The sequence below is a fragment of the Bacillus sp. FSL R5-0443 genome (assembly GCF_038608285.1).
Lineage (GTDB): Bacteria > Bacillota > Bacilli > Bacillales > Bacillaceae > Bacillus > Bacillus velezensis.
The window spans coordinates 3729045-3844387 of sequence record NZ_CP152013.1; the positions used below are offsets into that span (position 1 = coordinate 3729045).

Here is a 115343-nt window from a genome sequence, read left to right on the forward strand (position 1 = left end):
GAATGGTGACAGGTCTCCGCCTTTAACAGGCGTAGCCGTTCCGTCGCCGCGCAGACGGTAAAATTCTCCGTCAAATCCGATTAATTCGCCGTCCAGTTTATTGAACGTGCCGATTCCGAAATCACCGAACTTCGGAATGTCAGCCATATCAAAATCTCCGTCATATACTCCGTCCAGCAGAGATGTCATTGTTGATACTTGATAGATCTGATCCTCAGGTGAGCCTTTTTCTCCGCGGCTCATCATATGGATGTCGCTTGCGTTTTTCATATTCCCTTCACTCCTTTTAAATTGGGCTGTTTTAGAAAACAGGTCATGGTGCGCAGAGTGCTAGAGAGCTTTTGCTTTCATTTTTTCTTTGAATTGCTTCGGAAGCATGTCGCTTGATAAATGGACATTGTCACTGTAATCGACAGGAATGTCAATGATGACAGGGCCTTCTGTGTTCAAGCCTTTTTGCAGCACGTCTGCCAGCTGTTCCGGTGACTCAACGCGCAAGCCGGTGGCGCCGAAGCTTTCTGCATATTTTACGATGTCAATGTTTCCGAAATCTACGCATGACGTACGGTTATATTTTTTCATTTGCTGGAATGCGACCATATCATATGTGCTGTCATTCCATACAAGGTGAACGATCGGCGCTTTTAAGCGGACTGCCGTTTCCAATTCCATTGCAGAGAACAGGAATCCTCCGTCTCCTGAAACGGATACGACTTTTTCACCCGGATTCACCAATGTGGCGGCAATCGCCCAAGGAAGCGCTACGCCCAATGTCTGCATGCCGTTGCTGATCAACAGTTTCAGCGGCTCATAAGCGCGGAAGTAGCGGGACATCCAGATCGCGTGCGAACCGATATCGCAAGTGACGGTTACGTCGTCATCAATTGCATTGCGCAGTTCTTGGACGATTTGCAGAGGATGCACTCTGTCGGATTTATGGTCGCTTGGCGCCTTCTCGCTGTCTGTGAGCATCTGTTTTAATTCGCTCAGCACTTCTTGTTCACGGCTGCCCATATCAAATGTCACAGCGTCGTGTTCAATTTGTTTAACCGTAGCGGCGATATCGCCTAATAATTCTAATTCCGGCTGATAGGCATGATCGATATCGGCCTGGATTTCGTCAAGATGGATAATAGCACGGTCACCGTTTACGTTCCAGAACTTCGGATCGTATTCAATCGGATCATAACCGATCGTTAATACGACATCCGCCTGTTCAAGCAGAAGATCGCCCGGCTGGTTGCGGAACAGTCCGATCCGGCCGAAATATTGGTCTTCCAGCTCTCTGGACAATGTGCCGGCCCCTTGGTACGTTTCTACGAAAGGCAGTTTTGTTTTGGCAAGCAGTTTGCGGATTTGTTTTACCGCCTCCGGTCTTCCGCCTTTCATGCCGACTAACAGAACGGGAAGTTTCGCCGTCTGGATTTTCGCGATAGCCGCGCTGACCGCTTCTTCCGGTGCAGGGCCTTGTTTCGGCGCCGGCACGCTGCGTACGTTTTTCACATTTGTGATTTCATTCACAACATCCTGCGGAAAGCTCACGAAAGCCGCGCCTGCCTGACCTGCTGACGCTGCCCTGAAGGCGTTTGTTACCGCTTCTGGTATATTCCCTGTTTCCTGTACTTCTACACTGTATTTTGTAATCGGCTGAAATAGCGCCGCATTGTCCAATGATTGGTGTGTCCGTTTTAACCGGTCTGCGCGAATTACGTTACCCGCCAGCGCCACTACCGGATCACCTTCTGTATTAGCCGTTAACAAGCCGGTCGCCAAGTTGGATGCCCCCGGGCCTGAAGTAACGAGACAAACGCCTGGTTTTCCAGTCAGTCTTCCGACAGCCGCAGCCATAAATGCAGCGTTCTGTTCGTGACGGCATAAAACCAGTTCAGGTCCTTTATCTTTTAACGCATCAAATACTGCATCAATTTTTGCACCCGGAATGCCAAAAACATGTGTGACACCTTGCTCCACTAAGCAATCAACAACAAGCTCCGCCCCCCGATTTTTTCCAGAGGTTTTTAGTTCATTTGTTGCTTTTGCCAACACCCTCACTCCTTATTATGCATATTAAATATAAAATTTTAAGTAATTTGTGATATTATTCACTATACACTCTTTGGAAATTGACCTCCAATATCAATTCGCCGTATGATTAATATGTTTCACGAATAATTAACAAAGAGAAAGGAATGGATAAGGATGGAGCTTCGCCATCTTCAATACTTTATTGCCGTTGCCGAAGAACTTCATTTCGGCAAAGCTGCGCTTCGGTTAAATATGACACAGCCGCCTCTCAGCCAGCAGATCAAACAGCTTGAGAAGGAAGTCGGCGTGACCTTATTAAAGCGCACGAAACGGGTTGTAGAGCTTTCAGCTGCCGGAGAAAGTTTTTTAAAACACAGCAGAAACGCGATCGAAGAAATAGACAAAGCGATTGAAATGGCGCAGAGAACGGCGCGGGGAGAGCTCGGCCGCCTTGTCGTCGGTTTTGTCGGCTCGGCCACATATGAATTTCTGCCGCCGATCATTCGGGAATTCCGCGAAAAATTCCCCTCCGTCAAGCTTGATCTGCGTGAAATTTCTTCTTTCAGACAGCAGGAAGAACTTCTGAAGGGGAACATTGATATCGGCATCCTTCATCCGCCTTTACAGCATTCCGCGTTACATATGGAAAAGGTGCAGAGCAGTCCGTGCATTCTGGCTTTGCCGAAGCAGCACCCGCTTACCGCTAAACAGACAATCGACATTCAGGATTTAAAAAATGAACCGATTATCACACTGTCGAAAGAAACATGGCCGACTTTATACCTAGAGTTTGTAAACTACTGCGAGCAGGCGGGCTTCAAACCGAAAATCGTTCAGGAAGCGACGGAGTATCAAATGGTGATCGGATTGGTTAGTGCCGGCATCGGTGTAACCTTCGTGCCTTCTTCTGCTAAAAAGCTGTTTAATCTCGAAGTCGCCTACCGCGGCATTAATCAGGTGCAGCTCACGGCCGAATGGGTCATTGCCTACCGCAAGGATAATCAAAATCCGATTCTGAAACATTTTCTGGATATTATGAATAAACGCCAGGCTTTATTGCAGGCGGATAAGGAAAATGCATAAAAAAGAGGGCCGCCGAAAGCAGCCTCTTTTTTTTGTGCTTTTATGGATTTTTACTAAATTGGTAGAAACGCTCAGTACACCTTACGACCTGTACCCGTATACATACAGTACAACTGATCAGGAGGGATAAAAATAACGGGGCGGCAATGACCCATCTAAAAGGAGGCAGAACACATTACACATATTACCGTCATTTTGACCCTGATTTCTTTCTTTGTGACCATTATTTTTATATTTTGGAGACCCGGGGGATTAAATGAAGCCGTTCCGGCGTCGCTGGGCGCCATTCTCGTTTTGTTATGCGGAACCGTTTCCTTTCATGATTTGGGGGATATAGGGTCAAAAGTCACCGGAGCCTCAATAACCATTATCTCCACAATGATTATGGCGATCGCGCTGGAAAGCTTCGGTTTTTTTAACTGGGCGGCGGCCAAACTGCTTCACCGCGCCAAGGGATCGGGCATCCGGCTTTTTTGGCTGACCAACCTGCTCTGTTTTTCAATGACGCTCTTTCTGAATAATGACGGCAGCGTCTTAATCACCACTCCTATTTTACTATTGGTCTTACAATATCTCGGACTTAAAAGACATCAGAAAACACCGTATTTAATAAGCGGCGTATTAATTGCGACGGCGGCAAGCACCCCGATCGGCGTCAGTAATATCGTCAATTTAATTTCTCTCAAAATGATAGGCATGGACCTTTATTTGTACACCAATATGATGTTTATCCCCGGCACGCTGGGACTGGTGTTTATGGCCTTTCTGCTGTTTGCCGTTTTTTACCGCCGTTTGCCGAAACAGCTCCCCGATATTCCGGTTCATTTTGACTCGCTGGAACACAAACGATATCATCCGCTTCAGCCTCCGCCAGACCCGACCCAAAACAGCCGTACGAACATCATGTTTTGTGTTTTGGCATTTGTATTGTTCGTCCGGATCAGTCTGTTTGCAGCTTCTTACAACGGCATATCCGTTTCGCTCGTGGCTGTCATCAGTTCATTCATCCTGCTTGGCTGGAGATGGTTTTATTTAAAAATCGGACCGGCAGACTTATTAAGGAAAGCGCCTTGGCATATCTTTATTTTTGCCTTCACGATGTACATTATCATCTACGGACTGCATAATATCGGACTGACGGCGCTGCTTGTTCAGTCTATTGAGCCTTATGTCTCACAAAGCATTGCCCACGCTGCATCTATTATGGGCATTGCTACATCCGTCCTCTCTAATTTGTTCAATAACCATCCCGCCTTAATGATCAGCACTTTGACATTAACTGAAATGTCCATCGACCCATTAACCGTAAAAATCATTTATCTGGCTAATATAATCGGCAGTGATATCGGATCATTGCTTCTGCCGATCGGGACATTAGCCACGCTGATCTGGATGCATATCATCAGACAGCACGGCGAAAAAGTTTCTTGGTCAGAATATATCAAAACGACCATTATCGTTGTCCCTCTCACTGTCGTGTTTACCATTACCGTTTTATATGTTTGGATCAGTTGGATTTACCTTTAGCTCCCATGAAAAAAACTGCCTGCTGTATAAGAGAGGCAGTTTTATCATTTATGGCAGGTGCATGGTTTTTAAATGATTCAATTTCCAAAAAACAGTATCGCCGTCTGCATTGGTCAGTTCAAGAATATTATCTGAGACATCCTGCAACAGCCCCACTTTATTCGGTATATCTCCTAAATCCAGAATAATCAGCTTCCCGATATATCTTTTTAATTGTTCCTCAAAATTCCGGACAAGGGGCACATTAGCGGGAACAACCGGCAGCTCTGAACTGTTTAATGTATACGGCGTCTGCTCATCGGAATAGGGTGTCAGCCATTTCAAATGATGCATCGAGATGAAAAGAGTCTTATAAACCGGAGAGAAGAAAACAAAATAATCATTTAAAACACTTGTCACATACCCATGAATGGAACGGTCTCCCGTAACAAATATTTCTGTGAATCTGCCTTTTATATGCTGGAGGGTATTCCGGTAAGAAAAGGAATGTTCCTGTTTTTCGGGATGCGGACTTTTTTTTCTTGCGTACGGTTCTTTATTCTCTTCGTCCGGGAGCGTCAATGTCATCCGCTGAAGATGCAGCAGCGGAATATAAAGAAACGTCCGGCCGTCATGAATCACAATGATATCCTGACCGATATCCAAAAGAGTTCCTGAAAATGTCGTATTCCCCGATATCTCAATATCGACTTGTTTATCCAGAAATCTGCTTAATCCAGCCATTTCATTCCCCCCTCTCCCGCGTTTACGGACAATCTTTCCAATCATTTACGGCCGCGTTTCCACCGATAATCTATTGTCCTTAATACAGTGGCGTAGCTATAAGAGACCTCTTTCTCCCGTTTTGAGGATCGAACGGATCTTGATGATCTTTTCGACTTTTTAGAGGAAGTACGCTGCTCTTCGCGTGATTCTTCTTCATGCGGCTTTTCTTCTTCGGCGCTCTCTTTCTCACCTTTATTCTCGTCGTCTTTATTCTCCTCTTTTTTAGCTGCTCCTTTTGCCCCTTCGCTGATGCTCTTGATATGAAAAGGATAGATCCGCAGCACTTCTTTATCTTTCACAAGAGTGTAGTGGCCGTCGGAATTATCCACAAGTATTCCTTCAACTGCTTCAGGACCTCCGCGGTTGATGGATACCCATTTGTGGATCAGGCGTTTAAATATGCCGTGAAAATCATCAGCCATTTCAAATTCCGGGCGCTCCTCCTCTTGGCCGTCCTCTTCTTGTTCCGCGCTGATGCTTTTGACATGGTCGGCGTTAAAATATACAATTCCGTCATCTTCCGTTTCCAGCACGAGAAAATCATCCCCTGTTTCGTGAAGCTTTCCTCTTTTCGATTCGGGACCTCCCTGATTCAATTGCACCGTGCGATTGGTCATCCGGCTGATCAGGTCTTGAAAATCATCAGCTTTTTCACATTCTGCCGCTTCGGCCGGCGATACGGTTTCACTCGTATTTTCCGTCACACTTTTCACGTGTTTCCATTGATAATAAACGATTTTATTATCAACCTGAAGAGCGATATAATCCGATTGAATGTCTGCTAATCTCCCTGTCTTGGACTCCGGGCCTCCCCGGTAGACAGTAATCACTTTTCCTTCCATCGCATGCAAAAAGTTGTCATCAGACCGCTGCCGCTTCGTATTGCGTTTCATCTATTGTCCTCCTAGTCATTTTTCTCATAATGTAAAAAGCATAATGCATATATACGTATCACGATTATTTTCGGGAACTGATTCACCAGCCTATTTGTAAAAAATCTTTCTTCATTTCCAAATCAGATATTCCACCGCTCTAACTCACTGCTGATGAAGGATGACCGCTCCTTAATGTATTCGCAAATCACTTCAGGCTCCCGGTCAAAGCAATCAATCTCTTCTTTCTTATATGGATCCTTCGCGACATGCGGCCTGATCTGCTCATACAGTGACATGACCTTCGGCTTCATATGTTCAATGGTAAACCGGGTCTGAAGCGTCTCTTCCAAAAGCCGTTTGTACGCTTTGCGGAAATACGGTTCATCCAGAAGCCTTGCGGTCAAGGTATTAAACCCTTGTATTCTGACATAATCGGCCTCCATCCGATCACCGTGAATGTCTCTTCCCCACGTCGCATCGTAATCCCACGGAATGACTTCAAAAAGTCCCGTTTCATGATTCCGGTACAAAGCGTAATTATGAACAAATCCATCGTAGTTTGAGGTAAACACGATGCCCGCAAGCCACCGCAAATACTTATCGGCGTCCAAGTGTTTGACGATCTCCCCCTTGAACTCTGACTTCGGCACGGTATTAATTTTATAGATCATATCCTGCAAGTATAAATCGTCTTCTTTCGTTCCCGTTTTCTTTTCATAACCAAGTTCGAGCGATGTTTTCGTATCCCGCTCCAGATCACTGACGAGGGAGAAATTGGCGTCGTCATCAACCGCGTAAAAAACAGCGCCGTCCGCCAAATTCCGTTTCGCCAGAAAATATTCATCCACTGACTCCAGCTCAAGATACACCCCCTCATGTCTGCCATTGATTTGCAGGGTTACGAAATTCGCCTTTGGTGACAGCGTCCCAAGCTCCGCGAAGAAATCGAGAGACAGCTTATTCCGCATCATCGACGGATCTTTGTATTCAGCGTTTAAATGTATCTCTTTCGCCCTGCGAAATGTTTTCGGCGAATAAAAAGCGATATGATACGATTTTTTCTTAAAATCTCTTATATGCGAGCCGCGGTACGCCAGATCAATGTCAAGCCGTTTTTGATTCACTCTCAGCACCGCGGGCACCGGATCATCATCCCAAATGTCTTTTTTCAGCTCCATTAAGTCTTTCGGGTGAATAAACAGCTGGTATAGAGGCAATGTTGATTGGTCTTTCATCAGTAAACCTCCCTGTATTAATTTAGGCTGTGCTTTTTATATAAAACTCAGCGAATCACACATACACTTTTTTCATTCATGCGTACTATGTGGTAGTAAGGATCGCATCCTTAAAACATATATCATGAGGAGGTTTCAAAATGGGCCACTATTCCCATTCTGATATCGAAGAAGCAGTAAAGTCCGCAAGCACCGAGGGATTGGAAGATTATTTGTACCAAGAACCAAAAAGCAGTAAGAAGAGAAAATCTCGCAAGCATAAAAAATCCCGTTCTCACAAAAAATCTCGCAGTCATAAAAAATCATGCCGCTCTCACAAAAAATCTCGCAGTCATAAAAAATCGTGCCGCTCTCACAAAAGATCTCGCAGCCATAAAAAATCCCGTTCTCACAAAAAATCGCGCAGCCATAAAAAGTCCCGTTCTCACAAAAAATCTCGCAGCCATAAAAAATCCCGTTCTCACAAAAAATCTCGCAGCCATAAAAAATCGCGCCGCTCTCACAAAAAATCTCGCAGCCGTAAAAAATCATGCCGGTCTCACAAAAAATCACGCAGCCACAAAAAATCATGCCGCCGCAAGAAAAAACGCACGCAGAAAAAACCTTATCGTCCTCAGAAAAAAGACCCTTGCAAAAAAGACGATTACTGCAGCAAAACAGAGTACTGGAAAGACGGGAACATCTGGGTTGTAAAGAAAAACTACAAGTAACACCATTCGTAAATAGGCTGCCGGCTAAACGGAAGCCTTTTTCCTCAATCAGATATATGCCACGTGATAAGATATGCAGCCGGTTTTCTTTTGTTGTGTTTCCGAATTTTCTTTCTGTATAATCAGGTCATACGATAAAGAAAGGCGGCCGAAATCATGCATATCTTACGAGCAGACGAACTGAACGCAAAAGACACTTACAAATTGCTTTCGGGCACAGTCGTTCCCCGGCCGATCGCATTTGTCACTACGCGGTCATCCATCAACGGCGCCGTAAACGCGGCGCCCTTCAGTTTCTATAACGTTGTCTCCGCAGAACCGCCGCTTCTGGCCATCTCAGTCAGCCGCGCGGACGGTCGGCAGAAAGACACCGCGAGAAACGCAATCGCTCATCGGGAATTCGTGGTGCACGTCAGTGATGAGTCCATTATTGAAGACATTAACAAAACGGCGGCAAGGCTTGATCCTGATGTCAGTGAGCTTGGCATGACAGACCTTTCTGTGACAGACAGCGCTTGCATCAGCGTTCCCGGTATAAAAGAAGCAAAAGTGAGGTTTGAATGTATACTCGAACGCCATCTTCCGTTCCAAAATGACAGCGGAGAAACGACGACAGACCTCATCATCGGCAGAGTCGTTTGTTTTCATTTGAATGACCAAGTATATGACGCCGATAAAGGCTACATACGGACAGATGAGCTGAAGCCTGCGGCAAGGCTCGCGGGGAATGAATACGTCAGACTCGGGAAGACATATACGCTTGTCCGCCCGACCTGAAGCAGGAACCATTATAATAGAAGAAACTAGTCAAAAAGACCCCTTTCGAAAGGGGTCTTTTTGAGTCTTTTACCATGTAACTCAGCCTAATGTCTTATAGAATGCCGAAACTTACAAGGCCATCACCCGTATGAAACGAGTGACACATTTTTAGGAGGCAGATGATGGATTTCATTCAGTTACTGATTTTTTCAGCCGTATTTATTTTGCTCAGCCTTATGTTTCAAGTATTTGCCGTCAAAGTTCTCAATATCGATTAATCGAAATCACACTGCTTATTACGGGCATCGCAGCGGTGACTTTTTTCAATGAAATGTACGTATTTGCGGGAGTTGTTTCTATTTTGCTGCAGCGGCATAATGGAATGGCGGCACCGGCGGGAGGAAAAGCAATATGTGTACGATTCGTTTTACGCGGGTCTTTCTGCCGCGCTTGGCGTGCTTATTTTTTTCATCAGTCAGCGTAGCTCTATACTCCTGCGGCCGCTCCGTCGCCGCGCGGGTCGGCCCCGCCTTGGAGAAAGCCTTCTTCATCAATGACGATCGCTGCCGCATGGCCCATAAGCCCGTCAAAATCACCAACGGTCTCGACGCGGTGGCCGCTCTGCCTTAGAGCTTCTCTCGTCTCAGGGCTGATTCTGCTTTCAACCCTCAGCCCTTCATACTCCTCTCCCCATGTCCGTCCCCAGACCCAGCGCGGCTCATTGATCGCCTGCTGGGGGTCCATTTTGTAATCAATGATGCGCGTAATCATCGCTGTCTGAGTTTGCGGCTGGCCTTCTCCTCCCTGAGTTCCGTACAGGATGTGAGGCTTTCCTTCTTTACAGGCCATCGCCGGCATGAGGGTGTGGAACGTCCGCTTGCAGGGTTCAAGTGTATTGACATGGGATTCGTCCAGCGAAAAAAATGACCCGCGGTTTTGCAGCAGAATGCCCGTCTCCCCGGCTGTAACGGCAGATCCGAACTCGAAATAGAGGCTCTGAATAAAGGAAACGGCATTTCCTTCCGCATCGGCGACGGCGGCATAAGCTGTGTCGCTTCCGACCGGCCGGCTTACCGCCGGCGCAGCCACGTTACCGATTTCTTCCGCAAGCTGCTTTGCATACCGTTTATCAAGCAGCCGATCCAGCGGAATATGAGAAAATGCCGGATCAGTCAGCACTTCATTCCGGTGCTGAAAACTCTTCTTCAGCGCCTCGATCAGCAGATGATAATAGTCAAAGGAACCGTGTTCAATCTGAGAAAAATCATAGTTTTCCAATATATTGAGCGTCATTAAGCCTGTAAAGCCCTGTGAATTCGGCGGAGCCTGATAGATTTTGCGCCCGCGGTAATCGGAGGATACCGGGTTCGTCCACTCGCCGCGGTGGGCTTTAAAGTCATCAAGTGTCAGACGGCTGCCGTTGTTTTGCAGAAAGGATGTGATGCGTTGAGCGAGGTCTCCTTCATAAAAAGCGCTTCTGCCTTTCTCGGCAAGCTGCTCCAAGCTGGCCGCCAGATCCTTTTGGACAAACCGTTCACCGGGCGTGGGCGCTTTTTTGTTTCTCGTAAAAATGGCCGAGGTGTAAGGCATCGAGGCTAAAAGAGCGAGATTGCGTTCTGTGTGGGCGCATTGGTCGGCGGACACCGGAAATCCGTTTGCCGCATAATCAAGAGCTGGCTTCAGCACCTCAGCGAGCGAAAGACGCCCGTACGCCGAAAGCACGGCATCCCAGCTGTCCGCCATTCCCGGAACGGTAATGGCGCTTTCTGTCCCGCGCAGAGGGATCGCTTCTCTGCCCCGATACAAGTCTCTCGTCACATGCTTCCCTGAACGGCCGCTTCCGTTATAAGCTTTGATTCGTCCCGTTTCTTTATGGTAAGTGAGCCAAAATGAATCCCCACCAAGGCCCGTCATATGCGGATACACGACTGCCAGACAGGCGCTGACCGCCACTGCCGCGTCAAACGCGTTTCCGCCCTTTTCCAGAATGCCGGCCCCCGCCTGAGAAGCGAGATAATGCGGACTGACGACCATTTGTTTCGTTCCGATGGTTGAAGTATTCATGGCAAGCCCCTTTACAAATTTTCTCAAGTATAAAAAGCGGCTTCGCGGCCATCCACATTCCTGAAAGAAAATCTCACATACTATTTACTTTTCGATAAGAAATAATTCTAAGTTATTACGTATCGAAAACAATAAAAAATTTCTCCCTTCATACCGTAATGTTTCATGATACAATAATGTCTACCAAATGAAGGAAGGTGAAGCGGGTTGGAACATGAATACAGCATTCCGAATCTTGTCCTTGATGAAACGGATAAACAGATTCTTTCGATTTTGCACGAGGAAGGGAGGATTTCCTATACAGACGTAGGAAAGCGGGTTAACCTATCGCGAGTGGCGGTTCAGCACCGCATTCAGCATTTACTGGATGCCGGTGTGATTGAAAAATTCACCGCTGTCATCAACCCGGCGAAAATCGGCCGCCATGTGTCCGTGTTTTTTAATGTGGAGGTGGAGCCGCAGTATTTGGAGGAAACCGCATTAAAGCTTGAAAAGGAACCGGCAGTGACAAGCCTTTATCATATGACCGGACCGAGCAAGCTGCATATGCACGGTATTTTCGCAAATGATCAGGAGATGGAAGAGTTTTTGACAAAACGGCTCTATACGCAAAAAGGCGTCGTCAGCGTCGACTGCCAAATGCTGATTAAACGGTATAAAAGCAGAACGGGCATGAAGCTGTAAGGAGGACATAGCCATGAAACATCCCTATTGGGACATTACGGCGGCGATGGTCCGAACGGGCATTTTCGGATTCGGAGGCGGACCTTCCGTGATCCCGCTCATCCGCCATGAAGCCGTCAATAAATACAAATGGATAGATGATGATGAATTCGGAGAAATATTAGCGATCGCAAATGCGCTTCCCGGACCGATTGCCACAAAAATGGCCGCGTATCTGGGCTTTAAGCTGAAAGGCACGTTAGGCGCAATCGTGGCAACCCTTGCCCATATTCTGCCTACATGCCTTGCTATGGCGGGCTTGTTTGCGGCTGTCAATGTCTTAAGCCACTCAGCAATTGTTGCCGGCATGATTGGCGCCGTAACACCGGTAATCGCCGTCATGCTCGGCATTATGGCGTACGAGTTTGGCCAAAAAGCGCTTAAAGGTTTCGGCTGGGTCACCGGCATTCTGTTTTTTATCATCGCTTTTATCGGCCTGCAAACGTTACAGATCAATCCCGGCTTTGTCATTATTATTTTCTTAGCATACGGCGCGTTTCATTTTAAATTGAAAGACAAAATCACAAATAAACGTTCAAAAGATAAAGGAATGTCGGCCTCATGATCATGATTTATGTATTTATGGCGTTTTTTGTCGCAAACGTACTCGGATATGGAGGCGGACCGGCGTCGATCCCGCTGATGTTTGAAGAAGTCGTCAACAGATACAGCTGGCTCTCAAACGATCAATTCTCAAATATGCTCGCGCTTGCGAACGCATTGCCGGGCCCGATCGCAACCAAAATCGCGGCGTATGTCGGCTACAGCGCAGGCGGATGGCCCGGGTTCCTGATTGCGCTGATCGCCACCGTCGTACCGTCGGCGCTCGCATTGATCGTCCTCTTGCGCATCATTCAGCGCTTCCGCCAATCACCCGTCATCAAAGGCATGACGCTGTCCGTCCAGCCTGTCATCGCCGTCATGATGCTCATTCTTACCTGGCAAATCGGCGCAGACGGCATCAAAGCGATCGGCTGGGTTCAAGCGATAGTGATTGCGGGGATTTCCCTTCTTGCCTTGACAAAATTCAAGATGCATCCGGCCTTCCTGATTATCGCGGCGTTTTTGTATGGAGGGCTTGTGGTTCCTCATTTATAAAGAAAAGCACCTGGACAGGTGCTTTTTGTTTCAGTCCCGATATGTTGTTCGATATAGATAACTGTTTCTTCGTCTATGCTTCTTACATGTGGTTCCTGTCATCCCCCCAGATGGCCTGATCAATAAAAAACATTTGCAGCCTCCCGGACTGCAAGTGTTACACGTGATTTTTCCGATAAAACGTTCGCAAAACATGCGTTTCAAGGTCAGCCAGACGGACAGGGATCGGCAGCCTGCTGTCTCGATTGATCATTTTCATTGTGATCTGATAGCTGCTTTCTAAATCAATGTTATGTCCGCAAGACAAGAAGATAGGCTTCACGTCCCGCCGTGTCCGAAGCGCCCGGCCATATACCTCGCCGTCAATGAGAATATCGGTGCAGGCGCCGACTTCATTTTCGGGCATCTCAAAATCGCAGCCTTTGATTTTGAGATAGGTTTTCGCAATCCCAATTGTAGGCTTACCCAGAAAAAAAGCCGCATGGGTGGCAACGCCCATATGATTGTAATGCAGATACCCGTTGCCATCAAACAAAAACACATCCGGCTCCGCCTCCAGCTTTTCGGCCGCTTCAATGATCAGCGGCAGCTCGCGAAACGCAAGAAAACCGGAAACATACGGCACGCTGATTTTCCCCATGCTGTGCACTTTTTCAATCACTTCTTTTGTATCAGCGTCAATCACGATGATACTGCATACGCCGTACGGTTCCCCGTCCTGCTCCCAATAAGCGAGGTCGACGCCTGCGCATGTGTTGACGGAGTCTGGATGGATGACGGGGGATAGGTTGATTTTATGTATTAGGGATTGTTGTGTTCGAATAAAATCCGATTCATCATTTAGATCAAAATCGTGAATTTGATGTATTTTCATTTCATTGGTTTTCCTCTCTTAAAATAGTCTTTGCTCTCAATCGTCCTGTGTGTCGATCTAGCGAAGACTCCTTCAACAAATTATATCTTTTATTAAAATTCATTTTTCATTTCTTTCATAAAAATATGATCCAATTGTTTAAGTAATTCTTTAAGTTCAGTACACATAATATCTTCTAAAGGATTTTCCCAATCTTCGTTTTTTATCAGTTCAATGCCATAACTGCCGGTTGGATCGCCTTCTGGGTACCACCCTACATCAAGCAGCAAATTTTTAGTTTTATGAGAAATCTGCAGGAGGTCTTGATTAAAGTCAAATAACCAAGCATCATCATTTTCCTCTAGAGTTTTAGGGTCAGTATCTTTTAATGTAATATAATCAACAGTCCAATCCGCCGGTATCTTAAGTCTTAAGAAATTGGGAACATGTTGGCTTAGCTGCTGCAAACCCTCTAAAACCCCACTTCCCACAGTCCAGATTTGATATTCTAACTCTTCCAATAATTGTTCCATTTCATTAAAAGAGTCTTCTTTATAAATCTTATCCTTTTTCAAGCTTACTAATTTGATATGATATTGTTCACTTTCATAAATTACCTTAATTAATGCATTTCGTTTCTCATTTTGGAGGTTTAATAATTCATATGTTTCTTCCATTCTTTTTTCTGAATTTAAATTGTTCTGTACTACAGACCAGCCATTACAGATTTTTAATGGCTGCAATTGAGAAATTTGATCTCTGTCCATCCTGCTTCTCCTTGTATTCCACATTGTTATATTATCTATAAAAAAACTTGCCGATGACAACACGGCAAGCTCTTAACTATAGCAATTCTAATACATCAGTAAACAAGGCATCCCCTAATGTTAATATCTGGAATGTATATTCGCTTTTGGAACATCTAATTTATTATGTTTTCTTACCATGAGAACCTCTGTTAGTAACTATTCATTTCCTAATCTTTAATTTTAATAAGGTTCAATCTCCTTATGGGTACAACCCAAATAAATATACTAATCATTCATAGCTTTCGGGGGTATAAAAGCGACTAATTGACCTTCAGGATATATACCTTTCCATCCACAAGGCCATCCGCCGGATTTATATACTTGAAACATTTTCTCAAAAAGATTGTCTTTATTACCGTTTACCAGACGATTGATTGCACATTTATACAGATCTGACTCTACTTCTTCAGCAATATCCCAAAAATCCATAGGAATAAACTCTTCAGAATAGTTATCATCAGAATTGAAAATATTCGATAATTCTTCATCTATTGTTTTTAAGTGATCATTATTTAAAATTATACCCAGCAACTGGCCGGTTTCATTTGATTTTATATCTTGCCAAATTACTTCAACTTCATCAGTATCTTGAGACCATGCTAATTGTTGTGCAATCTCAAAATCTTCTGTAACTGTAATATCAGACAAATTCCGATTATTATTTTTAAATAATTCTCCATGCTTAATAAAGTCAATTACCTCTTCCACTAAATCGCTATATTCACCGAAACTACTCATTTATTTAACCACCTTTCCCATAATTCCTCTGTAGCTCCCCCGCCTCTTTGCCAGATAGGGAGCTTTTTGTTTTGACCTTTTTTATAAAATTTTCCCATATTTTTGATTTTCGATTTATAAAGAGGTATTCCTTTTTCTACCCCTAATTTTAGTTTTTGCTGTAATTCATAAACTTGTTGTTCTAAAACTTCAACACTTTCATTAATGTCCATTTTATTCAACTGTTTTTTTACAACATTATTATAAACACTATGATAACCTCTATGTCTAGACAAAGTACTTATTGCCTCTGCAGGTATTGGTAAGAAAATACCATTCGATGCATGATTTGTTTCCATTCCTATTTTTTTAATTATAGGATGGTTATATAGCTCTCCAGGAATAATATGTTGGGCTTGGTATCCAGTCCATTTTGATGACCGCGGTAATCCCATAGATTCTAACAAGTTTTTCCCAAGTTCAGTTGAATCGCTTTTTGTTGTATGACCCGGTCGTCCTGGTATTTTCCTCTTCTGCTCTATCATCGGACCCTTAGTGCCTTTACCACTACCAGCCATCTTCACAACCCCAAGATCTTTCACAGCAGTCGTTTTCACATCAGCATGAATGATTGGGAAAGTTGCGCCATCCGGTGTGACAGTCTTGTGGACACGAATTTTTACATTCGTCGGTACTTTGAATTCTTTTACTTGGTCTAGAATCTTTTTCCCTTTTTCAACTTTTGATGCTTGTGGCGATTTTGCAAGCGGTATGCCTTTGTTTACATGCTTCGCCAATGCACCGGCTCCAACCAAACTCAGCGCAGCTTCCAGTGCCCCTTGCTTCCGCTTCTCCTCGGACACTTTGTTTCCGAACATATCTCTGCCTGTGACGGCTTCTGTGAATCCGTTTGAGGCGACAAGGCCGTATGCGCCCATTTCTGTCATTTTGAGAATGTCTAAGGATTTTCCGGTTTTATAGGCATCTAAAGCATGTTCTGCGGCAATGACGGTTTTTCCGGTTTTGTAAATGGCTTTTCCGCCTTTGAAAGCGCGGCCCGCCCAGCCGACGACCGGTATGAATCCGGCGGCGGCCATCGCTCCTGCTGTGACGCGTTCTGCGGTGGAGAGCTTTTCTCCGGTCACCGGATCAACGCCTTCGGCTGCTCTTTTATAATCATAATAGCCGGTGACTTCGCCGGTAAAGTTGCAGATGCCGTCCCATGTTTTTTCGTACCATGGTTTATTGGCTTCTTCTTCAGCCTTTTCCTGAAGCCGTCTTGCTTCGGCCTGCTGGGCTTTTGCGTCAATATAGTCCATTCCCTGTTTTTCTGTCGCCGTGACGCTTTTGTAGATTTCATTGCTGTGGAAGGCTTTTTTGTCATAGTACATAGGGGATGCGCTTTTCCCGTTGCTGGTGGCTTGCATGAGAACAGAATATTTGCTGAGCACGGCGTTGTCCAGAGATTCTAAGTTTTGATATTCAGCAGTCAGGGATTCATCAAGCGTATCGACTGCCGTGATCGTGTCACGTCTGGTTTTCTGGGCATCGCCCATTTTATCAGCGTAATCATCCAGCGTATATGTGTCGAGATGAATAATATCGCTGATGCCTGACAAAATTGAATCGATTTCTGCTTTATGAGCGGAGACAATCTCTGAAGCTTTCAAATCCGCGTTGGGCAGCTCATGCTCCAAAAATGAAGTCTCCACATATGTATCGCTGAGTTCTTGATCTTTAATGTCACCTGAAATGCCATTTAAAAACGCAATTTGAGCAGAGACAAGCGTCAGCCAGCTGTCGGCGATTTCCGCTTGTCCCTGAAAAAAATCTTTTATATTGTCTGCGCCTTTCCCTTTCAAAGCCTCACCCAGATCGGCCACGCCTTGAAAGGCTTGTTTGAGCGCACGCAGCTGCTCTTCAAGGGCTTCGTATTGTTTCTTTCTCTTATCTGCTTCGTCCGTTAACGATTGTGATTCAAACACTTTGCTCATCGGCAAGTCCTTTCTTTCGTTATTTTACGGCGATCGCCTCGTCCTGTTCTTTCAAAGAATCTACGTTGTCTTTAACGTCCGCGATATTCTTATGAACGGCCTGCTTGTATTCGCTGATCATCGATACAAGCTTTGCCTCGCGGGATTGGTACTTGGAGGTATAGTCGAGCTTGTTTTTTCCGTTTGAACCGGCGTTCCCGATCGAAACAGCCTCCAAAGCGCTGCTGACGGATTCAAGCTGCTTCATGACGGTTCCGTATTTGAGTTTTATTTCTGCCATTAAAACCAACTCCAGCTTCTTTTGATTGATTGTATTTTTTCTCCGACCGTGTCAAGGGCTTCTTCTCCCAGCGTCAGCAGGTGCTCTGCCTCTCTCGCGATGCTTCTGGCGGCAAGGAGCCCTCCTTTTTCAATTTCAAGCTGTGTCATCTTTAAGCCGATTCGGTAAATATAACCGTCGTATTTGTCTGTGACGATTCTGTATGCTTCTGTATGGGCCTGATCGCGCCGGTCATCAAATTCTTCAGCAAAAGTGCCGGTCCAATGATGGTCCAGGTGCGGCCTCAGGATGTCCCTGATTTCAGATACGCCCTCTTCCTGCAGAGATTCTATCTCTCTTTTCGCTTCTTTTAATTTATCAATTTGGTGTTCAACCTCGCCCAGTTTATGGCTGATCGTGCTGTTAATATGGCTTAATGTGCTTGAATGGCTCATCTGTTTTCACCTCGTCTTACGCAAAAAGTCGTACAAAAAGCACAGACTTTTCCATACTATATTTCCATATATTATATTTTAAAATAGACAGAAAGCAGCTTAAATAGGTTAAATGGCTTATTTTCAACAGCCGAGATGCTCATCATTAACGCCAAAAGACTCACATAAACGGCATATCCATTCATCGATCTCCTCTATGTATCCATGATAAATTCCCTAAAAAAAAAGGAGACAGTGATTAACCGTCTCCTTTGCCTTGTATCATGATCATCATACCGTCGTTAACTGCAGTCCCAGTTGTACAAAACGTTTGAGAAATCTTTTTTCTTCAAATCTTCTGGTCTGATAAAGAAATTGGCGATTCCCACATCTCCCCACATCGAATCAATGTCATCATCTGAATCAATTTGCAAAAGCAGAATTGTATGGTTTTGATGGGAGTAAGACCGCGGATCTTCCTGGGTGAAGGACGCATAGCCGCCGATTTTATGGCCGAATGCGTTCGCCGTATATTCGTCATACACCTCATCGTCAAACTGCTCGAAATAGTCAAAGGCATCCATCCCGGCATACTGCCCGAATTGAAAATCAGACGGGAGCACCCATTCAGCAGACAGCTCAGGGGTGATCAGCGCTTCGGATTGAATCGGAAAATCGTACTCCTCTTCAACCTGAACGAAAGAAAAATCATCCATGAGCTCCGCTTCTTCTGCTGTCACATGTTCAAAATATTTGACGCAGAAACCCGTTTGCGCGCACCCGTCGTCAAAATTCAGACCGTATACGTCATCACTGACCGATATGTAAAACTGAAGAATGCCGGTGTCCGGAAAATCAGGGAGTCCGGGCATATCCGCAAAATTGATTTGAGCGAGAAGCTTCATCGGCCTGCCGCTTTCATCTTTAGGATATGGTTCATGTTTCGGAAAATAGGGGTCTCCTGCAATTTTACTGTCATACCGTCCCGTTTCAGCTTTTTTGACGTGCAGTTTGATAAAAGGCCGTGCTGACGTTTCCAGCAGACCGCGGGATGATTCCATTTGCTTCGGCAATTTCCATGTTTTTTCCACGATAAATATCTCCTTCGTCTCTAAAGATTGTATGATAAAAGGCCGGCGCGGTCCGCCGGCCTTTCAAGTGACAGAATCAGTCTGAGGCACGACGGCTCTTCTTCCGATTGAGATATATTCCACGCCCGCCTGTTCCGCTTCCTCAAGCGAGTGGCAGTTTCTCCCGTCGAAAATAACCGGGGTTTCCATCAGCTCTTTGTACGCTTCAAGCGGGAAGTGTTTAATTTGTTCCCAATCTGTCAGAATCAGGACGGCATCCGCTCCCCTGACGGCTTCTTCTATGGACTCCCGATAGGAAACTTCAGCCGGAAGCAGCCCGGAAGCCCGGAATGAAGCGATCGGATCGTACGCTGTCATCCGGGCGTCAAGAGCCGCCAGACGATCCGCAATGACAATGGACGGCGCGTCCCGCATATCATCTGTATTCGGCTTAAAAGACAGCCCTAATAACGCGATGGTCTTCCCCGTCACACCGCCGAGCCTGTTCAGCACTTTATCAACCAGCATGGACTGCTGGTTATTGTTGACTTTAATGACGGACTTCAGCAATTCAAAATCATGCTCCACATGTCCCGCAATCTGCACGAGGGCGTTTGTATCCTTCGGAAAACAGGAACCGCCGTAACCGATGCCGGCTCTTAAGAATTGATTGCCGATCCGTTTATCCAATCCCATTCCGTGTGCGACTGATTCCACATCCGCACCGACTTTTTCACATATATGAGAAATTTCATTAATAAAACTGATTTTCGCCGCTAAAAATGCGTTTGACGCATATTTGATCATCTCAGCGCTTCTGATGTCCGTATGATATACCGGAATCGCAAGCGGCGCGAAAACCCGGTCAAGCGTTTCCCGCGTCTGCCGGTCTTCAGCCCCGATCACGATGCGGTCTCCGTGAAAGGTATCGTGAATTGCCGAACCTTCACGGAGAAATTCCGGGTTCGAGGCGATTGAAATGTTCACGTCCGCTTTCAGCCGTGAATGAATAACTTCGCTGATCCTGTCATTCGTTCCCACGGGAACCGTGCTTTTTGTCACGACGATCGCATCTTTACAAATATGTTCGGCAATCCGTTCGGCGACATTTTCAATATAAGTAAGGTTTGCGTGCCCGTCTTCTTTTTGCGGTGTTCCGACCGCTATAAAAATAACGTCCGCTTCCGCAAGCCCTTTTTCGTAGCTCGTTTCAAATGCCAGCCGATGCCGGCCGATATTTCGTTTCATCATATCTTCAAGGCCCGGTTCAAAGATAGGGGACAATCCCTTTCTCATCTGCTCAACCTTACGTTCATCAATATCTATGCATGTTACGTCATGGCCGATTTCTGAAAGAGACACTCCTGTCACAAGACCGACGTAGCCTGTTCCGATCACTGTTATTTTCATCGTGTTCCCCCAACCGTTTAGAAATTGCTGCTGGGCAGCTTACCGTTATTATCATATGATCCCGGCACCGGCTGAATGCCGGAAGCCTGAGGTCATGATAGGAAAAAACGGCGCCGGCCGCTGATAATAGCATAAGCATAAAAGAATCATCTTGCAAAACAGCCGCTTACGCTTCATTTAAACGGGATGGAGACGACGATTAAAAAAGACCCCAGCGCTTACGGCGGGCCACAGGCAGCGGAGGTTCCTTATAAACGGCTTTGTTTTCAGCGAGAAGCGCCGCATTTTCCGCGAGCATGTAAATCAGCTCAGCCCCTGCTTCTTTTTTCAGAACGCCGAGCGCCTCCTGATAATAAAAATTTCTCGGTCCGAGATTATGGGCGTCAGATGCGAGAAAGTGGATCAAATTCGCTTCAATCAGCTGCAGCGAAAAGGATTTCGCTTTCCGACCGAATGCTCCGGCAATACAGCCGGCCGTCACTTGGGCGGCCGCCCCTTTCTTCACAAGACTGTAAAGGACGGAAGGGTTTTCGCGAATTTCTCTGTTCCGCTCCGGATGGGCGATGACGGGGACATATCCGTTCAGCTGCAGTTCATAAAACAGCCTTTCAGTGTAGGCCGGGACATGATCCGCCGGAAATTCCGCCAGCACATACTTTGTATTATGGAGCGGAACAAGCGAGCCGCTTTGAAGACCTGTCAGCAGATCTCCGTCTGTTCTGATTTCCTGGCCGGGCAGAACAGTCAGCGGAATGCCTTCCTTGTTCAAACGTTTGTTTAACAGGCTGACCGCTTCGTTGACCGTATGCCGGTCCGTGTCATAGCGGTATTTCACATGATGCGGCGTCGCGATGATCGTATCAATCCCCTGTCTGACCGCTTCTCTCGCCATCTTCAGGCTTTCTGTATCATCCGCCGCGCCGTCGTCTATGGAAGGAAGGATGTGACAATGGATATCTATCATATTTCAATCCCTCCTTAAAAAGAATGGACCGCGCCCATTATGACATTATTGTCCGTAATAGGCGTAGTCCGAGTGTTTCGTTTGTTTCTTCCCGTTCATCACGGCCCCAAGGAGCTTGCACGGGCAGTAATCGAGCGCTTCTTTCGCCTTGGCCGCTTTTTCCTTGTCCGTTTTCCCGCTTGAGATCACCATAATGGCCCCGTCAGTGTAGCTGCCTAATATTTTCGTATCGGCTACGGCCAAAACGGGAGGTGTATCCAAAATCACCTTATCATAAACTGCGGCGGCTTCTGACAGAAGATCTTTCATAGCACCCGTCGATAAAAGCTCCGCCGGATTGGGCGGGATCGGCCCGCTCGTTAAAATATCCAGGTTTGCTTCATCAGCCGGCAGGACGGCTTTCTGAAACGGCATCTGTTTTAACAGCAGCGACGTTAATCCGGTTCCGTTGTCCAATTTGAAAGTGAAATGAACCGTCGGTTTGCGCAGATCCGCATCAATTAAAAGCACTTTTTTCCCCTGCTGTGCAAATACGACGGCAAGGTTGGCCGCGGTTGTCGATTTTCCTTCTTCCGGACCGGCGGATGTGATCAAAAGGGACTTCACCTCCGTATCAACGGAAGAAAATTCAATGTTTGTGCGGATCGTACGATATTGTTCTGAGTTGATGGATTTCGGCTCAGACATCGCAATCACGCTTCGTTTTCCGGGTTTGTCTTTTTTACGCGTCAACATGTCCGCCCCCCGCTTGTTTGGTTTCCGCCATCCTCAAGTTTTTGGCAACGCTGTCTTTAGTACTGATTGAAGTAACCGTTCCCAGGATCGGGATGCCGAGCAGCGATTCCAGCTGTTCTTCCGATTTGATCGTATTATCCAGATGTTCCAGCAAAAAGGCGAGACCGATTCCGCCCAAAAGTCCGGCGGCAAACGCAATCGCGATGTTCAGCTTACGGTTAGGCTCTGCCGGTGACTGGCTGTCCGCTGCTTCGGCCTTTGAAAGGATGCTGACATTATCCACGTTCATAATGGCGGTGATCTTGTCCTGAAAAACGGCTGCAACCGCATTTGCCATAACGGCCGCCCGCTTAGCATCCGTATCCCGCACGGCGATCGTCACGACTTGTGAATCCTGCTCGCTGGACACCGTGATTTTCGATTCAAGTTCTTTCGAAGTCATGGACAGATGCAGCTGTTTAATCACCTCATCGAGGATGACCGGACTTTTGATGATGACATTATACGTGTTGATTAATTGGAGGTTGGTTTGAACATCATTGAATTGGACTTCTTTTTGATTGTTTTTGGATTGGCTGACCAAAATTTGAGTTGAGTTTTCATAGACCGGCGTAAGAGCGAAGAAACTGATGAGTCCGCCTGCGGCAGATGCCGCCGCGGTAATAATAAGTATAAACAGCAGACGCTTTCTCAGTATTGCGAATATTTCCTTTATGCTTGTAGATTCTCCCATATAACCTCCATATCACTTTCCGCGTATTCCCATTCCCTCCAATGATCTTTTCCAATTACGATTATACAGTTTTAAACTGTCATTTCTAACCTTTTCAAATGACAAAATTCGACAAAAATAGACAATCACTTCAATCTGTTTTAATTTTGTAAGCGCTTTAAATACTGGTGTCACAGGAAGATTAAAAAATCCCGCGGCCAAGAGCCTGCGGGATTTTATGTTGCATATCCATTTTTAATATAAGAAATCAAATTCTCAAGCATTTCTTTTGTGGTCATCTCAGAGGACTGCTCACCAATGTCGTGCGCATGCATTAAAATCTTCAGAAACTCCTCTTGATCTAACTTCGTTTTCTTCATCATTCGTTTCCTTTCGGCTTCCATTAAATTGAAAACAAGATTATTATATGCTGTCGGGTGCTGTTTTGCAATCTCTAATACATCATTCGACACATTCGGGTTTTTATGTCCTTTTTTAGGAAAAACTTTTTCCGGGCCATGTGTTGCGATATAATAGAGGAATTGGAATCTTTTTATTTTGTGACTCGTTAGGAGCGATAATCATGCTTCAGGATATGATTGCTAAAGAAGATGTGCTCGCAGCGGCTGAACAGCTTAAAGAACTTCTTCCTTACAATGAAGACAATGTTCAGCTGATGAAGAAAGCACTCATTTTATATCGGCAGGATTCCGTCTATCGTATACAGGTTCAAACCCCGACAGAGATTTCCGCATATGTGCAGGATGTTGTGCCTGTAAGGGTCACGCTGAACTTATTTTTCATGGTGAAAAGCGGCTGCGCATGCCCGTCTGAGGCGATCTGCCGCCACGTGCTGGCCGTTTTTCTTTACGTATATGCCCAATTCGAGCGGGTCGGTACCTTTACCGAACATTGGCTGGAAAGAGAAAAGCTTGAGGAAAGCAGGGAGCTTGTCCGCCGGCAGTTTCAGGAAAAAGTGCTGCCGAATGAAGAGTCGCTGTCAAGCTGGCTCGCTTTTTTTGATTCGGAATTCTCGCTGTGGGAGGCGCGGACGCCGGCCGGAAGCCAGACGATGCAGGGCCTTTATTACGGCTATCTGTCAGCGCTCAAAAAACACGCCCCGAAAAAACCCGAGCTTAAAAGCTTATATCAGATTCATTCGGCGCTTGCCGTCTGGCTTCACATGTTCACTTTGATTGAGTCAGGCAGATTGGATGCCGAAAAAGATTATTACAGCATCAATCCATACGTGGAACAGCTGATGGATACGATTTATTCCTCCATTGACAGACTGAAAACGTACGCTTTGTCTTTTTCACTCGATCCCTTTTTAGACCGGACGCCCCCGGTGCTCCGCAGACTGCTTGTGAAAGAAGAGCTTTTTCAATACGAACGCCTCCGGGTATTCGGTGAAATGTGGAGCGCGCTTTTGAACCGGCCGAAATGGGTCGCGCGTGAACAGGAGATTCTCGAACAGGAAAGCGGGCGCCGTTTTTCGCCGGAAGTGCGGTTCGGACGGCTTCATCTGGCCTTTTTGCAAAAAGATGATGAAGCGGTCTTCCAAGATATGTCCCGCTTCCCTCCTGAAGCGCTGCCGTATACCTTTCAATGGCTCGGTGAACTCACCGCGAAAAAAGACTGGAAACGGCTGAAAGCATGGTATGGCCGGATCGAACCGCTTGCCGTGAACTATACGAAGCTTGATAAGCCGTTTAAAGAAATGCGCGACATCATCGGAGAGCTGTTTGCGCTATTGGCGGATTATGCGCGGCACTCACGGGATGATCAGCTGTTTGAACGGTTTGCTTCCGGCTGCCTTCCCTATACCTTTACCGAATACAGCCAGTACCTGTACGAAAAACGACGGTACGCGGAGTGGGTGGAGATTCACAGCCTCGTCGGTTTTTCCGTCTGGGAAATCGAAAAGGACATCCTGAAGGAAATTGCCGCCAGTGATCCGGAAGCGCTCATCCCCTCCTATCACCGGGCGGCGGCCTTTTTTATCGACCAAAAAAACCGCAGCGCCTATAAAGAGGCTGCGCGCCATCTGAAAAAACTGCGGACGCTTTATAAAAAGGCAAAAAAACAGCAGGTATGGGAGCGGTATATCAGCCGGCTGAGCGCAAGCTACAAGAGGCTGCGCGCCCTTCAAGAAGAATTGCAGAAAGGAAAGTTGATTGATGGCGAGTCTTAAGGAAATTTTCATTCATGTAGAACAAATGGAAGATTGGACATTTACGCTGTCAAGCCATGATGAGAAGGAGCAGCCGCTTACTCTCAGTCAGATGAAGACTCATTTGTTCCAATGGCATGAGTCCACCTTTTACGGAACGTTTCTTGAAGACGTCAGCTTCATCGGCACTCCGGCCGTTCTGCTCAGCCCGTGGATGACCGTCGAGCTGCTCGGAAAAAACTCGTTCAATTCATTCAGCACCGTGCAGCTGACAAAGGAAACGGAACCGTTAATCGAAGCGGCTTCGACGATATTCGAATTTATTGCCGACGGCGATTTTCTTCCAGACTATGAGGCTTGGCAAAATGGCGTCCTGCGCTTCAAAGACCGCGAGCTTTTGCTGGAAGGCTTTACGGCAGACTGGTTCTCAGCCGCGGTCCAGGACTACATTCAGTACAATGATGACCTGCTGGAAAAATGGCGGCGGATCGAAACCCGCTCACCGGCCGTTCATACGTTTAAAGGCTCCTTTTTGGATGAAGATGATTTTCTGGAGGGAATCGGCTGGCATGACGATCTGACGCCGTTTACCGTCGGGCTCCGATTAAACGAGCCTGATTTCGACGGTGACGACTGGAAAATCGAAATGTTTTTACGTGAGAAAAAAACCGGCTCCATCACCTTTTTTGACGGACTGAAGGGACTGAAAAAAGCGTGGCAGGCATACAGCGGAAAAATCGCGCGCGAACAGGACCGCTTCCGCAGAACGGTTCCCTGGCTTTCGTTTGATTCAGGAACGACGCTGATTTCTGAAGAAGAGGCTTGGATCTTCTTATCGGAAGCGAGTGAGACGCTTGTCGATATGGGTGTGGAGATTCTTCTCCCATCATGGTGGCAGATTGTCCGGGACAGCAATATGATGCTCAAGGCAAAAGTGTCATCCTCGCCGCGGGGCGAGTCCTTCGTCGGCATGAACGCTCTGCTTGATTTCAACTGGAGATTCGCCACAAACGGAATTGAGCTGACAGAGGATGAATTCAATGAGCTTGTCGCAAACAACAGACGTCTCGTCAACATCCGCGGCCAATGGGTGAAAATTGATCCTCAATTCATTAAACAAATGAAAAAACTGATGGAAAAAGCGGAATCTGAGGGCCTCCACATGTCCGACGTGCTGGCGCGCGAACTGATGGATCACGGGGAAAACGGTGCCGAGGACACGGACATCATTGACTCATCGGCATTTGCCGGGATCAAGATCGAATTATCAAAGCAGCTCAGAAGCCTGATCCGCAAACTGACGGAAGCCCGGGATCTGCCGGAGCATGAAGTCAGCGCCGCGTTTCAGGGCCAGCTCCGCCCTTATCAGATGTATGGCATGAACTGGCTTCTGTTTTTACGGGAAAACGGCTTCGGCGCCTGTCTCGCAGATGACATGGGACTTGGAAAGACGATTCAGATGATCGCTTATTTTCTCCATGTGAAGGAAAGCGGCCGGCAAAAAGCGCCTGCCTTAATCATTGCGCCGACATCTGTGCTCGGCAACTGGCAGCGTGAGCTCCAGACCTTCGCGCCGCAGCTGAAGGCCGTGCTTCATTACGGCCCCCGCCGGCCGAAGGGGGAAGCATTTGTCCCGGCCTATCAGGACGCGGATGTCGTTCTTACTTCTTACGGCCTGTCGCACGCCGATCAGGAAGAGCTTTCTTCCGTGACATGGAGCACCATCTGCCTTGATGAAGCGCAAAATATTAAAAACGCGCATACGAAGCAATCCCGCGCGATCAGAAAGCTGAAAGGCGTCCATCATATCGCGCTGAGCGGAACACCGATGGAAAACCGCCTGACAGAGCTTTGGTCGATCTTTGATTTTATGAACAAAGGCTATCTCGGCAGTCTGACCGGCTTTCATAAACGCTATGTGCTGCCGATTGAAAAAGACCGTGACGAAAAAAGAATCAACCAGCTTCAGCAGTTAATCCGGCCGTTTTTACTGCGCCGGACAAAACGGGATGAAGAAGTGGCGCTTAATCTTCCTGACAAGCTGGAACAAAAAGAGTTTATCCCGCTCTCAGCCGAACAGGCATCCCTTTATGAACAGCTTGTCAAAGATACATTTGAACATATGGCTTCTCTGACCGGGATGCAGCGGAAAGCGCTGATTCTGAGCATGCTCGGCCGCTTGAAGCAAATATGCGACCATCCTGCGCTCTATTTGAAGGAAGAACAGACAGAGCTGTTAAACGGGAGATCCGTCAAACTGGAAAAGCTGCTTGATTTAATGGCGGTGATCCGCGGACACGGGGAAAGCTGCCTCATTTTCACCCAATACATTCAGATGGGCAATATGATGAAGCGCCTCCTGGAAAAAACATTCGGAGAACCGGTTCAGTTTTTAAACGGAAGCCTATCCAAGCAGGAACGCGATTCTCTCGTCGAACGGTTCCAGAAGAAAGAATACCCGACGCTGATTTTGTCACTGAAAGCGGGCGGAACCGGCCTGAACCTGACGGCTGCCAATCATGTCATTCACTATGACAGATGGTGGAATCCGGCGGTGGAAAACCAGGCGACCGACCGCGCCTACCGAATCGGCCAGGAACGGTTCGTCCACGTTCACAAACTCATTACGACGGGAACGATTGAAGAAAAAATTGATGCCATGCTCGAAACGAAACAAACGCTGAACGATCAGATTATCCAAAGTGAAAATTGGATTACCGAGCTGTCATCCGCTGAGCTTGAAGAATTATTCACCCTCAGCGCTTCGGCGCAATCACATTAAACGCAAAAAGGCCGGCTCTCTCAGAAGAGCCGGTCTTTTATGTCGTCCTTACTGTTACGCCGCATTTGCCATGAATGCGTCACGCCAGTCATGAACAGTATCGCCATACCTTTCACAGTAAATTCCTGATCATATGCGCAACGCCGTTTTGATCATTTGTCAATGTAACGGCATCAGCGATCTCTTTAATATCTTCTCTCGCATTCCCCATCGCTATGCCTTTTCCGGCCGCCTGAAGCATTGAATAGTCATTTAAGCTGTCACCGACCGCGGCGGTTTCAGCCATCGGAATGCCGAGCTTTTGCGCCAGCCGTTTGAGCGCCTGCCCTTTAGAGGCGTTTCGAGACGCCAGTTCAAAGTTGTGATCGGCAGAGCTGACAAGGGTGAGATCTTTATGACCGCTGAATCGGTCCCAGCCCGCTTTCAGCTTCCGCTCATCAAACGAAAATCCGAGAATATTATAAAAATCCAGATGCTCTTCTTTCTCAAAGAGCTCACGGTATGAATGAATGTAAGCAAAGCCGGACTGGCTGTACTGCACTGAAGCCGCCTGTTCCAAAACGGAAAGATCGGTTTCCGGATTGGCGCTTTTCACCCGGTCCATTTCGATATCGAGCAGCTGCCTGCCGGTTTCAGGCGTATAGATGGCTTTGTTTGTAAACACCTCATAGTAATATTGATTCTCTTCAAGCCAGGACAAAATGCCGCGGGCTCTTGTTTCTTCAATCGCATCACAGTGGTACAGGCTGCCGTCAGGAGCATAAATGGCGGCTCCGTTTGCGCTGATGACCCACGTTTTTATGCCGAGCGGTTCGAATATGAAGTGCACGTCAAAATGCGCGCGTCCCGTGGAAACCACGATTTCAATTCCCGCTTGCCGGGCTTCCCTTAAAGCCCGCTCATTTTCATCGCTTACTTGATGACTGCTGTTCAGCAGTGTGCCGTCCAGATCTATGGCAATCAGTTTCACATGTCCTCATCCTCTTCTTCAGATTCAGTTACAAGCAATTCTACGCCGTGCCGGTCGAGCAGATCGCAAAAATCCTGATCAGGCAGCTGATCGGTAATCAGCAGGTCAACCTCGTGCAGGTCTGCATACTGGTAAAAACTCGTACGGCCAAGCTTGGAGTGATCGCTCAGCGCAATCACCTGTTCAGCCTGTCGGATCATTTTACGCTTTACCATGCCGTCTTCTTCATGCGGAATCGTCAGGCCGTTTTCCGAGATGCCGACAACGCCGATCAGCACCTTATCGGCGTGATAATCCCCCAGTTTTTCTACAACGGAAGCCCCGTATAAAAACCGATGTTCCTTCTGGAGCTTTCCGCCGAGCAGGTGAATATCAATTCCCTCTTTTGCGGAAAGGATATCGGCCTGATTGATCGAATTTGTAATAACAGTGCAGCCGGTGACATTTAAATGCTCCGCGCAGGCCTGCACGGTTGTCGAAGTGTCCAGGATGATCCGGTCTCCTTTATGGATCAGGGATGCGGCCAGCTTGCCGATTTTGTTTTTCTCTTCAGAAACAGTTTTCAGCCGGCCCGAATAGCCAGGAACCTCCTGATTCACCGACGGCAGAATCGCGCCGCCCCGTGTTCTGATAATGGCCCCGCGCTCTTTCAGCTTTACAAGGTCCCTTCTTGCGGTATCTCTTGAAATATGAAGCAGCGAACATATCTGTTCAGCGGTGATCCGCCGATGCTGTTTCAAATATTCCATTATCGCAATCAGTCTTTCTTCTTGATACACGTCCTCATTCCCTTTTTCGTCACTTATCTGTAAGTAATTATAAGTTTTTATCCCAATATATTCAATGTTTTTAAGCATTCATAAGCGAAATCACTTCTTTTTAACCATTTTTTAGCTCCCTCACAAAAAAACCAGTCTTTCGACTGGCGAGTGGGAAGGAGGTATTGCGGGGCCCGCTGAAAGGCGGGAAATCGAGGAAAAAAGAATGCTATTCAGCCAGCGGCTCTTTCCGTTTTTGATCCATAAACCGAACGGTATCAGCCATGACCTCGGTCACATAAACTTTTACGCCGTCTGTCTTTTCATAGCTTCTCGTCTGGATTCTGCCGCTTACACCGACCATTGACCCTTTTTGGCAGTACAATGCCGTATTTTCAGCGTTTTTTCTCCAGATGGTGCAGTTGACGAAGTCGGTTCCGGTTTCACCCGACGCGCTTTTAAAATTGCGGTTTACCGCCAACGTAATATGCGCGACGGGAATGCCCGCTGATGTAAAACGGAGCTCCGGGTCTTTCGTCAGCCGGCCGACAAGCATAACGTGGTTAAACAAGCCGTATCCTCCTCTCTTTTTCGAGGCTGGCTTCATTGTAGTACAAGGGCTCGTGAAAGCAAAAAGCGGAAAAAGCCGTTATTCGTTCAGGCTGCTCTTATGTTTTCGTTTTTCTTTCTGATAAAAAAAACTTTTGTTTTTGACCGCTTATGTAATATGTATTTTTGAGCAGCCGCGAGAAAAGTTTCGTTTTGAGCCAGTCTTTCTCAAACATGCGGACAAACTTTCCGCCATCCCATGCGAACCAGTAAAAACTCAGCTTTTTATCAGTCAGTGAAAGCTGAATTTTATACTGTTCCATGCGGTCTTTTGTTTCATATAAAAAGACGACATTTCCCCTTCTGTTAAGATGCACCTCACAATCTTCCTTTTTGCATACCAAGTAGGAATGATCGTCTTTTCGCCTTGAACCGTCTTCTATATAGATTTCCTTCAGGCGCAATTGATTCATAAGCATCTCTCCATGACCATATTCTTTTACATTATAATGAAAAAATAGAAATGATTAAATGTTGACCGCCTACAAAAATGATGAAGCATGTCTTACAGCATTTTCCCGGGAAAAATGATATGTGTTATAATAAATGAACGAAAAACATGGACAACAGGGGTGAAAATAAGAGATGAAAACCTTTAAACTGGTTGATCTGAATGTGGAACGTTTAGATAAAGACGATCAGCCAATTGAGCAGTTTCCCCTTTTAGACGGATTGATTATCAATAAAGAGGACGGAGAAAATCATTGGTTAATTGAAGCACTGGTCCCGGCCGAACACTTGTCTTTTTTTGACATGCTGATGAAAAGCCAGAAAGAAGCGAAGGTGTTTGTAACGATTACGAAAAAAAGCAACCGCCCCGCCCAGCTGACGGGAAGCATCAAAAATATCGTCGAGCTGGAAAGAAGTATACAAGTTTTAATTTACGGTCAAATGGTGTCTAGAAACCACCCCGGATCAGAAAGCATTCTGGAGTCGCTCGTGAAAGAAGGCTACTCGGGCAGCCGGCTGATTGAAGCGTTTAAACAAAAATTATAATCATATGAAAAAGGCCGGACGTTAATCATCCAGCCTTTTTTTGTGCCCTAGTCATTGTGAGGAGCCCGCTGTTTCAGCAGATCTCTGATTTCAGTCAGCAGTTCTGTCTGCTGATCTGTTTCCTCGGCTTCTTCAGCCTCTTCTTCTGCTTCTTTTTTACGTCTCAGCTTGCCTATTGTGCGGATCACGATAAAAATAGAAAATGAAATAATGAAGAAGTTCACAATCGTTTGAATGAAGCTTCCGTACTTGATATGAGCATCGCCGAATGTCACGGCCAGCCCTGAAAAGTCAAGACCGCCAAGAAGCAGGCCGACCAGCGGCATGATGATGTCTTCAACGAGCGACGTCACGATTTTGCCGAAAGCGCCGCCGATGACGACACCGATAGCCAGATCCATGATATTGCCCCGCATCGCAAAGCTTTTAAATTCTGACCACATCACATTCACCCCTTTCTATACAAAATGGGCTTTTTATAAGCCCATTTGTTTGCTTTTATTCTCCGAGCGCAAAGGTTAATTCAGCTTCACACACGAGCTCGCCGTCAACTTTGGCAACGCCTTTGCCGCGTCCGATCGTACCGCGCGCGCGGGTAATATCAACCTCAAGCTCCAGCTTGTCACCCGGTTTTACCTGCTTTTTGAAACGGCAGTTATCAATCCCCGCAAAAAATGCGAGTCTGCCCCGGTTTTCTTCTTTAATCAGCATCGCAACCGCTCCGACCTGCGCCAAAGCCTCTACGATTAATACGCCCGGCATAACAGGGTATTCAGGAAAATGGCCGTTGAAAAAATCTTCATTCGCCGTCACATTTTTATATCCCGCCGCCCGTTTTCCTTCTTCGACTTCCGTAATTCTGTCTACCAGAAGAAACGGATAGCGATGGGGAATAATTTCTTTAATTTGCTGAGTATCAAGCATTCTCTTGACATCTCCTTCATCGACAATAGTATGTATAGAAGGCATATGTGGCAACCAATCTGTACATTTGGAAGTATATTATGAATCAATTTCTTTTTCAACCGCGCTGTAAACTGTAACCAGCTGGCAATGAGCCTCGTCCATTAATGTGTTATGATAAATAAAGATTTTTACCCTATGCAAAGAGGTTGGAAGATGATTGCTAAGTTTACTGAAAAACGTACGCTGGTGATGCTGAATGAGTGGTATGACGCCATGGGAAAACGCCAATTCGATCTAGCCCGTTCCCTTCACGAACAAATCAATCAGCATCTCCCCAAATTACAAAAGAATGCAAAGCTCAAACTCAGATATCAGCTGTTTTTCGCACGGTTTCAGCTGCTGTTTGAGAAAAAAGACGGTCTGAATAAGCTGTTCTGCGAGCTGAAGCGGCGCAAAGATGAGATGGATCATGAATTAACTTATTATTTCTATTTTTTCAAAGGGTTATTCCATATGGTGAATGGCGCTCCGAACCGTGCTGTCTGCCGCTTTAAAGAAGCTGAACAGTACCTGCCGGCCATTCAGGACCGTTTCGAAGCCGCTGAATTTTATTATAAAACAGCGGGTGCATATTACATGATGAAGTCGCCTGCGCTCTCCATTCAATATGTCAATAAAGCGCTGGAAATCTATCAAGATGAAGCCGGCTACATCAAAAAAACGCTCAGCTGCCGGCTGCTTCTCGCCGTGAATTATATAGACGAGGCACGCTATGACGACGCAGAACAGCTCTTCAATGAATCCATAAAGATAACGGACCGGATCAATGACAATAACCTGCTGTGCCACGCCTATTATAATTTTGGTTTTTTAAAGACCGCCCAGAAAAAAGATAAAGAGGCCCTCCCTTTTTACAAAAAGGTATTGGGCAATCAGCGTTTCGAGAAAGAGTCTCCCGTTTCCTACCTGCATTGTGTGTACGAAGCGGTCAGAGCACTTTTTAAAACCGGCTCTGCCGCCGAAGGACAAACCGTGCTGCAGAAAGGTTTATACATATCTGAAAAAGTGCAGAACAAGATTATGAAATTGAAGCTGACCGCGCTCAACATACTGTACACCGCTCAGGAGGACCCGTACGACCGATTGCAGAAGCTCGTGCTGGAGCTGCAGAAAATTGAAGCGTGGGTGGATTTGGAAGTGCTGCTTCAGGATATTACTGATTACTACAAAAAAAAGGGCGATTTTGAGAAAGCCGCATTTTTTATCATGCGCGGCTGATCAAAACGCCCCTTCTTTTATCTGACTGAGTTGATTAAGCCCAGCATTTGGTCTCCCAATGTAATCGTGCGGCTGTTCAGCTGATAGGAACGCTGAGACACGATTAAGCCGGTCATTTCTTTTGACATATCGACATTTGAACCTTCAAGCGCGCCCTGCTCCATGCCGATTGCCTGCCGGTTTGCGCCGGTAAGCTCTTCAATCGCTGAAGCCCCCGCGCCGTTCACGGAAAACAGATTATCCCCTTCCGCATGAAGCGCCTGCGGATTATTGACATTGACGATGCCGAGATTAAACGTCTGCGAACGGGTTCCCGCCTGGTCTGAAGCCGTCAGCGTTCCGGTTTTGCTGATTTTCAGCTGAGTCAGCGAACTGTCAATTTGTATGGGCTGACCGTTCTCATCGAGAATGGGATTGCCTCCCGCTGTCATTAGCTGAAGCAGCCGGTCATTTCCGCCGGCCGGCTTGAGGGAAAGTGAGCCGTCCCTTGTATACACCCGCCGTCCGTCCGCTTCTGCCTGAAGATATTGATAAGGTGATGTGAACGCGATATCAAGGTCACGGTCGGTTTTTTTGATGCTTCCCTGCCCTGAGTCCAGCTGCGGAGTCATGACCGTTCCGGCGCCGAGACGCAGGCCGGGCGGCGTTTTCCGCATGTTCGGCGAATTTTCCTTTTTGTCATCTATATGGTCATACTGCTGTCTGATCAGCTCGGAAAAGCGGGAGTCCCTCGCTTTATAGCCTGTCGTATCACTGTTTGAAAGGTTGCTGCTGACTGTATCCATCTGCTGCTGAAGCTGATGTAAGGCTGTTGAAGCCGTCAGCATTGATCTGAGCATCATAATTGAATGTCCCCCATTTTGTTACACTTTGCCGATTTCATTTGCGGCTTTATCCATGCTTTTATCGTAAGCCTGAATGACTTTTTGATTGGCTTCAAATGATCTGTATGCTTCCGTCATTTCTGTATACGTGCTCGTCACGTCCACGTTCGAAAGCTCCGAGACGCCTTGCTTTAATGAATACGAGACTTGGGGATTCGCCGCCGCGCTCGGCAGTTCAGAGCCGTCGGCCGTGCTGTATAGGTCATTGCCGTCCCGTTTCAGATTGCGCACGTCTTCTTCCATTCTGATATCAATCTGCCCCGCCGGCCGGCCGTTTGTCGTGACCGTTCCGTTTTCTGATACGGTGAATTTTTCATTGTCGACTGTAATCGGCTGTCCGTTTGTTGATAACACAAGGTTTCCGTTTATCGTAAGCTGATTGTTTTCATTTAATGAGAAAGTGCTGCTTTTTGAATAGCGGACGCCGCCTGCGGTCTGCACGGGATAAAACAGCTCGGCGTTTTCATTCGTTTCGGCATTCTTGGGAACCTGATTCTCCATCAGCGCGATATCCGTCGGCTGATCGGTCGTTTTCAGGCTTCCCTGCGTAAACAACGGTTTCAGCTCCTGCATGTATACGCCTGTGTTGACGGAACCGATTTTCGTTTTTTTATCGCCTTCTATTCGGCTCAGAAGCATCTCGGGAAAGGCGCGGATTGAACCTTGATCCTCTTTGTACCCTGATGTATTCGCGTTTGCGATGTTATTTGACAGCATTTCCGTTCTTCTCTGCTGTGTAATCATTGCGGACGTTGCGGTATATAATCCTTTTAACAAGTCTTCCACCTCTGAAATAGCATTATTTCCAGTTGCCTCACCGGAACATTTGTTCTATAATGAAAATCAGCATTTTTCTTATTATCGGATTTACATTCCCGTTCGTGAAGGGTTTGACAGAAAAAAACCCCATTCTTTTTCAGAATGAGGTTTTATCATCAGCTCAGTTTGCGTTTTGGAAGCTTGTCCATGTTATCCAGCATGACGCCGGTTCCGACCGCAACACAATCCATCGGGTTCTCAGCAACAAGAACAGGCACCCTCAGCTCTTCGGCAAGAAGCTGATCAAGCCCGTTTAACAGCGCTCCCCCGCCGGTAATGATAACGCCGCGGTCGATGATGTCAGCGGACAATTCAGGCGGTGTTCTTTCAAGAACCTGCTTGGCGGCCTGCACAATGACGGCAACTGATTCACGAAGGGCTTCTTCTACTTCTTTGCTGTTTACTGTAATCGTTCTCGGCAGACCGGAAACCATGTCACGGCCGCGGATGGTGATTTCTTCATGACGTGCGTCTGGGAAAACCGTTGCGACCTTCACCTTAATATCTTCAGCGGTACGTTCACCGATCAGCAGCTTATACTCGCGTTTGATATAATTTAAGATTTCCATGTCAAACTTGTCCCCAGCCATCTTAATAGAAGAGGAGGTGACAATATCGCCCATAGAAATAACTGCGATATCTGTCGTACCGCCTCCGATGTCAACAACCATGTTACCGCTCGGCTGGAAGATTTCCATACCCGCGCCGATAGCGGCAACTTTTGGTTCTTCTTCAAGGTACACATGCTTTCCGCCGCTTTTTTCAGCTGCTTCTTTAATCGCTTTTTGCTCAACGGATGTAATATTCGTCGGGCAGCAGATCAGCATGCGCGGTTTTGAGAAAAGTCCTTTTACATTCAGCTTATTAATGAAATGTTTCAGCATGGCTTCTGTTACTTCGAAGTCTGCGATTACGCCGTCTTTCAGCGGACGGATCGCAACAATATTCCCAGGTGTACGTCCAACCATTCGTCTGGCTTCTTCACCGACAGCCAGCACTTTGCCGCTGTTTTTATCAAGTGCCACAACGGAAGGCTCATTCAGAACAATTCCTTTTCCTTTTACATGGATCAGTACATTTGCAGTACCGAGGTCAATTCCAATATCCCTTGCAAACATCTATTTATATCCTCCTTGATATCTGTTTCACAGTAAAATATCCACATTGTGCCCTAATTATATATATTATCATAATTTATCAAAAAAAAGCTGCTGAACGATATAAGTTCTTGACAAAATTTTGCGGATATTCGCGAAACCGCCCGGGAGGAGAAAAAAGGGCCCGGCAGACGTCAGGCGCTACGGCTGCTGAACGGGCTCCCCTTCAAGAATTTCATCCTTCTTGTACTTTAGTTTCGTCGCCTCTCCCCCTCTTAAATGTCTGATGGATTTATGATAATCGAGTATTTCTTTTACTTCATTCGCCAAGTCAGGATTGATTTCAGGCAGGCGCTCTGTCAGATCTTTGTGTACGGTACTTTTGGAAACACCAAACTCTTTCGCAATGACACGAACGGTTTTTTTCGTCTCCACGATATACTTGCCAATCTTGATTGTTCGCTCTTTGATGTAATCGTGCACACCACTCGACCTCCCCAGTTGGATGTGAGAAGTGTGAAATGAGATCCGTATTCTGTAACAGATTCACTGATGATGCAGCTTCTTCGTTGTCCGATTATATAAGAAAGTTTTAGAAATATGCCCACGATCCCTCACCTCAAACACTCTCTTTGATAGGTTTGTAACAGTGTATTAGCAATGAATTGGGAATATGCTAAAAACTCAATAAGGACAAGGGGCGGGTCATAATTTTCTGCTTTTTGATCGGGGGGTTTACATCCGCGCGATCCTGCTGTAGAATGAAACAGCACAATTAGTTACTTAGGTAAGTTTTTTGAAAAGGAGAACGGAAATGATCCACGTCAACAGACGCCTCATTCACCAAATCAATCAATGCGCCCGCCTGATTACGAAGAAAGCCAATGAACGGCTGGAACCATTCGGCCTGTACTCCTCTCAATGGTCAATCCTATATTGCTTAAAAACGATCGGACCGATGACCCAAAAAGAAATCTGGTCCTACCTGAACGTAGAGGCGCCGACCGTTACCAGAACGATCAAACGCCTTGAAGAAAACGGCTGGATTCAGCGGGAACAGGGAGAAGACAAGCGGGAAAAGCTCGTCGTCCTGACGAAGGAAGCTGAATTGAAATACGACAGCATCAATCAAGAGATGCTGAAGTTCGAGGAAGACATGCTTGCGGATTTCCAAGATGGAGATAAGGAAGCTTTTTCTGAGTTTCTGAATGTGTTTTTAACGAAATAGAAAAGAAAGGGAAGTGCTGTACTTTTGAGTAAATCTGACTCGATCTGGACCAAAGATTTTATTATGGTCGTACTCGTGAATTTATTTGTCTTTGTGTTCTTTTATACATTTTTGGCCGTGCTGCCTATCTATATGATTCAGGAGCTTGGCGGCAGTGAATCGCAAGGAGGGCTTTTGATCAGCCTGTTCCTGTTATCTGCTATTATCACCCGTCCTTTTTCAGGGGCGATTATTGAACGGTTCGGCAAGAAAAGAATGACGATTGTATCCTTGGCGCTGTTCGCCCTGTCTTCTTATCTGTATTTGCCGCTACACAATTTCTATCTGCTGCTCGGACTGCGTTTTTTCCAAGGCATCTGGTTCAGCATTTTAACGACGGTCACGGGCGCAATTGCCGCTGACATTATTCCCGCCAAGCGGCGCGGCGAGGGGCTCGGTTATTTTGCGATGTCTATGAACCTTGCCATGGCGATCGGTCCTTTTCTCGGGCTGAGTCTCGTGAAAGTCATTTCGTTCCCGGTTTTCTTTACGATTTTTGCCGTATTTGTTTCTTTAGGCTTGCTGATTGCTTTTATGATTCGTGTGCCGGATCAAAACAACAGCGGAACGACTGTCTTCCGTTTTTCTTTCTCCGACATGTTTGAAAAAGGCGCGCTTAAAATCGCGATTGTCGGGTTGTCCATTTCTTTCTGTTATTCAAGTGTGACTTCATATTTATCCGTTTATGCAAAGACGATCCACCTGTTAGATGTCAGCGGCTATTTCTTCGTCTGTTTCGCAGTGACGATGATGGCCGCCCGTCCTTTCACAGGAAAGCTGTTTGACAGAGTGGGGCCGGGAATCGTCATCTATCCGTCGATTATCGTGTTCTCCGCGGGGCTTTGCATGCTGGCGATGACAAACAGCGCCCTCATGCTTCTCTTGTCCGGTGCCGTAATCGGTCTCGGATACGGATCTATCGTACCTTGTATGCAGACGCTGGCGATTCAGAACTCGCCCGGACACCGTTCAGGCTTTGCGACGGCTACCTTCTTCACTTTCTTTGACAGCGGGATTGCCGGCGGATCCTATGTATTCGGCCTCTTCGTCGCTTCGGCCGGATTCCATTCGATTTATCTGGCAGCGGGGCTGTTCGTCCTGATTGCTTTGCTCCTGTATGGCTGGAGCCAGAAAAAAAGAACGCCGCTTGAAGCGGACGGAAACGTTTCAATCGCAGACTGATATGACAAAAAGCCGGGGGCAGCCCCCGGCTTTTTTTATTCGGCCGCTCTTTCCCGCACGATTCGTCCCTCCGCTTTTACATAAGGAGGATGAATATACATAAGCGCCGTATAACCGAGACATGACAAAATGACACCCGCAAACCAGGAGATATCATAGATGCCGGCGAACGCCGGGACGTACATCCCGATTAAAGAAATAAACGCGCCGAGAAAAGTCGCGGCAAAGGCCCGGTAATTATAGCCTTTGTAATAAGTGTACTGTCCGGTTTCCGAATAAAGGTCTTCAACTGAGAGCTGCCTTTTTCTGATGATAAAATAATCAGCCATCATCACCCCGGCCACCGGTCCGAGCATCCCGCCGATGAGCCCGAGAAACGCATAAACATTCGTGGCGCTCTCCATCAGCTTCCACGGTATTGTGAACAGAGCCAAAACGGCGGCCAAATACCCTCCCCTCCTGAATGTAATATACTTCGGCAGGACATTCGCCAAGTCATAGGCCGGTGACACGATGTTTGCCGCCACGTTAACCGAGACGGCGGCGATGCAAAGTGTGATGACCGAAAGAGCGATAACGAAAGGATTATCAAACCGGGCCAAAATCTCCACCACATCCCAAATCGGTTCTCCGAATGCTACTTGTGATCCTGATGTCACCGTGATGCTTGCAAACGCGAACAGCGCAAACGTTCCCGGCAGCCCGTAAAACTGGCCGCGAATCTGTTCTTTTTGCGACGCGGCGAACCGGGTGAAGTCAGGGATATTCAGGATCAGCGTCGCCCATATTCCGATAATGCCCGTCACTCCGGCGGCAAACGGCCAAAACGCTTCAGAAAAGGTGTGGAACTTTCCCGGCTGTGAGTAAATCGGTCCGAGCCCGCCGGCAATATCTATCGCCCACCAGACCATGCCGCCGAAGACGAGATAAACAAGCGGGCCCGCCCACACTTCAAATTTTTTGATTGATTCCATGCCGTGCCGCAGCACAAGCAGATGAATGCCCCAAAAGAAAATGAACGACAGAAAACCCGGCAGATGAAGCCCGAGTATATTCCAATCTCCGCCGAGACTCCCCCAGCCCGGCCATATGTTCAAAAGCAGAATGTGCAAAGCCGTGCTCCCGGCAAATGTTTGAATTCCGAGCCACATGATGGCTGTAAACGCCCTGAGAAGCGCCGGAATGTTAGCGCCGTATATTCCGTAAGAAGCCCTGATAATGACCGGAAAAGGCAGTCCGTATTTCGTTCCGGCATGGCCGTTCAAGGCCAAAGCGGCGAACAAAATGAGTGACGCCGTCACGATAATGGCGAGCACCTGCCACGGAGAAAGACCGATCGCAATGAGCCCGCCCACAGTCGCGTAGGTCGGGATATTATGAATACAACCCATCCAGATGGATGCAAAATTCACCGCTTTCCATGTCCGTTCGCCGTCTTCTAAAGGCAGTAAATCTTTGTTGCTTAGCCGATCACTCGTTGTTTTTTTCATTTTCTCCCTCCCGCATGTGCGTTTTCCTTACATCACATGTGAAAAAATATAACTGAAAATTCCGTAAATAACATTGGTCGCTGTCGACAATAATCGTTTTGATTTTTGAGCACATTACACAAAAAAAGAGACGGGGAGAGCCCATCTCTTTTTGTTGCGCCTGTTAAGAGGCTTTTTTGAGGAGAACCGAAAACCGGAACGCCATCAAAAGGCTTACAGCGCCGACAACGATAAGAATCGTCCCAAGCATATGAAAATGGCCGGCGGTAATTTCTTTTCCGAAAAGAATGCCCAAAATGACAGAAGACAAAATCGAACCGAGATACCGGCAGGTCTGAAACAGGCCGGACGTTGTTCCGACCATGTCGGCGGGGCTCGTAGTCAGCATGGCCGCCTGAAACGTGACATTTCCGAAGCCGTAGCCGACACCCAGCACGGACAGGATCAGCCCTTTTCCTATCATGGGCGCCTGAAGAAAGAAAAACGTTAACAGCACCGCCCCGATCGCGGTCAGGCAGGTTCCGGCAACAATCGGCTGAAGAAGCCCTTTCTTATCTATCCATTTTCCGGTCAGAGGCGACACCAGAATACTCATGCCCGACATAAACAGCATAATCAACCCGCTTGTCTGAACGGACAAATGCATTTCATCCTGAAAATAGCTCGGAAGCCCGAAAAAGATGCAGTAAAAGAATATATTCAGCAAAATAAATTGAATATACACCGACGATAGTTTCCGATGCGTTTTAAACAGCCTGACATCAATAAACGGCTTCTCTGTTTTCAGCTCGCGCCAGATAAACAGCCCGACAAACAAAAGCCCGAATACGCCTTCTGTATAGTGAGGCTTCGTACTGAAGGACAATAAAAACGACAAAAGAAGGATAATCGCTCCGGCAAACAGGAGTATCCCGATCGTATCAAGCTGGCGGAGCACGCCTTTCAAGCCGCCGATCTCGCGTTTTTCATCTTTCGGAAACATATACATTCCGAGAAAAAAGCTGAGAATGATAAACGGCAGATTGACGAAAAAGATTGCCGGCCACCCTCCCCAAACGATCAGAAAACCGCCGAGAGTCGGACCGAGCGCCGTCATGGCTGATGCAAAGATTGACAGGACGGCCAGCGCCGAAGCCTGCTTCTCCTGTATATTGGAACGGATCAATCCGACGCCGGACGGATATATCGCGCTGCTTCCGATCGATTGAAAAAGACGCATGATCAGCAAAGTCATAAAAGTCGGCGCAAACGGCGCGCCGACCGCCGAGACGGCAACAAGCAGAAGCCCGATCAAAAACAGCTTCTTCCTGCCGAGCATATCACCGAGCTTCCCGGTAACAGGCTGCGCCACCGCGCTGGCCAGATAAAAGGACGATATCAGCCAGGACACCGTTGTAAACGACAGGTGAAATTCATGCTGAATACTGTGAAGCGCAAGAGAAATCATCGACGAGTTCAATGGGTTCAGCATCGTCCCCGAAGCCACGGCCGTCAAGAACAGGACGCGGCTTTTTTTGGAGATTGTCATTTTGTCTGTGCGATAAATTCTTCCGTCGTCCGGCTTCTGCCGATTTTCGGGAAGATAAACTTGAGTGTCGCTTCGTGCTGTTCATCGCTGAATGTCGCCATCGCGTCAGTTACGAAAACTTGCTGATACCCGAGCTGAAAAGCTTCTCGCGCCGTGCTTTCCACACCGATGTTTGTCGCAATCCCGCATAACACAATCGTGTCGATTCCCCGTCTTCTGAGCTGAAGGTCCAGGTCCGTGCCGAAAAACGCGCCCCACTGCCGTTTTGTTACCGTATAATCGTTTTCTTTCACTCCGATGTCAGGCACAAATTCAGCCCAGTCCGCCGGCGGAGCCGAATGGCCCGCCGCCTCTTCATCCGTCAGCGGCTTCAGCGCATCCGCTCCGTCATGAAAATCCACGTTCACAAAGCTGATAAATCCGCCTTTTTCCCGGAACACATCAATTAATTTTTTCGCGTTCGGCACAACGGTACCGCTTTTATCAATCGGCACAATGCCTTTTTGTAAATCAATAAGGACCAAAGCCGTTTTTTCAAATTGCAGATTTAATGATGTTGTCATAATGATTCCTCCTGATGCAGTTAGTGTTTCTCACCCCGTTTATTTTACTCTTTCCCGGACAGGATTTCTTCCGCCGTGCTCCGGCGCTCTTTTTATGGATATAAAGTCGCACGACACCCATTTGAAAAAGCAGCATTATGAACGCAAAAAACCATGTCAGATAACCTTACATGAAAATGTTTTATCGTTCTTTTTTCTCTATAATAATGAATTAATCACAATTACATTCTGAATGAGACGGAGGAATACAACATGCAGATGGGCGATACAGTATTTATGTTCTTTTGCGCTTTACTCGTGTGGCTGATGACCCCCGGGCTGGCTTTGTTTTACGGCGGAATGGTAAAAAGTAAAAATGTGCTCAGCACGGCGATGCATAGTTTTTCTTCTCTCGCCATCGTATCCGTCGTTTGGGTTTTGTACGGATATTCACTTGCTTTTGCCCCCGGCAATACATGGCTTGGCGGGATTGAATGGGCCGGGCTGAAGGGGGTCGGCTTTGAACCCGGAAGTTACAGTGATACGATCCCGCATTCCTTGTTCATGATGTTCCAAATGACGTTTGCCGTACTGACAACGGCCATTATTTCCGGAGCATTTGCTGAACGCATGAGATTCAGTGCTTTTCTTGTATTTTCCTTTTTGTGGGCTTCCCTCGTATATACGCCCGTTGCCCACTGGGTATGGGGCGGCGGCTGGATCGGCCAAATGGGCGCTCTTGACTTCGCAGGCGGAAACGTCGTCCACATTTCTTCCGGAGTCGCTGGGCTTGTGCTGGCGATTGTGCTCGGGAAACGCAAGGACGGCACGGCGGCTTCGCCTCACAACTTAATTTACACGTTCTTGGGCGGAGCGCTCATCTGGTTCGGATGGTTCGGCTTCAATGTCGGAAGCGCCCTCACGCTTGACAGTATCGCGATGTTTGCCTTCATTAACACAAACACCGCGGCTGCAGCCGGAATTATCGGCTGGATTTTAATCGAATGGATGCTGAATAAAAAACCGACCATGCTGGGCGCTGTATCAGGCGCTATCGCCGGGCTTGTCGCCATTACGCCGGCTGCCGGGTTCGTTACGCCGTTCTCTTCCATCGTAATCGGTTTCATCGGGGGGCTTGTCTGCTTTTGGGGCGTTTATTGGCTCAAAAAGACTTTCGGTTATGATGATGCGCTTGACGCTTTCGGCCTGCATGGGATCGGCGGCACATGGGGCGGCATCGCGACCGGTTTATTCGCCACCACTTCCGTCAATGACGGCGGGGCAAACGGGCTGTTTTACGGCGATCCGGGACTGCTCTGGAAGCAGATTGCGGCCATTGCGGCAACCTATGTATTTGTATTTATTGTCACTTTCGTTATCATTAAAATTGTAGGTCTGTTCATTCCCCTTCGCGCCAGTGAAGAAGAAGAGTCACTTGGGCTTGATTTAACGATGCACGGGGAAAAAGCATATCAGGACTTATAAAGTGAGGAGTGGCTTAGATGAGCGGTCAAATGTTCAAGGTAGAAATCGTTACGCGTCCGGCTAAGTTTGAAACATTGAAACAGGAACTCGGTAAAATCGGAGTCACATCGCTGACCTTCTCCAACGTACACGGCTGCGGCCTTCAAAAAGCCCACACCGAACTGTACCGCGGAGTCAAAATTGAAAGCAATGTGTATGAACGGCTGAAAGTGGAAATCGTTGTCAGCAAGGTCCCCGTTGATCAAGTCGTGGAAACGGCGAAAAAAGTGCTGAAAACGGGAGAGCCCGGAGACGGCAAAATATTCGTCTATGAAATCGGAAACACGATTAATATCCGCACCGGAGAAGAAGGACCAGGAGCTTTATAAACAGGCAGAACGCCCGGAGACAGAAATGTCCCGGGCGTTTTTTCAGCTTCATTAAAAAGAAGAAACCTTTTTTTCATGCGGGACAGGCCGCTTATGCCGTACGGGTTGTTTTTTCGCATATGTACTGATATTGACCAGTATGCCGCACAAAAACAGCGTCATAATTAATGAAGAACCGCCGTAGCTGATAAACGGAAGCGGCACACCCGTAACCGGGAGAAGTCCGCTCATCGCTCCCAAATTCAATACAACCTGAAACATTAATTGAAACGTAATTCCGATGGCAAGAAGCTTCCCGAACGGGTCATCAGCCCGCACGGCCGTTTTTACGCCGAGAAGCATTAACGCAAAATATAATCCCAAAACGATCAGAACACCGAATATCCCCAGTTCTTCGCTGATCACGGCCATAATGAAATCGGTATGCGCCTCAGGCAGATAGTTCATTTTTTCAACACTGTTTCCAAGCCCTCTTCCGAAAAACCCGCCTCCGGAAATAGCAAAATAGGATTGAATCAGCTGATAGCCGTCCCCGTTCGCGTCACCAAACGGATTGGTAAAGGAAACGAGGCGCTTCACACGATAGGAAGCCGAAAATGCGAGATAAACAACCCCGGACACCGCCGTCGCGCCGAGCACGAACAGATGGCGCTTTTTCAAGCCGGCACATAATAAAATCGACCCGCACGCCGCCAGGATTAAGGAAGCCGTCCCTAAATCAGGCTCCGCCAATGTCAGCAGAAAAGCAGTTCCCAAAATCACTAAAGGCGGCAGAACCCCTTTCACAAATTGATGAATGTACGGCTGCTTTTTCGTATAAATCGAAGCGAAATACAAAATCATCGCGATCTTAGCCAATTCAGACGGCTGTACGACAAGCGGGCCCGCTCCCAGCCACCTGCGGGAAAAATTCCGCTCCAGCCCGATTCCCGGTATCAATACGAGCAGCAGCAATACCAGCGAACCGACCACAAACAGCGGTACAAGCCGCGCATACCGCTTATACGGCAGACAGGCGGCAAATAGAAATAAGCATAATCCGATCAGTAAAGAGGTACTTTGTTTATGGAAGAAATAGGATGGATCTCCATACCGCTGAGACCCCATCACATCACTGGCGCTGTACACCATTAACAAGCCGAATCCGCAAAGCAGCATAATGACAAACACAAGCGGCAGATCGGCGTTTTTCAAACGTTTCAGCAACGGACAAAACTCCTTCGGCTATTCTTTTCCCGCATACTTGACGCACAGTAATACAGTCACGTTTCATTCTGTTTACTTTTTTATGATTATTTTTAATACCAATTGTGTCTCATAGAAAAAAGCATTACACTGTTCATATAAAATAAAGATAAAAGGTGATATTTGTGAATTACGAACTATTTAAAGCGATCAATGGTTTGTCGCACCATAGTGCCATTCTCGACTCTATCATGGTATTTATTACGGAATACGCCATTTACGCCTACGCCCTTTTCCTGCTTGCCATGTGGCTGTTCGGAAGCACAAAAGGCAGACAAAACGCCCTGTACGCGGGCTTCACGGGTGTTGCAGCGCTTATCATCAACTACCTCATCACGAAAGTCTATGTCGAGCCGCGCCCCTTTGTCGAGCATACGGTTCATACGCTGATCCCCCATGCCGCGGATGCTTCATTTCCGAGTGACCATACGACAGGCGCTTTGGCGATTTCAATTGCGATTCTGTTCCGCAACAAAAAACTCGGCTGGCCGCTTGTGATTTTCGGCCTTTTGACCGGCTTCTCAAGAATTTGGGTCGGCCACCATTATCCGATCGATGTGCTCGGAAGCATTATCGTTTCCCTCATTGTCGGATTCCTGCTGTTCAGATTTTCAAATGTGCTTCGTCCGATTGTCGATCTGATCGTGCGAATCTATGAAAGTATCGTTCATAAAAGCAAATCGACAAACCATAATATATAAAAAAAAAAGCCGGCGTCTGTCACAGACTGCCGGTTTTTGTATGTTTGGCTGTGTGCTTTTTCCTTTGTAAAGCACAGAATGCGGCAATGCCGAGACTGTCAATCAGCACATCGCGGAGGCATCCGTTTCTGCCGAAAAAGAGCTGGACGATTTCTGTCAGGAAAGCGGCGGCCAATGCATACAGCACCGCCCTCTTCATGCGCCTGCGCTCCCTGAAAAACAAATAGGCGAGCACAAAAAATGAAAACGCGTGCCCGAGCTTTTGAATCGCCGCTTCCGGTATGGCGAGCTCCGCCATATCGAACACAAAGAAACCGGACACATCCGGATGCGGCGTGAAACGGAAGGACACCGTCTGCGACACAATCATATCGTGAAAGCTTTCCGTCAAAGCCGAAACGAAAACAAAGACGAGCCACCCGGCCGCCAGACATTTATTCATTCAGCATCTCCTTCGTTTTCTACTAGTATAAAGGCACATGCGGCAATATGAAAAGCGCCTATCAGAGCTGATAGGCGCTTTGGGATCAAGATTACTTGCCCGAATCTTTCATTGAGCCGTCATCTTTACCATCTGTCTTGTCTTTTGTGCCGTCCTCTTTGTCACCTGGTTTTTCTTCGGTTTCTTTTTTAGGCGTCACATCTTTTTTCTCGGAAGACTGCTGAATTGACCCTTCCGTTTCTTCTGTCACAGCGTTTTTCTCTTCAGCCGCCGCTTTTTCAATAGATGTTACCGGCTTGTCCATAAAATTGAGCGGGTTCATCGCTACGCCGTCCTTGCGGATTTCAAAGTGCACGTGATTTCCGCTTTCTTCACTGTAAAGGTTTTTTCCGGATTTACCGATGACCTGGTTCTGCTTTACTTTGTCGCCCTGATCGACGCTGACTTCAGATAAAGACTGATAGACAGTAGACAGGCCGTCTGAGTGTTCAATTTCAACCACATATCCCAGTACCGGGTCTTTAGCAGCTTTAACAACCGTACCGCTCAGAGAAGCAGAAACATCAAATGATTTTCCGTCTTTCTCAGCTAAGTCAATTCCTTTACTGAGGCTGTACGTGTTATTATAGTTAACAAGTGCTGCTTCTTTCTCTTTTTTTGCGGCATCAGTTTCATAAAACTTTTTCACAACAGAAACATTTTCAGAATGAGCAGCCGGCATTGCGACGTTTTCCATTGACTTGCCTACTTCGACGGCATCGTCTTTGCCGCTGTCATACGCGGAGTTTCCGCCGTTGTTCGTCAGATTGTCCTTCACATCATTCGAAACGGATTGATACCAAAGGACAGCTGTTAAAATGACGGCCGCACTGACTAAGTAGATTGCAGGGAATATCCAGCGTTTGCGAAAAAACCGCTGAAGTTTTTTGACTTGAGAAGTTTTCTTTTCTTCCTCTCTCATTTGTTCATCACCTCAGCAACATTCTGAACACTTTTCTGAAAATATATACACATCCATAAAAAACTTTTTTGGAAATAGTATGTGCAGATTGCACTTGATTATGTAATAAAATGTGAAGGGAGATCCCGGAATATGAATTTGACCCTGCGCAAAGCCGTATTGGAGGATTTAGATGCGGTGGTGGCCATATACAACTCGACGATTGCCTCACGGATGGTAACGGCTGATACGGAAGAAGTGACGCCCGCAGACCGGATGGATTGGTTTTTGCGGCACACGGACCGGCGCCCGCTGATGGTCGCGGAAGATGAGACCGGCAAAGTGGCGGCCTGGATCAGCTTTGAAACGTTTTACGGCCGTCCTGCCTATGACAAAACGGCGGAAATCAGCATCTATCTGCATCAGGATTGCCGCGGCAAAGGAGCAGGAAGCTTTCTGCTGAAAGAAGCCCTGGCACTCGCTCCGGCAATCGGCATCCGCAGCCTGATGGCTTTTATCTTCGGACATAATGTGCCGAGCATTAAGCTGTTTGAAAAATTCGGTTTTACCGAATGGGGCGTATTCCCGGGTATCGCCGAAATGGACGGAAAACGATATGACTTGAACATTTTAGGGAGAGAACTGTCATGATCACCATCGATAAAGACAAAGACGAAAACCAGCCGCTCAATAAAAAAGCCCGTTCCCTTGCCGACATCGCCAAATGGGGAAAGATCACCGCCGTGTTTCTGATCATCACGGGCTCTCTTTCCGCTCTGTCAGCCATTGTGACGCTGCTCGGAGCCATTCCGGGGGTTCTGCTCATCATTTCCGGCGTCATGCTGATGCGCTCGGCAAAAGCGGCTGCCGCCCTTCAGGAAGGACTAGAAGAAAACGCGGAAGAAAATATGCTTGCACATTACGCGTCATCTATCAAAATGCAGTTTTTTTACGCGGCATCCAGTGTGGTATTGGGCATTCTCGCTTTTATTTTAGTCGTCATCTTCGCTGTCATCGGAATTATCGCTTATCACAGCACTGATACGTATGACACGCCTGATTCATATTACTATGAGAACGACCCGGTGTTTGAATGACAAAAAGAGCTGATCGCGTGTCAGCTCTTTTTTAATAAAGCATTTCTTTTTTCCGGTCTTCTTCCGTTAAAAATTCAATAAAGCTCTTCATCGCAGACGGCTCCTCGGCAATCAGCCGGGTATAGGCGCTTTTCCGTTCCTCGGACAGAATGTCGCTTTTTCTGATTCTGTTCAGCATATAAAGGCGGATCGTTTTTTGCACCTGTTTCCGCTGATAGCCGGCTTCCTTAAAAAACGCAAGACCCAGAGCCGCAAGGAGGGCAAAAATGCCGGCCGATACGAGAGCTCCTCTCCCGGAAGGGGCCTGAATCAAAAGCGATGCCAGATGAAACAGACTAAAAGCGGCGAGCGGGAAAGCAAGAAAACGGTAAATGATGCTTTTTTTCATCAGCGGCGCGATGGCGATTTGTATTTTCTGAATTTCTTTTTTTATGAATCCCGGCAATTGTTCCGCATGCTCCAGCTTCATGCCCTCTCCCCTTTGCTGTCATTTTTGTCTTCTTTTTCATATATGCATATTTTACCGCACCCGGAACTTTCTTTGAAAGAAAACTGCATTCATCTTTGATTCCGGCTCTTTATTCTTTCAAAATGTCAATGTTATAATTTGAAATGGGAATCAGATTGCTGCACTTGTCGGAATACTAATGGGCACAGTCTTGATAAATATGATATAGCGGGGTTGCAAAGTGAGCATTTCATTTATTTTATTCGGATTTTTTTTCGTTTTAAATATACTTTTGGCCGTCATCATGATTTTCAAAGAAAGACGCGATGCCAGCGCTTCATGGGCTTGGCTCTTGGTTCTTTTTTTTATTCCCATTTTAGGGTTTATTTTATACCTGTTATTCGGCCATAACCTGAGACGCAAGCATCTGTTTCAGTGGGAAGACCGTAAAAAAATCGGGATAGAAAAGCTGCTGAAGTTTCAGCTGAAAGATCTGAAGTCGAGGCAATTCCAATTTAACAACAGGGCGACTGTGGATAATAAAGACCTCATCTATATGCTTGTCATGAACAACCACGCAGTCTTTACAGAGGATAATTCGGTGGAGATATTGACGGACGGGCGCGATAAGTTCAAACGCTTAATGAAGGACATTTCCAACGCAAAAGATCACATTCACCTTCAATACTATATTTATAAAGGTGATGAACTGGGAAAAAAATTGCGCGATGCCTTAGTGAAAAAAGCACGCGAAGGCGTAAAAGTCAGAGTGTTATATGATGAACTCGGTTCAAGATCACTCAGAAAAAAATTCTTCAAACCGCTGCGGGACGCCGGCGGCCATGTGGAAGTCTTTTTTCCTTCCAGGCTTCGTCCGATTAATTTGCGGCTCAATTACCGGAATCACCGCAAGCTCGTCATCATTGACGGCGAAATCGGCTATGTCGGCGGCTTTAACGTCGGAGATGAGTATCTCGGCCTGAATCCGAAATTCGGCTACTGGCGCGATACGCACCTCAGGCTTCAAGGCACGGCGGTACACGCCATTCAGACACGGTTTATCCTCGATTGGAACCAAGCCTCCCATCATCATACGCTCACATACGTTCCGAATCATTTTCCGGAATGCGAGCCGAAGGGCAATGTCGGGATGCAGATTGTCACGAGCGGACCGGACTCAGAATGGGAACAAATTAAAAACGGCTATATCAAGATGATCTCAACGGCCAAACGGTCAATCCTGATTCAGACGCCTTACTTTATTCCTGACTCAAGTCTTTTAGATGCCCTCAGGATCGCCTGTCTGTCAGGCATCGACGTCAAAATCATGATTCCGAACAAGCCGGATCACGCTTTCGTTTACTGGGCGACTTTATCTTACATCGGCGATCTTTTGAAAGCCGGAGCCTCAGTCTACATTTACGATAACGGCTTTATTCATGCAAAAACGATTGTCGTCGATGATGAGACGGCTTCAGTCGGTACGGCGAATATCGACGTCAGAAGCTTCAGACTTAATTTTGAAGTCAACGCCTTTATTTATGACGTCACCATTGCGAAAAAACTCATTTCCTCATTTAAAGAAGATCTGCTCGTCTCCAGAAAATATACGTATGAAGAATATCAGGAGCGTTCGCTGTGGATCCGCATTAAAGAATCGATTTCAAGACTTCTTTCGCCGATTTTGTAATTCCCGAGGTGTTTCTCGGGAATTTTCTGATATAAAAACGGACACGGCATGAAAAAACACATTTTATATTCAAAAGAATGACCGAATAGTGTATAAATGAAAAGTGAGTATTTTTTTGTAAAGGAGTGCCAAAGTTTGAAACCTGAATCAGTGAATCGTTCGCTTATTTCTATTTCGAAATGGGGAAAAGCGACAGGTATTTTATTTATTATTATGGGTGCGTTTGCGGCGCTGTCGGGCGCGTTTTTCTTTTTAATCGGAGCCATTCCCGGCGTTTTGCAGATCATTGCCGGCATTTTTCTGATGCGCTCGGCAAATGAAGCGGGACAGATGGCGGAGCAGTTCAATGAACTGACAGAGGAACATATGCTGGAGAATTATGCAAAGTTCGTGAAAATGCAGGGGATCTACCTGATTGTGACGATCGGCTTGTCCGTTCTCGGTATTGTTCTCTTCATTGTCCTCATGACGCTCGGCATCGTGGACGGCGTGTTTAATAATATTGATGCCAATACATATTAAAAAGGAAAATCCCGGCGCATCCGCCCGGGATTTTTTCTTATTCCGCTTCTTCGACAACGGGAAAGTTTTTCTGCTCTGGATTTGCCAATACGGCGATGGCATAATAGCGCAGCTGAGACGCTGTCTGCAAATATTCTTTCGGACATTTCGGCTTCAGCTCAAAAAAAGTTTTTTCAAATAAAACTTTTCCTCAGAGTTTCAACTGAAATCACTCAATTGTTCGACTGTTCCTGATCAGGTTTAGAAGCAAGAATTGTGATTCTGCAAAATAAGGATAAAAGCCATGGCGGAACAAGACCACTTATCATACAGTTTTTTGGGTCTTTGTAATTAAATTACAATTGTTCTTAATATTCACTCATGTATTCATGCTATTATATTGAAAGGAACGATCAAAAGCGTTGGCGTTCGTTAAATATTTACGAGTGCTGCCTCATGTCAAAGTCAGAAAAAATAGTATAGGAGGTAACATATGTTTAAGTTTAAAAAGAAATTCTTAGTTGGATTAACGGCTGCTTTCATGAGTATCAGCATGTTTTCGGCAACCGCCTCTGCAGCTGGCACAGATTACTGGCAAAATTGGACTGATGGGGGCGGAACAGTCAACGCTGTCAATGGATCTGGCGGGAATTACAGTGTTAATTGGTCTAATACCGGAAATTTCGTTGTTGGTAAAGGCTGGACTACAGGCTCGCCATTTAGAACAATAAACTATAATGCCGGAGTCTGGGCGCCGAATGGCAATGGATATTTGACTTTATATGGCTGGACGAGAGCACCTCTCATCGAATATTATGTAGTGGATTCATGGGGTACTTACAGACCTACCGGAACGTATAAAGGTACTGTAAAGAGTGATGGAGGTACATATGACATATATACAACAACACGTTATAACGCACCTTCCATCGATGGCGATAACACTACTTTTACGCAGTACTGGAGTGTTCGCCAGTCGAAGAGACCGACCGGAAGCAACGCTGCAATCACTTTCAGCAATCATGTTAACGCCTGGAAGAGCCATGGAATGAATCTGGGCAGTAATTGGGCTTATCAAGTCTTAGCGACAGAAGGATATAAAAGCAGCGGAAGTTCTAATGTAACAGTGTGGTAACAGCTCATCTTTAATTAGGGGCAGCTAACGGGCTGCTGATCGTTCCTTGAGAAATTTTATAATGATTGTTAAGAGGCGAACGGTTTTGGCATTGCTGGAGGCAGGGTATCATTTTTTGTTTAACTTGCTCACAGCTGACACCTTCACATAAGTCTTAAGCAAAATATAAATATCCCGGTAATTACCTCCTTTAGTTTCGGAGGATTTCTTCATTAAACAGATCGCAATCCCGCATCCAGGCTTGTCTGAATATGGGGCCAAAACCGTGATTTCCTCATTATCCCTTGTAACCATTTTTGTTACACCGCTAGCGGCATGAACCAATCTCTTTTTAACAAAAGAGATGATTCATTACATCATAAAGGGACTTGCTCGCAAGTTCATTCTCCATTGCCCGCTGTACGCTTCCGAACGTCTCATCGAGCGCGCGCTGAATATTTTTGCCGACCGGACAGTCGGGGTTCGGATTGTCGTGAACCGCAAAAAGCTCTTCCTTATTCTGCACCGCCCTGTAAACCTCTAAGAGGGTGATCTCCGACGGATCTTTTTTCAGGCTGGCTCCCGGAACACCCGCCCGGGATGTCAGAATACCCGCTTTTTTCAGCTGGCTGATCGTTCTCCGCACGACGACGGGATTGGTGTTTACGCTGCCCGCAATCATATCCGATGACGCCCGTTCATCCGTTGAGATCAGCGATAGAATGTGAATGGCCACAGCAAGACGGCTGTTAATCATGTTTTTCACCACCGTTGTAACCACAATAGTTACATTTCATTTGTTTGTCATCTACTAATATACACTAAAACGGGCGGCAGGATGAAATCAAGTTGGCAATAGAGGGTAAACAGGCCGGCGGGAAACCGGCCGAAGAGGGATTAAAATAAGAAATAACGCTGTCCGAGCGGAACATAGCTGACGGGCTGGCATGCCAGCTCTTCTCCGTCGGCGAACACCTGATAGGTTTTCGGATCGACTTGTATATTCGGCATCGCGTCATTCAGCTTCATGTCGAGCTTACTCAGCTTACGGATATTCCGTACGGGAGAAATCATTTTTTCAAGGCCGAGCTTTTCCGGCACACCGTTTGCGATACCGGCCTGGGACATAAATGTAATAGAGGTATTTCGGTTTGCTTTACCGTATGATGCGTACATCTGCCGCATAAACACGGGCTCAGGCGTCGGAATGGAAGCATTCGGATCTCCCATCTGGGCGCGGGCGATCATGCCGCCTTTGAGCACAAGTTCAGGTTTGACGCCGAAGAAAACCGGGTCCCATAGTACAAGGTCGGCGAGCTTTCCTTTTTCAACGGAACCGACTTCATGGCTCAGGCCGTGAGTGACGGCCGGGTTGATCGTGTATTTGGCGATATAGCGTTTGGCGCGCACATTGTCATTGCCGTTTTCTCCTGATAGAGCGCCGCGCTGTTTTTTCATTTTATCGGCCACCTGCCATGTCCGGATAATCACTTCTCCCACCCTGCCCATCGCCTGCGAGTCAGATGACGTCATGCTGATCGCGCCGATATCGTGCAGAATATCCTCCGCCGCAATGGTGGCCGCTCTGATGCGTGAATGACTGAACGCCACGTCTTCAGGCACTTTTGAATCTAAATGATGGCAGACCATCATCATATCAAGATGCTCGTCCATCGTGTTGACGGTATACGGGATCGTCGGCGTCGTAGAGGACGGCAGGATATTGGCGTAAGATGCGAGTTTCATAATATCCGGTGCGTGGCCTCCGCCGGCTCCCTCTATGTGATATGTATGGATAACCCGGTCGCCGATCGCATCAAGCGTATTTTCTAAAAAGCCCGCTTCATTTATCGTGTCTGTGTGGATCGCCACCTGAATGTCCGCCTCATCCGCTGCTTCCATGCAAGCTTTAATGGCGCTTGGCGTTGATCCCCAATCTTCATGCAGCTTCAGGCCGATCGCGCCTGCTTCCACCTGCTCGATCAGCGGCGCTTTATCGGATGCATTCCCTTTTCCTAAGAAACCGACGTTGATCGGAAACTCCTCGGCCGCTTCCAGCATTCTCGACATGTACCATGCACCGGATGTACAAGTCGTCGCTTTACTTCCCGTCGCAGGACCCGTTCCGCCGCCGAGAAGCGTGGTCACGCCTGAAGAAAGCGCGACTTCCATCTGCTGCGGGCAGATAAAGTGGATATGCGTATCCACCCCGCCGGCCGTTACAATTTTCCCTTCGCCGGAAATGACTTCTGTTCCGGCACCGATAATCATGTACGGGTCCACCCCATCCATGATATCAGGATTGCCGCTTTTTCCGACGCCGACAATCCGGCCGTCCTTCACCCCGATATCCGCCTTGACGATTCCGGTATAATCCAGGATAACGGCGTTTGTAATGACCAGATCAAGCGCTCCGTCTTTCCCGGTGATACGCCCGTTCTGCCCCATGCCGTCCCGGATTGTTTTCCCTCCGCCGAAAATCATTTCTTCACCGTAATTCGTGAAATCTTTTTCGACTTCAATCCATAAATCCGTATCTCCGAGTCTGACTTTGTCTCCCGTTGTCGGTCCGAACAGTTCTGCGTATTGCTCGCGTGACATTTTCATCGGATCGCCTCCTCCATCCATCCGGCTTTTTTAAGATTTGACAGAGTCTTCTCTTTTCCCCGCTCATCCATATACGTATCGGCCATGCCGTTGAGACCTCTGACCGTTTTTCGCCCTCCGATTTCCACGAGCGTGACGGTTTTCTCTTCTCCCGGTTCAAAACGGACAGATGTGCCTGACGGGATATCAAGGCGCATGCCGATTGCTTTGTCCCGATTGAAGGAAAGGGCGCCGTTGGCTTCGGCAAAATGAAAATGCGATCCTACCTGCACTGACCGTGTTCCGTTATTGGTGACTGACACCTCCAGCGTCTTCCGGCCTTCGTTAATGGTGATGGTTCCCCTTGCGACTTGAATCGCTCCCGGCTTCATGACTTCACCTCCGCTTTGATCGGCTGATGAACGGTGACAAGCTTAACCCCGTCCGGGAACGTCGCTTCCACCTGAATGCTGTCCAGCATTTCCGGAACGCCTTCCATAACATCTTTTTCCGTCAATACATTGCGGCCGGATTCCATCAGCTCAGCAACGCTTTTTCCGTCTCTCGCGCCTTCCATCAGATAGCAGGTCAAATATGCGGCGGCTTCGGGATAATTCAGCAGAACGCCGCGCGCCTTCCGCTGCTTAGCGAGCTCTCCCGCCGTAAAAATAAGCAATTTTTCTTGTTCAACCGGTGTCAGTTTCATCTGTATTCCCCCTTAGTGATAGTCAAACACAATCCGCATGGTCATACCGAAACGATGCAGGCGGCCGTCACCCCCTTCACCTCATGAAATGTTAAGTGATAAAAGTTATTCGACGGTGAACGGCCCGATTCCTTTTGCAGAAATTACCGATTTCTCATTTTTTTCTTCAACAAACGTTTAATCAAATGTGAAGAAAGGTTACATTCTTTGTGAATATTATAAAGAAATTGCTGAGGAATTTATAGAATATTTCAAAATTTAGTGAATATTAACCAAATGAACTGGAATTTTTGTCATTTCTCATAACAAAAAGCCCAAAATATTTTGGGCTTTTGCTGTGTTTCACTATCAAATTAATCATCACTGAGTTTATCTTTCGTTTTGCCGACACCCTTTTGCAGGCTGCCTTTCGCTTTGTCTTTTTTACCTTCCGCTTTTAAGTCGGACTTGTTTGCCATGTCGCCTGCTTTGTCCTTTGCTTCCCCTTTCATTTTGTTCATGCCGCCTTTTACTTTGTCTTTTAAACCGTTATCTTCACTCATGATCTCTTCAACTCCTTTTTTGTTCTGTGTACTTGTTTTCTTCCCTTTCAGCCTGATAGCAAACATTTCAACTCTCAATTATTGATTTCACAGCGTTCCCCGTAGCGGAGCACTTTGTAAACAGCCAATCCGTCTGACAGCTTATTATCCCCGTATTGCACCGGCAGAAGGGCAAAGAAAACATAATAAGTTGAAAAATAGACAAATTGGTAAAAAAATAAGTTTGGCTCGAGGACATCTTTTATGATCAGCAGATTTATTAAAAAGATAGAAGCGAGATTAAACAGACAGCCTCCGGAATAGACGAGCGCGCTCGTCAGACGGTTATCTATCCGCAATTCGCCGAACTTGCAGAAAGAATCTATGAAGTAGATACGCCGAACCTGAATCGGCCCTACTTTTAAAAGACGTTTCCCCATTCCGATATCCAATGATGCCTTGCCTCCGAACAGCATGGCCATAAAGCTGTGTCCCGCCACATGGATGACAGACACCATCGGCAGAATGATGAGAAATGATACAAAAAACTTTATCATATCATTGAATCCGAACAACAAATCCCTCCTTCCCATCATACTTTTTTCTCTCTTTTGCGATTTTTCCGTTTTTTTCTATGGTCAAACGTTATGATGTGCATAAAAAAATAACCATCTGCTGATCAGATGGTTAAGAAAATTATATATCGTATAAACACTGTTCTTTTTGAATGTTTTCTCTCATGCGAATCGCTTTTTCATAAAAATACGCCGCTTCTTTATATTGCTCATGTGCGCTTGTGTAAACGGCGGCCTCCAAGGCGAAATCTTCAATATACACATACAGCGATTTTTCATTCATATAGTCAAACACTTCATGGATTAAATCCATATTGAGTGACTCCAAATAAAGCGCTTGTAAAAACTTATACTTCTCTAAACTGAATCGATCGCCCCGTTCTTTCGCGATCATGACCCCTCTTTCATAATAGGTAAGGGCCGCTTGGTCATCATGCAGCCTGAAAAGGGTGTGCGTTAAGCTGAACAGCGCCTTCGGAAGCTGTTCAAGCTGATGCTCTTCAAAAACGGGAACCGCTTTTCTAAAGTACCGGGCCGCTTCATCCAGATCTCGCTTTTCAGAATAACAATTCCCCAGATTGTAAAGCGAAGACCCGATCAGGCGGGGCTGTCCTTCAAGCAAAGAAAGGCGGAGGGCTTCGTCTAAATGCTCAAGCGCTTTGTCGTAGTTTTTGCAGTCGATGTAGTTTCCTGAGATGACGAAATGGCATTGAATTCTCCGCACTCTGTAGAAATCGTGTTTCATATACGTATCCAGCGCCTGAATCCCGTGATTCATGGAAAAATGAGTCTGCTTCATGACATAAAACACTTCAGACATCTTGAAATGGAATTCCGCCCTCTCTATATCATCCTCGACAAATGAAAGGAGTTTTTCCGCTTTCCGGTAAAAAGAAATAGCCGCAACATAGTTATTGTGATCGAATTCATACATCCCTCTGAACAAATGGAAATAATACTCAGACAGTCCCGATATGCTGTCCGTGCTTTCGATCGTCTTTTGCAGCTCGCTGTACTGAATCTGTGATTGTTCGGTGCATTCCGGCTTGACGTAATCAAGCATAATATGATGGCGGTAGCTGATCAGCTGATAATATAACAGCAGCAGCTGGTCTTCCTCCATACGTTGTATATCCTCATCAATTTCCTCTTTCAGCTTTATGGCATCAGCCGCTTGAAACGCTAAAATGTGCTTGTACCATTTGTTGATCTTGACTCCAACTTGAGATGACGGAATCTCGTATGCGGTCATGCCCCTTTCACAACCTTTTCTAATTTCTATTGGTTATATTTTAACATATTGTATGGCTTTGGAATTGCATAACTTGATTGTCCTGCATCAAAATTCCTATCATATATTTCGGCTGTCATCGGTATTTTTTGAACAGACCGCTCTCATATTGTGAATAAAAAAGCCTGCCCTTGTCCGGGCAAGCTTTTCTTCATCCGCCTATATAAGACATTTCCACTTTCTTTTTCCCATCCGTTTTAGAAAGCGCGCGGTCAATTGAATACTGATCCGTGCGATTTCTCCAGACAGAAGCGATGGATTCCGTCAATTCATCATCGGTCAGACCGCCGCGCACGAGTTTCCGAACATCATAGCCGCTTGACGCAAACAGGCACGTAAACAGCTCGCCTCTCGCCGACAGGCGCGCTCTGTTGCAGGAGGCGCAGAATGCATCCGAGACGGAGGAAATCACGCCGATTTCGCCGGAACCGTCAAGATAGCGGAACCTGGAAGCGACCTCTCCTTTATAATTCGCTTCTATCGGCTCCGTCGGCATGTGCTGGTTGATCAGATCAATAATCTCTGCCTTCGTGATCACGTCTTTTTTATTCCATTGATTCGTATTGCCTACATCCATAAATTCAATAAACCGGAGAATATGACCCTTTTCTTTAAAATAGCGGGCCATCGGCAGGATATCTTTTTCATTGACGCCCTTTTGAACAACCATATTGATTTTCACACCGAGTCCGGCCGCTTTTGCCGCCTCAATGCCCTCAAGCACCTTGTTCACCGAAACCCCGCGGCCGTTAATGGCCTTAAACCGCTCATCCTCTAAAGAATCGAGGCTGACTGTCACGCGATGCAGCCCCGCCTGCTTCAGTTTTTCCGCATACACGGGAAGCAGAGAGCCGTTTGTCGTCATCGCGATATCTTTAAGTCCGGGGATGCGCGCAAGTTTTTTGATCAATTCAGGCATATCTTTTCTCATGAGCGGCTCTCCGCCCGTCAGCCTGATTTTTTCAACGCCGAAGCAGCCGACAAACAGCTTCGCAAGCCGCTCAAGCTCCTCGAAGGAGAGCAATTCCGTCTTTTGTAAAAATGGATAATCCGGTCCGAATAATTCGGCTGGCATACAGTACGTGCATCTGAAGTTGCAGCGGTCGGTTACAGAGATACGAAGATCCCTGAGCGGCCTTTCCCTTTTGTCTGTCACCCGGCGCGTTTCTGTATTCATAAGCCCAAGACCCCTTTCTATTGTTCAACCCGTTCAGGATGTGTGTATACGTTAAATGATCCGTTTCTGACAAAACCTATCGCGGTTATGTTCAACTCTTCCGCCATTTGCAGCGCGAGCTCCGTCGGCGCCGATTTTGAAATGACAATCGACACGCCGATTTTTGCGGCTTTTAATAAAACCTCCGAGGAAATCCGGCCGCTGAAGACGATCAGCTTGTCACGGACCGGCATTCCGTTTTTCAAACAGCAGCCGTACAGCTTATCCAGCGCGTTGTGGCGCCCGATATCCGTCCTCATAAAGAGCAGCTTTTCCGTATCGCACAGCGCCGCATTATGGACGCCGCCCGTTTCCTGAAAGGTGCCGCTCCCGCTTTGCATCTCCTTCATCAGGCGAAGGCACGTCTCAGGAGTTATAGTGATACGGCTGACGGCGGTTTTGGCCGTTTTCACATCCTGCTGAAAGTAAAAATGGCGGCCTTTCCCGCAGCATGAACCGATGACCCTCTTCGTATAGTCTTTTTGCTCAAGCACTCCGGGATTCGTCAGTTCAACATATGCAAACCCGAGACTTTCATCTATAGTAAAGCTTTTGATTTCTTTTTCAAAACGAATGACGCCTTCTGATGCGAGAAATCCGATGACGAGTTCCTCTAAATGGTCAGGCGTGCAGACGAGCGTAACAAATTCCTGCCCGTTCACCATGACGGTCAGCGGATACTCTGAAACCATCCGATCTGCCGTCTTTGTTAATACCCCTTTTTCATAGCGGTATATGTCTCTTACCGCTGTTGTTTTTTCATCCACTGTTTTCCCCTCCGCAGTATCCTTCTCTTTTATTCTTCCACAATCCCTGTATTTTGTCGAATTTGCGGTTTTAAAAAAGAGCCCTCTTAGGACTCTATGTTTCATTGCGATGATGTCTGCTCAGAATGGTGAATAAAATAACTGCGGCGATAATGGCCAATATACTGACGAATATGAAGGCGGCAAGCTTCAGAAAAATTCCCATCAGAACAAAAACGACTGCCGCCAGCACTAATATAATGCCTGCTCCTTTTAACAACAGCGTTCATCTCCTTTTATCCGTATCATTCCCGCGGTTCCGTTTTCTAAACAAAAAAGACGCCGCGCGGGCGTCCTTTTTTAACCTATTCTTTTGCTAAATCCTTTGCAGCGTCTTCCCAAGCCTGTTTGAACTCGTCCGCGCTGTCAGCTGAGACATATGTGCCGCCTCCCGCTTCCGCCGCTTTTTCAAGGCTTTCGCTTCCTTTCATGCCGAAGTTGAAGCCGATGATATTGACGATCGTGTTGACGTTCGCTTTACGGAGCTTTTGAATTTCGGCCTGAGGATTACCGCCGCATGTTTCTTCACCGTCTGTGATCAGATATACGACGTTTTTCCCCGTGGCGCCGGCCCGCTCAAATTCTTCACGCGTATCAGAAAGCGCTTTCGCAATCGGTGTCCAGCCGGTCGGTTTAATCTTGCTGAGTGATTGCTCAAATGGAGTCACGGCGTACGGCTGAAGGCCGTATAACGTTTCTGTCGCATTACATGATACGGCTTTGCCTGAGTTTTTATTATTGCCCTTATGCCCGAATACCCGAAGCATCAGATTCGTGTCTTCAGGAAGAACTTCCGCAAAAGAAGTGACAGACTCTTTCGCGACATCTATTTTACGCTCTCCCCCTGTTTTTTGTATCATGCTTCCGCTTGCGTCAAACAGCACGGCAACGTTTGTTTCTTCGTGCTTTTTCTCAGCTGCAAAAACAGGTGATCCGAGTGAAAGCGTCAAAAGTCCGACAATCCCCGCAGTGAACATTTTTTTCATTTCCTTCATTCCTCTCCGTTTGTTTTTGGCCGATGGGCCCCCGGCTCTTCTCTATGCTAGATGACGAGTATGCAAAAAGATATAGGGCGGGATTCCTTTTGTATAAGCGGCTGTACGCCGTTAAAAATGAACAGAATTATGCGCATCATCCTAAAAAGATTGGATAAATGATGACAGATTTAATGCCTTTTTCGCCCTTTTTGTAATATAAGTCCGGAATCTGATTCTTTTTACAGTTTTCTCTTCATCTTTTCTTGAAATTTTTGTTAAATAAAAATAAAAAAAAGGGCCGATAAACGGCACCTTTTCTTATTCCGCTAATGAACTCGCTGCCATTGTAAAGATGCGGTTCATATCCTTTTGGCTGTGAGCTTCGTAATATTTTCCTCCGCCCGCTTTGGCAATCTCGTGAAGCTGGCCGTTGAAGCCTTCCTTAAAGTCAAAGCCGATCACGTTGACTTTAATATGCTGTTTACGAAGTTCTTTCGCTGTCTTAACAGGATCTCCTCCGCATGTCTCCTCGCCGTCCGTCAACAGGAAAACGGATTTACTGCCAAGTTTGTGCAAACCGGTAAAGGAAGCCTTCGCATCCTCTAATGCTTTTGCAATCGGTGTCCAGCCCGTAGGCCCGATTCCGTTAAGAGAGTTAAGGAAGCTCTGTCTGTCAAACCTTTGGAACCCGTACACACCGCGAATGGATTCACAAGATTGAACCTTTCCGGAGTTTTTATTATTGCCTTCCGAACCGAAAACCGTCATTCTGACCTGTGATTTAGATTTAATTTGATCCGCAAAACGGACAATTTCTTCTTTTGCCATGTTGTATTTAGAAACACCGTCAATCCGTTTTGCCATACTGCCGCTCGCATCAAGTAAAATGGCGGTATTGTTTTTAAATGAAAGAGTCTTCTCGTTTGCATTCTCGGCAGCAAAAGCAGGAGATGCAGCAGTCAGCATCAATCCGAGCATGAGTATGAGTGAAAATGTTTTTTTCATTGCTTTTTCCCCTTTTCAATAGATTTACGTTCAACGCCGAACAATATTTATCGTAAATGAGATGAAAAGGGAAATAAATAGGACGGCGTTCCTCATTATTTTTGCGTATATTCACATAGAAGCGGCATTTTTATCAGTGATTTACACCCGGCGCTCAGCCTTCAATCGACATTTGTCAGCCTTTAGGCTTTCGTTATATGAGTCTGTTGGTTGCTTTACCGTTTATGGAATAGTTTTCAAAAAAAAAGACGCTCATGAAAGCGTCTATTTTTTCGCCATATATTTGTTTAAAAATGAATCTGCTTCGGAAATGTCTACTCCCTGATAATAATGCTTGACGATGTCCGCCACTGATTTTCCCTGCTCCGCCATGTAATTGGCCCCGTACTGGCTCATGCCGACGCCGTGGCCGAATCCTTTTGTCGTAATGGTGATGCTGCCGCCGTTTCGTTTCCATTCAAAGTCGGCAGAACGGAGTCCGAGTTTTTCCCGGATGTCTCTTCCCTTCAGCTTTTTGCCGTTGATGACGGCCGTTGCCACTTGATGGCCCGGCGTTCTGGCTGTAATCTGTCCCACCGTGTTTTGTCCCGAGAGCTGTACGCCGAGCTTTTGCTGAAACTCCGGCACACTGAAGGTCTGGGTGGCAAGATATTTCGGCGATTGCTTATCCCACGGACTTTTCACGCTTTTTAAATAAGGAATGGCGCTTGTCCAATAGGCTTCCGCATTTTCCGTATACCCGTTGCTCGTAGAGAAGAAAGATGCCTCAATCGGCTTGTTATCGTACGTTAAAATCTTTCCTTGCGTGCCGGCCACCGCGTTTGTGATTTTCTTGAGGTTGTGTGCGTACTTAGAACCCCATTCTTTTTTCAGCTGGCTTTTGCTTTGATAGACTTGGAACATTTGCGTATCATCCACCAGTGATCCTTTCGGCGCCTGGACGGCTGAGTCAGCGACCATCAGTCTGACGATGAATGTCCGGGCGGCCAGCGCCTGGGCTTTTAAGGCCTCCGGTTTAAAATCTGCGGGCATTTCGGAAGCCACGACACCGATCACGTACTCTTCAAGCGGAATATTTTCTACAGAATGATTGGATGTCCGATAAACCGGAATGGATACAGGTGATTCTTTCAATGTTACTGCTCCTTTTGTTTCTCGTGTGGTGTGTGCTGTTTTGTGTCCGGGCTCTCTGTTTACGGCTGCTCCTTTTTCTGCCTGAAACGGAAGGACGAGAATGGTGGGGACTAGAAGAATAAGTATACACAGCCCGGATAGTAGAAATACAATCGGTTTCATATATCAGCTGCCTCCTGCTTGGGATTCGACTCTACTTCATCTTATGGGCAGGGACAAGCTAATATGACTTCCTTTTGGACAGAATCTTTATTCCATTTTTCACGCGAAAAACGTATTCTTTTTTGGAAATCAGAGCATAATAATGATGATAAACCATAAAAAAACAGTATGCCAGATTGACATACTGTTTTTACAGCCATTATGCGTTTAGGTCAGTTACGACTTCTTTGTTTTCTTGTTCAGCGGCCGTTTCATCAACGACACGCTCGATGTCAGCGCCGAGAGCCGCAAGTTTTTGATGGAAATTCACATAACCGCGATCCAAGTGCTTCAGTTCCGTGACGCGTGTATGACCTTCAGCCACTAATCCCGCAAGAATCAGCGCCGCGCCCGCACGCAGGTCCGTAGCGGCAACTTCTGCGCCTTGCAGCTGTACAGGACCGTTAATGATCACAGAACGTCCTTCAATTTTAATGTCGCCATTCATCCGGCGGAATTCTTCAGCATGCATAAAACGGTTTTCAAACACAGTTTCAGTAATCATGCTTGTTCCGCTCGCACGGAGAAGCAGCGCCATCATTTGCGACTGCATATCAGTCGGGAATCCTGGGTGAGGCATCGTTTTAATGTCGATCGGCTTCAGCTGGGCAGGACCGATGACACGAAGGCCTTCTCCTTCATCCGTAATTTTGACTCCCATTTCTTCCATCTTCGCAATTAAAGACGTAAGATGCTCTGGAACCGCACCTTTGACTAATACATTTCCTTCCGTGATCGCCGCAGCCACCATGAAAGTACCCGCTTCAATACGGTCAGGAATGATGTTGTGTCTTACGCCGTGAAGCTTCTCGACACCTTCAATTTTAATGGTGCCTGTGCCGGCTCCGCGGATTTTTCCGCCCATCGCATTGATATAGTTCGCTAAGTCAACGATTTCAGGCTCTTTTGCCACGTTTTCAAGCGTTGTTGTTCCTTCAGCTAAAGCAGCTGCCATAATCAAGTTTTCTGTCGCACCCACACTTGGGAAATCTAAATAGATTTTTGCGCCCTGCAGACGGCCTTCCACTTCTGCTTCAATAAAGCCGTTGCCTACTTTGATTTTTGCACCCATTGCTTCAAAGCCTTTTAAATGCTGATCAATCGGTCTTGAGCCGATTGCGCAGCCGCCCGGAAGCGCTACTCTTGAATGACCCGTACGGGCTAACAGAGGGCCCATAACAAGCACTGACGCGCGCATTTTGCGCACATATTCAAAAGGTGCTTCTGTTTCTAAAGCATAAGAAGCGTTTACGGTAACTTCATTATTCTCAAAATGCACATCTGCTCCTAAATGACGCAACACTTCATTAATTGTATATACATCGGAGAGCGTAGGTACATCACATATTACGCTTTTTTCTTCACTTGCTAATAAAGATGCAGCGATAACTGGTAAAACGGCATTTTTTGCTCCTTCAACTTTCACTGTGCCGTTTAACTTCTGACCGCCGCGGACGATGATTTTTTCCAAGGTATTCCCCTCCGCGTCCCTATATTCTCTATATTAATATTCAGTCGTCACGATTGGTGTGCCAACCGTAACGGTATGTTTTTCGCCCATTCCCGCACTTCTAAGCGCAACTTGCACATTCATCTTATGTTTCGATGTCATGATGTAATCTGTCCACTTATATGTAAATGCAGAAACAGAAACGAAATGAGGCTCAACTACATGTTCAACTGGACTTGCTTCAAATTCTTTCATGAGCTGTTCTGCTTTTTTTTGCAAAACAATACTCATATTATCATTTAAATGACCCTTAAGACAAGTAAAAATAAATACTTTATTTTGAAATATGTCATGTGCCTGCCGTTCAAACTGTTCATATGTATCATTCCAGTTTTCCGGTTGCTCCGGGCTCATTTGCTCATATAATAAATACGAAGTTGGGTTCTGGTTTTTGAGGGTAGTGACGAGCTGCAGTTTAAAAGTTGTGTGATTTTTTTTGTCAGAATACGTGCCGACGGCCTTTACGATTTTATCTTCCCGCGCGGATTCCCAATGATATTGCGGATACTGCGTCTTCAGTTCTTTTACCTTGTCATCAAATTCACTCAGTGACAGGTTCAGATTTTTTTTCGCATGAAGCGTCCATTCATCTACAGTGACCTGTTGCCGCTCCATTCCTTCGGCAATCTGGGCAAGCGGAGACAGCTCACTTGCATGAATGGAATGAAATACCGCTATTAAGGCGCTTAAAAAAACAAAAAACAAGATGATGCGGCCTGCTCTTTTTTTCTTCATATCGATCTCTCCCCCTTACTCCCATTTTTGCCGGAGCCGGGGAAAGCAATACATGGAAAACTTCGTCAAAACTCGCCAAGCGGGTGAAGAAAAATTGGTTTCTCACCCAGCGATTCCCTTCATTTCAACAGACGAAACATCTTAAAATAAGTATGGAAGCTGTTTCGAATAGGTAAGATAATCTAAAAAGAAATCAGCGACTGCCGTACCGATCGCAATGGTAAGAAGAATGATCAGCAGCCTCGCCTGCACTATTTTTCCTTTTCGGATCAGCGGATCAAAGTTGACGGCCTGAAGCGCCCACCATGTCACCGCAATGCATACCAGGTGAACCAGGATGCTGATTGCGGCCTGCTGCCCCAATACATTCACAAATCCCATCTCCTTTCATTTTTTCCGCCCCTCATATCCTCTCTTATTATATAAGAAGAAGAGAGAAAGATGATCATTTTTACATCAGAATTTTTATCCAAAATTAGGGGCAATCCCCGCTTAAATGTCCGTTCTCCGGCATGATATACTTTTTTGGAAAGGAGATGGGAATATGAATCATTCCTTTTTTCATCCGGAAAAGCAGTATGGAGAAACACTTCCCGTATTTGACCACGAGTGGGAAGCGATAGCATTCTACTATGATTATAGACAGTCTCAAACAGAGGAACTGAAAGAATTATGTCAGTTTTTCAACATTTCTCTTGATTATTCACGCGGCAGCCTGCTGGAAGTGGAAGCTCTTTACTTCCGCAGCATACAAGAGCTGCTTTTGGCGGATTGGAACCTGCCGATTGACGAATTTGAGAAAATGCTCAGTGTGTATGTCATCGATTGCGCCATCAGACACCATGACGATGCCGAATGGGTCGTCAAACCTTATCCGTATACGGACGGCGCCTATACGACGGGTGTGCGGAGAGGAAACAAAACGTGGCACACCGACAACTGCTGCGAACATTTATATCTGCAAAAAGAAGAGGATCATCCGCTTATCGGCGTCTATGAATCTCTTATGCGTTAATATAGAAAAAGAATCCTTCTCAGACAGCCGAGAAGGATTCTTTTTTAGTTTCCTGCAACATCCAATCTGTTTACAGCCCGCTGTAGCGCAAGCTCAGCCCGACGAATGTCAGTATCATCTGATCGTTTGTTCAAACGGTCTTCCGCCCGCTTTTTCGCAGCAAGGGCGCGCTCTTTATCAATGCTTTCCGCTGTTTCAGCGGCTTGTGCAAGGATAGTGACCTGATCAGGACGGACTTCTAAAAATCCGCCGCTGACAGCCGCCAATTCGGTCTGTCCGTCTTTTTTAAGGCGGACAGCGCCGATTTTAAGCGGAGCCACGGTCGGAATATGGCCAGGCAAGATACCGAGATCACCGCTCTCGGCTCTTACACTTACCATTTCAATATCAGCATCATATACTGGGCCGTCGGGAGTAACGATATTGACTTTAACGGTCTTCATGCTTTTACCCTCCTAGGACCAGATTAAACTTCTACACCCATCTCTTTTGCATTCTCAATGACTTCTTCAATGCGTCCCACAAGACGGAATGCATCTTCCGGAAGATGGTCATATTTACCGGAAAGGATTTCTTTAAAGCCTCGTACCGTTTCTTTAACAGGCACGTAAGAACCCTTTTGTCCCGTAAACTGCTCAGCTACGTGGAAGTTTTGAGAAAGGAAGAACTGGATACGGCGTGCGCGGTGAACGACAAGCTTGTCTTCTTCACCTAATTCGTCCATACCGAGAATCGCGATAATATCCTGAAGTTCTTTGTAACGCTGAAGCGTTGACTGGACTTCACGCGCCACCGCATAATGCTCTTCTCCGACAATTTCCGGAGCAAGCGCGCGGGAAGTGGAAGCCAGCGGATCAACCGCAGGGTAGATACCCATTTCAGTTAATTTACGCTCAAGGTTAGTCGTCGCATCCAAGTGAGCGAACGTTGTCGCCGGAGCCGGGTCAGTGTAGTCATCGGCAGGCACGTAGATCGCCTGGATAGATGTAACTGAACCAACGTTTGTAGACGTAATACGCTCTTGAAGCTGACCCATTTCTGTCGCAAGCGTCGGCTGATAACCAACCGCAGAAGGCATACGGCCGAGAAGCGCGGAAACCTCTGAACCCGCTTGTGTGAAACGGAAAATGTTATCGATAAAGAACAGTACGTCCTGCCCTTGTTTATCACGGAAATGCTCAGCCATTGTAAGACCCGTCAGTGCTACACGCATACGTGCGCCCGGCGGCTCGTTCATTTGTCCGAAGACCATGGCTGTTTTCTTGATAACGCCTGAATCGCTCATTTCGTAGAAAAGGTCGTTCCCTTCACGAGTACGCTCTCCTACACCGGCGAATACGGAAATACCGCCGTGCTCTTGCGCGATGTTGTTGATTAATTCCTGGATTAATACGGTTTTACCTACGCCGGCGCCGCCGAACAATCCGATTTTACCGCCCTTGATGTAAGGAGCGAGCAGGTCAACAACCTTAATTCCCGTTTCAAGAATTTCAACCTCAGTTGAAAGCTCATCGAATGAAGGAGCTGATCTGTGGATCGGGTCCTTTTGAGCATCCGCAGGCAGCGGTTCATTTAAATCAATTTTATCTCCCAGTACGTTAAATACGCGTCCGAGAGTCACATCACCGACAGGAACGGAAATCGGCGCACCTGTATCAACAGCTTCCATTCCGCGCTGAATTCCGTCCGTAGATGCCATGGCAATTGTACGGACTGTATCATCGCCTAAATGAAGAGCAACCTCTAGCGTTAGGTCGATGCCTACTTCATTTTCGCCTGTAGCTGGCTGTGAAACTTTAATCGCATTATAAATCGCAGGCAAGTGGCCGTCCTCGAAACGTACGTCGACAACCGGTCCAAGCACCTGACTTACGCGTCCTTTCTTCATCGCTATCCCTCCTGACAAAATCTTTCTATTCTAAAGCGGCTGCACCGCCGACAATTTCGGTAATTTCTTGTGTAATCGCCGCTTGACGCGCGCGGTTATATGAAAGCGAAAGTGAATCAATGAGTTCTTTCGCATTATCAGTCGCATTTTTCATTGCTGTCATTCTCGCAGCGTGTTCACTTGCTTTACTGTCAAGAAGCGCGCCGTAAATTAAGCTTTCCGCATATTGAGGAAGCAGCACTTCGAGCACCTCTTCTTCATCCGGTTCGAACTCGTAAGAAGCCGTGCGCTTCCCGCCGCTCGTTCCGAAATCCGTTAAAGGCAGCACTTTTTTCTCCGTCACTTCCTGTGAAATCGCACTGACGAAATGGTTATACACCAAATGCAGTTCATCAAAAGCGCCGTCGATAAACATTTGAACCGTCTGACGGGTCAAATCTTTAATCTGAGCAAAAGTGACCTCGTCGCCAAGCCCCACTAACTCAGACAAAATCGGCATTTCCCGTTTTTTGAAGAAATCGCGGCCGACTCTGCCGATTGCAATCACCGTGTATTCATCTTTAGACTGATGGCGTTCTTGAATGGTGCGGTAAGCGTTTCGCAAAACCGAACTGTTAAACGCACCCGCAAGCCCGCGGTCAGACGTAATGACGAGATACGCCGTCTTTTTCACTTCTCTTGAGACAAGCATCGGGTGTTTCGCGTTTTTCGCGCCTTTTCCGACGTTAAACACAACCTCCTGGATCTTATCCATATACGGAGCAAATGACTTCGCGTTGGTTTCCGCACGGTTCAGCTTCGCAGCGGATACCATCTGCATGGCTTTTGTAATCTGGCTTGTTTTTTTCGTTGACGTGATCCTTGACTTAATATCGCGTAATGAGGCCAAAGATTTCACCACCTTTATTCTTCATTTGCGTAAAAAGAGAGAAAAAGAGAACCTTTTTCTCTCATCTTCTAAGGGTTAGTTGCTTGGTGCAAATGTGCGTTTGAAGCCTTCGATTGCAGCTTTGAAGTCTTCATCAGCAGGAAGGTTTCCTGTTTTCGCAATGCCGTCAAGCAGATCTTTATGGTTTTGATCAAGGTACATGTAGTACTCTTCTTCAAAACGTCTGATATCCGCAACCGGAATATCATCAAGATATCCTTTTGTCAGCGCATAAAGAATGGCTACCTGTTTTTCAACCGGAAGCGGTTTATTCAAGTCTTGCTTCAGCACTTCAACTGTACGCGCACCGCGGTTCAGTTTCGCCTGAGTCGCCTGGTCAAGATCAGATCCGAATTGGGCGAACGCTTCAAGTTCACGGTATGAAGCCAGGTCAAGACGCAATGTTCCCGCTACCTTTTTCATCGCTTTGATTTGGGCTGATCCGCCGACACGGGATACGGATAATCCGGCATTGATCGCAGGACGCACGCCTGAGAAGAATAGGTCGGATTGAAGGAAAATCTGTCCGTCAGTAATGGAAATGACGTTTGTCGGGATATAAGCGGAGATATCTCCTGCTTGTGTTTCGACGAACGGCAGCGCCGTAATTGAACCTGCGCCTTTTGCGTCACTCAGCTTGGCTGCGCGCTCAAGCAGACGGGAGTGAAGATAGAATACATCCCCAGGGAATGCTTCACGGCCCGGCGGACGGCGAAGAAGCAATGACAGCTCACGGTAAGCGGCCGCTTGTTTGGATAAATCATCATATACGACGAGAACGTGCTTGCCGTTGTACATGAATTCTTCACCCATTGTCACCCCTGCATACGGTGCAAGGTACAGAAGCGGAGCCGGCTGTGAAGCGGACGCCGTCACGACAATCGTGTAATCAAGCGCGCCATGCTTACGAAGTGTTTCCACTACGCCGCGCACTGTAGATTCTTTCTGGCCGATCGCTACGTACACACAGATCATGTCTTGATCTTTTTGGTTTAAGATTGTATCAATCGCAACAGATGTTTTACCTGTCTGACGGTCACCGATAATCAGCTCACGCTGTCCGCGGCCGATCGGAATTAACGCGTCGATCGCTTTGATACCCGTTTGCAGCGGCTCATGTACCGATTTACGGTCCATTACGCCTGGAGCCTGGCTTTCGATCGGACGTGTTTTGCTTGTCAGAATCGGACCCAGTCCGTCTACCGGCTGTCCGAGCGGGTTGACGATACGTCCGATTAATTCTTCACCTACAGGAACTTCCATGATGCGGCCCGTTCTTTTGACCTCATCACCTTCACGGATATCTCTGTAAGGTCCTAAGATAACGATACCTACGTTGGATTCTTCAAGGTTTTGAGCCATACCCAAAACGCCGTTTGAAAACTCAACAAGTTCACCGGCCATACAATTGTCAAGGCCGTGCACACGCGCAATACCGTCTCCGACTTGGATGACTGTACCTACGTCATGAACTTCAATTTCAGATTGGTAATTTTGAATTTGCTGCTTTATCAGCGTGCTAATCTCTTCAGCTTTGATGCTCACTTAGGTTTCACCCCTTCTATCGATTTCCTCCGGCAAGTTGACGTTCCATGCGCTCAAGCTTTCCGCTTACGCTTCCGTCATATATCCGGTTTCCAATGCGGACTTTAATGCCGCCTATTAAATCCGTCTGCACTTCATTTCTGATTCTGAGCGAAGCGATTCCGGCTTTTTTTGCAAACACTTGAGACAATGATAACATTTCCGCTTCTGACAGCGGTTTTACTGAATAAACAACCGCGTCCTCTGTCTGACGGGCCTGATTGGCAAGTTTGATAAACTCGTCTGTGAGATCAGGCACAATCGAAGACCGGCGGCGGTCAATCAGAAGAAAAATCGTATGCAGCACAGACTCAGACAGTGCGCCGAACGATTGCTGAATCAGCTCTTTTTTCTTAGCGGCCGATACCTTCGGATGGCTTAACACTTCCTGTAATCCGGCTTCGTTCCGGAACACTTCTTTTAGTACGGTAAGCTCTTCTTCGATTTCATTGATTTGAGAAGTCTCAACGGCAATGTCGAAAAGCGCTGACGCGTATCGTTTAGAGACAGCAGATCCACTCATCGGCTTTCTCCTACCTCTTTAAGATAGTCCTGAATCAGTTGTTCCTGGGCTTGTTCATCAAGCTCTTTTTCAATCACTTTCGATGCGATTAAGACAGAAAGTGATGCGACTTGCTCGCGAAGTGCGGAAACCGCTTGTTCTTTTTCTTTAACAATTTCGGTTCTCGCCGCTTCTTTCAATCTTTCAGACTCGGCGCGTGCAGCCTGGATAATGTCTTCCTTCTGCTTTTCACCCAGTTTTTTCGCATTTTCAATGAGTGATTGTGATTCCTGTTTCGCTTCTTTTAAAAGAACGCGCTGCTCTTCAATCAGCTTCTGCGCTTCTTTATTTCTTTCTTCAGCGGACGTAATTTCGCCGGCGATATGATCTTCACGCTGTTTCATTATATTTAATAGCGGTCCAAGAGCGAATTTCTTGAGAAGCGCTAATAAAACTAACATAGCTAACAATTGGAATAGGATATCTCCGCCGTTAAACGACAGTCCTAATTCAAGAGGTAATTGAGACATCTACTACGGCAACTCCCTTCTGCAGGTTTTCTCTGCTGATAAAAAGCCGTTTCGGGACGGCCTGCTTATCAGACATAAAGCAATGGCGAAGGTTCTCTTAGAGTGATCTTCGCCATTTTTAGTTCATATAAGGCTTTTTTGCTTAGCCAAAGAACGCTAAGAACGCGATAACGACAGCGATAATCGGAAGGGCCTCAACCAAAGCGATACCCATGAACATAAGAGTTCTAAGTTCTTTTCCTGCTTCCGGCTGACGGGCGATTCCCTCTACCGTACGTGAAACGATCAGACCGTTACCAATACCTGCACCAAGTGCACCTAAACCGATTGCAATTGCAGCTGCTATTAAATTCATGAAAAAGTTCCTCCTTTAAAATGTTATCCGAATGGATATATGATTTTAATGATCATGACTGATTTTGTGTGACATGTACACCATCGTCAGCATCGTAAAGATAAATGCCTGGATGGTACCGATGAACAAGCTGAACGCCTGCCATGCAAGCATCGGAAGAATGGCTCCGACTGTGCCGACCAAACCGAGAAAGAAGCTGTTAGAGTAGAAATTCGTCGCCAGATTTGCAAGCAGGCCAAGAAGAATTTCCCCGGCGAAAATGTTACCGTAAAGACGAAGTCCGAGTGTCAGCGTATTCGCAAACTCCTCAATGATCTTCATCGGGAACATAAGCGGAACCGGTCTGAGGTAATCCTTAGAGTATTCCTTCAAACCTTTCATCTTCACGCCGTAATAGTGCGTTAACGACACAACCATAACGGCTAGAGTCAGAGTAATAGCCGGATCGGCCGTCGGTGATTTCCACCAAAGCTCGTGTCCGACCGTTACAGAAAACGGCAGCCCCAGCATATTTGATACAAATATGTACATCAGCAAGGTTACACCAAGCGCCAAGAAGTTAGCCCCTGTTTTTAAATCCATTGTACTGCCTATAATATTGCGGACAAAATCAACAATCCATTCCATGAAGTTCTGGGCTTTTCCTGGACGGATGGACAGCGTTCTCGTAGTGAGAATCGCAATCAGCAGCACAATCACACTTGCCACAGTAATCATCAGAATGTTTGTCAGATTAAAAGTAAGACCAAACAAATCCATAGTTCTGTAATCGTGATTCAATGGGTTTTCACCTCTCTTCCATTGATGAACGTTTGAGCTGAATAATGGAATCTATCATAATGACGGGATAAATTGTCATTAATCCAATAATCACACTTGCCACACTGACTTTATCGGGATATTTAAAGGCGACAGCCATCGCAAGTATCGCATTGCACCAACGCGCTGCGCTCCCGAGTGATCGTATGGACTTTCCTTTCGCCACGGCCTTGTCAAAAGCATTCATTCTTCTGGTCAAGAGCCACAAATTAAACAAACTGAAAACAGTTCCCAAAAAGAGGCCTAGAAAAACAGTTTTATACGCCGTAAGACCATATCCCAGCAAATAGATTGCTAAGATCACAAATACATATCTCCGTTGTCTGCTGAATGTAAGATTGGGATCGTCCATCAACTATCTGTCTCCTGATGAAAATGTAATATAATTCCTGGATACGGCAAAACATGCGGTTAACCCTTGCAGAAGGCCTTTTTTGTCCGCAAAACGGCCTGTTCGAAAAAACCACTCATCCTCCTGATGCCACGGGATGCTGTTTCATTCGCTTAGATAAATCCTCATATAACGGGTTTTTTTGGAGGATTTAAAATGAGGATGGATACTAGAAATGAAAGGAATGAAAACCTTCTCATAATACCCTCGTTTAGCATACAATAGCCCCTAACATGTGTCAATCTGTTTAAAGTTAAAAAACTTTTTATACCGAAAGCATACACAGAATGTTCACAATTTCACCTATAAATGTATGAACTCTGCCCATTCAGCAAATATCTGGATAAAAAAAGAAAACCCCTGAATGAGGTTTTCCGATTTATTTGGTTCCGTACAGTCTGTCACCCGCGTCACCGAGGCCCGGAACGATATAGCCTTTTTCATTCAGTTTTTCATCAAGGGCGGCGATGTAAATATCAACGTCAGAATGGTGTTTCTGCAGCTCTTCCACGCCTTCCGGAGCCGCTACAAGACACATAAAACGAATGTTTCTCGCGCCGCGCTTTTTCAGGCTGTTTATCGCTTCCACCGCAGAGCCTCCCGTAGCAAGCATCGGATCCACGACAATAAATTCGCGTTCTTCTACATCAGAAGGAAGCTTGACATAGTATTCCACCGGTTTTAAGGTTTCCGGATCACGGTATAATCCGACATGTCCCACTTTAGCGGCCGGGATTAATTTCAGCATGCCGTCAACCATTCCGAGACCCGCTCTCAGGATCGGCACGATACCGAGTTTCTTCCCTGAAATCACTTTGGATGTCGCTGTTTGAACAGGTGTTTTCACTTCCACTTCTTTAAGAGGAAGATCACGTGTAATTTCAAACGCCATCAGTGACGCGACTTCGTCCACAAGGTCTCTGAAATCCTTTGTGCCTGTATTTTCATTCCGAATATATGTCAGTTTATGCTGGATTAAAGGATGATCAAATACGTAAACCTTTCCCATACTGTGTTCAGCTCCTTTTTTGTTGTCCGAGTGACTTTTTCACACTTCTATTGATTCTACAGAAAAAGACAAACAGTTTCAAGAAAATCATAAAAAAACCCGCCGGATTAAGGTTCCGTCGGGTTTCTTCCTTATTAATAGTCCAGTTCTTTATATAAAGGAAACTTTTCAGTCAAGGCAGATACGCGCTGTCTCGCTTCTTCAAGTTTTGCTTCGTCTTCATGATGTTTCAGCGCGAGGCCGATGATGGCGCCGACTTCTTCAAGCGCGTCACCGTCAAAGCCGCGGCTTGTCACAGCTGCCGTACCGAGGCGGATTCCGCTTGTGACGAACGGTTTTTCCGGATCGTAAGGGATCGCGTTTTTATTAGATGTAATGCCGATTTCATCAAGAACGTGTTCAGCGACTTTTCCGGTCAGACCGAGAGAACGGAGGTCGACAAGCACAAGGTGGTTATCCGTTCCGCCTGATACGAGCTGAATGCCCTCTTTGTTCAGAGACTCAGCCAGGCGCTTCGCGTTCGAGATGACGTTTTGCGCATATGTTTTGAAATCATCTTCAAGCACTTCTCCGAAAGAAACGGCTTTGGCCGCGATGACATGCATAAGCGGTCCGCCTTGGATTCCCGGGAAAATGGATTTATCAATCTTTTTGCCGAACTCTTCACGGCAAAGGATCATTCCTCCGCGGGGTCCGCGAAGTGTTTTGTGAGTCGTTGTCGTTACAAAGTCAGCGTAAGGAACCGGATTCGGATGAAGACCGGCTGCGACAAGACCCGCGATATGCGCCATGTCTACCATGAAGTAAGCGCCGACTTCATCAGCGATTTCGCGGAATTTTTTAAAGTCGATCGTGCGGGGGTACGCGCTCGCTCCGGCAACGATGAGTTTCGGCTTATGCGCCAGCGCTTTTTCACGCACATCTTCATAATCTATATATTGCGTGTCTTTATCGACACCGTATTCTACAAAGTTGTATTGAACACCGCTGAAATTAACCGGGCTTCCGTGTGTTAAGTGGCCGCCGTGGGAGAGGTTCATCCCGAGCACCGTGTCGCCGTGCTCTAAAATCGTGAAGTAAACAGCCATGTTCGCCTGAGCGCCTGAGTGCGGCTGAACGTTTACATGCTCAGCTCCGAAAATCTCTTTCGCGCGGTCGCGGGCGATGTCCTCAACGACATCAACATGCTCACAGCCGCCGTAGTAGCGTTTGCCGGGGTAGCCTTCAGCATATTTGTTTGTTAAAACAGAGCCTTGTGCTTCCATTACTGCTTCCGTCACGAAGTTTTCAGAAGCAATTAATTCGATCTTAGTCTGTTGACGCTTACGCTCATCTTTGATGGCGTTAAACACTTGTTTGTCTTGTACAGGTAAATGTTTCATCAGCGAGATCCTCTCCTATCCGTTTCCTGTTCTTTATTTTTACCACCCTTATTGTACATGGTTTTTCAGGTGAATGTAACAGCTTATTTAAAAAAATCACAAAATTTAATTAGAAAACACGAACATTATACAGGAAAAGCATTTTCATCATTCGCATTCATAAACGGTGCGAATTCCGCCTATCAGCTTCGGTCTTGTCCGGGCCATCGTCACATGTGCTTCTCCAAGCTCACGGCTTGATATCCGGACAGGGACGGCAACGGGTTTCAGATGCATGCCGATGAACGTATCGCCGATGTCAATCCCGGCGTCAGCCTGAATCGATTCAGCGAGCACGGGAGAACGCATCTGCCGGTATGCATAAGAGGCCATCGCTCCGCCCGCTTTCGGGACGGGGACGGCTGAAACAATGGGGAGCCTGAACCGCTCGGCCGTTTCCGCTTCAATGACAAGCGCCCTGTTTAAATGCTCGCAGCATTGAAAAGCAAGATGCACACCCGTTTTTTCCTTAAACCGGTTAAGTCCGCCGTATATCAATTCAGCCCAATCCCCGCTTCCGGCGGTGCCGATCCGGCTTCCGGCGGCTTCACTTGTACTGCACCCGATCACCAGCAGACTGCCGTCCGTCAGTCCTGCCTGCTCTTGAAACTCAGTCAGCATGTCCGTCCATTTTTGCTTCATCTCTTCCATTGTCCAGCACCTCTTACAGATTTTTTTCTTCGTAATCTGCGATTTTGCCGATCCGCCGTTCGTGGCGGCCGCCCGTAAATTCAGTCGTCAGCCAGACTTTTGCGATTTCGCGCGCCAGCCCCGGGCCGATGACGCGTTCGCCCATCGCAAGAACATTCGTGTCATTGTGTTCACGCGTCGCTTTTGCGCTGAAGGTGTCATGGGCAAGCGCACAGCGTATGCCCTTTACCTTATTTGCGGAGATGCTCATGCCGATGCCTGTGCCGCAAATTAAAATTCCCCTGTCAGCTTCGCCGTTCACCACTTTTTCCGCTACCGGAAAAGCGTAGTCTGAATAATCGACAGAGCCGGCGCCGCATTCACAGCCCATATCAATGTATTCAATCTGCAATTCATCCAAAAGACTTTTTATTTCTTCGCGGATATGGACGCCGCCGTGATCTGACGCAATAGCTACTTTCATTCATTTACCTCCTAGGTGTGGCTGGGCGAAGACAGCCCAGTGTGCTTGTCCTTTTTATTACGAAATCCGTTGATTTCATTCTACTCTTTCACATTCGTTTTGCAAATGACCTGTTTGCAGATTTTCTGACAGATTACTTGCTTTTTCCGTCAAGCAATTGATCAGCCAAAAGGGTCAGCAGCTCCTCCAGTTCGTCCCGCGTTTGTTTATAAACATCAAGCGGACCGCCGAACGGGTCAGAGATATCGCCGTTTTCTCCCGTTACGTATTCTTTAATGGTAAAGACTTTGCCCTGACTGTTTTGATATCGGCCTTCAATCAGCTGTTTGTGCTGTTCCGTCATCGCCAGCACCAGATCAGCCGTCTCGATATGTTCTTCCGATAAGGGAGATGAACTGTGATTGAGAGCGATCCGTTTTTCAAACAGCGCTTCTACGGCATGGGCTGACGCTTTTCCGTTCGGAGACGCGAATACGCCGGCCGAACTTACGCTGACGTCCAGCCCTTTCGTTTCTGCAATGGATTTAAAAAGAGCCTCAGCCATGGGACTGCGGCACGTATTGCCTGTACATACAAAGATTATTTTCATGTCCGTCACCTCTTACTGCCTATTATAAATGAAGAAAAAAGAAACGGCATCTTCGTTTCTTTTTTTACGTATCTTATATCGGTAAAAGCAGTTTCAATCCGAATCCGATCAAAATGGCTCCGCCAAGCGCTTCGCTGTAGGAGCCGAGCCACGACTGCACCTTTCTTCCCGCCAAAAGGCCCGCCCATGTTAAAACGGTGCTGAAGACCCCGAACAGCGTAACGGCCAGAAACGGATTGGAACCGTTCATCCCGAGACTGAGCCCGACAGAAAAGCTGTCCAGACTGACACCGACCGCAAACAGCAACAGTCCCGAGCCTGCCGGAGATATGAGCGGCCCGTCTGATTGTTTAAACGCGGCGATGATCATCTGCACCCCTAAAATGAAAAGAAGAGATCCGCCGATGTAAACGGCGAGCATCCCCAGAAAACCGGACAGCAGATGCCCGGCCGCCATTCCCGCAAGCGGCATCATGACATGAAACAGCCCGATGACAACCCCTATATGAAAAATCTGTTTTTTCTTCAGCTGAATCATTCCCATTCCGAGCCCGACGGAAAAGGCATCCGTCCCCAAAGCAAATGCCATGATGCTTAAGGAGACAAGTTCCCCGATGAATAGATTCGACATGAAATAAAAACCCCCTTGGACGTGCCCGCTTGTTTAGCTTATGCATGTCCGATAAGGGGTAGAACAAGTTAATGGATAACGGTGCCGCCTGCGGCTTTCATCAGCCTGTTCATAATGGCAAGCCCCACTCCGGTATCCGGAAAGGACTCAGAAATAATCATGTCCACTTCCGCTTCATCAAAGCTGCGGAGCGCATCGTATAAGGCGGACGCCACTGTTTCAAGGTCGGCGCGTCTGCCGCAGACCTTGATATAATCAGCCTGGTAACTATCGGCGTTCTCTTCTGTTGTCAGAATGCCGATTCGTTTCCCCCGGCTTTTATATGCGTCTGCCAGTTCTTGAATTCTCCGGGCGCCGCCGTCGGCAATAGCCATCGGCGCAGAAGGCGCGTAATGTGTATATTTCATACCGGGAGAAATAGGAACCTCATCTTCTTCGGTCAGCCCTTTATCCACAAGAACCGGACCGGCGGCGGATTCAATCTGCTCTTTTGTCACGCCGCCCGGACGAAGCAGCACGGGCTGTTTCCCCGTACAGGACAGAACGGTTGATTCCACTCCGATTCCCGTCGCGCCGCCGTCCACAATACCGGCAATGCGGCCGTTTAAATCATGAGCTACATGCTCGGCCTTCGTCGGGCTCGGTTTTCCTGATAAATTGGCGCTCGGCGCGGCGATCGGCAGTCCGGCCGAGCTGATGAGGGCTAATGCTACCGGATGATCAGGCATTCTGACCGCTACCGTCTCAAGTCCCGCGGTGACACGGGGTGACAGCACACCGGGCTTACACGGCAGAACAAGGGTCAGCGCCCCCGGCCAGAATAGCTTCATAAGCTTTTTCGCCGTCTCAGGAATATGGCTGATAAAACGATCAAGCTGGCTGATATGGGATATATGCACAATCAGCGGGTTATCGCTCGGCCTTCCTTTCGCCTCATATATTTTCGTTACGGCTTCCGTATTTTCAGCGTTAGCGCCCAGTCCGTAAACGGTTTCTGTCGGAAAAGCCACAACCTCATTCTGCCGCAGCAATTCCGCGGCTTGTGTAATCTGGGGATCGGTTGTGGATAATTCTGCGGAACAATCCACAAACCATCTTCTTGTTTTCATGTATAACCAAACTCCTTATTTTAAAGCGGTAAAACTTTATTTTCTCTCGTGTATTCCTTTTGAAAGTATAAAAGATGTCCTTTAATAAAACAAGTGTTATCCACAAACTGTGGACAACACTTTTTAATAAGTGGATAACCTTGTGTATAAGTTAGATCAGGCAGAGGTTTTCACCATTAAAAACGAACCTTCTGTGCATAACGAGTTGCGGAAATGTTCGGACGTATACAGTTCATCAGGCGCATCGGCGCACGCTTCAAATCCCATCACATTCAGAAACTCAGCAGATGAGGGCTGATTGGCGACTAAGTAGACATCTTGAATCTCATGTTTTTTGCACAGCACATCCATACTTTGAAACAGTGTAACGATATGGCTTTGATTCAGCCTGTCCGACATGACGAGTGAACGGAGAAGCCCTTTTCCGCCGCTGAATTTTTCGATCCCGAGACAGGCGGCAATCATTTTTTCGCTGTCTTCCAGTACGATAAACCGGCTGATCTGCTGATCGATTTCCGCATGTGCCGTATCAGCCTTTTTCAAAAAGGCCTCCAGTGCCTCCGTATCTTGATCTCTTGCCACTCTCAGCTGATAAAACATATATTTCCCTCCGTTTCGATCAACTCTTTCTTCCAATCTATGAATCGAATCCGGATTTATGCCTTTTACTTCAGGAAAATAGATCTGAAATCCAATCGATGAGGAAAAACTTCACTTCGGTATCATCGTCATCTTTATTTTCTTTCTTCGCTTTATCAGCCTTTGTTTTTACGTCATCCAGCACTTTTTTAGTCTGTTTCTGCGTTTCTTCCTGCTTCTGTCCGCCGTCTTCCTGATCTTTCACCGCTTCGCCGTTTGAGAAATCAAGGAAGCACAGCGGCGGAAACAAGACGCACCACCAGTTGGCGCCCTCGCCATTGCCGAGTGTAATTAAAATCGCTTCATATTTTCCGGCCGGATAGACCATATTGCCGTAAAGCTTTGTCGGAAACGAGATTTTATTGAATTGAACTGAAACGGATTGATGCGCACCCTTTTCTTTCATCGTTTGTTTGGCGATTTCTTTAATTTCAGGAAGCTTCGAACGAATGAGCCGCCGCGCTTCTTCAATGGAAGTGATATCTTTCACCCAGTCCGTAATTTGCTTGTTTACAGCATCTCTGATCTGGCGCTTGAGCTTTTGATCCTCATCGTTATCACTGTTGGCCAAAATTCTGAGCCGGATCGCTTCATCCGGTATGACGACGGGCTCATCGGCTGATGCCCGCGCCGTTTCTTCTTTTGTCAAACCCGCAAGCGCTCCTGATAATAAAAGAAAAATATATATGCAGATCATCATTGTCTGTTTCATCGGTCCCCACCGTTCCTCTCCGTGCTTTTTTTATCTAGTCCCATTATGGACATGACGGAAAAGGTTTAAACCGGCGGGAAGAAAAAAATCTAGCAAGCTGATAATCTGCATTGACAGATTCAAAATATGGTACGATATTATTTTGATAGGAGGTTTTCAGATGAAATATAATTATACCGTGCTGCTGTCGGCGGCATGTATGTCTGTCATTTATTCTATTTTGTATGTTCATCAATTCATTATCGCGGCTTTCATTTCGATGGCGTTTTATTTTTTGTTTCCTTATTTGATTTTTGCGCTGCCGCTTCAATACTTTCTGAATAAAAAGCCGAAGAGATTTCATCCGCTGTATTTTCTTTATTATTTAGGGGTGTCATTCATTGCAAACGGGATCATCTTCGGTCTTTTGCAGCCGTCAGGCCAATCTCTGTTTTCTAATTCAGCCTTTTATATCTTTGCGGTTTTAACAGCCGTCGTCTATTGGGTATGGGATTCCGTATTGCTGCAAAGACAAAATCCGGCTACAGAAGCGTAATCAGCAGACAGCCGGCTGAAGGGAGAGCGGCGCAAAAGAAAACGGCGGCCATCTTTAAACGGGCGTGCCGTCCTTCTTCTGTTTCAGAATGATAATTGGCCCGCTGCTCCGCTCCGCTTACGGCCAACCCGGAAACGATGATCGCTGTGACGATAAGAACAGCCGTAACGGCGTCGAAAATGATGTCAACGCCAAACGGCAGAACAACCCCCGCCGCATAAGCTGCGGCGGCGAGTATACATCCGAAGGCGAACGCTTTTTTCAAGGCGGATGCCCCTTTCATTTTCTTTCCATTGTAACAAAAGCCCGCCGTGTGCGTCACCGGCGGGCTTTTTTCATGATGTGATGACCGCGGATACGGTTCTGTCTTTTCCGTTGATGTCCTGTACGACTTCCACTTCCGCATTCGGAAAGGAATGACGGAACAGGTCTTTCACGGCTTTCCCCTGATTATATCCGATTTCAAAGACGACAAGCGCTTTATCTTTCATGACAAGAGGCAGCTCCTCCATAAACCGCTTGTAGAATTTCAAACCGTCACCGCCGTCCGTAAGAGCATGAAGCGGCTCATGGAAACGGACGATATCCGACAAATCGGCCATTTCTTCTTCAGAAATATACGGCGGATTGGAAACAATAATATCCGCTTTTTTCCCTGATGAAATAAAAGGAGTTAACAGATCTCCCTGCAAAAAACAGACGTCCGCTCCGAGGTTTTGCGCATTTCTTTCCGCCACCTGCAGCGCTTCTTTTGAAATATCCGAAGCCGATACTGAAAAATGTCCGCATTCAAGGGCGAGCGTCACCGCAATGGCACCGCTCCCCGTACCGATATCAATGACGTTCAGTCGTTCTGCCTCGGAAAATGCCCGCTTCTGTCTGTCCAGCAGATGAAAGACGACTTCTTCCGTTTCCGGACGCGGAATGAGAACATCGTCATTCACAAAAAATTCCCTGCCGTAAAACTGTTCTTTCCCGATAATATATTGAATCGGAATACCTTCTTTATGCATCTCCACGTGCCGCCTGAAACGATAAAGCTCGTCCTCGCCGACGGCCTCCTGCAGACTTGCGAGAAGCTTGCTCCGATCCATTCCGGTATCATTTAACAGCAGCAGCTCGGCCGCGTTTTTTTCTCTTCCCGCTTCGGTTAAATAAGAAGAAGCCCAGCTTAGGGCTTCAAAAACGGTCTTCATCTTAATTTTCCGCCTGCTGGAGCTTGCTTGACTGGTCTTCTACGATTAACGCTTCAACCACTTCATCAAGCTTGCCTTCCAGGATTTGATCCAGCTTTTGAATCGTCAGGCCGATGCGGTGATCCGTCACACGGTTTTGCGGGAAATTGTATGTGCGGATACGCTCGGAACGGTCGCCTGAACCGACGGCTGATTTACGGGTCTGATCATATTCAGCCTGAGCTTCCTGCTGGAATTTGTCATAGATTCTGGCGCGGAGCACCTTCATCGCTTTTTCTTTGTTTTTAATCTGAGATTTTTCATCCTGACAGGATACGACGACACCGGTCGGTAAATGCGTCAGGCGTACGGCCGACATCGTCGTGTTTACGCTTTGTCCGCCCGGTCCGCTTGATGCGAATGTATCGACGCGGATGTCTTTTTCGTGGATGTCCACTTCTACTTCTTCCGCTTCAGGAAGACACGCCACCGTCGCCGTGGATGTATGAATACGGCCGCCTGATTCCGTTTCCGGAACACGCTGTACGCGGTGCGCGCCATTTTCATACTTCAGCTTGGAGTATGCGCCTTTTCCCGTAATCATAAAGATGATTTCTTTGTAACCGCCTGTTCCGGTCACGTTTGCTTCCATGACTTCAGTCTTCCAGCCTTGGATTTCGGCATAACGGGAGTACATTCTGTAGAGATTTCCCGCAAACAGCGCGGCTTCTTCTCCTCCCGCTGCTCCGCGGATCTCCATGATTACGTTTTTGTCATCGTTCGGGTCTTTCGGGATGAGGAGCACTTTCAAACGCTCTGATAAGGTTTCCGTCTCTCCCTGCAGTTCGGAGATTTCTTCCTTCACCATTTCTCTCATATCGGCATCAAGCTTTTCCTCAAGCATCGCTTTCGCATCGGCAAGCTGTTCTGATGCGTCTCTGTATTGTCTATAGACTTCAACGGTTTCTTGTATATCAGATTGCTCTTTCGAATATTCTCTAAGCTTTTTCGGATCGTTGACCACTTCCGGATCACTTAAAAGCTCATTTAATTTTTCGTATCGTTGTTCAATTGACTGTAAACGGTCTAACACGGTCTTCACCTCTGTTTTCCTGTGCGTAACATTCTCATTATAGTATAGGGCTTATCGCCAGTCAAAAGCAATTCGCCTCTGTTATACTGAAGCAAAAAAGGAGGGGCGGATATGCTGAAATCCATCCACCATATAGCAATCATATGCTCTGATTATGAAAAGTCGAAAGCTTTTTACACCGAGATTCTCGGTTTCGGCATTATAAAAGAAACATACCGAAAGGAACGCGGATCTTATAAACTTGATCTTGCGCTGGACGGCGCGTACGCGATTGAATTGTTTTCCTTTCCCGACCCGCCCGAACGGCCGACCAGACCGGAAGCCGCGGGTCTCCGGCATCTCGCCTTCACCGTAAACGATCTTGAAGCAGCCGTCAGGGAGTTAAAGGAAAAGGGCGTCGGCACAGAACCGATCAGAACCGATCCGCTGACGGGGAAACGGTATACCTTTTTCTTTGATCCCGACAAGCTTCCGCTTGAATTGTATGAAGCGTAACGTTTTTTGAAGAAATGCCGCTTTCTTTGGCGAATTCCTTCTTGTTTTGTCTAACATGAAGGGAACGCCGCCTCATGGTCGAATACCTAGCAAAAAGGAGGTATGTGATCATGAATACAAACATGGCCGCGAAAGAGCTCGGCGTCTCCGCAAAAACGGTGCAAAGGTGGGTCAAGCAGCTGAATCTTCCGGCTGAACGGAATGAGCTCGGACATTATTCCTTTACACCTGAGGATCTTGATGTGCTGAAATCGGTCAAACGGCAAATTTCTGAAGGCACTGCCCTTCTGGACGTTCAAGTGCCCCGGCAGCCGAAAAAACGGACGGGCTTCATTTTGCAGCGTCCGAAAATCAATGGCGGCGCTGAACAAAGATTGGCAGAGCTGGAGCGCAAACTGGACATTCTCACGAAAGAGAAACAAGGTGAGAGCCATCTGCTTTCAAGGATAGAGGAGCTTGAACGCCAGCTGAAACAAAAGGCGGATGAAGGGGTGTCTTATCAGCTTCTTCAGCACAGGCGGGAAATTGACGACCTCAATACCGAATTGCAGACATTGGCCTCCCGCATCCAGGAACTTGCCCAGACAGCTCCCCTCTCAGAAACAGCCGCTTCTTCAGAACATAAGAAACCCAGAAAAAAAACGAGATTTTCGCCTTTTAAATTTCAATTCTAATCAAAAAAGCTCCCTGAAACAGGGAGCTTTTCATTATGCAGTCAGCGCAATGATGATCGGCAGTGAGATGAGAGATAAAATCGCACTGATCACGAACGCGGACGCAGTTTCTTCCTCTTGTTTTTCGAAACGTGTGGCAATCATCGCCGCTACCGCAGATCCAGGGAATGCAACGAGCAATACCGCTTTAGTGATCTGGTCAGCCGGAAGTCCGACTGCAAGAGCGATCAAGTACATCAGCGCAGGCTGAACGGCAACTTTTAACAAAGCGATACCGAAAGCCGGCAGACTGAGCTTAATGTTGCGGATACCGACAGTTACACCGACGGCGAAGAGCGCAACACCTGATGTTGTGCTTCCGAGCTGATCAAGCATTTTTTCTCCCAAGCCAGGGAGTGTTACACCGCAGAGTACCAGAATGATACTGATAAGCGGTGCAGCCGCAAGCGGTTCGGAAAGACCGTGAAGAATAGACTTACCAGTCATTTTCCAGAAGTTCTCGTTTTCAGTGTCTTTTTTCTTAGATGACTCACCGACAGTAGCGATAATGATCGCAAGCGGGTCAAGGATGGCGTTAACCACGATACCCGTAACGGCGATAGGAATCGCTACTTCGCTTGCTCCGAATAAGCTTCCTAGTACGGGAATACCCATAAAAGCAAATGTCGGCTGTGCAGAGTTTAAAGAAAATACAGATGAATTCGTTAAATCATACTTAAAGATAAATTTGCAAACCAACAGAATGACGATAAAGAATCCGACAATCCCAATGATCAAAGCGACCATTAAAGGAACCTGTGATAAAAACGCACTTCTTGAAGTGGTTAAAATACTAGCGATAAAATGCGCCGGAAGCGCGTACTTCGTAACTAAGGTGCTTACCCCTTTTGCTGACTTCGCGTCATAACTTCCGAAGCGACCTGCGAACCATCCCAGCACGATCACGAAAAAGATCGGCGCCAGGAGGATTAAAATATCTAAGAAGCTCAAAATGTTCTCCTCCAAATCCTTAATGTCCGTATACTTTAGCCTTTACATAAAAGCTTTCCCTCGGACTGTAAAATTAATCGTAAAAATTATTTAGCGACAACTTGTTTATATTGCGGTTTCCACATTGCATCAAGAACGGCTTGTTCTACATTTTCAGGAATGCGGTTTGCCACGCCTTCTTTAATGGCAGTTTCCGCTACGGCGATCGCAACTTTAATTGAAACTTCTTGTAAGTCGCTCATGCTCGGCAGAAGGCCTGCACCCGGTGTTTCAAAATCAACGCTTTCTGCGATTGCGTCAGCAGTTGCCGCAAACATTGCAGGAGTAATCACTTTCGCTTCTACAACGATTGAACCGAGACCAAGTCCAGGGAACGCGAATGCGTTGTTAGATTGTCCGATTTCATGAGAAACGCCATTGTACTCTACATTGTCAAACGGGCTTCCTGTCGCCACAAGCACTTTGCCGTCAGTCCATTTGAAAAGATCGCTAGGAACGGCTTCAGCAAGCGGTGTCGGGTTAGACATCGGCATGATGACCGGACGCTCAACGTGTTTTGCCATTTCTTTGACGATTTCTTCACTGAACGCGCCGCTTTGGCCTGATGTACCGATTAAGATTGTCGGTTTCGCTTGACGGATCACTTCAATGAAAGGAATTTGTCCATTTTCATCGCGTTTCCAATCTTTAATTTCTTCAGCTGTGCGCAGGTACGGCTCTTGGAAATCAAGAATGTTTTCCATACCTTCAATTAACAAGCCTCTGTAGTCCATTGTGTAGAACGCTTTGTTGGCTTCTTCTTCAGAAAGACCGGCAAGCACCATAGTGTCGCGGATTTGGTCAGCGATTCCGATTCCGGCAGATCCCGCACCGAAGACAACCACACGCTGGTCTTTAATAGACGCGCCTGTTTTCTTCATAGCCGCAAGCACACCTGCAAGCGTAATCGCGCCTGTTCCTTGAATGTCATCATTGAATGTAAGAATTTCATGGTTGTATTTCTTCATGATATTGCGCGCGTTTTTGTTTCCAAGGTCTTCCCAGTGAAGAAGAGCTTTAGGGAAATATTTAAGCGCAGCTTTTACATAAGCGTCAACGAAAGCTTCGTAACGTTCGCCTTGGATACGTTCATGGCGGTTACCGATGTATAAAGGATCGTTCAGAAGTTTTTCATTGTTCGTACCGACGTCAAGAACGACAGGAATAACACGGCTTGGGTCAATACCGGCGGCAGCTGTGTATACCGCTAATTTACCGATGGCGATGTTGATACCGCCTACACCCCAGTCACCGATTCCGAGGATGCTTTCTGAGTCTGTCGCAACGATCAGATCAATATCTCCGGCAGTGGCATGAAGGTTTTCAAATGCCTCTTCAATCCCTTCCACGTTATCGATAGAAAGGTAAATCCCTTGAGGTCTTCTGTACTCATGGCTGTATTCTTGAATCGCTTCACCGACAGTCGGTGTGTAAACAACCGGCAGCATTTCACGAAGATGGTTTTGAAGCAATTTAAAGAAAAGAACTTCGTTACGGTTTTGCAAATCATTCAAATATACGTTTTGGCGAAGGCGGTCCGGCTGAGCTTGAAACTGCTCGTATGCGCGTTTTGCCTGCTCATCAAGAGACAGAATTGTCGGAGGAAGCAGCCCGTCTAATCCAAGGCTTTTTCTTTCTTCTGCTGAAAACGCAACACCTTTATTTAAAGTAGGGATAGATAGAACTTCTTTTCCTCTTAAAGTAGTTTCTAAGTTGCCTTCCTTCGTTACTTTAATATTATTCAAGAAAATCTCCTTCTTTCTTCAAATAGTTAACAAAGTTAAGTAATTACCCATTTTGGCTAGTGTGATCGCGATCTGCTATATCTTTTTTTGACAATTATTCGAACAATGTCTCATAACTATTTACATTACTTAGTCATTTTATGCCTGTAAAAATGAAAATTCAAGAGATGAAAATTACTTAATTTTTTCATACTCTTTTTTAAGTTATTTAACTACAATTTTTGAAAAAACGTCAAAAAAACACCGGATTTTTTACCGATGTTTTCATGAAAAGGGTTATTTATCAGTCTGTTTTTTTCGGCACTTCGTGATGATGTCTGCATCTCGCTTCGTATGACTCCGACGCGCCGACTAAAATGACCGGATCATCATAGGAAGCGGGCTTCCCGTCAATCAAACGCTGGGTACGGCTTGCCGGCGACCCGCAAACGGAGCAGACCGCCTGCAGCTTCGTCACCGATTCGGCAACCGCCATCAGATTCGGCACCACGCCGAAAGGCTCTCCCCGGAAATCCATATCAAGTCCGGCCGCGATGACACGATAGCCTTTATCCGCAAGCAAGGATAAGTCGCCGATGATCGATTCGCCGAAAAACTGCACTTCATCTACCGCGATGACGTCGGTGCTTTCACTGATATGATCCCATATTTCAGCCGAAGACGAGATGACGTGGCTTGTCATGGATGTGCCGTTGTGAGAAACGACGGCCTCCTCACTGTAGCGATTATCAATGGCAGGTTTGAATACCTTAACCTCCTGCTTCGCATATGTCGCTCTTTTCACTCTGCGGATCAGCTCTTCTGATTTCCCAGAGAACATGCTGCCGCATATCAGCTCAAGCCATCCGCTTTGCTTCATTATGTACATAGGCTATCCGCTCCCCTTTTTTTCCTGTTTATGGGCATAAAAAACAGGCAAGAAGCAATTCTTGCCTGCCTGTAAAATCTATTATTACTTAAGACCGTATTTTTTGTTAAAGCGATCAACACGACCATCAGCAGAAGCGAATTTTTGACGTCCAGTGTAGAATGGGTGGCATTCAGAGCAAATCTCAACGCGTACCTCTTCTTTTACTGAGCCTGTTTCAAATTCATTTCCGCAAGCGCATTTAACTGTTGCTTTTTTGAAATTAGGATGAATTCCTGCTTTCATTGTATCCATCTCCTTCCGCCCTGAATCCCGTGTGGAAACAGAGTTATTATTCCGGAGTAATCCGGAACGCATATGAGAGAATTATATCAGTCATTTACTGCATTTGCAAATACATTTTTTATCAGCGGCGGGCTGATGATGAAAGGTTTGCCTGCTTCCATTCTTGGTTGATCAGATCAAAGAATTCCTGATTCGTTTTTGTTTTTTTCATTTTTCTCATAAACTTCTCTGCGAAGTCCGGAGAATCAGACATCGATTTGCGGATCGCCCATAGACGGTCAAGATGCTCTTTCGGCACGAGCAGCTCTTCCTTCCGTGTGCCGGAGCGGCGGATATCGATCGCCGGGAAAATCCGTCTTTCCGCAAGAGAACGGTCAAGGTGAAGCTCCATGTTGCCCGTTCCTTTAAACTCTTCATAGATGACGTCATCCATCCGGGAGCCCGTGTCTACGAGCGCCGTCGCCAAAATGGTCAGGCTGCCGCCCTCTTCAATGTTTCTCGCGGCACCGAAAAAGCGCTTCGGACGATGGAACGCAGCCGGGTCAATCCCGCCGGAAAGCGTACGTCCGCTTGGCGGGATAACGAGGTTGTAGGCCCGTGCCAGGCGGGTAATGCTGTCCATCAGAATGATAACGTCTTTTTTGTGTTCAACGAGACGCATCGCCCGTTCAAGCACAAGCTCCGCTACCTTAATGTGATTTTCCGGCACTTCATCGAACGTCGAGCTGACGACATCGCCCGCTACGGAACGTTCAATATCCGTTACTTCTTCCGGTCTTTCATCAATTAAGAGAACAATCAATTCAGCGTCAGGCTGATTTGTCGTAATGCTGTTAGCGATTTCTTTCAACAGCATGGTTTTACCGGCTTTCGGCGGCGCTACGATCAGACCGCGCTGGCCGAAACCGACGGGAGCCATCATATCGAGAATTCTTGTTGAGAGATAATTCGGTTTCGTCTCAAGCACCATTTGGCGGTCCGGATAAAGCGGAGTCAGCGCAGGAAAATGGACGCGCTCTTTCGCAGATTCCGGATCATCTCCATTTACCGCTTCAACGTGCAAAAGTCCGTAATAGCGTTCGTTTTCTTTCGGCGGACGCACCTTGCCGGATACTTTGTCACCGTTTCTTAAATCAAAGCGGCGGATCTGGGAAGCAGAAATGTAGATGTCTTCTGAGCTTGGCGAGTAATTAATCGGTCTGAGGAAGCCGAATCCTTCCGATTGGATGATTTCGAGCACGCCTTCCATAAACAGAAGATCCTCCTGCTCGGCGTTGGCTTTCAGAATGGCAAAGATTAATTCTTTTTTAGTCAGTTTGCTGTAGTAGGAGATTTTATAATGTCTGGCCAGTTCATATAGTTCTTTTAATTTCATATTTTCCAAAGAGGAAATAGATACGTCTTTCATAAAAACACCACGCTTTTCATAGTCAATGTATTGCTGTTTTCATTCAAATCGGCTGCTTCGCATGATTCCGCCAAAGCACATTCTTTTATAAAACGTTCAGGAACTTCTATCGGTAACACTTCCACCCATGATCGGCGCTTTTTTAAAAAAGGAATGTCTTAATGAGTTTTGAAGGAAGCGAGGACAAAAACTTGAGAAGATCAATATTTATATCGTCTGTATGCGGTAGAATTTGAAAATTTCCCAGTACTCAAAAGAAGGAATGACACAGAAAAATCGCAGCACTCTTTATTTTTACCTCATTTCAAAAAATTATTCAACTTAAATAATGCTTTGACATATAAATGATAGGGTTGACTCTTTATTGCAAAAGAAAAGCGGGACTTTCCGTCCCGCTTTTATCTATTTATGGCCGGATCACAAGATTTGGTTTTTTCTTCAGGCTGTGTCTTCCGTCAACGAATCGGACCGTTCCTGATTTCGCCCGGATGACCAGACTTTCAGTCGTGCCGACGGAGCCTTTGAACTGAACGCCTTTCAGCAGCTCTCCGTCCGTGACGCCCGTTGCGGCAAAAATGGCGTCATCCCCTCTCACAAGATCCTCCATCCGGAGCACTTTGGATACATCAAGGCCCATTCGCTCACAGCGGGCCTGCTCTTCCGCACTTTGCGGCAGAAGCCTGCCGATGATTTCGCCGCCGAGCGCTTTTAACGCAACGGCAGACAGCACGCCTTCAGGAGCCCCGCCTGAACCGAAGAGAATGTCTACTCCCGTATGGTCAAAGGCCGTATTGATGGCGCCCGCGACATCACCGTCGTTGATCAGTTTGATTCTGGCGCCCGCCTCACGCAATTCAGAGATGATTTTTTCATGTCTGTCACGATTTAAAATGGTTGCCACGACATCTTCAATGTCTTTGTTTTTCGCCTTCGCAACGGCTTTTAAGTTATCAATGACAGGCGCTTCAATATCGATGCAGCCTACCGCTTCGGGACCGACTGCGATTTTTTCCATATACATATCCGGGGCGTTCAGCAGTGTTCCATGGTCGGCGACCGCGATCACCGTCAGCGCATTCCAGCCGCCGCTCGCTACGATGTTTGTGCCTTCAAGAGGATCGACTGCGACATCGACGCGCGGGCCGTATCCGTTTCCGAGCTTTTCGCCGATGTAAAGCATCGGCGCTTCATCCATCTCGCCTTCCCCGATCACGACCGTGCCTTTCATCGGCACCGTGTCAAACACGTCACGCATTGCGCTTGTCGCCGCATCATCAGCTTCATCTTTTTTCCCGCGGCCCATCCATCTGGCAGATGCTAAAGCCGCCGCTTCAGTGACTCGAACCAATTCCATCGATAAGCTTCTTTCCATTTCAACACGATCTCCTCTCAAAAGTCCGCATTTCTATGAATTTTGGAGCTGTTCTATCTCTTCGTCCGTCAGCCTTTGCCGCCAGATTGTGGCGCCCAGACCTTCGAGTTTTTTCTCAAGATTGCTGTAGCCGCGGTCTAAATGCTCAAGACCGGTAATTTCGGTTACGCCGTCAGCCATGAGCCCGGCGACGACCAGACAAGCACCTGCACGCAGATCGCTCGCCTTTACTTTTGCGCCCTGAAGCTCGGCCGGACCTGTGATAATGGCCGACCTGCCTTCCACTTTCATGTTGGCCCCCATCCGTCTCAGCTCATCTATATGTTTAAATCGGGCCGAGTAGATGGTGTCGGTTACGACGCTCGTACCGCTGGCTCTCGTTAACAGAGATGTCATCGGCTGCTGAAGATCAGTCGGGAATCCCGGGTAAACAAGCGTTTTTACGTCGACCGGTTTTATCTGCTTCTGCCCGCCGAGCATAAGAAGCTGATCGTCACTCGTCTCAATGTGAAAACCCATTTCCCTGAGCTTCGCCGTTAAAGACTCCAGGTGAGTCGGTATGACATTATCAATAATGACTTCTTTCCCCATCGCGGCGCCGGCGATCATAAAGGTGCCCGCCTCAATTCTGTCCGGAATGATCGTATGCCTGCATCCGTGCAGCTCTTTTACGCCGTCGATTCTGATTACATTGGTTCCCGCGCCTTTGATCTTTGCGCCCATGCTGGTGAGCAATGTGGCAACATCAATAATCTCAGGTTCCTTGGCGGCGTTTTCTATCACGGTTTTACCTTCAGCCAGTACAGCGGCAAGCATGATATTGATCGTCGCTCCGACGCTGACGACATCTAAATAAATCCGTGCGCCTCTCAGCCTTTCGGCGCGCAGATAAATCGCGCCTTGTTCATTGGTGACTTCCGCCCCAAGCGCTTCAAACCCTTTGATGTGCTGGTCAATCGGCCGCGGCCCGAGATGGCATCCGCCCGGCAGTCCGATGACCGCCTGTTTGAAGCGGCCCAGCATCGCGCCCATTAAGTAATAGGAAGCGCGGAGTTTTTTCACTTTGCCGTTGGGAAGCGGCATGCTGATCATCGGGGAAGGGTCGACGACCATTTCTCCTTTTTCAAAATGGACGTTTCCGCCGATTTCTTTCAGCAGGTCACGCAGCGTTTCAATATCTGAGATCTCCGGAAGCCCTTCGATCGTTACTTCGGAATTTGCCAGAATGGTTGCGGGTATCAATGCGACGGCGCTGTTTTTCGCGCCGCTGATATGTACGGTTCCGTTTAACGGATCGCCGCCGGCAATATTCAACTTTTCCATGATAGTCTCCTTCCATAAGAAGATAGCTGCGGAGCGTAAATAAAATGGCATTTTATTCTGTCTCTGCAAATAAAGCTCTTGTCCAAAATGTAGCCAATTCGAAGAGAAAGAATACAAGGACATTATAAAATAACAGGAAGAAAATAGCGAAGCTTTGCGGGGCATTTTTAACACAGGATGCACAGAGGCCCGCCGGGTTCACATTCCGGGGAAACACACTCTTCACTTTGATACTTAAGGCCCGCTGCCAAACAGGAAAACATAAGGGTGCGGCAAACGGATGCAACCGGTTTGCCGCCCTTTTCACCCTTATTTATTCCAGTCTGCCAAGAATTGCTCGATGCCTTTATCCGTTAACGGATGTTTCGCCAGCTGGTGAATGACTTTCAGCGGCATCGTACCGATATGTGCACCGCGTAAAGCGGCTTCAGTCACGTGCTGCGCATGACGGATGGAAGCTGCGATGATTTGTGTATCAATGTCATGAATGTCAAAAATCTGTCTTATTTCTGAAATCAGTTCAAGACCGTTATGGCCGATGTCATCCAGACGGCCTAAGAACGGAGATACATAAGTCGCCCCGGCTCTTGCCGCCAAAAGCGCCTGGTTGGCACTGAAGATGAGCGTTACGTTTGTTTTAATGTTCAGGTCGCTCAGCGCTTTTACGGCTTTTAACCCTTCAGACGTCATCGGTATTTTCACCGTGATATTCGGTGCGATTTTCGCAAGTTCTTTACCTTCTTCAATCATTTCTTCAGCATTCAGGGAAATGACTTCCGCGCTTACTGATCCGCTCACGACTTCCGTAATCTCACGAAGTCTGTCATGGAAAGACACGTCAGCTTCTTTCGCCACTAAACTAGGGTTTGTCGTAACTCCGGCAAGAACGCCAAGTTCATAAGCTTCTTTAATCTCGTCAATGTTTGCTGTATCAATGAAAAATAACATAAGGAAAGCCTCCCCAGTAATAAATTTTCAGAACTGTAAAACATGATTGCGCTTTCTAAAGGTAAGACATAAAACCGCCTGTCAATCCTGTCAGGCGGTTTATGGATGTTACATTGGATTAAGCTTGGTTTGAAGAACCGAACTCACGCATTTTGCCGATAACCGTTTCTTTGATCGCTTCACGAGCAGGTCCAAGATATTTACGAGGATCGTATTCGTTCGGCTTAGCTGCCAATGTTTCGCGGACAGCTTTTGCAGAAGAAATTTGGTTTTCAGTGTTTACGTTGATTTTAGCCGTACCAAGTGAGATTGATTTTTTAATGTCGGCAGTCGGAATTCCTGTACCGCCGTGAAGTACTAATGGAAGGCCGGTTGATTTGCCGATATCTTCCATTTCTTTGAAACCGAGGTTCGGTTCGCCTTTGTAAGGGCCGTGAACAGAACCCAGTGCAGGTGCAAGGCAGTCGATGCCAGTGCGCTCTACAAGTTCTTGACACTCTTTAGGGTCAGCATAGATTACGCCTTCAGCGATCACGTCATCTTCCTGTCCGCCTACAGTTCCAAGCTCAGCTTCAACTGAAACGCCGTGGAAATGAGCAAGCTCAACCACTTTAGCTGTAGTTGCTACGTTTTCCTCAAACGGGTGGTGAGATGCGTCGATCATTACAGAAGTGAAGCCTGCATGAATCGCTTTCGCACAAGATTCAAAGCTTGAACCGTGGTCTAAGTGAATGGCGACAGGAACTGTCACTTTGTATTCTTCCATAAGAGCTTTAACCATGGCAACCACTGTTTTGAAGCCGCCCATGTAGCGTCCCGCGCCTTCTGAAACACCAAGAATAACCGGGGATTTTTCCTCTTCTGCTGCTTGTAAAATAGCTTGAGTGAACTCAAGGTTATTTAAGTTAAATTGTCCAACAGCATATCCTTTTTCTTTAGCTGTATTCAACATTTCCGTCATTGAAACTAAAGGCATGTCGAAAGTCCTCCTTATGTAGCCTGATTTGCTTCTTCTCGAAAAAAGCTTTCCACCTATAGCATGACCATAAAAACCTGTCATATGTAAAACAACAGATCGCTTTTTCTCCATCTCTAGGATACCAACTTTTCGACAAATCGGCAACACAATGACATAATTGTTTCTAATTTTATTAATTCGATTTTAGAGGTAAATATTTTTTCACCGCGTCTCTGATCTCATCAATGTCAAAAGGTTTCGCAAAATGAGTCAGCGCTCCGAGCTCTTTTGATTCCTTAATCATATCGAGTTCTCCGTAAGCGGTCATGATAATGACGCGGATAGATTCGTCGATCATCTTCATGCGCTTGAGAATTTCGATTCCGTCCATGCCGGGGATTTTCATATCTAAAAGCACGAGATCGGGCCGTTCTTTCGTTACGATGTCCAGCGCCTGTATGCCGTTGGCGGCCTGAAACGTCTGGTACCCTTCTTTATGAAACACTTCATTGAGCAATATGCGTATACCGTATTGGTCATCTACGATTAAAATCTTTTCATTCATCATTTTACACCCCAATATTATCATTTTCGTCAAAAGGAAGCAGTTGTTTATGTATTCTGTTTGATTTTCACATTTCCTTTAATTATAATAGTCTACTTTCCGACATTTTCTGAGCATTTTCTCTTTTGTTGTATACTGTTCTTGTATGTGTAAAGGAGGTTTCACTCATGTTAAAGATATTTACGACGCAGCTTGCAGGCATTTTTTCCCGCATTCAGGATAAGGAATCCGAAGCAATAGAAGACGGCGCGCGCCTGCTGGCGCAGGCAGCCGTCAGCGGTCATACCATTTATTTATACGGCGCAAATGAGATGCAGGGCATTTTGTGCGAGGCGGAACTCGGCTCAGAACCGATGCCTTCCGTCAAAGCGTTTCCGGATACAGCTGATTCGATTACAGAAAGCGACAGGGTGCTGATGTTTTGTTCAGCTCCGGGCACGGCTGAAGAACAGGCGCTGGCTCAAAAGCTTTATGAAAAAGGGATCGGCCTCGTTGGCGTATCTCCTGTCATCAAAGATCAAACCGGGATTGAGGAATTTTGTGATGTTCATATTGACAGCAAATTAAAAATGCCGCTTCTGCCTGATGAAGACGGGACAAGATACGGCTTTCCTTCATTAATGACAGGCCTGTATGTCTATCACGCACTGTCCTTTACGTTAAAGGAAATGATGCAGGAATATGCCTGATGCAGAAAAAAGACTTGCCGCTTTTAAAGGAGGCAAGTCTTTTTTTATTACTTCTGTTCTGCAGCTTGTACGGAAGCGCCGATAAAGTCTTTGAATAAAGGCTGAGGTCTTGTCGGTCTTGATTTGAACTCAGGGTGGAACTGGCAAGCGACATACCAAGGATGGTCTTTCAGCTCGATGATTTCCACAAGACGGCCGTCAGGGCTTGTTCCTGAGAACACAAAACCGTTCTCTTCCATTTGCTGTCTGTATTCGTTGTTGAATTCATAACGGTGGCGGTGGCGTTCGTATACCACTTCATCCGCATACGCTTCGAAGGCTTTCGTGTCTTCCTGAAGCTTACAAGGGTACAGTCCGAGACGAAGCGTTCCTCCAAGATCCTCGACATCTTTTTGTTCTGGCAGAAGGTCGATGATCGGATAAGGAGTGGACGGATCGATCTCCGCAGAGTGAGCCCCTTCCAGACCTAATACGTTTCGCGCATATTCAATGGATGCAATCTGCATACCGAGGCAGATGCCGAAGAACGGAATTTTATTCTCACGCGCATACTTGGCGGCGATGATTTTCCCTTCTACACCGCGGTCTCCGAAACCGCCGGGCACGATGATTCCGTCTGTGCCGCTAGTCAGCTCTTGAATATTGCTTTCTGTCACTTCTTCGGCGTTAATCCATTTGATCTTCACATCAGCGTCAAACGCATAGCCGGCGTGGCGCAGTGATTCAACGACTGAAATGTAAGCGTCCTGAAGCTCGACGTATTTACCGACGAGGCTGATTGTAATGGTTTTAGACAAGTTTTTCACTTTCGTGACAAGGTCTTTCCATTCCGTCATATCCGGGTCTTTGCATTCTAATTTCATATGATCGCAGACAAGCTTATCGAGTCCCTGCTCCTGAAGGTTAAGCGGGATGGAGTAAAGGTTGTCCGCATCTTCGCACTCGATGACCGCTTTCGTGTCAATATCGCAGAAGAGCGCGATTTTATCTTTCATATCTTGAGAAATCGGCATTTCCGTGCGCACGACGATGATATTAGGCTGAATACCGAGGCTTCTCAGCTCTTTTACGCTGTGCTGCGTCGGTTTTGTTTTCAGCTCGCCCGCCGCTTTGATGTACGGAACAAGCGTACAGTGAATGTACATCACGTTTTCATGGCCGATGTCGCTTTTCATTTGACGGATGGCTTCAAGGAACGGAAGGGATTCGATGTCTCCCACTGTTCCGCCGATCTCAGTAATGACTACATCTGCGTTTGTTTCTTTGCCTGCACGGTACACGCGGTCTTTCAGTTCATTTGTGATGTGCGGAATGACCTGAACCGTTCCGCCGAGGTAGTCCCCGCGGCGCTCTTTTTTCAATACGGCAGAATAGATTTTACCGGTCGTCACGTTGCTGAATCTGTTCAGATTAATGTCAATGAACCGCTCATAATGCCCTAAGTCAAGGTCAGTCTCAGCGCCGTCATCGGTAACGAATACCTCACCGTGCTGGTACGGGCTCATCGTTCCCGGGTCAACGTTGATATAAGGGTCAAATTTTTGGATGGTGACGCTCATGCCTCTGTTTTTCAAAAGGCGGCCAAGTGACGCAGCCACAATTCCTTTTCCGAGTGATGATACAACTCCCCCGGTTACAAAAATATATTTCGTCATTTCGTTTGCTCCTCTCTTCGGTCTGCGCTACATTCCTTAAAATGTGCCGTTTTATAGAAAATCATTTCACTAAAAACAAATGATGTGTAAAAGAATTTGGGAGATGAAAATAAGAAAGCTCCCTTTCAATTTCTTGAAAGGGAGCGTAGCACTCTTATGAATTCTCTTCTTTTTGAAGAGCCCAAAATACATACTACATAGTTCGACAATGAAAGTCAAGATCGTTTTGCTGATATAAAATCAGTCTTTGCGATCCTCTTCCTCATCATCATAATCTTCCTCATCTTCTTCAATCATCTCGTCTTCGATCTCAAGCTCGTCGTCATCTTCTTCATCGATATCTTCGTCGTCAAAGCTGTCTGCTTCAAGGTCAATATCTTCTTCTATTTCATCGAGATCGATGTCATCTTCGTCAACTTCCTCGAATTCATCAAGGTCGAGATCTTCCTCAACGACTTTTTTCGCTTTTTTCTTTTTCGCTTTTACAGTCGGCTGTGTTTCTTCGTCCAGCTGATCGTACGGATACCAGCTGCGAAGCCCCCACGTCTGGTCTGACAGAGCAATAAAGCGGCCGTCAATGTTCAGGTCTGTATAAAATTGGGCGATACGGTCACCCAGTTCCTCTTTCGTAACACCGAGCAAGGAGATCATTTCATTCAGCAGCTCCTGGAACGGAACCGGTTTTTTATGTTCTGAGAAAATTTCGTGAGCGATTTCAACTAAAGCCATCTGCTTCAGCTGTTCCTGAGAATATTGTTTGATACTCAAGGTCGGACACTCCCTTTCTATTACTTATATGTATCTGTTTCTATCCTATAATAAGAACGAATTTGTATTGTTTTGTTCATAAACCATACCTCTCATTATAAACAAATTAAAACAGAATATGCTACCCTTAACAGCGTAATTTAAGAAATTTTAGAGCCGTCCCTTCATAAATCGGCTGATGTGCGAAAACAAAGCCGCCGGCATATGCGCCGGCGGCCCGCTTCTTTCTATAAAGACTCTTGTTTTTCGGCGCCGAATACAGACATGGCGAGCAATTCACTGACATCATAAGTGCCGATCGCGTCTTCGGCTTCTTTCGCTTTCGTACCGTCACCGAGCATGGTCAGACAGTAAGGACATCCGGAACTGATGACCGTCGGGCTGACAGAAAGCGCCTGCTCAGTCCGGGCCGTGTTGATTCTCGCTCCCGTTTCTTCTTCCATCCACATGAGCCCTCCCCCGGCGCCGCAGCACATCCCGTTTTCGCGGCTGCGCTCCATTTCCTTCAATTGAACGCCCGGAATGGCTTTTAAGATCGCTCTCGGCGGCTCATACACTTCATTGTATCTTCCTAAATAGCACGAGTCATGGAAGGTAATCGTTTCATTCACCGGGTGAAGCGGTTTTAGTTTCCCCTGTGACACAAGCTCGGCTAATAATTCAGTATGATGATAGACTTCGGCCCGGAATCCGAAATCAGGATATTCATTTTTGAACATATTATAGGCGTGCGGATCAATCGTGACGATTTTTTTGATCCCGTGTTTTTCAAATTCGCCGATGTTGTGTTCCGCCAGCTCTTGGAACAGAAACTCGTTGCCCAAACGGCGCGGCGTATCGCCTGAGTTTTTTTCCTTATTGCCGAGAATCGCAAAGGATACGCCCGCTTCATTAAGCAGCTTTGCAAATGAGACGGCAATCTTTTGGCTCCTGTTATCGTAGGAACCCATTGAGCCGACCCAAAACAAATAGTCGAACTCTTTGTCTTGTTTTTTCATTTCTTTCACTGTCGGAATCTCTGTATCAGCCTGCTCCCTCCAGTTCTCGCGCTCTTTGCGGTTTAAGCCCCACGGGTTTCCCTGTCTTTCAATGCTTGTCATGGCCCGCTGCGCGTCGCTGTCCATCTTCCCTTCCGTAAGCACAAGATAACGGCGAAGATCGATAATTTTATCAACGTGTTCATTCATGACCGGACATTGATCCTCACAGTTGCGGCAAGTGGTGCACGCCCAAATCTCCTCTTCCGTGATGACCTCGCCGATTAAGCTCGGGTTGTAATCAATGGCTGCGGCCGCTTCACGCGATCCTCCCCCTGAGGAAGCCGCGGCGAGCTGATTCGCTTTCGTGTGCTGAAAAACGGGCGCGGGCACCCACGGAGATTTTGACGTCACGGCAGCGCCTTTTTCCGTCAAATGGTCTCTGAGCTTTAAAATGAGGTCCATCGGCGAGAGCATCTTGCCCGTACCGGAGGCCGGACACATATTTGTACAGCGGCCGCATTCGACGCAGGCGTAAAGGTCGACAAGCTGAGAGCGGCGGAAGTCTTCAATCTTTCCGACGCCGTAGCTTTCTTTCGACTCATCGGTGAAATCGATTTTTTCCAGCTTTCCTTTTGAATCCAGCCTGCTGAGGAACACATTCGCCGGACCCGCAATTAAGTGCGCATGCTTTGATTGCGGCACGTACACTAAAAAGCTGAGCAAAAACAACAGATGAAGCCACCATGAAACATAAAACACGGCGGCGGCCGCCGGCGCTGAAAGACCGCCGAGCACAATCGCAATGGAGGAGGCGATCGGCTCCGTCCAAGACAGAGAATGATCGTGCCATAAAAGGTTCATAGCGTTCCCGAGAAGCACCGTCACCATCAGTCCGCCGATAAACAGCAGGACAAGCCCCGCTTTAAACCCGCGTTTCAGTCTGACGAGTTTTTCAATGTAGCGCCGGTAAAACGCCCAGACTACGGCGACTAAAATCAGAAACGTGACGATTTCCTGAAAAAAGGTAAACGCCGGATAAAGCGGACCGAACGGCAGATGGCGGTCAGGAAGCAGCCCTTTCAGAATAAAATCAATTGCGCCGAACTGAACGAGTATAAAACCGTAAAAAAACAGAACGTGGATGATGCCGCTCTTTTTATCTTTCAGCAGTTTTTTCTGTCCGAACACATTCACCCATATCTTCTGAAGACGTTCTTTCAGGCGTTTATCAAATTCTTCCCTTTGGCCGAGCTTAATATAAGCGATCCTCGTTCTGATCAGGTAAACGAATAAATAAACGGCGTAAGCGGTTACAGCTGAAAACAGCAGCGCGTTTACCATGAGAAATGCGTTCATCTTGTCTCCCCCTTTGTTCTGATACCCCTCTTCATTGTCATATCTTTACTTTATCATAAATAATGAATGAGTGTTCAGTCAATAATTAAATTCACATTCTCAGGGCACACTACGAATACTTCGGAAAGGAGCGTCGGTATGAAGGTCATTTTTGTGTTGCTTGTCATTTTTATCATATTGATCGCACTTATGCTGCTTGATATGCTGCTTGGCCGGGCGGCGTACAAAAAACAGGCGTATGAGCCCGTTTTTGACCCGAAAAAGAGTGATATCACACTCATTCACTGCGGCAGCGAGCTTGTGCGGCAGATGACGGCTGATATCCGCCAAGCCGTCTCTTCTATTCATATGATGTTTTTTATTATGAAGAACGACCAAGTCAGCCATGAGATGTTTCATTTATTGAAGGAAAAGGCCCAGGCCGGCGTCTCCGTATATCTGCTGCTCGATTGGGCGGGCAGCCGCCAAGTGAAAAAGCCTTCCATTCAAACGATGAAAAAAGCCGGCGTTCACGTTCATTTTCTAAATAAACCGGCATTTCCGTTTCTATTTTTCAGGCTGCAAAAACGGAATCACCGGAAAGTGACCGTCATTGACGGCAAAATCGGCTATGTCGGCGGTTTTAATATCGCTGAAGAGTACCTCGGCAAAAAAGCGAAGTTCGGAAACTGGGAGGATTATCACCTGCGGATGACCGGAGAAGGCACGGCGGATCTTCAGACTCTTTTTGTAAGCGATCTGAAACGAAACACCGGAAAGGCACCCGGATCACCCGGGGTTTATCCGGCATTATCCGAAGGGAATATCTCTCATAGGACATATGCGTCTGACGGTTTTTCGCTTGAATCGCATTATGAAAACTGCATCCGTAAGGCGGAGAAAAAAATCATTATCGGCACGCCTTATTATGTACCGAGCAAAAAGCTTCAGGAAGCGCTTATTTCAGCCTGCCGAAAAGGCGTCAAAGTCATCTTGATCGTGCCGATGAAGTCAGACCACCCGCTCGTTCGGGAAACAGCTTTCACCTATTATCCCGAGCTTCTGAAGGCCGGCTGCCTCATCTATCGGTATTATCAAGGCTTTTATCATGTCAAAGCTTTCATTATTGATGACCGCATCAGCATTATCGGCACGCCGAATTTTGATAAACGGAGTCTGTTCTGGAATGAAGAGGTGAATGTCATCATTCATGATGAAGCCTTTACAAAGGAAGTGCTTTCAACCATAAAGCAGGACATCGAAAAATCCGAGCTTCTCACATTAGAAAAAGTGAAACAGCGCTCCGTCAGACAGCTTCCTGCAGAATGGCTGGGAAAGGCCATATCTTACTTTTTATAAAGGAGAAACCATATGCTGTTCAGATTCGGATTCGTCGCAAACGCCATGTGCCTTTGGGACGCGTCCCCCGCAAAAACCTTAACATATGCGCGCTATACCAAGCTTTCCCGCAGTGAGCGGAAAGACGCCCTGCTTTCTGTGACGAAAGCAAATCTTACCAATACGCTGCGCACCATCCACTATGTGGTCGGCCACGGCATCCCGCTGTACAGGTTCTCAAGCTCGATTGTGCCGCTCGCCACCCATCCGGATGTGCTGTGGGATTTTGTCACGCCGTTTCGCCAGGAGTTTCGTGAGATCGGCGGGCTGGTCAGAAAATATGACCTCAGAACGAGCTTTCATCCGAACCAATTCACGCTTTTTACAAGCCCGAAACAGGAGATTACCGCAAATGCGGTCAAGGATATGGCCTATCATTATGACATGCTGGACGCAATGGGCATCGCGGACCGTTCCGTCATCAACATCCATGTCGGAGGCGCTTACGGTGACAAACAAAGCGCGCTTGGCCGTTTCCGCGTGAATCTGAAAGAACTTCCCGATGTCATCAAACAGCGGATGACTTTAGAAAACGATGATAAAACATATACGTCCGAGGAAACACTCAGTGTATGTGAACAAGAAGGCATTCCGTTTGTGTTTGATTATCACCATTTTTACGCCAATCCGACCGATGACGCTGATTTAGATGACATTCTTCCGCGGATGATCAAAACATGGCAGCGGATCGGCTTAAAGCCGAAGGTCCATCTCTCCTCGCCAAAATCAGAATCAGCCGTACGCAGTCATGCGGACTATGTGGATGCGAATTTTATTTTGCCGGTGCTGGAGCGGTTCAGACAATGGGATACGGACATCGATTTTATGATTGAGGCGAAAGAGAAAGACCGGGCGCTGCTCCGGCTCGTCGAAGAATTAAGCGCCATCCGCGGAGTCAGACGCCTGGCGGGCGGAGTGCTGAAGTGGAAGGCATAACCAGGTTTATCACCCGTTTATATGGGGAATTTCCGAAATAACAGACCATCAGACGGAGGAGAAAACATATGAAAAACATTACATCTTTGAAAATAGCCGCTAAGAAGTTCACTTTACGAAACATGCTTCAGCTTTATCAGCTTTGCCACACGGGAGGCCATGAGCTGTATATCTACTCTAAAAAAACGATGTGCAAAATCAAAGATATCATTGAGCTGGAAACGTTCAGAATGGCCCATAAAGAACAAGAATATTTAATTGTAGTGGAAGGAAAAAAAGCGGTGCAGCTTGTTGACCGTTTCAAACATATCATCGAACCTGCGCAAAAAGAAGCCCATTAAATACGGACTACATAAAAAAAAGGATAGACAGGAGGCTGCCCGGCCCCTTTTGTCTATCCTTTTTCTTTTATTGATGTATCAGCTCGCCGAATTGGGCCTGATGAAGTCTCTGGTACATGCCGCCGGATGCCAGCAGTTCCTTATGATGACCTTGTTCAGCGATGCCATCTTTCGTGACGACGACGATCCGGTCCGCATCCTTAATCGTAGCCAGCCGATGGGCGATCACAAGCGTTGTGCGTCCTTCAGACAGCTCTTGCAGCGATTTTTGAATGGCGGCTTCCGTTTCTGTATCGAGGGCTGATGTAGCCTCGTCTAAAATTAAGATCGACGGGTTTTTCAAAAACATTCTGGCGATGGAAAGCCGCTGCTTCTGCCCGCCTGACAGCTTCACGCCGCGCTCGCCGATCACCGTGTTTAAACCGTCGGGATACCCGTTTACCAAGTCCTCTAAATGCGCCTGGCGGACGGCCTGCCAGATTTCTTCCTCAGACGCGTCCAGCCGCCCGTAAGCAATGTTTTCCCGCAATGTGCCGGAAAACAGAAAGACATCCTGCTGGACGACGCCGATTTGTCCGCGCAATGATGACAGCGTCATGTCCTTAATATCGATTCCGTCGATGGAAATCACGCCTTCAGACGGCTCATAAAAGCGCGGCAGCAGACTTGTCAGCGTTGATTTTCCCGCTCCCGAAGGCCCGACGAATGCGACTGTCTCCCCGGCATGAATGGACAAATTGATTCCCGACAGAACCGGACTGTTTTCTTCGTAACCGAACGACACACCATCATAACGGATATTCCCTTTTAAACCGGACACATGTCTCGCGTTCGGGGCGTCCTTGATATCAGGCTCCGTTTCCAGTATTTCTATAAAGCTTTTAAAACCGGCAATGCCTCTCGGATACATCTCAATAATCGCGTTGATTTTATCAATCGGACGGAACAGAACGTTCGTCAGCAGCACAAAAGCGACGAATTCCCCGTAAGATAACGATCCGCGGATCACGAACCATGTGCCGCACAATAAGACGAACAGCGTGACGAATCTTGTCAGCATGTAACTGATCGAGCCGTTTTTCGCCATGATTTTATATGACGTCAGCTTTGTTTTGCGGAAACGCTGATTGTTCACGTCAAACCGCTTCGTTTCAAACGCTTCATTGCTGAAAGCCTGAACAAGACGGATGCCGCCGATATTGTTTTCAACCCTCGCGCTGAAGTCCCCGACGTCTTTGTTCAGTTTTGTAAACGCAGAGGTCATTTTTTTATTGAAATACAAAGCAAGCCATATGACGACCGGCATAATGATAAAAGTCAACAGCGCGAGCTGCCAGTTAATAAACAGCATCACACCGAACGCGCCCAAAATCGTCATGATCGCGATAAACAGGTCTTCAGGCCCGTGGTGGGCGGTTTCTCCGATATACATCAAATCATTGGTGAGCTTGGACATTAAACTGCCCGTTTTGTTGTTATCGTAAAATTTGAACGAAAGCTTTTGCAGATGGTCGAAAAGCTTTTTCCGCATATCGGTTTCAATGTTAATACCGAGCATATGGCCCCAATACGTCACAACATACTGAAGTGCCGAGCTGAGGGCGTAGACCCCGAATAAAGCAGCGGAAGTCAAAATAATCAGACTCCAATCCCGCCCCGGGAGCAATGTATCGATAAAGTAATTGACAATCATAGGAAAACTCAGCTCCATCAGCCCGCCGGCGATGGCAGAAAAGAAGTCGAGAAAAAACAGCTTTTTGTACGGTTTATAATAAGAAAAAAATTGTCGCAGCACGATTCCGTCCTCCTTGTGCCTCGTTCTTAATGATAATATTTCTCAATTATACTATACACAAGGAGTTTTAAAAGCGTTTTTTATAAAACGCCGGAAAATAACCGTGCGAAGGATTCCTTCGTTCTTTCCCATAATGTGCGCTTATAGAAACGGACGGGGCTGATTTTTTCAGACTCCTTCATATCCTCCAGATAATGCGCTTCAAGATCTTTGATCGCCTCTTGATCTGTAAAAAAGACATTAACTTCAAAGTTCAGCTGAAAGCTTCTCATGTCCATGTTCGCCGTCCCGACAGAGGCGAGGTTTCCGTCAGTGATGAGCACCTTTTGATGCATAAAGCCTTTTTGATAGGAATAGACTTCGATTCCTTCGCGAAGAAGCTCGGGGAAATACGATCTCGTCGCGTACTGGGTTAAAAATCCGTCATTGGTTTCCGGCACCATGACACGCACCCGGACGCCTCTGGCAGCAGCCTCCTTTAGCGCTGTGCGGATCGGCTCATTCGGCACGAAATAAGGCGTCGCGATCCATACAGACGATTCGGCCGCCGCTATCATGGCATAATACAGATCGCTCATCCGCTCCTTCATATCGGGGCCTGTCGGAACGACTTGATAGACGCCGCCGCTTTCTGCCGCAACCGGGCGGGTATATGCTTTCTGATCAATCAGCACCTCATCCGAAACGTATTCCCAATCAAGCATAAAAATGCTGTGGAGCGTCTGAACGATTTCTCCTTCGACTTTCATATGAGTGTCCCGCCAAAAGCCGACATCTTGGTCTTTGCCGATATACTCCTTGCCGACATTCAGCCCGCCGACAAAACCGACTTTCCCGTCAACGATGACGATCTTGCGGTGATTTCTGAAATTGAATTTTTGGTTGAAAAAACCGTATTTCAGCGGCAGAAACGGGACGATGTTCACACCCGCGCGTTTCAGTTTTTTAATATCTTTTCCGGCCAGCTTCAGGCTGCCGGCCGCGTCGAACAAAAACCGCACTTCCACGCCTTGACGCGCCTTTTCCATCATAATGTCCATCATCTTGTGCCCGAGCATGTCTGATTTGAACATGTAATACTCAATATGTATAAATGACGCGGCCTCCCGGAGCGCCTCAAACAGCTCCGGAAATGTTTCGTCCCCGTTTTTGAGCACCTTCAGCCTGCTTTTTGTATTGATATTCATATGGGACGCCTTGATTGAATATTGAAAGAAACGCTTCTGATTTCCTTTCAGCCCGGTCAGGTCGGGAGTTTGTTCCATATCAAATATCGTTCTCAGCTTTTCCCGGTTGTATGTCCGTTTCGACCTGAACAGCTTGCCTTTTTCATAAAGCTGGCCGGAAAAAAGGTAAAATAAGTACCCGGCGATCGGAAAAAACACAAGAATATGAATCCATAACAGCGTGTGCTGCGAGGTGCGGTTTTCAAGAATTAACGAATAGATGCTGAACAAAATAATGCTTGCATAGCAAAGCACCCCTCCGTAAAACTCAAGCCTGGAAACCGGAAAAAACCATATGACATATGCTCCGATAAGCATCATATATAAAAAGCAAAATTCCAGTCTCCTTTTCAGCATCCCGACTCTCTCCCATCTGATCCGATATCTCTGTATACCCTCTGTTTTCCGGCCTGTAAACATATGAAAAAGCCTCTCCGCATGAGCGGAAAGGCTTATGATGAAGCTTCCTGTGATTGGCCGGGTGTGATGTTCTGAAGCAATGCCGGATTGAGCGAGCAGCTGCCTTTGATTTTATTTTTGAAGATGCCGATGATCAGACCGGTGACCGCTATCGACACTAAGGAGAAGAGCCCTTTCAGCAACCCGACGGAAAAAATGCCGGCCAGCACGACGCCAAAATCGAAGAGGAAATTAACGGCACCCGGATTCCATCCGCAGCGCTTTTGCAGAAATAAAGCGAGGATATTGGCGCCGCCGAGCGATGCCTGATGATAAAACATGAGCGACAAGCCCAACCCGATCAGCGCCCCTCCGCAAATCGCCCCGGCAAGCGGTGAAACAGAGACCGGCGGCAGCCAGTGATCCGTGCCGGTAAACAGAGTCAGTACTGTGACTGCAAAAACGGTGGATAGAGTGAATTTGATTCCCATTCTGATGAGAGAAAATATATAAAACGGGATATTAATCAGAAAGAAGATAATCGCAAACGAGGAATGAAACAAGTATGACAGGCTTAGTGACAGTCCCGCTGTTCCGCCGGTTAATACATGAGAATGTCTGAGTGTCAGGACGCCGGCGCTTGTCATCAGACAGGCGGCTAAAATGAGGAAAATCCGCTTCATTCTTCACTCTCCTTTTGTTGCTGTTATTTCCAAATAAAACATAACAGGAATCCCGGCCGCCCAGCCATTACCTTGGCAGAAAATATCTTATGTTTTTATTTTTTCACCATAAAAAATCCCCCTCTTGCAGGGGGGATTTTTACGTGCGTTTCCGATAAACAACATAGCTGCGGGTCAAATACTTGAGGGGCAGGCTGAACACGTGAACCAATCTTGTAAACGGCCAGAGGATAAAAACGACGTACCCTATAATGATATGAAACTTAAACCATAGCGGGACACTTTCCATCAAAGAAGCGTCAGGCCGGAACAAAACAATTTCCCTGAACCACGGCCCGACTGTTGCCCTGTAATCAAATCCTTTCGAGTCAATGTTGAGGAACGTGGCCGCAACGCCCGACAGCATCATGAACAGCAGCAGAATAAGCGTCAAGATATCCGATGGCGAGCTGGTTTTGCGGATTCTTTTGTCAAACAGCCTTCTGTACGTCAGGATGACAAGTCCGGCACATGCAGCAATCCCCGCCGGCAGGCCTGCGCCGATCGCCATTTTGTGATACATATGCTCGGAAATGCCAAGGGAAGCATACACGCCTTCCGGGATCAGAATTCCCATGACATGTCCGCCGACAACGCACAGCAGTCCCCAATGAAAAAGTGTGCTGCCAGCGGCGAGTTTTTTCTTTTCTAACAGCTCGCTTGATTTCGCCGTCCAGCCGAATTGGTCATGCTGATAGCGGTAAATATGCCCGCCGATAAAGATCGTCAATACAATGTATGGCATAACGCCCCACAGGATCTGCCCGCTCATGCCTGAACAGCCCCTTCTTCAATGCTTTCACGCACATCGATGTTTTCCAGTGCGGCCTGCAGCACGTGCAGCAGCTCAGCATAGATGCTGTTATTTTTTTCGAGGCGGGAAGCCAGCTCCCTCACATTGGACAGGTATTTCTCAAACACGCTTCTCGCCGCTTCAATCTCCGCAACCGCGGCGAATTCCAGCATCAGCGGCAGGTAATCAGGCAGTTCTTTCTCTGTCGGCAGGAAACCGGATTGCTGGTAGGTGTTTTTTAAATGCAGCAATTCAATGCCGCGTTCCCTTTGTTCGCCTGAGTTAAAGTAGGTGACGTACATATTCGTTTTTTTTCCGAAATCGAACGTATACACATAGTGTTCAATCAGCGCTTGCGGAGAAAAGCCGGCTGCCGCCTCTAAAAAGTGCAGCAATTTCTCCCGGATTTGCCGGTTGGTGATGTCATGGATAAGAGCCTTCCAATCGGGAATCTCGGCTCTCCACTCTTCCTCCGGATATGAGAGAAGAACGGAAAGAGCGGAGAACGTCATTTGCCGGTCTGTGGTGTTCATGTTATTACACCTCATTTATGAAAAGTTAGAAACAAGAGCCCGGGCCGCCTGAAAATGATAAGCCGCAGCTCCCTTGTTCAGCATATAAATCTGACACTTCTTCTCGATGGCTGCTCGGGATCACAAAACGGTCATCATATTTGGCGATTGCCAGCAGCCGATACATGTCTTCAATTTGCTGTTCTGTTAAGCCGACACTGGAGACCAATGCCGGGTCGATGGATTTATTTGTCTGAACCGCCCTCATATACTGGCGCATGACAGACATTTTCTTTAACGTGGATCGAATATGATCCGTATCCCCCGCCGTTAACAGCTGCGCCAAATAGTCAATCGGAATTCTCATTTGGTCGATAGCCGGAAAAATCGCTTCCGCCGTTTGCCGGCTGCCTTTTCCTTCAAAGAGATTCATAATGGGGCTGAGCGGCGGAATGTACCACACCATCGGCAGCGTACGGTACTCAGGGTGAAGCGGAAGCGCAATCTTCCAGTCAATGATCATTTTATAGATCGGCGATTGCTGCGCAGCCTCTATCCATTCAGCCGGGATGCCTTGTTCTTTTGCCAGTTTGCCAATCTCAGGATCATTCGGATCAAGAAAAACGTCCAGTTGGGAATGGTAGAGATCCTTTTCATTTTCAACCGATGCCGCTTCCTCCACTTTGTCCGCGTCATACAGCATGACGCCGAGATAGCGGATTCTGCCGACACACGTTTCAGAGCAGATAGTCGGCAGCCCCGCCTCCAAGCGCGGAAAGCAGAGTGTGCATTTTTCCGCTTTGTTCGTTTGCCAGTTAAAATAGACTTTTTTATAAGGACAGGATGAGACGCAATATCTCCATGAACGGCATGCGTTTTGATTCACAAGCACAATGCCGTCCTCCTCACGTTTGTACATGGCGCCGGACGGACAGGATGAGACGCACGCCGGGTTGATGCAGTGTTCGCAAATACGCGGCAGATACATCATAAAGACTTCATCGAATTCTGTTTTGATCGATTCCTCCATCTTTTGTACGTTTGGATCTTCAAGACCCGTAATATGCCCGCCCGCGAGATCATCCTCCCAGTTCGGGCCCCATTCGATATTCATAAAATCCCCCGTCAAGGACGATTTCGGGCGCGCTACCGGCTGGTGTTTTTTCTGCGGGCTGTTTGTTAATGTTTCATAATCATAGTTCCAAGGTTCATAGTAGTCATCAATCGTCGGCTGGTTCGGGTTATAGAAAAGGCCTGCGAGCCGATTCGTTTTCGGGCCTGATTTCAGTTCAAGCTTTCCTTTTTTCAACGTCCAGCCGCCTTTATATTTGTCCTGGTCCTCCCATTGCTTCGGGTAGCCGATGCCCGGCTTTGTTTCTACATTATTGAAGTACATATATTCCGCACCGGAACGGTTTGTCCACGTGTTTTTGCAGGTGACGCTGCACGTGTGGCAGCCGATGCATTTATCCAAGTTCATGACCATCCCGATTTGCGCTTTAATCTTCAAGCCAATCAACCTCCTTCAGCTTGCGGATGACGACATTCAGATCGCGCTGATTCCCCGTCGGACCGTAATAGTTAAAGCCGTAACTGAGCTGTGCATAGCCCCCGATCATCTGGGTCGGCTTGACGTGAATCCTTGTCGGGCTGTTATGGGTGCCTCCGCGGTTATTCGTCAGTTTTGTGCCGGGCACATTGATGTGGCGGTCCTGGGCATGGTGCATAAACGCCATTCCTTTAGGAATCCGGTGAGACAAAACCGCTCTCGCGACGACAACGCCGTTTCGGTTGAAGCATTCAATCCAATCGTTGTCTTTGATATCCGTGTCCTCTGCGTCATCTTTATTCATCCACACAGTCGGCCCGCCGCGGAACAGCGTCAGCATCGGCAGAGAATCAAAATACATGCTGTGGACGGACCATTTATTATGCGGCGTCAAATAATTAAGAACGATTTCTTTGCCCTCTTGATCAGGCCGCTTGCTTAGGAACGGACGGTGCTGGAGGATCGGTTTAAATGTCGCCATCGTTTCACCGAATTCCATCATCAGTTCATGATCGACATAATAGGATTGTCTGCCTGTCAGCGTCCGCCACGGAATTAATTTTTCCACATTCGTCGTAAACGGCGAGTACCTGCGCCCTCCTTTTTCTGAACCGGTAAAGGCCGGAGAGGTGATGACCGTTTTCGGCTGGGCTGTAATTTGCTCGAACGTAAAGCATTCTTCCTCGCGCTCTTCCGCCAGGTCTTTCAGCTCCAGATTGGTAATGTTTTCAAGTGATTCCCATGCTTTCACGGCGACTTTTCCATTTGAGGTGGACGACAGGGTTAAAATCGCTTCCGCCGCCTGCTTCGCTTCACTTATATTCGGGCATCCTTTGGCAACGCTGTTTGAATCGGTTTCTCCCAGTCTCTGTTTGAGTGATTCATATTCATCCGCAATCGACCAGCTCATCCCTTTTGTTCCGCTCGGTTTTAAAGCCGTATTAGGGCCAAGCGCGGTCATTTTATGAAAAATGTGTTTGTAATCCCGTTCAACGACATGGATGTTCGGCATCGTTTTTCCCGGAATGGGTTCACATTCACCCTTGCTCCAGTCATTGATTTTGCCGAACGGCTGGGCCAATTCCTGCATCGTGTCGTGGAGGAGCGGCGTTGCGACTATCTCTTTTACCGGCTCCATATCGACTTCTTCCGCCAGATCGGAAACGGCTTTTGACAGCGCCTTAAAAATATCCCAGTCTGACTTCGATTCCCACGGCGCCGAGATGGCCGGAGCAAATGGATGAATAAACGGATGCATATCCGTGCTGCTGAGATCGTGTTTTTCATACCATGTCGCCGCCGGCAGCACGATATCGGAATACAGCGCCGTACCCGCCATTCGAAAATCAAGATTGATTAACAAGTCGAGCTTGCCTTCCGGCGCCTGCTCCCGCCATTTGATTTCTTTAGGGCGGATGCTGTCGCTGTCGTCATTCATCAGACCGTTCGTCGTCCCCAGCAGATGCTTGAGAAAATATTCATGCCCTTTCCCTGAGCTTGAGATCAGATTTGCCCGCCATACGAAGAGATTCCTTGGGAAATTCACTTCATTGTCAGGGTCTTCAATCGCGAATTTCAGTTTTTTTTCTTGAAGCCGTGAGGCCACGTACGCACCTACGTCTTCAGGTGTCGCCGCCCCCGCTTTCTCAGCTTCTTTGTACAGATCAATGCCGTTTTGATTGAATGTCGGGTAAGACGGAAGCCACCCTAATCGCGCCGCCAGCACATTGTAATCGGCGTGATGCTTGTAGCGGGATGACGCGGCGATCGGTGAAGCCAAGTCACTGATCGGCTGGTCTTCATAACGCCACTGGTCTGTCGCAAAGTAAAAAAATGAGGTGCCGTTTTGCAGCTTAGGCACGCCTTCCCAGTCCTTTGCGGTTGCAATCGTCTGCCACCCTTCAGCCGGACGGAGTTTTTCCTGCCCCACGTAATGGGCCCAGCCTCCGCCGTTTACGCCTTGGGCGCCTACGAGTAAAACAAGATTTAACACCGCACGGTAAATCGTGTCGGAGTTGAACCAGTGGTTAATGCCCGCCCCTACGATAATCATGGATCTGCCGTCTGTATCGATCGCATTTTGGGCAAACTCCCTGGCAATCTGTATAACGGCTTCTCTTTTAATTCCCGTAATCTTTTCCTGCCAGGCAGGTGTGAACGGACGGGGATCATCATAGGATGCGGCTGATTGTCCGCCGATGCCCCGGTTCACGCCGTAGTTGGCCAATATCAAGTCAAACACGGTCGTGACGTACGTCTCTTCACCGTTCAGGTCCAGTTTTTTAATAGGAAGATCCCGCTCAAGCACTTTGTTTCCGTCATCTGAAAAATACGGAATGCGCACTGAGCCGATTTCGTCCTCTATTCCGAGCACGGAGAGACGGGGCTCAATCTGTTCCCCGGTGTCTTCGTCGATCATGTGCAGATTCCATTTCTGCTGCCCGTCCCAGCGGGAGCCCATTGTGCCTTGCGGTATGGCAAACGCACCTGTCTGTTCATTCCAGACCGCCGGCTTCCACTGATCATTTTTTGTCTGCCGCCCGATGTCTTTTGCATGCAGAAACCGTCCCGCTGTATACACGCCGTTCTCTTTTGAAAGAGTGACGAAGAATGGAAAATCGGTGTATTGCTTCGCGTACTCAATAAAACGTTCAGTTTCTTGGTTCACGTAAAATTCCTGCAAAATGACGTGACCCATCGCCATCGCAAGCGCCCCGTCAGTCCCCTGGCGGATACTCAGCCAGTCATCTGCGAACTTTGAGGATTCCGCAAAATCGGGACTGATCGAAATGACTTTAGCGCCTTTATAGCGGGCTTCCGCCAGAAAGTGCGCATCAGGCGTTCTCGTTAACGGAACGTTGGAGCCCCATGTGATGATATAGCCTGAATTGTACCAATCACTGCTCTCCGGAACGTCCGTCTGGTCGCCCCAAATTTGCGGGGACGCCGGCGGAAGATCCGCATACCAGTCATAAAAACTGAGCATTGGGCCGCCGATTAACGACATGAATCGCGAACCTGATGCGTGGCTGATCATGGACATCGCCGGGATCGGAGAAAAACCGACATTCCGGTCAGGCCCGTATTTCATCACTGTATACAGCAGAGAGGCTGAAATCAGCTTCAGCACCTCCGGCCATTCCGCGCGGACAAAGCCGCCTTTCCCTCTTGCCTGTTTATAGGACTTCGCTTTTTCAGGGTTTTCAACGATCGATTTCCAGGCATCCAGCGGATTTTGATGCGCCTGCAATGCTTCCCGCCACAAATTGATCAGCACACCGCGCACATATGGATATTTCACACGGAGCGGGCTGTAGATGTACCAAGAAAAACTGGCCCCCCGCGGGCAGCCTCTCGGTTCGAAATCAGGCATATCCGGGCCTGTTGATGGATAATTCAAGTTTTGTCCTTCCCACGTGACAATTCCGTTTTTCACATAAATATTCCAGCTGCAAGAACCCGTGCAGTTGACGCCGTGGGTGGAGCGAACGACTTTGTCGTACTGCCATCTGTTTCTGTATACATTCTCCCAATCACGATCTTCGCTTGTCGTTTGGCTATGGTTATTTGAATGATGTTCGATAGGAGAAAAATAGTTTAATCTCCTGAGCAACGGACTCATTTTCTTTTTCTTCATGATCGTTCACTCCTTCCGAGTCAGGTGATGCTATGTACACTATAAACAGAGACGGCGCGTTTCCTTGTGAACTATGTCACACACTCTGCTTTTTTCACAAAACGTTCACACAGAGCAGCAGGAAGGATTTTCAAACGATATGGGGACGCCCGGCGTCATCAAAAAAAACCGGTTCTGTTTAAGAACCGGGTTCGGCGTTTTCATCCCGTGATGTATGCAGATACCGCAAAAACAACTGATAGGAACAGAAGACATTTTGCTGAAGCATCGCCAAAAAGTTCATTTGCAGCCGCGGATGGTAAGACATCATTTGCTTAAATACGGAATATGGAATATGGAGTACCAGGATATCCGGTGAGGCATTGACTGAGATAAAAGGCGATAAAGAGAGCCCGCCTTTTTCATCAATCGGAAACACATCGCCTTTTTCCCACAGCGCAACGGTTTGCGACCCTTCAGGGAGCCTGCTGTCCGTAAAACGGATATTGCCTTTTAATACAATATAAACGGATTGTGAATGAAGAAAGGATGGAGATTGGTCAGATGAGCCGCGGATAAACGTCCCGTTTTTCAGCAAGGTTTCGACAATGGACAGAGGCACTTCATTAAACATAGGAAGTTGTTTCAGAAATAATAAATAGTCACACTGATTCATAGGAAAGCCTCCTGTGCTAAGGATAGCTTTAGTGTAGCCCGATTGAGCCTGCACGGCAGTGATGTATTTCACAGCTTGTATGATAAAAGTCACTTATCAGGAGAGTGTATGTACTTATAATGAAATAAAAAGGAGGGTTTCGATGAAGGCGATGATTCCGAAGCAGCACGGCGCATGGGCGATGCTGCTGATTCCATTTTTACTCGGCATGATCAAGGGAGGCCCGGTTTTCTGGCATGTTCCGCTCTTTCTAGGCTGGCTGTTCCTTTACTTAGCGGTTTATCCCGTTTCGCTCGCTTTGAAAAAGAAACAGCTTCAGCCCTATCAAAAGTGGATATGGTATTACGGTTTTCCGGCCTGCTGCTTTTTGATCATTTCTGTCTATCATAAGCCGCAGCTCGTCTGGATCGGCGTTTTTTTATTGCCGCTGTTTCTCATACATACGCATTATGCCCGCCGAAAAAACGAACGGGCGCTCACGAATGATATTGCAGGTGTTCTGTTCTTTTGTTCAGGCGGGCTTGCGAGCTGCTGGCTGGGAACGGGAACCCTTGACGGCTGGGCCTGGTTTCTATTCTTGCAATCCGCTTTATTTTTTGTCGGGAGTTCTTTTTATGTGAAATCGGTCATACGGGAGAGAAAAAACAGAACCTTTGCATACTGGTCGTGGGGATATCACCTCTTGCTCCCCTTTTTATCGGCTCTTCTTGGGGCAGGCTGGGCGTTTCTCGCTTTTATCCCAAGCAGTCTGCGGGCCTGGTTTTTTCACGGAAGAGACTGGCCGGTGAAAACGCTCGGCATTCTGGAAATCGTAAATGCCGGCTTCTTTTTCGCCGTCATGTGTATAT

Annotated in this window: 123 protein-coding genes and 2 pseudogenes (2 of these 125 cut by a window edge); 31 read left to right on the top strand and 94 right to left on the bottom strand. The window is 47.0% G+C overall.

Annotation, left to right across the window (positions count from 1 at the left end; translation table 11 throughout):
* Together budA and alsS are read right to left on the bottom strand one after the other, a co-directional pair.
* Positions 1-270 carry the 5' portion of an acetolactate decarboxylase gene (gene budA / locus NYE28_RS18765; protein ID WP_003151318.1) on the bottom strand. 498 nt of this gene lie to the left of the window's left edge, so the window shows 270 of its 768 coding nt (coding positions 1-270); the start codon lies at positions 268-270; the stop codon falls past the left edge of the window.
* Positions 271-330: 60 nt separating this feature from the next.
* Positions 331-2043, bottom strand: a complete 1713-nt coding sequence (gene alsS, locus NYE28_RS18770) for an acetolactate synthase AlsS (protein WP_007407527.1) — start codon at positions 2041-2043, stop codon at positions 331-333.
* 156 nt (positions 2044-2199) lie between these two features.
* Here alsS and alsR point away from each other — a divergent pair, with 156 nt between their 5' ends.
* Positions 2200-3108: an acetoin biosynthesis transcriptional regulator AlsR gene (gene alsR, locus NYE28_RS18775; RefSeq protein WP_007407528.1), complete on the top strand. Its 909-nt coding sequence runs from the start codon at positions 2200-2202 to the stop codon at positions 3106-3108.
* A gap of 195 nt (positions 3109-3303) precedes the next feature.
* Positions 3304-4635 carry an arsenic transporter gene (locus NYE28_RS18780; protein WP_025285383.1) on the top strand — a complete coding sequence of 444 codons (1332 nt, stop codon included), beginning with the start codon at positions 3304-3306 and terminating at the stop codon, positions 4633-4635.
* A 48-nt stretch (positions 4636-4683) separates the two neighbouring features.
* Here the strand turns inward: NYE28_RS18780 and NYE28_RS18785 are convergent, their stop codons facing one another.
* The 3 genes from NYE28_RS18785 to NYE28_RS18795 all read right to left on the bottom strand — a co-directional run bounded on the left by NYE28_RS18785 (position 4684) and on the right by NYE28_RS18795 (position 7510).
* The gene (locus NYE28_RS18785) at positions 4684-5358 is read right to left on the bottom strand and encodes a hypothetical protein (RefSeq protein ID WP_007407530.1); all 675 of its coding nucleotides are present in this window, start codon (positions 5356-5358) and stop codon (positions 4684-4686) included.
* Positions 5359-5399: 41 nt separating this feature from the next.
* Positions 5400-6293 (bottom strand): hypothetical protein, encoded by an 894-nt coding sequence (locus NYE28_RS18790; protein WP_015240724.1) that lies wholly within the window; start codon positions 6291-6293, stop codon positions 5400-5402.
* A 122-nt stretch (positions 6294-6415) separates the two neighbouring features.
* Entirely contained in the window at positions 6416-7510 is a 1095-nt protein-coding gene (locus NYE28_RS18795) for a CotH kinase family protein (RefSeq protein WP_160223322.1), read from the bottom strand.
* A gap of 140 nt (positions 7511-7650) precedes the next feature.
* Between NYE28_RS18795 and NYE28_RS18800 the strand changes: the two genes are divergently transcribed.
* The 3 genes and pseudogenes from NYE28_RS18800 to NYE28_RS18810 all read left to right on the top strand — a co-directional run.
* Positions 7651-8220 (top strand): spore gernimation protein GerQ, encoded by a 570-nt coding sequence (locus NYE28_RS18800; protein WP_082998292.1) that lies wholly within the window; start codon positions 7651-7653, stop codon positions 8218-8220.
* Positions 8221-8376: 156 nt separating this feature from the next.
* The gene (locus NYE28_RS18805) at positions 8377-8997 is read left to right on the top strand and encodes a flavin reductase family protein (RefSeq protein WP_003151304.1); all 621 of its coding nucleotides are present in this window, start codon (positions 8377-8379) and stop codon (positions 8995-8997) included.
* A gap of 164 nt (positions 8998-9161) precedes the next feature.
* Positions 9162-9455, top strand: a pseudogene (locus tag NYE28_RS18810) (hypothetical protein); the annotation flags it as partial.
* 10 nt (positions 9456-9465) lie between these two features.
* Here NYE28_RS18810 and ggt read toward each other — a convergent pair.
* Positions 9466-11043, bottom strand: coding sequence for a gamma-glutamyltransferase (gene ggt / locus NYE28_RS18815; protein ID WP_059367674.1), 1578 nt, complete (start codon positions 11041-11043; stop codon positions 9466-9468).
* Positions 11044-11250: 207 nt separating this feature from the next.
* Between ggt and NYE28_RS18820 the strand changes: the two genes are divergently transcribed.
* From NYE28_RS18820 to chrA, 3 genes are read left to right on the top strand one after another with little or no spacing between them, the layout of a single operon-like run.
* On the top strand, positions 11251-11727 hold the full coding sequence (locus NYE28_RS18820; RefSeq protein WP_007407537.1) for an Lrp/AsnC family transcriptional regulator: 477 nt from the start codon (positions 11251-11253) through the stop codon (positions 11725-11727).
* Positions 11728-11740: 13 nt separating this feature from the next.
* A complete protein-coding gene (gene chrB / locus NYE28_RS18825) occupies positions 11741-12331 on the top strand; it encodes a chromate efflux transporter subunit ChrB (protein ID WP_033574414.1) in 591 nt (196 codons plus the stop codon).
* Positions 12328-12864, top strand: coding sequence for a chromate resistance efflux protein ChrA (gene chrA, locus NYE28_RS18830; protein ID WP_015418373.1), 537 nt, complete (start codon positions 12328-12330; stop codon positions 12862-12864). The genes chrB and chrA overlap by 4 nt, the downstream gene beginning before the upstream one ends.
* 157 nt (positions 12865-13021) lie before the next feature.
* Here chrA and NYE28_RS18835 read toward each other — a convergent pair whose 3' ends face one another.
* The 12 genes from NYE28_RS18835 to NYE28_RS18890 form a co-directional block, all read right to left on the bottom strand.
* Entirely contained in the window at positions 13022-13738 is a 717-nt protein-coding gene (locus NYE28_RS18835) for an endonuclease V (protein ID WP_160223323.1), read from the bottom strand.
* Positions 13739-13830: 92 nt separating this feature from the next.
* Entirely contained in the window at positions 13831-14484 is a 654-nt protein-coding gene (locus NYE28_RS18840; RefSeq protein ID WP_025285391.1) for a hypothetical protein, read from the bottom strand.
* A gap of 267 nt (positions 14485-14751) precedes the next feature.
* Entirely contained in the window at positions 14752-15264 is a 513-nt protein-coding gene (locus tag NYE28_RS18845) for a hypothetical protein (RefSeq protein ID WP_025285392.1), read from the bottom strand.
* On the bottom strand, positions 15261-17237 hold the full coding sequence (locus NYE28_RS18850; protein ID WP_342490214.1) for a T7SS effector LXG polymorphic toxin: 1977 nt from the start codon (positions 17235-17237) through the stop codon (positions 15261-15263). The genes NYE28_RS18845 and NYE28_RS18850 overlap by 4 nt, the downstream gene beginning before the upstream one ends.
* Positions 17238-17256: 19 nt before the next feature.
* A complete protein-coding gene (locus NYE28_RS18855; RefSeq protein WP_007407543.1) occupies positions 17257-17517 on the bottom strand; it encodes a YwqI/YxiC family protein in 261 nt (86 codons plus the stop codon).
* Positions 17517-17951: a DUF5082 family protein gene (locus tag NYE28_RS18860; protein WP_007407544.1), complete on the bottom strand. Its 435-nt coding sequence runs from the start codon at positions 17949-17951 to the stop codon at positions 17517-17519. The genes NYE28_RS18855 and NYE28_RS18860 overlap by 1 nt, the downstream gene beginning before the upstream one ends.
* Before the next feature lie 281 nt (positions 17952-18232).
* Positions 18233-19021, bottom strand: a complete 789-nt coding sequence (locus NYE28_RS18865; protein ID WP_098081828.1) for a YwqG family protein — start codon at positions 19019-19021, stop codon at positions 18233-18235.
* 63 nt (positions 19022-19084) lie between these two features.
* Positions 19085-20410 (bottom strand): UDP-glucose/GDP-mannose dehydrogenase family protein, encoded by a 1326-nt coding sequence (locus NYE28_RS18870; RefSeq protein WP_012118631.1) that lies wholly within the window; start codon positions 20408-20410, stop codon positions 19085-19087.
* A 199-nt stretch (positions 20411-20609) separates the two neighbouring features.
* Complete coding sequence (locus NYE28_RS18875) at positions 20610-21374, bottom strand: CpsB/CapC family capsule biosynthesis tyrosine phosphatase (RefSeq protein WP_160223325.1); 765 nt, start codon at positions 21372-21374, stop codon at positions 20610-20612.
* Positions 21375-21419: 45 nt separating this feature from the next.
* Positions 21420-22109: a CpsD/CapB family tyrosine-protein kinase gene (locus NYE28_RS18880; RefSeq protein WP_007614272.1), complete on the bottom strand. Its 690-nt coding sequence runs from the start codon at positions 22107-22109 to the stop codon at positions 21420-21422.
* On the bottom strand, positions 22096-22842 hold the full coding sequence (locus NYE28_RS18885) for a Wzz/FepE/Etk N-terminal domain-containing protein (protein ID WP_007407552.1): 747 nt from the start codon (positions 22840-22842) through the stop codon (positions 22096-22098). The genes NYE28_RS18880 and NYE28_RS18885 overlap by 14 nt, the downstream gene beginning before the upstream one ends.
* Before the next feature lie 215 nt (positions 22843-23057).
* Positions 23058-23201, bottom strand: a complete 144-nt coding sequence (locus tag NYE28_RS18890) for a hypothetical protein (RefSeq protein ID WP_003151259.1) — start codon at positions 23199-23201, stop codon at positions 23058-23060.
* 203 nt (positions 23202-23404) lie between these two features.
* On the opposite strand from NYE28_RS18890, the gene NYE28_RS18895 reads away from it, so the two are divergent.
* Entirely contained in the window at positions 23405-25015 is a 1611-nt protein-coding gene (locus NYE28_RS18895; RefSeq protein WP_020956456.1) for an SWIM zinc finger family protein, read from the top strand.
* Positions 25002-27776: a DEAD/DEAH box helicase gene (locus NYE28_RS18900; RefSeq protein ID WP_342490215.1), complete on the top strand. Its 2775-nt coding sequence runs from the start codon at positions 25002-25004 to the stop codon at positions 27774-27776. Before NYE28_RS18895 ends, NYE28_RS18900 begins: the two co-directional genes overlap by 14 nt.
* A gap of 112 nt (positions 27777-27888) precedes the next feature.
* Here NYE28_RS18900 and NYE28_RS18905 read toward each other — a convergent pair whose 3' ends face one another.
* From NYE28_RS18905 to NYE28_RS18920, 4 genes are all read right to left on the bottom strand, one after another.
* Positions 27889-28746 (bottom strand): Cof-type HAD-IIB family hydrolase, encoded by an 858-nt coding sequence (locus tag NYE28_RS18905; protein WP_342490216.1) that lies wholly within the window; start codon positions 28744-28746, stop codon positions 27889-27891.
* On the bottom strand, positions 28743-29525 hold the full coding sequence (locus NYE28_RS18910; protein ID WP_015418394.1) for a DeoR/GlpR family DNA-binding transcription regulator: 783 nt from the start codon (positions 29523-29525) through the stop codon (positions 28743-28745). The genes NYE28_RS18905 and NYE28_RS18910 overlap by 4 nt, the downstream gene beginning before the upstream one ends.
* Before the next feature lie 208 nt (positions 29526-29733).
* Positions 29734-30075, bottom strand: a complete 342-nt coding sequence (gene ssb, locus NYE28_RS18915; RefSeq protein ID WP_003151249.1) for a single-stranded DNA-binding protein — start codon at positions 30073-30075, stop codon at positions 29734-29736.
* 97 nt (positions 30076-30172) lie between these two features.
* Positions 30173-30526, bottom strand: a complete 354-nt coding sequence (locus NYE28_RS18920) for a hypothetical protein (protein ID WP_003151247.1) — start codon at positions 30524-30526, stop codon at positions 30173-30175.
* Positions 30527-30698: 172 nt separating this feature from the next.
* Here NYE28_RS18920 and NYE28_RS18925 point away from each other — a divergent pair, with 172 nt between their 5' ends.
* Positions 30699-31109, top strand: a complete 411-nt coding sequence (locus NYE28_RS18925; protein WP_012118638.1) for a YwpF-like family protein — start codon at positions 30699-30701, stop codon at positions 31107-31109.
* Positions 31110-31156: 47 nt separating this feature from the next.
* Here NYE28_RS18925 and mscL read toward each other — a convergent pair whose 3' ends face one another.
* Both mscL and fabZ read right to left on the bottom strand, forming a co-directional pair.
* Positions 31157-31552 carry a large conductance mechanosensitive channel protein MscL gene (mscL, locus tag NYE28_RS18930; RefSeq protein ID WP_003151243.1) on the bottom strand — a complete coding sequence of 132 codons (396 nt, stop codon included), beginning with the start codon at positions 31550-31552 and terminating at the stop codon, positions 31157-31159.
* Positions 31553-31607: 55 nt separating this feature from the next.
* Positions 31608-32033 carry a 3-hydroxyacyl-ACP dehydratase FabZ gene (gene fabZ, locus NYE28_RS18935; RefSeq protein WP_003151242.1) on the bottom strand — a complete coding sequence of 142 codons (426 nt, stop codon included), beginning with the start codon at positions 32031-32033 and terminating at the stop codon, positions 31608-31610.
* A 195-nt stretch (positions 32034-32228) separates the two neighbouring features.
* On the opposite strand from fabZ, the gene NYE28_RS18940 reads away from it, so the two are divergent.
* The gene (locus NYE28_RS18940) at positions 32229-33293 is read left to right on the top strand and encodes a tetratricopeptide repeat protein (protein WP_007407559.1); all 1065 of its coding nucleotides are present in this window, start codon (positions 32229-32231) and stop codon (positions 33291-33293) included.
* Positions 33294-33310: 17 nt separating this feature from the next.
* Here the strand turns inward: NYE28_RS18940 and NYE28_RS18945 are convergent, their stop codons facing one another.
* From NYE28_RS18945 to spoIIID, 4 genes are all read right to left on the bottom strand, one after another.
* Entirely contained in the window at positions 33311-34132 is an 822-nt protein-coding gene (locus tag NYE28_RS18945; RefSeq protein ID WP_012118640.1) for a flagellar hook-basal body protein, read from the bottom strand.
* Positions 34133-34156: 24 nt separating this feature from the next.
* Entirely contained in the window at positions 34157-34954 is a 798-nt protein-coding gene (locus tag NYE28_RS18950; RefSeq protein ID WP_007614310.1) for a flagellar hook-basal body protein, read from the bottom strand.
* A gap of 158 nt (positions 34955-35112) precedes the next feature.
* Positions 35113-36114, bottom strand: a complete 1002-nt coding sequence (mbl, locus tag NYE28_RS18955; RefSeq protein WP_003151237.1) for a cell shape-determining protein Mbl — start codon at positions 36112-36114, stop codon at positions 35113-35115.
* 180 nt (positions 36115-36294) lie between these two features.
* Positions 36295-36576 (bottom strand): sporulation transcriptional regulator SpoIIID, encoded by a 282-nt coding sequence (spoIIID, locus tag NYE28_RS18960; protein WP_003151236.1) that lies wholly within the window; start codon positions 36574-36576, stop codon positions 36295-36297.
* A 331-nt stretch (positions 36577-36907) separates the two neighbouring features.
* On the opposite strand from spoIIID, the gene NYE28_RS18965 reads away from it, so the two are divergent.
* Positions 36908-37321, top strand: coding sequence for a MarR family transcriptional regulator (locus NYE28_RS18965; RefSeq protein WP_007407562.1), 414 nt, complete (start codon positions 36908-36910; stop codon positions 37319-37321).
* A gap of 24 nt (positions 37322-37345) precedes the next feature.
* Positions 37346-38542: an MFS transporter gene (locus NYE28_RS18970; RefSeq protein WP_012118641.1), complete on the top strand. Its 1197-nt coding sequence runs from the start codon at positions 37346-37348 to the stop codon at positions 38540-38542.
* 35 nt (positions 38543-38577) lie between these two features.
* Here the strand turns inward: NYE28_RS18970 and NYE28_RS18975 are convergent, their stop codons facing one another.
* From NYE28_RS18975 to NYE28_RS18985, 3 genes are all read right to left on the bottom strand, one after another.
* Positions 38578-40032: an NCS1 family nucleobase:cation symporter-1 gene (locus NYE28_RS18975; RefSeq protein ID WP_132105685.1), complete on the bottom strand. Its 1455-nt coding sequence runs from the start codon at positions 40030-40032 to the stop codon at positions 38578-38580.
* Positions 40033-40195: 163 nt separating this feature from the next.
* Positions 40196-41560: an MFS transporter gene (locus NYE28_RS18980; protein ID WP_080130577.1), complete on the bottom strand. Its 1365-nt coding sequence runs from the start codon at positions 41558-41560 to the stop codon at positions 40196-40198.
* On the bottom strand, positions 41557-42123 hold the full coding sequence (locus NYE28_RS18985; RefSeq protein WP_012118644.1) for an isochorismatase family protein: 567 nt from the start codon (positions 42121-42123) through the stop codon (positions 41557-41559). The genes NYE28_RS18980 and NYE28_RS18985 overlap by 4 nt, the downstream gene beginning before the upstream one ends.
* Before the next feature lie 252 nt (positions 42124-42375).
* On the opposite strand from NYE28_RS18985, the gene NYE28_RS18990 reads away from it, so the two are divergent.
* Positions 42376-43587 (top strand): ammonium transporter, encoded by a 1212-nt coding sequence (locus NYE28_RS18990; protein WP_003151223.1) that lies wholly within the window; start codon positions 42376-42378, stop codon positions 43585-43587.
* A gap of 17 nt (positions 43588-43604) precedes the next feature.
* Positions 43605-43955 (top strand): P-II family nitrogen regulator, encoded by a 351-nt coding sequence (locus NYE28_RS18995; protein WP_003151222.1) that lies wholly within the window; start codon positions 43605-43607, stop codon positions 43953-43955.
* 51 nt (positions 43956-44006) lie between these two features.
* Here the strand turns inward: NYE28_RS18995 and ftsW are convergent, their stop codons facing one another.
* Positions 44007-45161: a putative lipid II flippase FtsW gene (gene ftsW / locus NYE28_RS19000; RefSeq protein WP_015418402.1), complete on the bottom strand. Its 1155-nt coding sequence runs from the start codon at positions 45159-45161 to the stop codon at positions 44007-44009.
* 164 nt (positions 45162-45325) lie between these two features.
* Here ftsW and NYE28_RS19005 point away from each other — a divergent pair, with 164 nt between their 5' ends.
* A complete protein-coding gene (locus tag NYE28_RS19005) occupies positions 45326-45901 on the top strand; it encodes an undecaprenyl-diphosphatase (RefSeq protein WP_003151220.1) in 576 nt (191 codons plus the stop codon).
* Positions 45902-45920: 19 nt separating this feature from the next.
* Here NYE28_RS19005 and NYE28_RS19010 read toward each other — a convergent pair whose 3' ends face one another.
* On the bottom strand, positions 45921-46343 hold the full coding sequence (locus NYE28_RS19010) for a VanZ family protein (protein ID WP_007407570.1): 423 nt from the start codon (positions 46341-46343) through the stop codon (positions 45921-45923).
* A gap of 91 nt (positions 46344-46434) precedes the next feature.
* Positions 46435-47304: a M23 family metallopeptidase gene (locus tag NYE28_RS19015; RefSeq protein ID WP_007407571.1), complete on the bottom strand. Its 870-nt coding sequence runs from the start codon at positions 47302-47304 to the stop codon at positions 46435-46437.
* A gap of 138 nt (positions 47305-47442) precedes the next feature.
* On the opposite strand from NYE28_RS19015, the gene NYE28_RS19020 reads away from it, so the two are divergent.
* Complete coding sequence (locus NYE28_RS19020) at positions 47443-47934, top strand: GNAT family N-acetyltransferase (RefSeq protein ID WP_087920810.1); 492 nt, start codon at positions 47443-47445, stop codon at positions 47932-47934.
* Positions 47931-48380, top strand: coding sequence for a DUF5362 family protein (locus tag NYE28_RS19025; protein ID WP_342490217.1), 450 nt, complete (start codon positions 47931-47933; stop codon positions 48378-48380). Before NYE28_RS19020 ends, NYE28_RS19025 begins: the two co-directional genes overlap by 4 nt.
* Before the next feature lie 31 nt (positions 48381-48411).
* Here NYE28_RS19025 and NYE28_RS19030 read toward each other — a convergent pair whose 3' ends face one another.
* Entirely contained in the window at positions 48412-48849 is a 438-nt protein-coding gene (locus NYE28_RS19030; protein WP_007614328.1) for a DUF5392 family protein, read from the bottom strand.
* A gap of 220 nt (positions 48850-49069) precedes the next feature.
* Here NYE28_RS19030 and cls (NYE28_RS19035) point away from each other — a divergent pair, with 220 nt between their 5' ends.
* The 3 genes from cls (NYE28_RS19035) to xynA all read left to right on the top strand — a co-directional run bounded on the left by cls (NYE28_RS19035) (position 49070) and on the right by xynA (position 52154).
* Positions 49070-50518 carry a cardiolipin synthase gene (cls, locus tag NYE28_RS19035; RefSeq protein WP_059367652.1) on the top strand — a complete coding sequence of 483 codons (1449 nt, stop codon included), beginning with the start codon at positions 49070-49072 and terminating at the stop codon, positions 50516-50518.
* A gap of 135 nt (positions 50519-50653) precedes the next feature.
* Positions 50654-51040 carry a DUF5362 family protein gene (locus tag NYE28_RS19040; protein WP_012118649.1) on the top strand — a complete coding sequence of 129 codons (387 nt, stop codon included), beginning with the start codon at positions 50654-50656 and terminating at the stop codon, positions 51038-51040.
* A 472-nt stretch (positions 51041-51512) separates the two neighbouring features.
* Positions 51513-52154: an endo-1,4-beta-xylanase XynA gene (gene xynA, locus NYE28_RS19045; protein WP_007407578.1), complete on the top strand. Its 642-nt coding sequence runs from the start codon at positions 51513-51515 to the stop codon at positions 52152-52154.
* A gap of 331 nt (positions 52155-52485) precedes the next feature.
* Here the strand turns inward: xynA and NYE28_RS19050 are convergent, their stop codons facing one another.
* From NYE28_RS19050 to NYE28_RS19125, 16 genes are all read right to left on the bottom strand, one after another.
* Positions 52486-52890, bottom strand: a complete 405-nt coding sequence (locus NYE28_RS19050; protein WP_003151203.1) for an Rrf2 family transcriptional regulator — start codon at positions 52888-52890, stop codon at positions 52486-52488.
* Positions 52891-53030: 140 nt separating this feature from the next.
* Positions 53031-54740, bottom strand: coding sequence for an urease subunit alpha (ureC, locus tag NYE28_RS19055; protein ID WP_012118651.1), 1710 nt, complete (start codon positions 54738-54740; stop codon positions 53031-53033).
* The gene (gene ureB / locus NYE28_RS19060; protein WP_076424650.1) at positions 54737-55111 is read right to left on the bottom strand and encodes an urease subunit beta; all 375 of its coding nucleotides are present in this window, start codon (positions 55109-55111) and stop codon (positions 54737-54739) included. The genes ureC and ureB overlap by 4 nt, the downstream gene beginning before the upstream one ends.
* Positions 55108-55425, bottom strand: coding sequence for an urease subunit gamma (ureA, locus tag NYE28_RS19065; protein WP_007407581.1), 318 nt, complete (start codon positions 55423-55425; stop codon positions 55108-55110). The genes ureB and ureA overlap by 4 nt, the downstream gene beginning before the upstream one ends.
* A gap of 353 nt (positions 55426-55778) precedes the next feature.
* Positions 55779-55967, bottom strand: a complete 189-nt coding sequence (locus tag NYE28_RS19070; RefSeq protein ID WP_003151197.1) for a CsbD family protein — start codon at positions 55965-55967, stop codon at positions 55779-55781.
* A 74-nt stretch (positions 55968-56041) separates the two neighbouring features.
* On the bottom strand, positions 56042-56521 hold the full coding sequence (locus tag NYE28_RS19075; RefSeq protein WP_012118654.1) for a hypothetical protein: 480 nt from the start codon (positions 56519-56521) through the stop codon (positions 56042-56044).
* 121 nt (positions 56522-56642) lie between these two features.
* Positions 56643-57773: a tetratricopeptide repeat protein gene (locus NYE28_RS19080; protein WP_007407584.1), complete on the bottom strand. Its 1131-nt coding sequence runs from the start codon at positions 57771-57773 to the stop codon at positions 56643-56645.
* A gap of 190 nt (positions 57774-57963) precedes the next feature.
* Positions 57964-58989, bottom strand: coding sequence for a GTP 3',8-cyclase MoaA (gene moaA / locus NYE28_RS19085; protein WP_253600487.1), 1026 nt, complete (start codon positions 58987-58989; stop codon positions 57964-57966).
* 17 nt (positions 58990-59006) lie between these two features.
* Positions 59007-59795, bottom strand: coding sequence for a formate dehydrogenase accessory sulfurtransferase FdhD (fdhD, locus tag NYE28_RS19090; protein WP_015240754.1), 789 nt, complete (start codon positions 59793-59795; stop codon positions 59007-59009).
* A gap of 94 nt (positions 59796-59889) precedes the next feature.
* Entirely contained in the window at positions 59890-60054 is a 165-nt protein-coding gene (locus tag NYE28_RS19095; protein WP_007407587.1) for a hypothetical protein, read from the bottom strand.
* Between the two features lie 85 nt (positions 60055-60139).
* Positions 60140-60820 carry a VWA domain-containing protein gene (locus NYE28_RS19100; RefSeq protein WP_012118657.1) on the bottom strand — a complete coding sequence of 227 codons (681 nt, stop codon included), beginning with the start codon at positions 60818-60820 and terminating at the stop codon, positions 60140-60142.
* A 309-nt stretch (positions 60821-61129) separates the two neighbouring features.
* A complete protein-coding gene (locus NYE28_RS19105; protein WP_007407590.1) occupies positions 61130-61816 on the bottom strand; it encodes a VWA domain-containing protein in 687 nt (228 codons plus the stop codon).
* A 264-nt stretch (positions 61817-62080) separates the two neighbouring features.
* A complete protein-coding gene (gene spoIID / locus NYE28_RS19110; protein ID WP_059367640.1) occupies positions 62081-63112 on the bottom strand; it encodes a stage II sporulation protein D in 1032 nt (343 codons plus the stop codon).
* A gap of 199 nt (positions 63113-63311) precedes the next feature.
* Positions 63312-64622 (bottom strand): UDP-N-acetylglucosamine 1-carboxyvinyltransferase, encoded by a 1311-nt coding sequence (murA, locus tag NYE28_RS19115; protein ID WP_052827950.1) that lies wholly within the window; start codon positions 64620-64622, stop codon positions 63312-63314.
* A gap of 33 nt (positions 64623-64655) precedes the next feature.
* Positions 64656-65396 (bottom strand): YwmB family TATA-box binding protein, encoded by a 741-nt coding sequence (locus tag NYE28_RS19120; protein WP_007614364.1) that lies wholly within the window; start codon positions 65394-65396, stop codon positions 64656-64658.
* 141 nt (positions 65397-65537) lie between these two features.
* Complete coding sequence (locus tag NYE28_RS19125; protein WP_007614366.1) at positions 65538-65768, bottom strand: DUF1146 family protein; 231 nt, start codon at positions 65766-65768, stop codon at positions 65538-65540.
* Positions 65769-65940: 172 nt separating this feature from the next.
* On the opposite strand from NYE28_RS19125, the gene NYE28_RS19130 reads away from it, so the two are divergent.
* A complete protein-coding gene (locus NYE28_RS19130) occupies positions 65941-66411 on the top strand; it encodes a hypothetical protein (protein ID WP_007407595.1) in 471 nt (156 codons plus the stop codon).
* A 44-nt stretch (positions 66412-66455) separates the two neighbouring features.
* Here NYE28_RS19130 and NYE28_RS19135 read toward each other — a convergent pair whose 3' ends face one another.
* From NYE28_RS19135 to spoIIR, 18 genes are all read right to left on the bottom strand, one after another.
* Positions 66456-66854: a F0F1 ATP synthase subunit epsilon gene (locus tag NYE28_RS19135; RefSeq protein WP_003151176.1), complete on the bottom strand. Its 399-nt coding sequence runs from the start codon at positions 66852-66854 to the stop codon at positions 66456-66458.
* A gap of 23 nt (positions 66855-66877) precedes the next feature.
* A complete protein-coding gene (gene atpD / locus NYE28_RS19140) occupies positions 66878-68299 on the bottom strand; it encodes a F0F1 ATP synthase subunit beta (RefSeq protein WP_003151173.1) in 1422 nt (473 codons plus the stop codon).
* A gap of 25 nt (positions 68300-68324) precedes the next feature.
* Positions 68325-69188 (bottom strand): ATP synthase F1 subunit gamma, encoded by an 864-nt coding sequence (atpG, locus tag NYE28_RS19145; protein ID WP_003151172.1) that lies wholly within the window; start codon positions 69186-69188, stop codon positions 68325-68327.
* 75 nt (positions 69189-69263) lie between these two features.
* On the bottom strand, positions 69264-70772 hold the full coding sequence (gene atpA / locus NYE28_RS19150) for a F0F1 ATP synthase subunit alpha (RefSeq protein WP_003151170.1): 1509 nt from the start codon (positions 70770-70772) through the stop codon (positions 69264-69266).
* Between the two features lie 16 nt (positions 70773-70788).
* Complete coding sequence (locus tag NYE28_RS19155) at positions 70789-71334, bottom strand: F0F1 ATP synthase subunit delta (protein WP_003151169.1); 546 nt, start codon at positions 71332-71334, stop codon at positions 70789-70791.
* Complete coding sequence (gene atpF, locus NYE28_RS19160; RefSeq protein ID WP_003151168.1) at positions 71331-71843, bottom strand: F0F1 ATP synthase subunit B; 513 nt, start codon at positions 71841-71843, stop codon at positions 71331-71333. The genes NYE28_RS19155 and atpF overlap by 4 nt, the downstream gene beginning before the upstream one ends.
* 142 nt (positions 71844-71985) lie before the next feature.
* Complete coding sequence (gene atpE / locus NYE28_RS19165) at positions 71986-72198, bottom strand: F0F1 ATP synthase subunit C (protein WP_003151167.1); 213 nt, start codon at positions 72196-72198, stop codon at positions 71986-71988.
* A gap of 45 nt (positions 72199-72243) precedes the next feature.
* The gene (atpB, locus tag NYE28_RS19170; RefSeq protein WP_029325729.1) at positions 72244-72978 is read right to left on the bottom strand and encodes a F0F1 ATP synthase subunit A; all 735 of its coding nucleotides are present in this window, start codon (positions 72976-72978) and stop codon (positions 72244-72246) included.
* Positions 72979-72985: 7 nt separating this feature from the next.
* A complete protein-coding gene (atpI, locus tag NYE28_RS19175; protein WP_003151155.1) occupies positions 72986-73369 on the bottom strand; it encodes an ATP synthase subunit I in 384 nt (127 codons plus the stop codon).
* 418 nt (positions 73370-73787) lie between these two features.
* Positions 73788-74417 carry a uracil phosphoribosyltransferase gene (upp, locus tag NYE28_RS19180; protein ID WP_003151154.1) on the bottom strand — a complete coding sequence of 210 codons (630 nt, stop codon included), beginning with the start codon at positions 74415-74417 and terminating at the stop codon, positions 73788-73790.
* A gap of 134 nt (positions 74418-74551) precedes the next feature.
* Complete coding sequence (gene glyA, locus NYE28_RS19185; protein ID WP_015418416.1) at positions 74552-75799, bottom strand: serine hydroxymethyltransferase; 1248 nt, start codon at positions 75797-75799, stop codon at positions 74552-74554.
* Between the two features lie 147 nt (positions 75800-75946).
* Positions 75947-76489, bottom strand: a complete 543-nt coding sequence (locus NYE28_RS19190) for a TIGR01440 family protein (RefSeq protein ID WP_308973324.1) — start codon at positions 76487-76489, stop codon at positions 75947-75949.
* Between the two features lie 13 nt (positions 76490-76502).
* The gene (gene rpiB, locus NYE28_RS19195; protein WP_003151149.1) at positions 76503-76952 is read right to left on the bottom strand and encodes a ribose 5-phosphate isomerase B; all 450 of its coding nucleotides are present in this window, start codon (positions 76950-76952) and stop codon (positions 76503-76505) included.
* A gap of 133 nt (positions 76953-77085) precedes the next feature.
* Positions 77086-77541, bottom strand: a complete 456-nt coding sequence (locus tag NYE28_RS19200) for a low molecular weight protein arginine phosphatase (protein ID WP_007407600.1) — start codon at positions 77539-77541, stop codon at positions 77086-77088.
* 73 nt (positions 77542-77614) lie between these two features.
* Positions 77615-78172, bottom strand: a complete 558-nt coding sequence (locus NYE28_RS19205) for a manganese efflux pump MntP family protein (protein ID WP_015418417.1) — start codon at positions 78170-78172, stop codon at positions 77615-77617.
* A gap of 68 nt (positions 78173-78240) precedes the next feature.
* Complete coding sequence (locus NYE28_RS19210) at positions 78241-79281, bottom strand: L-threonylcarbamoyladenylate synthase (protein ID WP_007407602.1); 1041 nt, start codon at positions 79279-79281, stop codon at positions 78241-78243.
* Between the two features lie 156 nt (positions 79282-79437).
* Positions 79438-79881 (bottom strand): hypothetical protein, encoded by a 444-nt coding sequence (locus NYE28_RS19215; RefSeq protein ID WP_007407603.1) that lies wholly within the window; start codon positions 79879-79881, stop codon positions 79438-79440.
* A gap of 70 nt (positions 79882-79951) precedes the next feature.
* Positions 79952-80632: a stage II sporulation protein R gene (gene spoIIR / locus NYE28_RS19220; protein ID WP_337681139.1), complete on the bottom strand. Its 681-nt coding sequence runs from the start codon at positions 80630-80632 to the stop codon at positions 79952-79954.
* 160 nt (positions 80633-80792) lie between these two features.
* Between spoIIR and NYE28_RS19225 the strand changes: the two genes are divergently transcribed.
* Complete coding sequence (locus tag NYE28_RS19225) at positions 80793-81167, top strand: UPF0715 family protein (protein WP_003151143.1); 375 nt, start codon at positions 80793-80795, stop codon at positions 81165-81167.
* Here the strand turns inward: NYE28_RS19225 and NYE28_RS19230 are convergent.
* The 3 genes from NYE28_RS19230 to prfA form a co-directional block, all read right to left on the bottom strand.
* Complete coding sequence (locus NYE28_RS19230) at positions 81154-81432, bottom strand: DUF5316 family protein (RefSeq protein ID WP_099567159.1); 279 nt, start codon at positions 81430-81432, stop codon at positions 81154-81156. The genes NYE28_RS19225 and NYE28_RS19230 overlap by 14 nt on opposite strands.
* 70 nt (positions 81433-81502) lie before the next feature.
* Positions 81503-82363 carry a peptide chain release factor N(5)-glutamine methyltransferase gene (prmC, locus tag NYE28_RS19235; protein ID WP_012118666.1) on the bottom strand — a complete coding sequence of 287 codons (861 nt, stop codon included), beginning with the start codon at positions 82361-82363 and terminating at the stop codon, positions 81503-81505.
* A 1-nt stretch (position 82364) separates the two neighbouring features.
* Positions 82365-83435, bottom strand: a complete 1071-nt coding sequence (gene prfA, locus NYE28_RS19240) for a peptide chain release factor 1 (protein ID WP_003151139.1) — start codon at positions 83433-83435, stop codon at positions 82365-82367.
* A 111-nt stretch (positions 83436-83546) separates the two neighbouring features.
* Here prfA and NYE28_RS19245 point away from each other — a divergent pair, with 111 nt between their 5' ends.
* Positions 83547-83930: a VOC family protein gene (locus NYE28_RS19245; RefSeq protein ID WP_015240761.1), complete on the top strand. Its 384-nt coding sequence runs from the start codon at positions 83547-83549 to the stop codon at positions 83928-83930.
* 110 nt (positions 83931-84040) lie between these two features.
* A complete protein-coding gene (racA, locus tag NYE28_RS19250; RefSeq protein WP_012118668.1) occupies positions 84041-84604 on the top strand; it encodes a chromosome-anchoring protein RacA in 564 nt (187 codons plus the stop codon).
* Positions 84605-84637: 33 nt separating this feature from the next.
* On the opposite strand, the gene NYE28_RS19255 is transcribed toward racA, so the two are convergent.
* The 11 genes and pseudogenes from NYE28_RS19255 to spo0F form a co-directional block, all read right to left on the bottom strand.
* Positions 84638-85594, bottom strand: a complete 957-nt coding sequence (locus NYE28_RS19255; protein WP_007407608.1) for an AEC family transporter — start codon at positions 85592-85594, stop codon at positions 84638-84640.
* 86 nt (positions 85595-85680) lie between these two features.
* The gene (malS, locus tag NYE28_RS19260) at positions 85681-87378 is read right to left on the bottom strand and encodes an oxaloacetate-decarboxylating malate dehydrogenase (RefSeq protein WP_007407609.1); all 1698 of its coding nucleotides are present in this window, start codon (positions 87376-87378) and stop codon (positions 85681-85683) included.
* A gap of 283 nt (positions 87379-87661) precedes the next feature.
* Complete coding sequence (locus NYE28_RS19265) at positions 87662-88246, bottom strand: thymidine kinase (RefSeq protein ID WP_150941480.1); 585 nt, start codon at positions 88244-88246, stop codon at positions 87662-87664.
* An 84-nt stretch (positions 88247-88330) separates the two neighbouring features.
* Entirely contained in the window at positions 88331-88531 is a 201-nt protein-coding gene (gene rpmE, locus NYE28_RS19270; RefSeq protein ID WP_003151132.1) for a 50S ribosomal protein L31, read from the bottom strand.
* Between the two features lie 121 nt (positions 88532-88652).
* Positions 88653-89939 carry a transcription termination factor Rho gene (rho, locus tag NYE28_RS19275; RefSeq protein WP_003151107.1) on the bottom strand — a complete coding sequence of 429 codons (1287 nt, stop codon included), beginning with the start codon at positions 89937-89939 and terminating at the stop codon, positions 88653-88655.
* Positions 89940-90038: 99 nt separating this feature from the next.
* Positions 90039-90144 (bottom strand): annotated as a pseudogene (locus NYE28_RS19280) (hypothetical protein); the annotation flags it as partial.
* A gap of 201 nt (positions 90145-90345) precedes the next feature.
* Positions 90346-91311, bottom strand: coding sequence for a class II fructose-bisphosphatase (gene glpX / locus NYE28_RS19285; protein ID WP_003151105.1), 966 nt, complete (start codon positions 91309-91311; stop codon positions 90346-90348).
* Between the two features lie 33 nt (positions 91312-91344).
* The gene (locus NYE28_RS19290; protein ID WP_007407612.1) at positions 91345-92634 is read right to left on the bottom strand and encodes a UDP-N-acetylglucosamine 1-carboxyvinyltransferase; all 1290 of its coding nucleotides are present in this window, start codon (positions 92632-92634) and stop codon (positions 91345-91347) included.
* A gap of 309 nt (positions 92635-92943) precedes the next feature.
* The gene (fsa, locus tag NYE28_RS19295) at positions 92944-93582 is read right to left on the bottom strand and encodes a fructose-6-phosphate aldolase (RefSeq protein ID WP_007407613.1); all 639 of its coding nucleotides are present in this window, start codon (positions 93580-93582) and stop codon (positions 92944-92946) included.
* Between the two features lie 118 nt (positions 93583-93700).
* The gene (locus tag NYE28_RS19300) at positions 93701-94558 is read right to left on the bottom strand and encodes a class II fructose-bisphosphate aldolase (protein ID WP_003151102.1); all 858 of its coding nucleotides are present in this window, start codon (positions 94556-94558) and stop codon (positions 93701-93703) included.
* Positions 94559-94733: 175 nt separating this feature from the next.
* Positions 94734-95108, bottom strand: coding sequence for a sporulation initiation phosphotransferase Spo0F (gene spo0F / locus NYE28_RS19305; RefSeq protein ID WP_012118670.1), 375 nt, complete (start codon positions 95106-95108; stop codon positions 94734-94736).
* Positions 95109-95272: 164 nt separating this feature from the next.
* Between spo0F and NYE28_RS19310 the strand changes: the two genes are divergently transcribed.
* On the top strand, positions 95273-95794 hold the full coding sequence (locus tag NYE28_RS19310; protein ID WP_015240764.1) for a DUF2529 domain-containing protein: 522 nt from the start codon (positions 95273-95275) through the stop codon (positions 95792-95794).
* 47 nt (positions 95795-95841) lie between these two features.
* Here the strand turns inward: NYE28_RS19310 and pyrG are convergent, their stop codons facing one another.
* From pyrG to NYE28_RS19325, 3 genes are all read right to left on the bottom strand, one after another.
* Positions 95842-97449, bottom strand: coding sequence for a CTP synthase (glutamine hydrolyzing) (gene pyrG, locus NYE28_RS19315; protein ID WP_007407615.1), 1608 nt, complete (start codon positions 97447-97449; stop codon positions 95842-95844).
* Between the two features lie 240 nt (positions 97450-97689).
* Positions 97690-98217: a DNA-directed RNA polymerase subunit delta gene (gene rpoE / locus NYE28_RS19320; RefSeq protein ID WP_007407616.1), complete on the bottom strand. Its 528-nt coding sequence runs from the start codon at positions 98215-98217 to the stop codon at positions 97690-97692.
* 227 nt (positions 98218-98444) lie between these two features.
* Entirely contained in the window at positions 98445-100553 is a 2109-nt protein-coding gene (locus NYE28_RS19325; RefSeq protein ID WP_342490218.1) for a (Fe-S)-binding protein, read from the bottom strand.
* A gap of 138 nt (positions 100554-100691) precedes the next feature.
* On the opposite strand from NYE28_RS19325, the gene cls (NYE28_RS19330) reads away from it, so the two are divergent.
* The 3 genes from cls (NYE28_RS19330) to NYE28_RS19340 all read left to right on the top strand — a co-directional run bounded on the left by cls (NYE28_RS19330) (position 100692) and on the right by NYE28_RS19340 (position 103207).
* Entirely contained in the window at positions 100692-101891 is a 1200-nt protein-coding gene (gene cls, locus NYE28_RS19330; RefSeq protein ID WP_020954350.1) for a cardiolipin synthase, read from the top strand.
* Positions 101892-101903: 12 nt separating this feature from the next.
* Positions 101904-102866: a UV DNA damage repair endonuclease UvsE gene (gene uvsE / locus NYE28_RS19335; RefSeq protein WP_338683777.1), complete on the top strand. Its 963-nt coding sequence runs from the start codon at positions 101904-101906 to the stop codon at positions 102864-102866.
* A gap of 68 nt (positions 102867-102934) precedes the next feature.
* Positions 102935-103207, top strand: coding sequence for a hypothetical protein (locus NYE28_RS19340; protein WP_003151087.1), 273 nt, complete (start codon positions 102935-102937; stop codon positions 103205-103207).
* A gap of 67 nt (positions 103208-103274) precedes the next feature.
* Here the strand turns inward: NYE28_RS19340 and NYE28_RS19345 are convergent, their stop codons facing one another.
* The 8 genes from NYE28_RS19345 to NYE28_RS19380 form a co-directional block, all read right to left on the bottom strand.
* A complete protein-coding gene (locus tag NYE28_RS19345) occupies positions 103275-105002 on the bottom strand; it encodes an ABC transporter ATP-binding protein (protein WP_342490219.1) in 1728 nt (575 codons plus the stop codon).
* A gap of 80 nt (positions 105003-105082) precedes the next feature.
* On the bottom strand, positions 105083-106585 hold the full coding sequence (gene cls, locus NYE28_RS19350; RefSeq protein ID WP_014419119.1) for a cardiolipin synthase: 1503 nt from the start codon (positions 106583-106585) through the stop codon (positions 105083-105085).
* 95 nt (positions 106586-106680) lie between these two features.
* Positions 106681-107310, bottom strand: a complete 630-nt coding sequence (locus tag NYE28_RS19355) for a YitT family protein (RefSeq protein ID WP_015240768.1) — start codon at positions 107308-107310, stop codon at positions 106681-106683.
* Positions 107311-107449: 139 nt separating this feature from the next.
* Complete coding sequence (gene narI, locus NYE28_RS19360) at positions 107450-108121, bottom strand: respiratory nitrate reductase subunit gamma (protein ID WP_007407624.1); 672 nt, start codon at positions 108119-108121, stop codon at positions 107450-107452.
* Positions 108118-108675: a nitrate reductase molybdenum cofactor assembly chaperone gene (gene narJ, locus NYE28_RS19365; RefSeq protein WP_076424662.1), complete on the bottom strand. Its 558-nt coding sequence runs from the start codon at positions 108673-108675 to the stop codon at positions 108118-108120. Before narJ ends, narI begins: the two co-directional genes overlap by 4 nt.
* 25 nt (positions 108676-108700) lie before the next feature.
* Positions 108701-110164 (bottom strand): nitrate reductase subunit beta, encoded by a 1464-nt coding sequence (gene narH / locus NYE28_RS19370; protein ID WP_342490220.1) that lies wholly within the window; start codon positions 110162-110164, stop codon positions 108701-108703.
* A complete protein-coding gene (locus tag NYE28_RS19375; protein ID WP_160223329.1) occupies positions 110154-113840 on the bottom strand; it encodes a nitrate reductase subunit alpha in 3687 nt (1228 codons plus the stop codon). The genes narH and NYE28_RS19375 overlap by 11 nt, the downstream gene beginning before the upstream one ends.
* Before the next feature lie 178 nt (positions 113841-114018).
* Positions 114019-114495, bottom strand: a complete 477-nt coding sequence (locus NYE28_RS19380) for a Crp/Fnr family transcriptional regulator (protein ID WP_007407629.1) — start codon at positions 114493-114495, stop codon at positions 114019-114021.
* 142 nt (positions 114496-114637) lie between these two features.
* On the opposite strand from NYE28_RS19380, the gene NYE28_RS19385 reads away from it, so the two are divergent.
* Positions 114638-115343, top strand: partial view of a YwiC-like family protein gene (locus tag NYE28_RS19385; protein ID WP_160223330.1) — the 5' portion only. 14 nt of this gene lie beyond the right edge of the window; 706 of the gene's 720 nt are visible here — the first part of the coding sequence; it begins with the start codon at positions 114638-114640; the stop codon falls past the right edge of the window.

Bases quoted from the DNA above. Each gene is read 5' to 3' on its own strand.
- alsR (WP_007407528.1), top strand. From the start codon at position 2,200: ATGGAGCTTCGCCATCTTCAATACTTTATTGCCGTTGCCGAAGAACTT.
- NYE28_RS18785 (WP_007407530.1), bottom strand. From the start codon at position 5,358: ATGGCTGGATTAAGCAGATTTCTGGATAAACAAGTCGATATTGAGATA.
- NYE28_RS18790 (WP_015240724.1), bottom strand. From the start codon at position 6,293: ATGAAACGCAATACGAAGCGGCAGCGGTCTGATGACAACTTTTTGCAT.
- NYE28_RS18795 (WP_160223322.1), bottom strand. From the start codon at position 7,510: ATGAAAGACCAATCAACATTGCCTCTATACCAGCTGTTTATTCACCCG.
- NYE28_RS18800 (WP_082998292.1), top strand. From the start codon at position 7,651: ATGGGCCACTATTCCCATTCTGATATCGAAGAAGCAGTAAAGTCCGCA.
- NYE28_RS18805 (WP_003151304.1), top strand. From the start codon at position 8,377: ATGCATATCTTACGAGCAGACGAACTGAACGCAAAAGACACTTACAAA.
- ggt (WP_059367674.1), bottom strand. From the start codon at position 11,043: ATGAATACTTCAACCATCGGAACGAAACAAATGGTCGTCAGTCCGCAT.
- chrB (WP_033574414.1), top strand. From the start codon at position 11,741: ATGAAACATCCCTATTGGGACATTACGGCGGCGATGGTCCGAACGGGC.
- chrA (WP_015418373.1), top strand. From the start codon at position 12,328: ATGATCATGATTTATGTATTTATGGCGTTTTTTGTCGCAAACGTACTC.
- NYE28_RS18835 (WP_160223323.1), bottom strand. From the start codon at position 13,738: ATGAAAATACATCAAATTCACGATTTTGATCTAAATGATGAATCGGAT.
- NYE28_RS18840 (WP_025285391.1), bottom strand. From the start codon at position 14,484: ATGGACAGAGATCAAATTTCTCAATTGCAGCCATTAAAAATCTGTAAT.
- NYE28_RS18845 (WP_025285392.1), bottom strand. From the start codon at position 15,264: ATGAGTAGTTTCGGTGAATATAGCGATTTAGTGGAAGAGGTAATTGAC.
- NYE28_RS18850 (WP_342490214.1), bottom strand. From the start codon at position 17,237: ATGAGCAAAGTGTTTGAATCACAATCGTTAACGGACGAAGCAGATAAG.
- NYE28_RS18855 (WP_007407543.1), bottom strand. From the start codon at position 17,517: ATGGCAGAAATAAAACTCAAATACGGAACCGTCATGAAGCAGCTTGAA.
- NYE28_RS18860 (WP_007407544.1), bottom strand. From the start codon at position 17,951: ATGAGCCATTCAAGCACATTAAGCCATATTAACAGCACGATCAGCCAT.
- NYE28_RS18870 (WP_012118631.1), bottom strand. From the start codon at position 20,410: ATGAAAATAACAGTGATCGGAACAGGCTACGTCGGTCTTGTGACAGGA.
- NYE28_RS18875 (WP_160223325.1), bottom strand. From the start codon at position 21,374: ATGATAGATATCCATTGTCACATCCTTCCTTCCATAGACGACGGCGCG.
- NYE28_RS18880 (WP_007614272.1), bottom strand. From the start codon at position 22,109: ATGTTGACGCGTAAAAAAGACAAACCCGGAAAACGAAGCGTGATTGCG.
- NYE28_RS18885 (WP_007407552.1), bottom strand. From the start codon at position 22,842: ATGGGAGAATCTACAAGCATAAAGGAAATATTCGCAATACTGAGAAAG.
- NYE28_RS18890 (WP_003151259.1), bottom strand. From the start codon at position 23,201: ATGAAGAAAACGAAGTTAGATCAAGAGGAGTTTCTGAAGATTTTAATG.
- NYE28_RS18895 (WP_020956456.1), top strand. From the start codon at position 23,405: ATGCTTCAGGATATGATTGCTAAAGAAGATGTGCTCGCAGCGGCTGAA.
- NYE28_RS18900 (WP_342490215.1), top strand. From the start codon at position 25,002: ATGGCGAGTCTTAAGGAAATTTTCATTCATGTAGAACAAATGGAAGAT.
- NYE28_RS18920 (WP_003151247.1), bottom strand. From the start codon at position 30,526: ATGAATCAATTGCGCCTGAAGGAAATCTATATAGAAGACGGTTCAAGG.
- NYE28_RS18925 (WP_012118638.1), top strand. From the start codon at position 30,699: ATGAAAACCTTTAAACTGGTTGATCTGAATGTGGAACGTTTAGATAAA.
- mscL (WP_003151243.1), bottom strand. From the start codon at position 31,552: ATGTGGTCAGAATTTAAAAGCTTTGCGATGCGGGGCAATATCATGGAT.
- fabZ (WP_003151242.1), bottom strand. From the start codon at position 32,033: ATGCTTGATACTCAGCAAATTAAAGAAATTATTCCCCATCGCTATCCG.
- NYE28_RS18940 (WP_007407559.1), top strand. From the start codon at position 32,229: ATGATTGCTAAGTTTACTGAAAAACGTACGCTGGTGATGCTGAATGAG.
- NYE28_RS18945 (WP_012118640.1), bottom strand. From the start codon at position 34,132: ATGCTCAGATCAATGCTGACGGCTTCAACAGCCTTACATCAGCTTCAG.
- mbl (WP_003151237.1), bottom strand. From the start codon at position 36,114: ATGTTTGCAAGGGATATTGGAATTGACCTCGGTACTGCAAATGTACTG.
- NYE28_RS18965 (WP_007407562.1), top strand. From the start codon at position 36,908: ATGATCCACGTCAACAGACGCCTCATTCACCAAATCAATCAATGCGCC.
- NYE28_RS18975 (WP_132105685.1), bottom strand. From the start codon at position 40,032: ATGAAAAAAACAACGAGTGATCGGCTAAGCAACAAAGATTTACTGCCT.
- NYE28_RS18980 (WP_080130577.1), bottom strand. From the start codon at position 41,560: ATGACAATCTCCAAAAAAAGCCGCGTCCTGTTCTTGACGGCCGTGGCT.
- NYE28_RS18985 (WP_012118644.1), bottom strand. From the start codon at position 42,123: ATGACAACATCATTAAATCTGCAATTTGAAAAAACGGCTTTGGTCCTT.
- NYE28_RS18990 (WP_003151223.1), top strand. From the start codon at position 42,376: ATGCAGATGGGCGATACAGTATTTATGTTCTTTTGCGCTTTACTCGTG.
- NYE28_RS18995 (WP_003151222.1), top strand. From the start codon at position 43,605: ATGAGCGGTCAAATGTTCAAGGTAGAAATCGTTACGCGTCCGGCTAAG.
- NYE28_RS19010 (WP_007407570.1), bottom strand. From the start codon at position 46,343: ATGAATAAATGTCTGGCGGCCGGGTGGCTCGTCTTTGTTTTCGTTTCG.
- NYE28_RS19015 (WP_007407571.1), bottom strand. From the start codon at position 47,304: ATGAGAGAGGAAGAAAAGAAAACTTCTCAAGTCAAAAAACTTCAGCGG.
- NYE28_RS19025 (WP_342490217.1), top strand. From the start codon at position 47,931: ATGATCACCATCGATAAAGACAAAGACGAAAACCAGCCGCTCAATAAA.
- NYE28_RS19030 (WP_007614328.1), bottom strand. From the start codon at position 48,849: ATGAAGCTGGAGCATGCGGAACAATTGCCGGGATTCATAAAAAAAGAA.
- xynA (WP_007407578.1), top strand. From the start codon at position 51,513: ATGTTTAAGTTTAAAAAGAAATTCTTAGTTGGATTAACGGCTGCTTTC.
- NYE28_RS19050 (WP_003151203.1), bottom strand. From the start codon at position 52,890: ATGATTAACAGCCGTCTTGCTGTGGCCATTCACATTCTATCGCTGATC.
- ureC (WP_012118651.1), bottom strand. From the start codon at position 54,740: ATGAAAATGTCACGCGAGCAATACGCAGAACTGTTCGGACCGACAACG.
- ureB (WP_076424650.1), bottom strand. From the start codon at position 55,111: ATGAAGCCGGGAGCGATTCAAGTCGCAAGGGGAACCATCACCATTAAC.
- ureA (WP_007407581.1), bottom strand. From the start codon at position 55,425: ATGAAACTGACACCGGTTGAACAAGAAAAATTGCTTATTTTTACGGCG.
- NYE28_RS19070 (WP_003151197.1), bottom strand. From the start codon at position 55,967: ATGAGTGAAGATAACGGTTTAAAAGACAAAGTAAAAGGCGGCATGAAC.
- NYE28_RS19080 (WP_007407584.1), bottom strand. From the start codon at position 57,773: ATGACCGCATACGAGATTCCGTCATCTCAAGTTGGAGTCAAGATCAAC.
- moaA (WP_253600487.1), bottom strand. From the start codon at position 58,989: ATGAATACAGAAACGCGCCGGGTGACAGACAAAAGGGAAAGGCCGCTC.
- NYE28_RS19100 (WP_012118657.1), bottom strand. From the start codon at position 60,820: ATGAAAAAAATGTTCACTGCGGGGATTGTCGGACTTTTGACGCTTTCA.
- NYE28_RS19105 (WP_007407590.1), bottom strand. From the start codon at position 61,816: ATGAAAAAAACATTTTCACTCATACTCATGCTCGGATTGATGCTGACT.
- spoIID (WP_059367640.1), bottom strand. From the start codon at position 63,112: ATGAAACCGATTGTATTTCTACTATCCGGGCTGTGTATACTTATTCTT.
- NYE28_RS19120 (WP_007614364.1), bottom strand. From the start codon at position 65,396: ATGAAGAAAAAAAGAGCAGGCCGCATCATCTTGTTTTTTGTTTTTTTA.
- NYE28_RS19130 (WP_007407595.1), top strand. From the start codon at position 65,941: ATGAATCATTCCTTTTTTCATCCGGAAAAGCAGTATGGAGAAACACTT.
- NYE28_RS19135 (WP_003151176.1), bottom strand. From the start codon at position 66,854: ATGAAGACCGTTAAAGTCAATATCGTTACTCCCGACGGCCCAGTATAT.
- atpD (WP_003151173.1), bottom strand. From the start codon at position 68,299: ATGAAGAAAGGACGCGTAAGTCAGGTGCTTGGACCGGTTGTCGACGTA.
- NYE28_RS19155 (WP_003151169.1), bottom strand. From the start codon at position 71,334: ATGAGTGGATCTGCTGTCTCTAAACGATACGCGTCAGCGCTTTTCGAC.
- atpF (WP_003151168.1), bottom strand. From the start codon at position 71,843: ATGTCTCAATTACCTCTTGAATTAGGACTGTCGTTTAACGGCGGAGAT.
- atpE (WP_003151167.1), bottom strand. From the start codon at position 72,198: ATGAATTTAATAGCAGCTGCAATTGCAATCGGTTTAGGTGCACTTGGT.
- atpI (WP_003151155.1), bottom strand. From the start codon at position 73,369: ATGGACGATCCCAATCTTACATTCAGCAGACAACGGAGATATGTATTT.
- upp (WP_003151154.1), bottom strand. From the start codon at position 74,417: ATGGGAAAGGTTTACGTATTTGATCATCCTTTAATCCAGCATAAACTG.
- glyA (WP_015418416.1), bottom strand. From the start codon at position 75,799: ATGAAACATTTACCTGTACAAGACAAACAAGTGTTTAACGCCATCAAA.
- NYE28_RS19190 (WP_308973324.1), bottom strand. From the start codon at position 76,489: ATGGAAGAGATGAAGCAAAAATGGACGGACATGCTGACTGAGTTTCAA.
- rpiB (WP_003151149.1), bottom strand. From the start codon at position 76,952: ATGAAAGTAGCTATTGCGTCAGATCACGGCGGCGTCCATATCCGCGAA.
- NYE28_RS19200 (WP_007407600.1), bottom strand. From the start codon at position 77,541: ATGAAAATAATCTTTGTATGTACAGGCAATACGTGCCGCAGTCCCATG.
- NYE28_RS19205 (WP_015418417.1), bottom strand. From the start codon at position 78,172: ATGTCGAATCTATTCATCGGGGAACTTGTCTCCTTAAGCATCATGGCA.
- NYE28_RS19210 (WP_007407602.1), bottom strand. From the start codon at position 79,281: ATGAAAACAAGAAGATGGTTTGTGGATTGTTCCGCAGAATTATCCACA.
- NYE28_RS19215 (WP_007407603.1), bottom strand. From the start codon at position 79,881: ATGTTTTATCAGCTGAGAGTGGCAAGAGATCAAGATACGGAGGCACTG.
- spoIIR (WP_337681139.1), bottom strand. From the start codon at position 80,632: ATGAAACAGACAATGATGATCTGCATATATATTTTTCTTTTATTATCA.
- NYE28_RS19225 (WP_003151143.1), top strand. From the start codon at position 80,793: ATGAAATATAATTATACCGTGCTGCTGTCGGCGGCATGTATGTCTGTC.
- prmC (WP_012118666.1), bottom strand. From the start codon at position 82,363: ATGAAGACCGTTTTTGAAGCCCTAAGCTGGGCTTCTTCTTATTTAACC.
- NYE28_RS19245 (WP_015240761.1), top strand. From the start codon at position 83,547: ATGCTGAAATCCATCCACCATATAGCAATCATATGCTCTGATTATGAA.
- racA (WP_012118668.1), top strand. From the start codon at position 84,041: ATGAATACAAACATGGCCGCGAAAGAGCTCGGCGTCTCCGCAAAAACG.
- NYE28_RS19265 (WP_150941480.1), bottom strand. From the start codon at position 88,246: ATGTACATAATGAAGCAAAGCGGATGGCTTGAGCTGATATGCGGCAGC.
- rpmE (WP_003151132.1), bottom strand. From the start codon at position 88,531: ATGAAAGCAGGAATTCATCCTAATTTCAAAAAAGCAACAGTTAAATGC.
- rho (WP_003151107.1), bottom strand. From the start codon at position 89,939: ATGAAAGACGTATCTATTTCCTCTTTGGAAAATATGAAATTAAAAGAA.
- glpX (WP_003151105.1), bottom strand. From the start codon at position 91,311: ATGGAAAGAAGCTTATCGATGGAATTGGTTCGAGTCACTGAAGCGGCG.
- NYE28_RS19290 (WP_007407612.1), bottom strand. From the start codon at position 92,634: ATGGAAAAGTTGAATATTGCCGGCGGCGATCCGTTAAACGGAACCGTA.
- fsa (WP_007407613.1), bottom strand. From the start codon at position 93,582: ATGTTATTTTTCATTGATACAGCAAACATTGACGAGATTAAAGAAGCT.
- NYE28_RS19300 (WP_003151102.1), bottom strand. From the start codon at position 94,558: ATGCCTTTAGTTTCAATGACGGAAATGTTGAATACAGCTAAAGAAAAA.
- spo0F (WP_012118670.1), bottom strand. From the start codon at position 95,108: ATGATGAATGAAAAGATTTTAATCGTAGATGACCAATACGGTATACGC.
- NYE28_RS19310 (WP_015240764.1), top strand. From the start codon at position 95,273: ATGTTAAAGATATTTACGACGCAGCTTGCAGGCATTTTTTCCCGCATT.
- pyrG (WP_007407615.1), bottom strand. From the start codon at position 97,449: ATGACGAAATATATTTTTGTAACCGGGGGAGTTGTATCATCACTCGGA.
- NYE28_RS19325 (WP_342490218.1), bottom strand. From the start codon at position 100,553: ATGAACGCATTTCTCATGGTAAACGCGCTGCTGTTTTCAGCTGTAACC.
- cls (WP_020954350.1), top strand. From the start codon at position 100,692: ATGAAGGTCATTTTTGTGTTGCTTGTCATTTTTATCATATTGATCGCA.
- uvsE (WP_338683777.1), top strand. From the start codon at position 101,904: ATGCTGTTCAGATTCGGATTCGTCGCAAACGCCATGTGCCTTTGGGAC.
- NYE28_RS19340 (WP_003151087.1), top strand. From the start codon at position 102,935: ATGAAAAACATTACATCTTTGAAAATAGCCGCTAAGAAGTTCACTTTA.
- cls (WP_014419119.1), bottom strand. From the start codon at position 106,585: ATGCTGAAAAGGAGACTGGAATTTTGCTTTTTATATATGATGCTTATC.
- NYE28_RS19355 (WP_015240768.1), bottom strand. From the start codon at position 107,310: ATGAAGCGGATTTTCCTCATTTTAGCCGCCTGTCTGATGACAAGCGCC.
- narI (WP_007407624.1), bottom strand. From the start codon at position 108,121: ATGAGCGGGCAGATCCTGTGGGGCGTTATGCCATACATTGTATTGACG.
- narJ (WP_076424662.1), bottom strand. From the start codon at position 108,675: ATGAACACCACAGACCGGCAAATGACGTTCTCCGCTCTTTCCGTTCTT.
- NYE28_RS19375 (WP_160223329.1), bottom strand. From the start codon at position 113,840: ATGAAGAAAAAGAAAATGAGTCCGTTGCTCAGGAGATTAAACTATTTT.
- NYE28_RS19380 (WP_007407629.1), bottom strand. From the start codon at position 114,495: ATGAATCAGTGTGACTATTTATTATTTCTGAAACAACTTCCTATGTTT.